The following is a 114,713-nucleotide window of genomic DNA, read 5'->3' as shown; positions in this document are numbered from 1 at the left end:
ATGGCGCGCGATTGTCTGCGTGAAAAAACGCCGTTCGGTGTGTGTCTGCTGAAAAGCGGCGCGGAAGTAGCACGCGAAGAAGAGCCTTCGGTGCCCGAAGCAATTGGCTGTCTCGCCGAAATCGAAGAGTGCGATGTCGAAGCCTTCGGCATGCTGCTGATTCGGGCACGTGGCACGCGGCGCTTTCGCCTACTGTCGCATCGCGTAGAGAGCAGCGGGCTGCTGGTCGGCATGGCGGAGCCACTCGGAGAAGACATCCCGCTCGAGGGCAATGAGCAACTGGCCAAATTCGGGGCGTGCGCAGAAGTGCTTGAGCGGATCATCGCAACGATCCGCGAACGCGACCCGGACAGCCTGCCGTTCGCGGAACCGTTCAGGCTGGAAGATCCGTCATGGGTGTCGAACCGGCTTGCGGAAGTGTTGCCGATCGCCCTTCGTGCAAGGCAAAAGTTGATGGAATTGCAGGACGCCGGCGCCCGAATCGACGTGGTCCATCACTATATGCAGCAGCATCAACTGCTTTGATTTGATGCGCTTTCGGCTCTTTCGGCTCACGGCTGGCTAGAGTAGCGAGCCCTGCAGACTATCCAGTAGTTTGCGCACCGGCGCGGGCACACCGAACGAATCGAGATCGCTTAACGCGACCCATGCGGTGTCCGCGTCGTTAAGCGCAGCCAATGCGCCCACACCGCGATCCAGTTCAGCGAGCCGCGGTTCGATATCCAGCTTGAAATGTGTGAAGACGTGCGTGAGCGGCGCGAGCGGTGAGACCGCTCCGTCGCCACCGAAGGCAAGTGCGCGCTCGGCGAGCGCGGCTTCGTCAGCAGCTTCGGGCAGGCTCCACAGACCACCCCAGATGCCCGAGGGCGGGCGCTTTTCCAGCATCACCGCGTTACCGTCGCGCAGCACCAGCATCCATGTTCGGCGAGTCGGCACAGCCTTCTTCGGCCGTGCTGTGGGCAGTTCGCGCTGACGTCCGCTCACATTGGCCACGCAGTCGGCGGCGAACGGGCAGCGCAGGCAATCCGGCTTGCCGCGCACGCACAACGTTGCGCCGAGGTCCATCAGACCTTGCGTGTATGCACTGACATCGTCGTCCGATGCGTTGGACGGCAGCAGCGATTCCGCCAGCGTCCACATTGCATTCTCGACCTTCTTTTCGCCCGGAAAACCTTCGACCCCGAACACGCGCGCCAGCACGCGCTTCACATTGCCGTCGAGAATCGTGGCACGCGCGCCAAACGCGAAAGAGGCGATCGCCGCTGCCGTCGAGCGGCCGATACCCGGCAATTCCGCGAGCGCGTCGGGCGACGAAGGAAACGCGCCGCCATGTTGCTCGACGACCACCTGCGCGCAGCGATGCAGATTGCGTGCGCGCGAGTAATAGCCGAGGCCGGCCCACAGCGCCATCACATCGTCTGCCGGTGCCGCGGCGAGCGAGGCAACATCCGGACAGCGAGCGAGAAACCTGGCGTAGTACGGAATCACCGTCGATACCTGCGTCTGCTGCAGCATGATTTCCGACAGCCAGATGCGATACGGATCGCGCGTGTTCTGCCATGGCAAGTCATGACGGCCATGCTGGCGCTGCCACGCAATCAGCCGCGCGGAAAAATCAGACATGACGGGGAAAACGGGCGCAGCGGACGGGGCGGACGGGCTTATACGAGAGGGCATCGAAAATTTAGCGCTGGCAGGTGGGACAGAAATACGTAGAACGCTGCCCCTGCACGATCTGTTTGATCGGCGTTCCACACACGCGGCATGGCAGCCCCGCGCGATCATAGACGAAATAGTCGAGCTGGAAGTAACCGCTTTCGCCATCGCTGCCGACGAAATCGCGCAGCGTGCTGCCACCCTTTTCGATCGCAGCGGCGAGCGTGACGCGCACCGCGTCGGCCAGCAGATCGTAGCGCACGAGCGAGACGCGGCCCGCCGCGGTGGTGGGCCGGATACCGGCGCGAAAGAGACTTTCGGACGCGTAGATATTACCCACGCCGACCACGATCTCCCCTGCCAGCAGCGCCTGCTTCACCGATACTTTGCGCCCGCGCGTGAGCCGGTGCATCAACGCGCCGGAGAACGCGGGAGAAAACGGCTCGACACCGAGGCCCGCCAGCAGCGGATGCCCGAGCACATCGCCGGCTTCGCGCGGGTGCCACAGCACCGCGCCGAAGCGCCGCGGGTCGCGATAGCGCAAAATGAATTCGTCGAAAATCCAGTCGATGTGATCGTGTTTCGCCGCAGCGGGCGGACGCGGCACATGGCGCAGCACACGCAGCGTACCGGTCATGCCCAGATGCACAATGAACCAGCCGGCGTCGATCTCGAACAGCAGATACTTGCCCCGCCGTTCGACCTTGCGCACCACGCTGCCACGCAAGGTTTTCGCAAGGTCCGCCGGAATCGGCCAACGCAGCGTGGGCGTACGTACATCGACGCGTTCAACCTTGCGCCCGGACACATACGGTTCGATTCCCCTTCGGGTAACCTCAACTTCTGGCAACTCTGGCATGTCTAACTGGTCTGCAACTTGCGTGAGTGGTTGTGCGCTTATTGTAGCGAGCGCGTTACAATCGTCCGAAACATTGAACGGATTTCCATGAACTTGTCCTTCGTGAAGCTGTTTTCGAAGCGCCCGGCTAGCGCATCCCGCGTGCCGCACGCCGTGTCCGCTCGCCGCATGCTCGGTGCCGCCGCGCTCGCCGTCTGGGCGCTGGCTGCCGTGCCCGCGCACGCGCAGGACCCGTCGCCAGACTCGGATGACACGTCCGTCACTCTGCCGGACCCGCTCGGCCCGGCAACGGCAGAAGACCAGAAGTCTCTGCCGGGCGTGCCGCTGTCCAGTCAGATCGTATTCCAGGTGCTCGCCGCTGAAGTCGCATTGCAACGCGACCAGCCGGCGCCCGCCTACCAGACCTATCTCGCGCTCGCGCGCGACACGCATGATCCGCGCATGGCGCAACGCGCCACGGAAATCGCACTGGCTGCGCAAAGCCCGTCAGACGCGTTGGCCGCGGCGCAATTGTGGCAGCAGTATGCGCCGGATTCGGAGCGGGCCGCGCAACTCGACGCGTCGCTGCTCGTGCTGTCCGGCAAGCCTGATGACGCCGCACCGATCCTCGCCCGTGAACTCGCGAGAGTCCCGGCCGACAATCGCGGCAGCGCGATTCTGGCGCTGCAGCTGCTGCTCTCGCGCGGTCCGAACCGGATCGGCGGCTTGCATGTGCTGCAGGATCTGCTGAAGAACGACCTGAACCGGCCCGAGGCGCAGCTGGCCATCGCGCGCCAGCAACTCGTTTCGGACGACGCACCGGGCGCGCGCAAGTCGCTCGAACAGGCGCTCACGCTCAAGCCGGACTATTTGCCGGCCGCGCTAATGCTGTCGCAGATGGGCCCGGAGGAGCGCAAGGAAGGCATCGCGTCGCTCGAGAAATACGTGCAGCAGAATCCGAAATCGCATGACGCGCGTCTTGCGCTCGCGCAGATGTATCTCGCAAGCGACCGTCTGGACGACGCGCAGAAGCAGTTCGAGATCATGCACAAGAACAACGCGACTGACCTCACGCCGCTGATGGCGCTCGCGCTGATCAAGATCCAGCAGAAGAATTTCACTGACGCGCAGACCTATCTGACCCAGTACGCACAGCAAGCTGAAAAAACGCCGGGCGCCGATCCGGGCCAGGCGTATATCTATCTTGCGCAACTGTCGCTCGAACAGAAGAACGAAGCGGCGGCGAGCGACTGGCTGAACAAGGTTTCACCAGCGAGCCAGCAATTCGTGCCGGCGCAGATCACGCGGGCGCAATTGCTCGCCAAGCAGGGCAAGACAGAAGACGCGCGCAAGCTGCTGGCCAACCTGCAGGCACCCGATCCGCGCGACCAGGCGCTGATCGCGCGCACCGACGCGGCTATTCTGTTCGACGCGAAGCGCTATCCGGAAGCGGAAACACGCCTGCAGCAAGCCACCGCGAATTTCCCGGACGATCCCGATCTGACCTACGACTACGCCATGGCCGCCGAAAAAACCGGCCATTACGACGTCATGGAAGCGCAATTGCGCAAGCTGATCCAGACGCAGCCGGACAATCCGCAGGCTTATAACGCGCTCGGCTATTCGCTGGCCGATCGCAATCAGCGCCTCTCCGAAGCAGACAAACTGGTCGAAAAGGCCTCGGCGCTGGCGCCAAACGACGCGTTCATCATGGATAGCGTGGGCTGGGTCAAGTACCGGATGGGCGATACGTCTGATGCCATCAAGCTGCTGCGCAAAGCGTACGACCTCCAGCCGAACGCCGAAATCGGCGCGCATCTCGGGGAAGTGCTGTGGAAAACCGGTGCGCAGGATCAGGCTCGTGCCGCTTTCCGCGACGCGCGCAAGCTCGAACCGGACAACGACACTCTGGTCAAAACGCTGCAACGTCTTCAGGTGAACGATCTTTGATGCGTCTTTCCCGCTTGATCTCCTATCCCCGAGCGCCGCGTGGCGCGGCGCTCGGATTCGTAGCGGCAGCGGTTGTCGCGTTGGCTGGTTGTGCATCGATTAAGCCACAAGGGCCGTCAACGTCGAATGCGGCGACGTCCGTCACTGCTCAGACCTCGCGTGCTTATCAAGGCCGTTTCGCGATCCAGTACAACGACCAGAACGGCCAGCAGCGCAATGCCTATGGCAATTTCACCTGGCAGGAAACGGGTGACACGGTCACCCTGCAATTGCGCAATCCGCTTGGGCAGACGCTCGCTATCGTGACTTCGTCGCCGGCTTCAGCCACGCTCGAACTGCCGAATCGCCAGCCGCTCACCGCCGACAACGTCTCCACGCTGATGCAGAACGCGCTCGGCTTTGCGTTGCCGGTCGAAGGCTTGCGTTATTGGCTGCAACCGTCGCCAGCGCCGACTTCGCGCGCGAAAACCGAGAAGGATCCGGAGCAGCCTTCGCGTCTGAAGCAGATCACGCAGGACGGCTGGACGATCGACTACCTGGCGTATGCCGACGCGCCGGCCACCGGTGTGAAGCGCGTGAATCTGAGCCGCTCGGAACCGCCGCTCGACATCAAGCTCGTGCTGGATCAGTAGTTCAGTAGCCACGCCTGTCCGAGCAACCTTTGCCGCTTCTTCGGCGCCGCTATGGCGCATGTAGCCCTGACTCATGATTGAAACGACCGATTCGCTGCGCGATTGCCTCGCGCCAGCGAAACTGAACCTCTTCCTGCACATCACCGGCCGCCGGCCGGACGGTTATCACACGCTGCAAACCGTCTTCCAGTTGCTCGACTGGGGCGACATCCTGCACTTCAAGCTGCGTGACGACGGCCTCATCACGCGCAGCACCGAAATCGCCGACGTGCCGCCGGAACACGATCTCACCGTGCGCGCAGCAACGCTCCTGAAAGCGCATACCGGCTCGCCAGCGGGTGTCGATATCGAAATCGACAAGCGCCTGCCGATGGGTGCGGGCCTGGGCGGCGGCAGCTCTGATGCGGCCACCACACTGCTCGCGCTGAACCGTCTCTGGAAGCTCGATTTGCCACGACTGGAGCTGCAGGCGCTGGCCTTGAAACTCGGCGCGGATGTGCCATTTTTTGTTTTTGGGAAAAATGCGTTCGCACAGGGTGTCGGAGAGGCTTTAGACGTTGTACAATTGCCGCCGCGCCATTTCCTGGTGGTGACACCGAGGGTTCACGTTCCGACTGCAGCGATTTTCTCCGAAAAAGCGTTGACAAGAGATTCGAAACCCCTCATAATTACGGACTTTCCTGCAGAACTTAGCTGCAACACTGACTGGCCAGAAAGTTTCGGCCGCAATGACATGCAGCAAGTTGTCGTGGGAAAATACGCGGAAGTAGCGCAAGTGCTGCGATGGTTTGAAGACATCGCACCAGCGCGGATGTCTGGATCAGGTGCAAGTGTATTTGCAGCGTTCCGTAGCAAAGCTGAAGCAGAAGCGGCGCAAGCCAAACTGCCCGGCGAATGGAACAGCGCAGTAACTGCAAGTCTCGATCAGCATCCACTCTTTACTTTCGCGTCATAAGTTTTGCATCGTCGAACGTTCCCTCGTTCGGTGAAGCTCAAAGTTAGTGTAGGGGAGTCGCCAAGTTGGTTAAGGCACCGGATTTTGATTCCGGCATTCGAAGGTTCGACTCCTTCCTCCCCTGCCAAAAATTCTCGCATTTCCCTCGCCCCCAGCCTGAAGTAGGTGCACGATGAGCAGCCATGACGGCCTGATGGTTTTTACTGGCAACGCAAATCCCGCGCTTGCACAGGAAGTCGTCAAAATCCTCGGTATTCCCCTCGGCAAAGCAATGGTTAGCCGTTTCTCGGACGGTGAAATCCAGGTCGAGATTCAGGAAAACGTGCGTGGCAAGGATGTCTTCGTCCTGCAATCCACGTGCGCGCCGGCGAACGACAATCTGATGGAACTGATGATCATGGTCGATGCGCTCAAGCGCGCATCCGCAGGCCGGATCACCGCAGCCATCCCCTACTTCGGTTATGCCCGTCAAGATCGACGCCCGCGTTCAGCGCGCGTCGCCATCTCGGCGAAGATCGTGGCGAATATGCTGGAAATCGCCGGCGTCGAGCGGATCATTACGATGGATCTGCACGCCGATCAGATTCAAGGCTTCTTCGACATCCCGGTCGACAATATCTACGCTACGCCCGTACTGCTCGGCGATCTGCGCAAGCAGAACTACGAGAACCTGCTGGTCGTTTCGCCGGACGTCGGCGGCGTGGTGCGTGCCCGTGCATTGGCCAAGCAACTGAATTGCGATCTCGCGATCATCGACAAACGCCGCCCGAAAGCGAACGTTGCCGAAGTGATGAACATCATCGGTGAAGTCGAAGGCCGCACCTGCGTGATCATGGACGACATGGTCGACACCGCGGGCACGCTCTGCAAGGCAGCTCAGGTTTTGAAGGAACGCGGTGCGAAGCAGGTGTTCGCTTACGCCACCCACCCGGTTCTCTCGGGCGGTGCAGGCGAGCGTATCGCAGCTTCGGCACTCGACGAACTCGTTGTTACCGATACGATCCCGCTCGGCGAAGAAGCCCGCTCGTGCGCCAAGATCCGTTCGCTGACCAGCGCCGGCCTGCTTGCCGAAACGTTCTCGCGGATTCGCCGCGGCGATTCGGTGATGTCGCTGTTCGCTGAAAGTTAAGTATTTGCGAAGGCGCAGCGCGCATAGCAGTACCGCGCGCTGCACTTTTGCACAATTGGCATGAACGAACGAAGGTTCGTGCCATCGCTCTGGGGCCTCAGCCGTAATGGCTTGGAGGCCCCGTTTTTACTGCCTGGTCGCGGGCAGTGCATTGGAGATTCAACATGAAAGTAGTCGCTTTCGAGCGTTCCTTGCAAGGTACGGGTGCGAGCCGCCGCCTGCGTATCTCGGGTAAGACCCCGGGCATCGTATATGGCGCTGGTGCTGAAACGCAATTGGTCGAACTGGACCACAACGCACTCTGGCACGCGCTGAAGAAAGAAGTTTTCCATTCGTCGATCCTCGAACTGGAAGTGGCAGGCAAGTCGCAACAGGTTCTGCTGCGCGACGTGCAATACCACCCGTTCCGTCAGCTCGTGCTGCACGTGGACTTCCAACGCGTCGACGCGAAGAAGAAGCTGCACACCAAGGTGCCGCTGCACTTCATGAACCAGGAAACCAACCCGGCAGTGAAGCTGTCGAGCGCGGTGATCTCGCACGTCCTCAACGAAATCGAAATCGAGTGCCTGCCGTCGGCACTGCCGGAATTCCTCGAAGTTGACCTGGCGACGATCGAAGCTGGTCACTCGCTGCACGCCAAGGACATCGTCCTGCCGGCAGGCGTTGCACTGGTTGCTCACGTTGAAGCAGAAAACCCGGTCGTCGCAGCTGCAACGATCCCGGCTGGCGCAATCGCTGAAGGCGACGCCGCTGCTGCTGAAGGCGAAGGCGAAAAGCCGGCTGCCTAAGTGCCTTCCTGGCGCTGAGCAAGCAATCCTCTCGATCCGTTTCAATGAAACGGTCGATGTGACCCGCCGAGGTTCTCCCCGGCGGGTTTTTTTTCGGTTTTTTTCGGCTCGGCCGCGTTCGGCGCCGAGGCCAGACGGACCTATGCAATCATGATCAAGCTGATCGTCGGGCTCGGCAATCCGGGCGCTGAATACACCGCGACGCGCCACAATGCCGGCTTCTGGCTGGTCGATCAACTGGCGCGCGAAGCAGGCACGACACTGCGCGACGAGCGGCGCTTTCACGGTTTCTACGCGAAGGCCCGGCTTCACGGCGAAGAAGTGCATCTGCTGCAACCGCAGACTTATATGAACCGCTCGGGACAGTCGGTTGTTGCACTAGCGCAGTTCTTCAAGATTCTTCCGGACGAAATTCTGGTCGCGCATGACGAGCTCGACATGCCGCCGGGCAGCGTCAAGCTGAAGCTGGGTGGCGGCAGCGGCGGCCATAACGGGCTGAAGGACATCACTGCGCATCTGTCATCGCAACAATATTGGCGGCTGCGGATTGGCATCGGCCATCCGCGCGACCTGATTCCCGAAAGCGCGCGCGCCGGCGCCAAGCCGGACGTCGCGAATTACGTGCTGAAACCGCCGCGGCGGGAAGAGCAGGACGTGATCGATGCATCGATCGAACGTGCGTTGGCCGTGATGCCGCAGATCATCAAAGGCGAGCTCGAGCGGGCGATGATGCAACTGCATCGCAATCCCTGAACGGGTCGCCCTGCCCGCATCCGCTTCGCCCGTTTCGTCATCGATAGGAGAAATCGCTTGAGCCGCTACTGGAGTGACATCGTTCACCGTCTGACGCCGTATGTGCCGGGCGAGCAGCCCGTGATTGCGCATCCGGTGAAGCTGAACACCAACGAAAATCCCTATCCGCCATCGCCGCGCGTGCGTGAGGCGATCCAGCAGGAACTGGGTGACGCGGGCGAGTCGCTGCGAAGCTATCCCGACCCGACAGCGCGCAAGTTACGCGAAACGGTCGCCGCATACCATGGCATTCGCCCGGAACAGGTATTTGCAGGCAACGGCTCGGACGAGGTGCTCGCGCTCACGTTTCAGGCCTTGCTGAAGCACGACAAACCGTTGCTGTTTCCGGATATCACATACAGCTTCTACCCGACCTACGCGCGGCTCTTTGAAGTCGACTATCGGACCATCGCGCTCGACGACAGCTTCGCCATCCATGTCGACGACTATACGGCGCCTAACGGCGGCGTCCTGTTCCCGAACCCGAACGCGCCGACCGGACGACCGCTGCCGCTCGCCGATATCGAGCGTCTGGTGGCGAAAAATACCGAATCGGTCGTGGTGATCGACGAGGCCTATGTTGATTTCGGTGCTGAATCGGCCGTCACGCTGATCGACCGCTACCCCAACCTGCTGGTGATCCACACGGTATCGAAGTCGCGTTCGCTGGCCGGCATGCGCGTCGGCTTCGCGTTCGGCAATCCGGAACTGATCGACGCCCTGAACCGCGTGAAGGATAGCTTCAACTCGTATCCGCTCGACCGCCTGGCGCAAGTCGCGGCCATCGCTGCATACGAAGACGATGCATGGTTTCGCGACACCTGCACCAAAGTAATTGCAAGCCGTGAGCGGCTGGCAGCCGGTTTGACGGCACTGGGCTTCGAGGTAGTGCCGTCGGCAGCGAATCTGCTGTTCGCTCGTCACGAAGGCTACGACGCAGCGACACTCGTGGCACGGCTAAGGGAAAAGGAGATTTTCGTGCGCCACTTCAAGGCGGCGCGAATCGACCAGCATCTGCGTATTTCGATCGGCACCGACGCCGAATGCGACATTCTGCTGGATGCGCTGCGCGACATTTTCAGCGCCTACGTCGGGTAACGATGGGATAGCGGGTGTGCGGAACGAGCTCGCGCGCGACAGACACACACACCGTTGCCGCAAAAGAAAACGGCGAGGCAGACGCCTCGCCGTTCTCCAGCATTCATCATTCAACGCTCACGCGCCCTTCGCAGCCTGCAGCGCGTGGTACTTCGCCATCAGACCTTCAGCAGTCTCCAGATGCTCGGGGTCGCGCGGAATGCACTCGACCGGGCACACCTGAATACACTGGGGTTCGTCGAAATGGCCGACACACTCGGTGCATTTCTTCGGGTCGATCACGTAGATTTCCGGGCCCATCGAAATCGCGTCGTTCGGGCACTCGGGCTCGCACACGTCGCAATTGATGCACTCGTCGGTAATCATCAAGGCCATACTTCTCTCACTTCGCGCCGGCCGAAGCCAGCTTTGATCCGTCAATCCCACAGTTTACGCCGGTTACGGCTGTCCCGCCGAGACACCGTCATTCGGATCCAGCGCGGCAACCTTCTCCTTCAGCCATTTTTCGACCGACGGGAACACGAACTTGCTGACGTCGCCGCCCAGTTGCGCGATTTCACGCACGATGGTGCCGGAGATGAACTGGTACTGATCGGACGGCGTCATGAACATGGTTTCGACGTCCGGCAGCAGATAGCGGTTCATGCCGGCCATCTGGAACTCATATTCGAAGTCCGAGACGGCACGCAGGCCACGCACGATCACCCGGGCGTTATTGCTGCGGACAAAGTCCTTCAATAGCCCTTTGAAGCTCATCACCTGAACGTTCGGGTAATGCCCCAACACTTCATGAGCGATGTCGAGACGCTCTTTCAGCGTGAAGAACGGCTTCTTGTTGCGGCTGTCGGCAACGCCCACCACCAGCGTGTCGAATATGCTCGACGCGCGCCGAACGAGGTCTTCGTGACCGCGCGTCAGCGGGTCAAACGTGCCCGGGTACACGGCGACTACCATGAGACTTCTCCTCTCTTCAGACAAATGGGCACGTCAAAGCGTCCGCGTGACGCATTTGGCACCGACCGCACGCGTGACGGTAACCGTCCGCGGCTTGTTTTGGAACGCGCATTATTCCTTATTTTCGCGCTGCAGCAAATGAAAGTGGACAGCGCCGGCTTTGCCTTGCCGCACGATTTCCCAACCGGCGAGCGTCTCATTCCCATCCAGCTCGAGCGCGTCGCCTGCCTCCACGTACAGAAAACCATCCGGGCTTAACAGCGGCACGGCCAGAGCGAGCGCCTTGTCGAGCAGATCGCCGTCGAACGGCGGATCGAGAAAAACCACATCGAACGATCCGGGGGCGAGGCTCGCCGCGAGGCGCAAGCCGTCGGCTTCCGCGATTTCGATCGTACGCGCCGCGAGGCGCTCCTGGTTCGCGCGCAGCTGGCCGGCGGCCCGCGCATTACGCTCGACCATCAACACCCGCGCCGCGCCGCGCGAGGCAGCTTCAAAGCCGAGCGCGCCGCTGCCGGCGAACAGATCGAGGCAGCGCTGGCCATCCAGCCGTTGGCCGAGCCAGTTGAACAGCGTTTCGCGCACGCGGTCGGGCGTGGGGCGCAGGCCGTCGAGGTCGAGCACGGGCAGCGGTGTGCGCTTCCAGTCGCCGCCGATGATACGGATGGCGTGCGGCTTGCCGCCTTTGGACGAAGCGCCATGGGCGCGTGAAGGAGCAGAACGGGGCATGCAGTTTCGATTACGTTATAAGGACGCCCGCGACGCCGATGCGCGCGGACTGGAGCGCCAACGTTACCACAGGGGCGCCTGGCGTCCAGCCTGGCCGTTCGGCCAATACGACGGGCGGCGGCGCGCCTGATAAAATGTGCGGCTTCCAGCGCCTTGCATCCCGCATCGCAACGCTGCCTGCCGCTCCCACGGGCCCGTCCCGGCTGCGCGCATCGGCGCGCGCTCTCACCACGCCAGATCATGTTCAGCTTTTTCAAACGATTCAAGGGTTCGAAAGAGTCCGATAACGCGCCAGAAGAATCGCAAACAGCGCCGGAAGCCCTGGCGCCCGAACCCGCCGTAAGGGCGCCGCAAGCGCCTGTGGAGCCGCAAGCGCCTGTGGCGCCGTCGGCGCCGGTTCGCGTCGATGCGCAGCCGGCTGCCGCGGCATCCGCCAATGAGCCCGAAGCCGAAGCACCTGCGCTCGAAACCGTCGAAATCGTCCCGCCGCCCATGCAGGACGCGAGCGCGAAGCGCTCGTGGCTCACGCGTCTGAAGACCGGCCTGTCGAAAACAAGTTCGAGCCTGACCGGTATTTTCGTCGGCACGAAGATCGACGAGGATCTGTACGAAGAGCTCGAAACCGCGCTGCTGATGTCGGATGCGGGCGTCGAAGCCACAGAATTTCTACTCGAATCGTTGCGCGAAAAAGTGCGCGCCGAACGCCTCTCCGATCCTCAGCAGGTGAAAACAGCGCTGCGCACGCTGCTGATCGACCTGCTCAAGCCGCTGGAAAAATCGCTGATGCTCGGCCGCGCGCAACCGCTGGTCATGATGATCGCGGGCGTCAACGGTGCGGGCAAGACCACCAGCATCGGCAAGCTCGCCAAGCATCTGCAAAGCTTCGAGCAGTCGGTGCTGCTGGCTGCCGGCGACACCTTCCGCGCCGCCGCGCGCGAGCAGCTCGCGATCTGGGGCCAGCGCAACAACGTGACAGTGGTGTCGCAGGAAAGCGGCGACCCGGCGGCCGTGATTTTCGACGCGGTTGGCGCTGCGCGAGCACGCAAGATCGACGTCATGATGGCGGACACGGCCGGCCGTCTGCCGACCCAGCTGCATCTGATGGAAGAACTGCGCAAGGTGAAGCGCGTGATCGGCAAGGCGCAAGATGGCGCGCCGCATGAAGTGCTGCTGGTGATCGACGCAAACACCGGCCAGAACGCCCTCGCGCAAGTGAAAGCCTTCGACGACGCGCTCGGCCTCACCGGCCTGATCGTCACCAAACTCGACGGCACGGCGAAGGGCGGCATTCTTGCGGCGATTGCGCGTCAGCGTCCAATTCCGGTGTACTTCATCGGCGTCGGCGAAAAGGTGGAGGACTTGCAGCCGTTCAGCGCGGAAGAGTTTTCGGACGCATTGCTGGGCGGTTGAACACAGCAACGTTCGTCGCAGAACAAGCAAAAAGGGCGCTCTTCCGAGCGCCCTTTTTTCATTCAACCCACCGCATCATTCCGCGTCGGGCTGAACACCAGGCGCTGCACGAGCGAACGCGTCGATCTGCATCGCGTGTTCGTAGATGCGCTGAATCGTCGGAAACTTCGCCGTATCCACCTTGAAGCGCTGAGCGTTGAACACCTGGGGAATCAGACAGGCGTCAGCCAGTGTCGGCGTGTCGCCGAAACACAGCTTGCCGGTGCGCGAATCGCCCGCCAGATGGGCATCGAGCGTCGCAAAACCCGCCTCGACCCAATGCTTGTACCACGCGTCTTTCGCGTCGTCGTCGACACATAGCGTGTGCTTCAGGTATTTCAGCACGCGCAGATTGTTCAGGGGATGGATCTCGCACGCCACCTGCAGCGCCACCGAGCGCACATAGGCGCGCTCGGCCGGCGTGCCAGGCAAGAGCGGCGGTTCGGGATGCGTCTCCTCCAGATACTCGATGATCGCGAGCGACTGCGGCATCACTTCGTTGCCGTCGACGAACGTGGGCACGATGCCGTCCGCATTCACCTTGCGATACTCGGGCTTCAGCTGTTCGCCGCCGTCGCGCACGAGGTGCACCGGCACATAGTCGTACGGCAGGCCCTTCAGGTTCAGCGCGATGCGCACGCGATAGGAGGCCGAACTCCGGAAATAGCTGTAGAGCTTCATGTTATTTGTCTCCTCCCACCGCGCTTCAGACGACGCGTACGCTGAGCTCGCCGAGCCCGTCTACACCGCCCTTCATGAGGTCGCCCTGCACCACGGCGCCGACGCCCTCCGGCGTGCCGGTGAAAATCAGGTCGCCCGGTTGAAGTTCGAACAGCGTCGACAGATAGGCGATCGTCTCGGCCACCGACCAGATCAGTTGCGACACGTCCGAATTCTGTTTTTCCTCGCCGTTCACCGATAACCAGATCGCGCCCTTGGCGACATGGCCGACTGTCGTGACCGGATGGACCGGACCGAGCGGCGCCGAGTGATCGAAGCCCTTCGCGGTGTCCCAGGGACGGCCCAGCTTCTTCGCTTCGGCCTGCAGGTCGCGGCGCGTCATGTCGAGACCGAGCGCGTAACCGTACACATGGTCGAGCGCGCTTTCGGCCGGAATGTTCTTGCCGCCTTTGCCGATCGCCGCCACCAGTTCCATCTCGAAGTGGACGTTCTTTGATTGTGAGGGATAGGGGAATTCGCCGGTCGCGCCCGGCGCGACATACAGCACGGCATCGGCCGGCTTGGCAAAGAAGAACGGCGGTTCGCGGTCAGGATCGTGCCCCATCTCGCGCGCGTGCGCCTCGTAGTTGCGGCCCACACAGTAGATGCGACGCACCGCGAACTGCTCGCTGGACCCCACGACCGGCACCGCAACGACCGGTGCGGGTGCAAATACGTAACTCATCCCGTTCTCCGTTTCTGGATTGTGCCGCGTCCGCGCGGCGATAAAACATCGAGTGTAACGCGCGGCAAAGCGCCGCGCAGCGGATCGGCACCGGCACGCGCAGACTGGCGGCCCTCGCCGCATCGTCTGTGGGATCGCCGGTCCGCCGGACCGCCTCGCCGCTATAGATGCGATACTCACACTGGATAGCGTCCTTTGAATTCCCTGGCCGACCGCCCCACGGCGGCAAGCCCTCGTCCTACAGCGCCCGATGACCGACTCCGCCGACACCGCCAATCTTTTCCCCTGCGCCCGCTATATCAAGGAAATCGGCCGCGGCCCGAACGGCGCCCGCGCGCTAACTGCTGAAGATACGCGCACGCTTTATACCGCGATGCTCGATGGCCGCGTGGCCGATCTCGAACTCGGCGCCGTGCTGCTCGCATATCGCGTGAAAGGTGAAACCGCCGACGAACTCGCCGCCATGCTGGCCGGCGCGCAGGCGTCGTTCGAACCGCTTCATCTGCCGCACGCGGCGTTCCGCCCCGTGTCGATACCCACCTACAACGGCGCGCGCAAACAGCCCAACCTGGTGCCACTGCTCGCGCTGCTTCTGGCACGCGAAGGTGTGCCGGTGCTAGTGCATGGCGTCACGGAAGATCCTGGCCGCGTGACGAGCGCTGAAATCTTCACTCACCTGCAGATCCCGCACGCGCGATCGCACGCCGACATCGAGGACGGTCTCGCCGAGCGCCGTCTCGCATTCGCACCGATCGAGGTACTCGCGCCGAAGCTCGCGCACCTTCTCTCGCTGCGGCGGCGGATGGGCGTGCGCAATTCAACGCACACGCTCGTAAAAATTCTGCAACCGTTCGCGCCCGCCGGGCTGCGGCTCGTGAACTACACGCATCCGCCGTATCGCGACAGTCTCACGCAGCTGTTCAACACGCACCCGGCCGCCGCGGAGGGCGGCGCCCTGCTCGCGCGCGGCACCGAAGGTGAAGCGGTGGCCGACACACGACGCCAGGTGCAAGTGGATTGGTTGCACAACGGTATCTGCGAAACGCGCGTACCGCACGAGCGCTCGTCGCCCGACGCGCCTGAAGTCGAGTTGCCCGAAGCTCGCGACGCCGCGACCACAGCCGCGTGGATTGCCGCCGTGATGCGCGGCGAAGCACCTGTCCCGAGCGCGATCGAACGGCAAGTTGAGCTGATCGTCGATGTCGCGAAAATACCCGCGTGACGTACGCGGCGTGAATGCAACGCAGCGCTTGCGGCATTGCATTCACGCGCCAGGATGACGGCCGCGGGTTGACACGCCGCTGCGAGCCGTCATACATTAGACGACCCATGCGTTCCCTTCCGAACACCCTCCGAATTACCTCCGGCCGCCTAGCGCGGCCCCTATCGCTACGTCTAGCGTAAGTCAGACGTAGCGCCGCGCGTTGGCAGCCTGAATCAAGCAGATTAGTTGCCCAAAGCGCGGTCCTCAAAGCAGTTCCGCTGTTCCCTGCAATTACTGTCTCACCCCCGACCGTAGTTCTTCACAACCTGTAGTCGTTTGCGTTCGTCCGTTTACCCTTCGGACGAAGCGCGAGGGTCAATTTCATGTTGCGCAATCCCGCTGAAAAATACAGTCCCTTTCCCGCCGTGCGCCTCACCGGGCGCAAATGGCCGAGCCGTACGATCAACCACGCACCGATCTGGATGAGCACCGATCTGCGCGACGGCAATCAGGCGCTCATCGAGCCGATGAATGCCGCACAGAAGCTCGAATTCTTCGAGATGCTGGTGGCGATCGGCTTCAAGGAAATCGAAGTCGGTTTCCCGTCTGCCTCGCAAACCGACTTCGATTTCGTGCGCAAGCTGATCGAAGAAAAGCGCATTCCCGACGACGTGACGATCGAAGTGTTCGTGCCCGCGCGCGCCGAACTGATTGCGCGCACGTTCGAATCGCTGGACGGTGTGCCGCGCGCCATCGTGCACCTGTACAACGCGATCTGCCCGTCGTTTCGCAAGATCGTCTTCAATCAGTCGAAGGAGCAGATCAAAGCATTGGCGGTTGAAGGCACGCGCCTCATCAAGGAACATGCACAGGCGCGGCCCGACACGCATTGGACATTTCAGTATTCGCCCGAAACCTTCAACACGACCGAACTCCCCTACGCGCGCGAAGTATGCGACGCAGTCGCGCAGACGTGGCGTCCCACGCGCGATCACAAGATGATAGTCAACCTGCCCGCGAGCGTCGAGGCCGCGACACCGAACGTGTTCGCCGACCAGATCGAATGGATGGACCGCAATCTCAGCTATCGCGACAGCATCGTGCTGTCGGTGCATCCGCATAACGATCGCGGCACCGCGGTGGCCGCTACGGAACTGGCGCTGCTGGCTGGCGCGGATCGCGTCGAAGGGTGTCTGTTCGGCAACGGCGAGCGCACCGGCAACATGGACCTCGTTACGCTCGCGATGAACCTTCATGCGCAGGGCGTCGACCCAGGCCTCGATTTTTCAGACATTGATGCGGTGCGGCGCGTAGTCGAACGCTGCAATCAGATTCCGGTGCATCCGCGGCATCCGTATGCGGGTGCTGCCGCAAAACGGTCAGTGTGGAGCGATGAGGATCTGCAGCGCGTAGCTGCCTAAGTGACTTGAGACGGGGCGAAGCCGCCTTCCCCGTTTGGGCCGCATTAGCGGCGGCGGCGTAACTGCATCAAAACCCGCCTGGCCGACCCATCAGGCGGCCAATTCAGCATGAGCGGTGCAACAACCAGCCTGCTCATGCCGTTCGAGCGCTCACGAGGCGCTCACCAACTGCGACTGGCGAAACGGAGTGAGCTCAAAAGGCTCACTCGATCGCGCAACGCGTCGCCTGCCAGGCAATCAAACGCCATTGCCCATCTTCCTGTGTATGAATCGCCGTGTACGCAATCGGAAACAGCAGCGCGCCGTTGTTCGCTTCCATTTCGATCAGCGCGCGCCCGGTGACGACGCATGTCTCGCGCCCCACGGGCAGCACGTCTTGCGACTGCACCTCGATCTGCCGGTAGCGGCGACGCCCGGCGGTAATGCCGTCGATGAACTGTCGCTTCGTTTCGCGCTTGCCGTTCGTATGGACATAGCTCACGTTGTCCGCGAGCAGCGCATCGAGCGACTGCCCGTCGCCGTCGACCATCGCACGGAAGCGCTCTCGCTCGAGCCCGCGAATCGCTTCGATTATCTTTGCCGCCATTGCTCAGCCCCTTGCACCGATGAGCCGAACGTGGCCACGGTCGTCAGAAGTTATATTGCAAATATAGCTGGTGGAAATTTATACCAGGATTCGGCTCTTTGATACCGCCATTGGAAATATGCTGGAAGCGGTAGCCCGCCTCGTACTGCTGGTGACTGCCGAATTGCAGACCGACACCCGCCATGGGGGCGAACTGGAACGCAGTCGCTAGCGTGAGGTCAGTAGAGATTCTCGGGCTCGACAGAAGGCGGATGCCGGCGCCCGCTTCGATGTAAGGGCGAATCGCCCCTGCTCCGTCGATGAAGCGAATGATCGGCGTCACACCGATCTCGCCGATGTTTTCGTGCACATTCCCTTCGTCGGTATGCCACCAGGCAACGTGCGCTTCGCCGATCAGCGAAAAGTGCCAATCGCCGATCTGCCACCACGTCAGATTCGGATCCCAGACCAGGCCGAGATCGAGTTTTTTAATGTGGTGATCTCCAAGGCCGCCGGCGATCTGCACGCCGAACTGGTCGGCCGCCGCCAATCCGGAGCAGCCAAGCAGCAAAGCTGCCGAAACACCTTTTAGAGCCAGACCACGCCAAACGTTTTTTTTGTTGTTCATCGAACACCCGACCTAGTCGAACGTTGATTACCTTCGAATTGTTCCACCTATTCTAAAGACAATCCTGATTTCGTGGATTGTCTGAAGAATGTTGAATTTCCGCAATTAGTCACTTCAGTTTTAGAAAAAATCGGTCACTTATAAGATCGAAAGGAATATGTTAGGTAAATTTGACGACGCACGCGGGATAGACAACCCAGGCGCCCCATGGCTATCAAAACCTAAATTTCAATAGGAATTTGCGGAACTTGGATGCCCCTACGGCCTCTAAGTATTAGCACTCGGCAATTCAGAGTGCTAACATCCAACGCTGGAGTCGTTTTAACTGAACACGCTTTTGTCTGATTCCAAAGGAGTTTCCTACGTGAGCCATGCAATGACCCTTCCGAGTACTTTGAGCCCGTCGTCGGCTAAGGCCGCTTCGGCAGGTGCGCTGGCGCTCTCGCATTCCTCGCTGCTGCCCGGTCAACTGGGCAATATCGACGCCTACATCCAGGCCGTAAATCGGATTCCGATGCTGACGCCGGCGGAAGAACGCCAGTTCGCCACCGAATTTCGCGAGCAGGACAACCTTGGGTCTGCACGCCGTCTCGTCCTGTCGCACCTGCGGCTGGTCGTATCGATCGCGCGCAATTACCTGGGTTATGGACTGCCGCACGCCGACCTGATCCAGGAAGGCAATATCGGCCTGATGAAGGCCGTGAAGCGCTTTGACCCCGAGCAGAACGTGCGCCTCGTGTCGTACGCCATGCACTGGATCAAGGCTGAAATCCACGAATACATTCTGCGTAACTGGCGGATGGTGAAGGTCGCCACCACCAAAGCGCAGCGCAAGCTGTTCTTCAACCTGCGCAGCCACAAGCAGGGCCTGGGCGCATTCACGCCGGACGAGATCGAAGGTCTCGCCAAAGAGCTGAACGTGAAGCGTGAAGAAGTGGCTGAGATGGAAACGCGCTTGTCCGGCGGTGATATCGCGCTGGAAGGCCAGGTCGAAGACGGCGAAGAGTCGTACGCGCCGATCGCCTACCTCGCCGACTCGCATAGCGAGCCGACTGCCGTGCTGGCTTCGCGTCAGCGCGACAAGCTGCAAAGCGACGGTATCGCGAGCGCGCTTGACGCGCTGGACGCCCGCAGCCGCCGCATCATCGAGGCACGCTGGCTGAAGGTGGAAGACGACGGTTCGGGTGGCTCGACGCTGCACGAACTGGCCGACGAATTCGGCGTGTCGGCCGAACGTATTCGCCAGATCGAGGCGAGCGCAATGAAGAAAATGCGCGGCGCGTTGTCTGAATATGCGTAACACTTAAAGCTTGAGTCGTGCCGGCCCGTCTGGCGCTCACACTGTTTAGCTGCAAAGCCCTGCCCCTCGCAAGAAGGCAGGGCTTTTTTGTACCCGCTCACCGATGCCCGCGCTCAATCGCAAACGCGCTCGCACTCGCTTACTCAAGAACATGCCCGCCGAACACGTGTTTCTTGACGTATCACAACCCTCATAGCAATACTGTCCACACGGGGCGGCGTTCGCGACCCAATGCCGCAGTGCCGAACTTACGCGCGCAAGGTTCTAGCTCCTAGAATCGGGATGCACTCGCCAGACCGCTCAGGCTGCCTGGTTCCAGCCGGACTCACCGGTGTGAAGTTGCCTTCTACCGATCATGACCATAGCCCTGAATCGCAATAGCAACCCTCGCTCGAGCCTGCGCAAACGGCTCGCCGCCTGGGCGCGCGGTCCGACGCTGGCGTGGGATATCGCCATCGTCCTCACCATCAAATTCGTACTGCTGATGGCGCTCAAGTACGCATTCTTCAATCATCCGCAGGCGGAGCATATGTCGCTGCCGCCTGAACAAGTCGCGCAGGCGCTGCTGTCCGTGCCTGCCTCGCATCCATCCCAAGGTGGTCAACATGCCCGTTAGCGAAGTCGTAGAACTGTCGCGCCTCCAGTTCGCCATCACGGCGCTTTATCACTTTCTGTTCGTGCCGCTCACGCTCGGTCTGTCCTGGTTGCTGGTCATCATGGAGTCCGTCTATGTGATGACCGGCAAGCAGATCTACAAGGACATGACCCAGTTCTGGGGCAAGCTGTTCGGCATCAACTTTGCGATGGGCGTCACCACCGGTCTTACGCTGGAATTCCAGTTCGGCACCAACTGGTCGTACTACTCGCACTATGTCGGCGACATTTTCGGCGTGCCGCTGGCCGTTGAAGGCCTGATGGCGTTCTTCCTCGAGTCGACCTTCGTCGGTTTGTTCTTCTTCGGATGGAAGCGACTCTCGAGAGTGCAGCACGTGAGCGTCACGTTCCTCGTCGCGTTAGGCTCGAATCTGTCGGCGCTGTGGATTCTGGTGGCCAACGGCTGGATGAACAATCCGGTCGGCGCCACTTTCAACTACCAGACCATGCGAATGGAACTCGATAGCATCTTCTCGGTGCTGTTCAATCCGGTCGCGCAGGTGAAGTTCGTGCACACGGTATCGGCCGGTTACGTGACCGCTTCGATGTTCGTGCTCGGTGTGTCGTCGTGGTATCTGCTGAAGCGCCGCGACACCGAGTTCGCCTTGCGCTCGTTCGCTATTGCTGCAGGTTTCGGTCTGGCCTCGACACTGTGCGTGATCGTGCTCGGCGACGAATCCGGCTACCGCACCGGTGAAGTTCAGCAGGTCAAGCTGGCCGCCATCGAATCTGAATGGGAAACGGCACCCGCACCCGCGCCCTTCACGATCATCGGCATTCCGAACCAGAAGGAAGAACGCACCGACTATGCGATCCGCATTCCTTATGCGCTCGGCCTCATTGCCACGCGCTCGATCGACGAACCGGTGGTCGGCCTGAAGGAACTGATGGCGCAGAACGAAGTACGCATCAAGAACGGCATGCTCGCCTATGCCGCGCTGCAACGGCTTAAACAGGGCGACGCCACAGACGAAGTCAAAGCCGCCTTCGATGCGCACAAGGAGGACCTCGGCTACGGCCTGATGCTCAAGCAGTTCACCCCGAACGTCACCGACGCCACGCCGGATCAGATCGTGCAGGCCGCCAAGAAGACGATTCCGCCGGTGGCGCCCGTGTTCTTCTCGTTCCGCCTGATGGTCGGCCTCGGCATTCTGTTCCTTGCGACCTTCGTACTGGCGTTCTGGTTCTGCGCGCAGCGCTCCCTGCTGCTGGAGAAACGCCGCTGGTTCCTGCGCTGGGCTGTATGGGCGATTCCGTTACCGTGGCTCGCGGCTGAATTCGGCTGGATCGTTGCTGAAGTGGGCCGCCAACCGTGGACCATTGCCGGCATTCTGCCGACCGCATTGTCCGCCTCGAGCCTGACACCGGGCGACCTGTACCTGAGCATTGCCGGCTTCGTCGTGTTCTACACGGTGCTGTTCATCATCGAAATCATGCTGATGTTCAAGTACGCGCGACTCGGGCCTTCGTCACTGCACACGGGGCGCTATCACCATGAACAACAACAGCCGCTGAATCAGTCGCTGCCGACCAACACGGCCGCATGATTCGCCGCCACTCTGTTCCAAGGGAAAGATCATCATGGATTACGCAACCCTCAAACTGATCTGGTGGGTGTTGATCGGCGTGCTGCTGATCGGCTTCGCGCTCACCGACGGCTTCGATATGGGCGCGGCGATTCTGTTGCCGTTTATCGCGAAGACCGACGCCGAGCGACGCATTGTCGTCAACACGGTCGGCGCGACGTGGGAAGGCAATCAGGTGTGGCTCATCACCGCGGGCGGCGCGATGTTTGCCGCATGGCCGCTGGTGTACGCCGCATCGTTCTCCGGTTTCTACTTCGCGATGCTGCTGGTGCTGTTCTCGCTGTTTTTCCGGCCGGTCGGCTTCGACTACCGCAGCAAGCGCGAAGACCCGCGCTGGCGCAGCGCATGGGATTGGGCGTTGTTTGTCGGCGGCTTCGTCCCGGCGCTGGTGTTCGGCGTGGCGTTCGGCAACCTGCTGCAAGGCGTGCCGTTCTCGTTCGACACAGATCTGCGCGTCACGTATCACGGCAGTTTCTTCGCCCTGCTCAACCCGTTCGCCGTATTGTGCGGACTCGTCAGCGTGTCGATGCTGGCCGCGCACGGCGCAGCCTTCGTGAAGATGAAAGCAGACGACGTCGTCGCCGAGCGTGCATCGCTCGCGCTGCGTATCGCTTCGCTCGCCGCCGTGGTGCTGTTCCTGCTTGCCGGCGCATTGATTGCCACGATGATCGGCGGCTATCAGATCGTCGACGCCGCGCCGCTCGATACCGTCGCCAACCCGCTGCTGAAGAACGTGATCGGCGCACCCGGCCTGTGGCTCACCAACTACGCAAACTATCCGTGGATGGTGATCGCGCCGGTGGTGGGCCTCGTCGGTGGCGTGCTTGCCTTGCTGCTGGCGCGCTCGCGTTTTGAAAAGAGCGCGTTCCTGGCGACCTCGCTGATGATCATCGGCGTGATCCTGACGGCGGGTTTCTCGATGTTCCCGTTCATCATGCCCTCCTCGCTCGACGGCCGCAGCAGCCTGACCGTATGGGATTCGACTTCGAGCCGCATGACGCTGCAGATCATGCTGATCGCCGTGATCATTTTCCTGCCGATCGTCCTGATCTACACAAGCTGGGTGTATCGCGTGATGCGAGGCAAGGTGACCGCTGCAGCACTCGAAGAAAATCACCATTCGATGTATTGATCAGGAATACGGATAACAGGAGTTTGTGATGTGGTATTTCAGTTGGCTTCTCGGCATTGGCGTGGCGCTGGCATTCGGCATTATCAACGTGATGTGGCTGGAAACACGTCGGCCTTTGGAAGCGGGTAAGCAGAAAGCACGTTGATGGATCCGTTGCCGGTCGCGCGCCGTTAGCGCTCAAGCCGGTAAACGCAAAAGCGGCACCTTGAATCAAGGTGCCGCTTTTTTTATTGCTGCATCATCCGAAGATAAGCGCAGTAGTGGAGCAGCGCAAGCCGCTCCTCAACGTTGCATTACGCCGGTTGCGGCGCCGTACCGGCACCTGTATCCGGCGACAAACGCGTCGCCAGTTGCGCGGCATAGCGCTGAGCTGCGTCGCCAACGACGATATGGAACGTGTCGGCCGAAACCCACGCCGTATCGAGCGTTGCAAGACGTTGACGATCAACCGCCGACGGATCGCGAACGACGATCCGCAGACGCGTTGCCGCCACTGCGTCCAGCGACACGACGTTGCCCGCGCCGCCGAACACAGCGAGCCAACGCAGCGGGTCCGGGTCGAGCGGACCGCCCTGAGCACCGCTTGCAGCCGCCACAGGAGCCGCAGCGACAGCCGGCGCAGCAGCAGCCACCGGCTTCACCGCATCGCCACCGCCTTGCGCGATCACCGTGCGAATCTCATCAGCGATGATGTCCGCTTCCGGTCCAATGATCACCTGCACATTGGTCGAACCGCGTTTGAGCACGCCGCGCGCACCAATCGTCTTCAATTCGCTTTCCGAGACCTTGTTGGCATCGACCACCGACAGACGCAGACGCGTCGTGCAGGCATCCACCACCGACAGGTTCGACGCACCGCCCAGCGCAGCGATATAACGCTGTGCGCGCGGCACGGCGGCACCCGCCACCGGCGACACAAAACCACCGGCCGCAAACGACTCGATCTGCTCTTCTTCGGCAGCAGGTTCACGACCCGGCGTTGCCATGTTGAACTTGCGGATGAAGAAGCGGAACAAACCGTAGTACACGACCATGTACACGAGGCCAATCGGAATCGCCCACCAGCCCTTGGTCGACAGGCCGTAGTTCAGCACGTAGTCGATAAAACCCGCCGAGAAGGTGAAGCCGAGATGAATCCCGAGCGCCGAGCAGATCGCCAGCGACAAACCCGTCAGCACCGCGTGGATCGCATACAGCACCGGCGCGAGGAACATGAAGCTGAATTCGATCGGCTCGGTCACACCCGTCAGGAACGAGGTGAGCGCCATCGACGCCAGGAGGCCGAACACCATCGCGCGGCGCTCTTTCGGTGCCTCGTGATACATCGCGAGACACGCGGCCGGCAGGCCGAACATCATGACCGGGAAGAAGCCCGTCATGAACGTGCCCGCAGTCGGGTCGTCCGCGAAGAAGCGATGCAGGTCGCCCGTCACCGGTGCGCCGCCCGGCGGCGTGAAGGTGCCGAACACGAACCACGTCAGCGAATTGAGGATGTGATGCAGACCCGTGACGAGCAGCAAACGGTTCAGCACACCGAACACAAATGCGCCAAGCGCACCCGCGGTGGTCAGCCAATGACCGGCCGTATCGATAACGCCTTGCACCGGCTGCCATACGTAGCCGAACACAATGCCTATCACCAGACAGACCACGCCGGTGACAATCGGCACGAAGCGTTTCCCTCCGAAGAATGCGAGGTAGTCTGGCAGCTTGATGTCTTTGTACTTGTTGTACAGCAAGCCCGCGACGATACCCGCCACGATCCCGGACAACACGCCCATGTTGAGCTTGTCGTTGATGTCCTTCATCACCGCGATTTCGACCAGATAACCGATCGCACCCGCGAGACCCGCCACGCCGTTATTGTCTTTCGCGAAGCCGACCGCCACGCCGATTGCGAACAGCAACGGCAGGTTGTCGAAGATCGCGCCGCCGGCGTCGGCGATCATCTTGATGTTGAACACATCGGGTTGGCCCAATCGCAGCAGCAGGCCGGCAACCGGCAGCACTGCTATCGGCAGCATCAGCGCGCGTCCCAGGCGCTGAATCTTCAGAAACGGATTCCCATCCATTGACACCTCCAATCCTTGTCTCGTTGTCGACAGTCGTCGTTGAGTTCTAGCTTTACAGGGTTACTGAGCGAAGCTGGTTGCGGACTGTGTGGGGTTCAGTCCAAAGGCCAGGTTTCGCGGCTTACTGCTCTTACCGCCTGCGCCGATTCGAGCGCCAGGACATCCTGGGCGCGTTGACGGCACAGCTGATAATCGAGGTTGCGCACACGCGCCTTGATGCCCGGCACCGACACCGGATCCACCGAAAGCTCGGTCACGCCGAGGCCGACGAGCAGCGGCATGGCCAGCGGATCGCCCGCCAGTGCGCCGCATACGCCGACCCATTTGCCATGCTTGTTCGCGCCCTGCACGGTCGCTGCGATCAGGCGCAGCACCGCCGGATGCAAGCCGTCGGCTTGCGCCGCGAGATCGGCCTGGCAACGGTCCATGGCGAGCGTGTATTGCGTCAGATCGTTAGTACCGATCGACAGGAAATCCGCGTGTTGCGACAGTTGATCGGCGAGCAGCGCGGCCGACGGCACTTCGATCATCACGCCGACTTCGATCGGTTCGGTACGGCCCGATTCACGAGCGAATTCGTCGATGCGTTTGCGGATGCGGATCAATTCGCCGACATCCGTCACCATTGGCAGCAGGATGCGTACGGCGCCGAGCGGTTGCACCGCAAGCAGGCCGCGCAACTGATCGTCGAGCAGATCCGGGCGCACCTGTGCGAGGCGGATGCCGCGCAGGCCGAGCGCCGGATTCGGTTCGGGCGGCAGCGTCAGGTAGTCGACCTCCTTGTCCGCGCCCACATCCAGCGTGCGAATGATCGCGGTGCGGCCGCTCAACGCTTCGACGATGGCCTGATAGCTCTGGCGATGTTCGTCGATGGTCGGCGCCGAGGCGCGGTGAATGAACAGCAGTTCAGTGCGCAGCAGGCCGACAGAATCGGCGCCGTTGTCGACGGCAGTTTTCGCATCGTCGAGCGTGGCGATGTTCGCGGCGACTTCGATCGCGCGGCCATCGGAAGTCACCGCGGCCTGTTGCGACGTGCGGCGATTCGCTTCGCGCACGCCTGCAAGGCGGCTGCGCTCAAGACGCGCACGTTCGACGTCGAGGTCGGTCGGCGCGAATTCGAGGCGGCCGGTAGTGGCGTTCACCACCACTTGCGTACCTTCAGGAATCGCGTGCAATGCATCGCCGACTGCCACCAGCGCCGGAATGCCGGCCTGACGCGCAAGAATCGCCGCATGCGAAGTGGCGCCGCCACGCGACATCACCAGCGCGGTGACACGCGTGCGATCCAGCGACGACAGATCCGACGGCGTGAACTCTTCAGCTGCCAGCACAGCCTCTTCCGGCAGCGTGCGTGCCGCCGCATTCGTATAACCGAGCGCGCGCAATACGCGCTTTTCGATGTCGCGCAGATCTGCCGCACGCTCCGCGAGCAAGGCGTCTTCGATATTCGTCAGGATGGCGATCTGTGCGCGGATCGCTTCGCGCCACGCAAAGCCCGCGCTCTTGCCGAGGCTGATCAGATCGCGCGCGGCGTCGACCAGCGTCGGATCTTCGAGCAATACGCGGTGCACCGCGAAAATGCCTGCCTCACCCACCGCACCGCGTTGCGACGCATCGCGCACGGTGGTGCCGAGATCGGCGTCGACGGTGGCAATTGCTTTGTCGAGCAAACGGCTTTCAGCCGCCGACGTGCCGTTCGCCTTTTCCGGCGGATCGATATCCGCATCGTCCCAACGCACCAGCTTGCCGACCGCGACGCCCGGCGACGCGCACACACCCGCGAGCGTATTCGGCGCAAGCGTTTCGCCGGCGGCGCGCGCGACCGTTTGCGGCGCAGGAGAACTTTGTCGCGCCGGCTTCTCTTCGACTTCGCCGTGCGCTTCACGCGTCAATTCGTGGGCAATCGCTTCGATCGCGGCTTTGGCTTGCGGACCGACGCCGAGCAACTCCACAGTCGCACCTTCGCCGGCACCGAGACCGAGCAAACCGACCACGCTCTCGATCGCCGCCTTACGCCCTTCGTAACGCACTTCGACACGCGCATCGAAACCACGCGCCGCTTCGCGAGCGCGCGCTGCCGGCCGTGCATGCAGACCGCCAGCGTGGATCAGCGTAACTTGCTGACGCGCTTCTTCGGTCACGTTGGTCGCGCTCGCCTGGCGCGATGCGTCCGCCGCTTCGCCGCTGCGAGCGCGCAGCACCAGCAACGGCGTTTCGCCAGCCTTCAGCATGCCGTCCTGCGCACGCTCGACAATCTCGAACGCATCCGAATTGGCAATCGCAATCACCGAGACAAGACTCGGCGCATTCAGCGCGACCTGGTCCTGATCGAATTCGATCAGGACGTCGCCGGTGCGCACATGGGCGCCTTGCGCGACCATCGGCGCAAAACCCTTGCCGTTCAGCTCGACCGTATCGATGCCAATGTGCAACAGAATCTCCACGCCCTCAGCCGTCGCGAGCGTGACCGCGTGGCCGGTGCGCGCGAGGTGGGTAATGGTGCCGTCGCACGGCGCGACGAGTCGCCCCTCGAGCGGATCGATGCCGATGCCGTCGCCGAACATGCCGCCCGAAAACACAGGGTCGGGCACGTTCGCCAGCGGCACGACCGGACCGGTCATCGGCGCGAGCAAAACAATATGGCCTTCAGAATGGCTCATCAAGCGGGACTCCTCGACACGTCGCATCTGATTTCTCGTCAGTGAGTTTCGGTGACTTTGTTGAGATGGCGTGGCGCGTCAGGATTGCGCCCGCGGGCGGCGGCAAGGCCGGCAGCCATCACGTAAAAGGACAAGATTGCGGCGATCGGATCGAGCGCCGCATGAGCGGTGGTGGCGAGCGGCAGCGTCGCTTCCGGCACGTCGGCCGGTGCGGCGAGCAGCACGCGGGCGCCGCGCGCCTGCATGTCGCGCGCGAGTTGCAGCAAGCCGGCTTGTTCAGGACCACGCGGTGCGAATACCAGCAGCGGGTAGTCGCGATCAATCAGTTCCATCGGACCATGCCGCACTTCCGCGCTCGAAAACGCTTCGGCCTGAATGCCGGAGGTTTCCTTCAATTTGAGGGCGGCTTCCTGCGCGATCGCGAGGCCGAGACCGCGGCCGATCACGATCATGCGCTCGACGCCACGCAGTTCGTCCACTGCCTTCGACCAGTCGAGCTTGCCGGCGGCTTGCAACGCGTCGGGCAGCGTATTCAACGCGCCGAGCAATGCTTCGTCTTTCTGCCAGTGAGCGACCAGTTGCGCGGAGATCGACAGCATGGCGATGTAGCTCTTGGTCGCCGCGACGCTCAATTCCGGACCGGCCACCAGCGGCAGCTGAAATTCGCAAGCGTCCGCCAGCGGCGAGTTCGGCGCATTCACTGCGGCCACCGTCAACGCGCCGGCCTTGCGCAACGCTTCCATCGTGCCGACCAGGTCCGGGCTCTTGCCCGATTGCGAGAACGCCAGCGCGAGCTGATCGCGCACCTGCAGTGGCGCTTGCTGGAGCGTCGCGACCGACATCGGCAGCGAGGCGACCGGCACACCGAGGCGACTCATCGTCAGGCTTGCGAAGTAACTCGCTGCGTGGTCCGAGCTGCCGCGCGCGACCGTCAGCGCAACATGGCGCGGTTGCTGGGCGAGCTTCGCTGCCAATGCTTCCACGCGCGAGGAATCCCTGAGCTGCGCGGCGACCGTTTCAGCGGACGCCAGCGCCTCTTTAAGCATATTCGACAATTGATTCTCCTTCGACGTATGTCGCGGTCAACGCCAGTTCACGATCGAACACGACCACATCGGCCCATGCACCGCGCGCGATGCGGCCGCGGTCTTCGATGCCGAGGTAGTCGGCGGCGTAGCGCGACAAACGGTTTGAAACATCGGCGATCGGCAAACCGATCGATACGAGATTGCGCAGCGCCTGATCCATCGTCAGCGTGCTGCCGGCGAGCGTGCCGTCGGCGAGACGCACGCCGCCGAGGCACTTCGTCACATGCTGGCTGCCGAGGCGGTATTCGCCGTCGGGCATGCCGGTGGCCGAGGTGCTATCCGTCACGACGTAGAGACGCGGAATCGCGCGCAACGCGGCGCGGATCGCGCCCGGATGGACGTGCAGCAAGTCGGGAATGATTTCGGCGAACTCGGCATGCGCGAGCGCGGCGCCGACAAGGCCGGGGTTGCGGTGATGCAGCGGCGACATCGCGTTGAACAGATGCGTGAAGCCGCAGGCGCCGTGCTTGAGTGCGGCGACGGCGTCGTCGTAGGTGCCGAGCGAATGACCGAGCTGCACGCGTACGCCGCGCGCCGCCATCTCGGAGATGATCTCCATATGGCCGGCGATTTCCGGCGCCAGCGTGACCACGCGAATCGGCGCGATCGACAGATACTTCAGCACTTCGTCCATCACCGCCGACACGGCCGCGTCTGGTTGCGCGCCGAGCTTACCGGGGTTGATGTACGGACCTTCCAGATGCACGCCGAGCACACGCGCCCCGCCTGGCGTGCGAATGCGCGCGTTGTTGCCCAGACCGGCGACGACATTCATCAGCTCGTCGCGCGGCGCGGTCATCGTGGTGGCGAGCAGGCTGGTCGTACCGTGGCGCGCATGGGTGCGGCTGATCGTTTCGATCGCGTCGCCGCCTTCCATCACGTCGGAGCCGCCGCCGCCATGCACGTGCAGATCGATGAAGCCGGGCAGGATGTACGGCGCGTCATTCTTCGCCGGATCGACGCGTTCGCCGGTCAGCGCCGTGATGCGGCCGTTTTCGTATTCGAGCGTGCCGTGAATCCACCCATCGGTGGTGAGTATGTTTCCGGTCAGCATGAGTCTCTCTGGTGAGGCGTAATGCGGGGTGTGACTGAATTGCGTTCGGCTATGCCGCACGTGACGGCCGCCCGCTCAGGCGCGCCATTCAGGTGCGCAATTCAGCGACAAAGTCGTAGTAATCGTCGCGGCAATAGGTGTCGGTCAGTTCGATCGCACGCTGGTCCGCGCTATACCCGATACGGGTAATGACCAGCAGCGCCGAGCGCGGTTCGATATCCATCAACGAGGCAATTTCGCTCGAAGCATTGACCGCGCGAAAGTGCTGCAGGGCGCGCACGACGGCAGCGCCACGTTGTTCGAGATAGCTGTAAAGCGAAACGCCGATGGCCAGCGGGTCGGGCACGATCGCCGCAGGCAGCGCCGAATGCTCGACCGCCATCACGATGCCGTCCGCGCGCCGCAGGCGCCGCAGGCTCGTCACGGCCGCGCCGGGCGACAGGCCGAGGTGCACCAGCTCATCACGGTTGGCGGCGCGGATATCGCGCTCGAGCCACACCGAATCCGGCCGGAAACCACGTTGCTGCATCTTCTTGGTGAAGCCAGTGAGCCGTGACAGCGGGTCTTCAACGCGCGGCGTAATGAAGCTGCCTGCGCCCCGCGCCCGCCGGATCAAACCTTGTTCGACCAGCAGCTCGATTGCCTTGCGCGCGGTGATGCGCGACACGCCGATCGCGTCCGAAAGCGTGCGCTCCGAAGGCAGCGCCTCACCCGCCGACCACACGCCGCAGTGGATCGCCGTCGCCAGATTGCGCGCGAGCTGCAGATAGAGCGGCGTGACGTTGCGAGCGTCAGGCATCAGTGCGGACCAGCGAGTTTCCATGGGGCTCCGGCGGTCGTCCAGAAGAATGCGGCCTACGAAAATGAGAGCCCATTATATAACCAACATAATACCAGTCAATCAACTGGTCTCATGCCGGTATGGATCGGCGAAAAGCCTTACTGGATAAGCATGAGAGGGGTATTTGAGGGCTTCGGAGAGCGGTTTACAGGGATCGGGATTTACCCGTATTCGGGATGCAGGAGGGCATCCAGGTGGTCCACATTGGTTCTCTTCCTGGCCGGAGAAACGCCCTAAAATCCATACCTTTCTGATACCAGTTAGCGACACTCCTTGGCTGCGCGGCTTTTTTAATAGGTTCGGTTCCAATATAGTGATGTGTAGCAAGCCAAAAAAATTCCCCCGGGGAGCAGCATTTGACAGATTCCGAGGCGCTGCGGCGCGCTCAGGCCGTCCGCCATTTCAACCGCTTCTATACCCAGCTCATCGGCGCTCTGCACGAGCATCTGGCAAAGAGTGCCTTCTCGCTGACGGAAGTGCGCGTTCTGCACGAACTGTCCCGCGGTCGCGCGCAGACAGCCTCGGTGCTCGGGCGCAACCTCGGCCTCGACAGCGGCTACCTCAGCCGCCTTCTGACCAGTTTCGAACGACGCAACCTGATTACGCGGCGCCCCTCCGACACGGACGCGCGTCAGTCGCTAATCGCCCTCACTGACAACGGCCACGCGGCCTACGCGCCGCTCGATACGGCGGCGATCGACGAAGTTTCCGCGCTGCTGAACGGCCTCACCGCGCTTTCCCAAGAACACCTGATCGCCGCGATGAAGGTGATCGAGCGCCTGCTCGCCAACAAACCGCAACACGAACTCGTGACCCTTCGGCAGCCACGCCCCGGCGAGTGCGGCTGGCTCGTGCATCGGCAGGCACAGTGGTTCGCCTCGCAATACGGCTGGGATCAATCGTTCGAAGGCTTGCTCGCGCGCATCGTCGCCGATTACTCGCAGCGCAACGATCCCGTGCGCGAGATGTGCTGGGTTGCCGATCAGGACGGCATGGTGGTCGGCTCGGTGTGCATCGTCGGGATCTCGACGACTGTGGCGGGTGTGCGGCTCCTATGGGTCGAACCAGACGTGCAGCGCCTTGGTATCGGCAGCCAGTTGATGAACGAAAGTGTGCGCTTCGCGCGGCGCGCGGGGTACACCAAGCTCACGCTGACCACGGCCAGCACGCTCAAAGAACCACGACGGCTATGCGAGCGCGCCGGCTTCCAGCTCGTCTGCACGACGGCGGAACGGCGCTTCGGCAAGGATCTGGTGATCGAGCGATGGGAGTTGGAGTTGTAGTCCCGCCAGCGAATGCGCGACGTACAGACAAAAAAACGCCACGGTTTGTCACCGTGGCGTTTTCGTTTTGCGAAGCAGGTTAAAGGGTGAGGGTGTCGCTTAGAACGACGGCACCACCGAGCCCTTGAACTGCGTCTTGATGAACTGACGCACGTCTTCCGACTGGTAAGCCGCGACCAGCTTCTTGACCCACGGCTTGTCCTTGTCCTGCGTGCGCACGGCGATCAGGTTCGCGTACGGGCTGTGAATATCTTCGAGCGCGATCGCGTCTTTTGTCGGCTGCAGACCGGCGGCCAGCGCGAAGTTCGTGTTGATCGCGGCAGCGTCGACATCCGACAGCGAGCGCGGCAGTTGTGCTGCGTCGAGTTCGAGCAGCTTGATCTTCTTCGGATTCTCGGCGACGTCGAGCGCCGTTGCGTTATTGCCGTTCGTGCCCGCGCCGGCCTTCAGCTTGATCACGCCTTGTGCCTGCAACAGCAGCAACGCGCGGTTCTCGTTCGACGGGTCGTTCGGCACCGCGATCTTCGCGCCTGGCGCCAGATCCTTCAGCGACTTCAGCTTCTTCGAATAGATGCCGAGCGGCGAGATGTACGTCAGGCCCGCATTGACGATCTTGTAGCCACGTTGCTTGACCTGGCTGTCGAGGTACGGCTGATGCTGGAAGCTGTTGGCATCCAGATCGCCGGCGTCGAGCGCGGCGTTCGGCTGCACGTAGTCGTTGAATTCGACGACCTTTACATTCAGGCCTTCGCGCTTCGCGACTTTCGTGACGACTTCCCAGATTTGCGCATCCGGGCCGCCGATGGTGCCGACCTTGATGACCTTGTCGTCAGCGTGTGCGCCGAAGCTGGTGACGATCGCCGCGCTGGCGACTACTGCCGAGAGGGCTTTAAGGATGTTTCTGCGCTGCATGTGATTCTCTCTTTTTCTGATCGATGTCAGATTCGGGTGGAAGCCGGCGGCGGGCATCTTGTGGACGCGCCGCCAACTGGACCGCAAATGGTCTCATACGCCCGTCGAGATGGGAAATATCACGATCGCATATGGTTATGCACCTTGAGCGGCGCAGTTCATGCGAAACACACTCACCGTCGTTGGAGCGAGGTACTAAGCTCCGTAGCTCGCGCGCAGCGAATCAGCTGCTGACAGATAATCGAAGGTCATTGCCCGCAAACCCGTGCGGCCCATTTGTTCGCTTACGAGAACGCTCATGTACGTCATCAATCTCATCTACACCGCACCACTCGACCGCGTCGACGACGCGCTCGAAGCGCATCGCGCGTTTCTGACACAACAGTTCGAAGCAGGCGTGTTTGTAGCCGCCGGACCGAAGGTGCCGCGCGACGGCGGCATCATTCTGGCGGTGCGTATCGAGCGCGATAAGCTGGACGAGATTCTCGCCAGCGACCCGTTCGCCGAGCAGAAGCTCGCGCGTTACGAAGTGACAGAGTTCAAAGCGACGCGCCTCGCGCCGGGAATGAATTTGCCGATACCGGCTTAAGGATAACTGCGAAGGAAATTGAATACGGGCGCGCGGCAAATGCACGCGCCCGTCTGCATCAGTGCATTAGTCGAGCAGCAGCTTGATATCGTGCACCCACGGCGTGGCGCCTTGGCCGTCGCGCGCGAATAGACGCAGTTTGCCGTCCGGATCGAACACATAGCTCGCTGCCGTGTGGTCCATTGTGTAGCTATCGGCTGTCTTGCCCGGCACTTTCGCGTAGTACACACGGAAGTCTTTCGTGATCTTGGTGAGCTGCGCCTGGTCCGCCGGACGCAAGCCGACGAACGTCGGATTGAACGCCGGCACGTATTGCGCAAGCAAAGCCGGCGTGTCGCGGTCGGGATCGACGGTGACGAACAGCACCTGCACGCGCTTCGCGTCGTCCGGGCCGAGTTGCTGCAACGCTTGCGAAAGCTCAGCCATCGTGGTCGGACAGACGTCCGGGCAGTGCGTGTAGCCGAAGAACAGCACCACCACCTTGCCCTTGTAATCCGCCATTGTGCGGACCTTGCCGGACGTGTCGGGCAGCGAGAAGTCGCTCCCGAATTGCGTGTTGCCGGTGATGTCGAGGTTCTGGAACGCCGGCGGCTGCTTGCCGCAACCGGCCACCAGCAACGCGCCGCCGAGTGCGCAAGCGATCACGGTGACACGCGCGGCGGCACGCGCCGTGCGCACAAAGCGTTGTGTAAGCATGGGTGTTACGCGCCGATCACGACGCGCGCATAGTGGTCGATCAACAGCGCGGCGAAGAGCAGCGACAGATAAACGATCGAGTAACGGAAGGTCTTGCGCGCCAGATCGTCGGAATAATCCCGATAGATCTTCCACGCATACGCGAGGAACACGGCGCCGAGCAACACGGCCGCTGCGAGGTACACCACGCCGCTCATGCCGGAGATGAACGGCATCATCGTGACCGCGAACAGGATCACCGTGTACAGCAGAATATGCAGGCGCGTGTACTTTTCGCCGTGCGTGTTCGGCAGCATCGGCAGACCGGCGTTTTCGTAGTCTTTGCGGCGATACAGAGCGAGCGCCCAGAAATGCGGCGGCGTCCACACGAAAATGATCAGCACGAGAATCCATGCGTCGCCGGGCACGTGACCGGTGACGGCGGCCCAACCGAGCGCCGGCGGCATCGCGCCGGACGCACCGCCGATCACGATGTTCTGCGGCGTAGCCGGTTTGAGCAGCAGCGTATAGATAACCGCATAGCCGACGAAGGTGGCAAGCGTGAGCCACATGGTCAGCGGATTGGCGAACGTGTAAAGCGTCCACATGCCGAGTCCGCCGAGCACGGCCGAAAACAGCAGGATCTGCGGGGTTGTGATTTCGCCGCGCGCGGACGGCCGCCACGACGTGCGACGCATCTTCGCGTCGATCTTCTGTTCCATCAGGCAATTGATGGCGAACGCCGCACCGGCCAGCAGCCAGATGCCGACCGTGCCGCCGATCAGGACGGTCCACGGCACCATGCCGGGCGTCGACAGAAACATGCCGATGACTGCGCAGAACACAGCGAGCTGCGTGACGCGCGGCTTCGTCAGGGCGATGTACTGGGAGACCCGGCTACCGGGCGTTTGGGAGAGTGTTGTGCTGTCCATGTGGGGTCACGCTGGCGCGGCATCGCGCGCGGGCAACACGGCGCGGCCGGGACGGCTATAAGCGATCCGAAAGTTTAACATAACGAGCAAAAGCAGCAGGATCGCGGCGCCCCCGTTATGCGCGACCGCAATGGGCAACGGCCATTGCAGAACGATGTTCGACAAACCGGTGATGAACTGGATCAGCACCACCAGCAACACGCCGTTTGCCGGCCGCCGCAGCGACTCGAAACGACGAAGTTTCAGCGCGAACCACACCAGATAGGCGACCACGACAATCGCGAACGTACGGTGGGTCCAGTGAATCGCGACCAGCGCATCTTGCGTGATCATGTCGCCGTCGCCAGTCATACCGAGCGCGCGCCACAGGTGAAAGCCATGCGCGAAATCCATCGGCGGGACCCATTGCCCGTTGCAGGTCGGAAAGTCCGTGCAGGCGAGCATCGCGTAGTTGGTGCTGACCCAGCCGCCCAACGCAATCTGCACCACCAGCAGCACGAGACCGGCGATCGCCGCCGCACGCCAGCGCGCGGCTTCAGGCTCATAAGCCGGCAGTGGCGTTTGGCGCGCGGCCAGCCAGCCGAGCGTGCCGAGCAACGCGAGGCCGAGCAGCAAATGGGTCGTCACGATGATCGGCTGCAACTTCATGGTCACGGTCCACGCGCCGAATGCACCCTGCACGAGGATCAGCAGCAGCAGCGAAGTCGGCCACCACGGCGACACATGCAGCGGACGGCGCTTGATGCGAGCCGTCCACGCAATCACCGTCTGCGCGATGATCAGCACGCCGATCGCCATCGCGAAGTAACGGTGAATCATCTCGATCCAGGCCTTCGTCATGCTGACCGGTCCGGTCGGCATCAATTGATGCGCGGCGGTAATCGCGGCGTGCGCGATGAACGGCGACGACGTGCCATAGCAACCAGGCCAGTCCGGGCAGCCGAGACCGGAATCGGTGAGACGCGTAAAGCCGCCGAACATCACCAGGTCCAGCGTCAGAAAAGTGGTGAGCCACACCAGCTTGCGGAATTTGTTGTCGTCGGCCTTGACCCATACATAGGACAGCGGCAACAACGCAATACACAAGCCGATCAAGGCCAGTTGCAATACGAACATCTTTCTTACCCTAGTTGCGGCATCAGCCGATGCTCGACCATTTGAGCAGCTTGGTCACGTCGCCCTTGATCTTGCTCGGGTTCGGATCTTTCGGGAAACGCATCATCAGATTGCCGTTCGGATCGACCATATAGATGTGGTCGGTGAGTTGTGTGCCGGTGTCGGTCGGCAGCCATGCGGACACCTGCGCCGGATTGGCGATCAGCATGTTGGTGTCGGGGTAGGCCTTTTGTATCACGTCGGACACGTTTCCTGCATCGGTACGCAGCCACACTTCAACGACACGCTCGCGTTCCGGGCCCTGAGCTGCGCGGATTTGTCGCATGAAGTAGAGCTTGGTGACACAGGCTTTGTCGCACGCGCTGTTGTCGACGGAGATCATCAGCCAGCGGCCACGCAGCGTCGCGAGCTTGATCGGCTTGCCGTCTTCACCCGTGACGACGAGCGAATCGGGAATCGGCCGCTGCGGTTCGACCAGCGTGCCGTAGCTCGTGCTGCCGCCGGCTGGCTTGACCACGTAGTAAACGAAATACGATACGACGATCGGTGCGGCACAGATGACTGCCAGCAGCAGCAGCATCCAGCGGCCACGTTTCCACGAACCCTCGCCATTGGGTTGACCTGGCATCACTTTCGGAGCTGCGGGTTTGCCGGCTTGCGGCGAACGGGGAGATTGCGTCGACACTACAGGACCTCTTTCAATGATTGCGCGGCTTCGAACCCCTTCTCTCAGGGCACGAAACCGCAGGCGATGCGTTACACGCTCGGGGCGTGCTCTTTCTTCGCGGCACGGCGCGCGGCGTACAGGCCGAAGACGAGAGCCGCGGCCGCCATGCCCCACCACTGGAACATGTAGCCGTAATTGGTTTCGACGCCGGTTGTCGGCGCCGGCCAGTCGCGCACCAGTTTGTCGCCGTCGTCGCTCAGTTGCTGGATCACGAACGATTGCAACGGCAGCCCGATTTCCGCAGCGTAAGCCGCCGTATCCAGATTCTGGCGGATCTTCTGATGCGCGGCCGATCCGCCCTGCCCCAACTCGAATGCTCGCGAGGCATCGGCGCGCGCAATGCCTTCGATTTCGATCTCACCTTGTGGCGTGGCGTACGGTGCGATGGTCTCGCGATTGTTCATGTTGCGCGGCAGCCAGCCGCGATTGACCAGCACGTAACCGCCGTCGGCCAGTTTAAAAGGCATCACGACGTAAAAGCCCGGCTGATCGTTATACGGGCGATTATCCAGATAGACGACTTTGTCAGCGACGAAACTGCCGCGCGCCTTCACGCGATGGAATTCGATGTCCTTGAGTGCCACCGGCGTAGCGCTCACAGGCCGTGCGGGCGCGTCTTCGAACTGCGTGATGTGGGCTTCGAGCGCTTCCTTCTGATGCGCGCGGTCGCGCTGCCAGAAGCCGAGCCGCACCGTCACCACGATCACCAGCAGAATCAGCAGCGCGGGAATGAGGCGGAACTTCATCGAACACACTCCGGTACGGCCGCCGGCGACGGCGTCTGGAACGTACGACAGACGCTGGCGCGCGGTGCGATAATAAACATCTTGCCTCTGCGCTTCCCGGTTTCAGTTGGTTCCATGCACATTCTCGTTCCCATCGCCTTCGTCCTGATCATTGCCAGCATGGTGTCCGCGCTTTACTTCATGATGCATGACAAGGGCAAAACCAAGCGGATGGTCTGGTCGCTCGCCACGCGGGTGGGTCTATCGATCTCGCTGTTCCTGTTCATCCTGTTCGCTCACTGGATGGGCTGGATTCAGTCGACCGGTATTCCTTACGGGCGTTGAGCTCGGCACAAAAAGCTTTACGTCCCCAACCCACCAAACAAAACGCCGCCCTGACAGGGTCGAGGGCGGCGCTCCATGACTTGCGTACTGCTCGTGCGCGTCGCCCTTGATGGGCGATGCGCGAACAGCCTGCACACGTTGCGGAAACCGCTCGGTTTTCAGTACGTATGCAGACCAGACTGCGTTACAGCCAGTACACGACGATGTACAGCCCAAGCCACACGACGTCCACAAAGTGCCAGTACCAGGCGGCGCCTTCGAATGCGAAGTGATGCTCCGCTGTGAAGTGGCCGCGGATCATCCGCACCAGCACCACGGCCAGCATCGTACCGCCAAGGAACACGTGGAAGCCGTGGAAGCCCGTCAGCAGGAAGAACGTCGAACCATACACACCCGAAGCCAGCGTCAGGTTCAGTTCGTTATACGCGTGGAAATACTCGAAGCCCTGCAGGAACAGGAAGCAGACGCCGAGCACCAGCGTAGCCGCCAGCCAGATGATCGCCTTCTTGCGGTGATCTTCGCGCAGCGCGTGGTGCGAAACCGTCAACGTAGCGCCCGACGAAAGCAGCAGCGCCGTGTTGATGGTCGGCACTGGCCACGGCTGCATCGACTTGAAGGTCGAGACCAGCGCTGCCGGACCGTTGTTCGGCCACACCGCCGAGAAATCCGGCCAGATCAGCTTGTAGTCGAGGCTGCCGAGCTGATGCAGCGCGATTTCACGCGCATAGAACAGCGCGCCGAAGAAAGCACCGAAGAACATCACTTCGGAGAAGATGAACCAGCTCATGCTCCAGCGGTACGACTTGTCGACGTTCTTGCCGTACATGCCGCCTTCCGACTCGGCAATCGCGTCGCCGAACCAGTGCCACAAGGTATAGAGCAGCCACAGCAAGCCGACGACGACACCGATCGGCGCCAGTTCATGTTCGTTGATCCATGCAGCAAGCGATCCGAGCATAACCAGCAACCCAACAGCGGCGCTGATCGGATGCCGCGACGGATGCGGTACGAAATAGTACGGGCTCTCGTTTTGACCGCTCATTCTTGATTCTCCACTTCAGTCCAGTTGTTCCGGAATCTCCGGCTGTATCTTCGGCGGCGCGTCGATACCGCACCGCTTCTCTCTAATTCGTGGGCTCTGCTTCGCCCGGTACGACTTGTGTGCCTGCCGGCTCAACCCACCACGGCGTGCACGATCAGGATCAGCACCCCGATCAGAATCGCTACGCTGATCAACGCTGCTGCAAGCACATGCAGCGGGTTCAACTGCGTTGCGTCCGCTTCCAGATCACGACGCTTGCGCACCCCGAAAAACGACCAGAACACGGCTTTCATCGACTGGCCGAAACTGCTCTTGCGTGGGCTGCCGCGGTTATCGCTCATTAACGTCTTCTTCCTTCGCCTGCGGCCAATGCCGTCAGGCGGGGTTGGCGGTGGTTGCCGCCGTGTTGGCCGTGGGCGCCGCGCTCCCGGCCGTCGCCGCTGCCGGCGTATTCAACTCAAAGAATGTGTACGACAACGTGATCGTTTTCACATCCTTCGGCAACTTCGGGTCGACGACGAACACCACCGGCAACCGCTTCGTCTGGTTCGCAGTCAACGTCTGCTGCGTAAAGCAAAAACACTCGATCTTCTTGAAGTACTCGGTTGCCTGCTTCGGCGCGTAGCTCGGAATGGCTTGCGCCTGAATCGTGCGCGCCTGTTCGTTGCTGACCTCGTACATCACTGTTGTCACTTCGCCTGGATGCACGTCGAGACTGCGTTGCTCCGGCTTGAAACCCAGCGGGCCGCGCGCGTTCGCATCGAATTCGATCGAAATCGTGCGGCTCATGTCGACCTGCGTATTCTTCGCCTCTCGCACCGTGGCATCACGCTGCACGAGGTTGTTGATGCCGGTGATCTGGCAGATCGCCCGGTACATCGGCACCAGCGCAAAACCAAAACCGAACATCATCAACGCGACGACGAACAGCTTGATCAACATCGAACGGTTAAAAGAGCGATCGGCCTGAGCCGGCGGTTGCGTCGACATCTCAATCCTCAACAATCCTGCACACAGACTCGAACTACCGCGTACCGCGTCAGGTGAACCACTTCTGATGAATGATGACGCTCGCAAAAAAAGCCGCGGCGATGACAAACATCACGATACCGATCCGCCGGTTGCCCGCGCGAACCTGCTCGGGTGTACGTCTTTCTTGAGGATTGCGCGTCATGCTCGACTTTCTGAATACATTCGTCACTACAGGGTGCGACCACTGCTCGCATGGCTGCCCGATTCAGGCGGCGACGACACCACGCCGCCAGAACCGGCAACCTCGCTGAACGCCAATTACTCGACGGTCGGCGGGTTTTCGAACGTGTGGAACGGAGCCGGGCTCGGCACGGTCCATTCGAGGCCCGTTGCGCCGTCCCACGGCTTGTCGCCCGCTTTCTCGTGCTCGCCACCGCCACGGTAAGCCGGCAGTGCGACTGCGAACAGGAAGTACACCTGCGCCAGACCGAAGCCAAACGCGCCGATCGAGATGACCTGGTTCCAGTCGGTGAACTGTGCCGGGTAGTCAGCGTAGCGACGCGGCATACCTGCGAGACCGACAAAGTGCATCGGCAGGAACGCGAGGTTGAAGAAGAACATCGACGCCCAGAAGTGGATCTTGCCGCGCGTTTCGTTGTACATCCAGCCAGTCCACTTCGGCGACCAGTAGTACCACCCGGAGAACAGCGCGAAGAGAGAACCCGCCACTAGAACGTAGTGGAAGTGGGCCACCACGAAATAAGTACCGTGATACTGGATGTCGAGCGGCGCCATAGCGAGCATCAGGCCCGACAGACCGCCGAACGTGAACACCAGCAGGAAGCCGACCGCGAACAGCATAGGCGTTTCGAAGGACAGCGAACCGCGCCACATCGTTGCGACCCAGTTGAACACCTTCACACCCGTCGGCACGGCGATCAGCATCGTCGCGTACATGAAGAACAGCTGGCCCGTGACCGGCATGCCGGTGGCGAACATGTGGTGCGCCCAGACCATGAACGACAGAATCGCGATCGACGAGGTTGCGTACACCATCGAGCTATAGCCGAACAGCGGCTTGCGCGAGAACGCCGGGATCACCTGCGACACGATCCCGAACGCCGGCAAGATCATGATGTACACCTCGGGGTGCCCGAAGAACCAGAAGATGTGCTGGTACATGACCGGGTCACCGCCGCCTGCCGCATTGAAGAACGACGTGCCGAAGTGGCGATCGAACAGCACCATGGTGATCGCGCCTGCCAGAACCGGCATCACGGCGATCAGCAGGTACGCGGTGATCAGCCACGTCCAGACGAACATCGGCATCTTCATCAGCGTGAGGCCGGGTGCGCGCATGTTCAGGATCGTCACAACGATGTTGATCCCGCCCATGATCGACGAAGCACCCATCAAGTGAACCGCGAAAATCGCGAAGTCCATGCCCGGGCCCATTTGCGTCGACAAAGGCGCGTACAGCGTCCAGCCCGCGGCGGTCGCGCCGCCCGGTGCGAAGAACGAACCGACCAGCAACACTGCAGCCACCGGCAGCAGCCAGAAGCTGAAGTTGTTCATCCGTGCGAAAGCCATGTCAGATGCGCCGATCTGCAGCGGCACCATCCAGTTCGCGAAGCCGACGAAGGCCGGCATGATCGCGCCGAACACCATGATCAGGCCGTGCATGGTGGTCAACTGGTTGAAGAACTCGGGGCGCATGATCTGCAGACCCGGCTCGAACAGTTCGGCACGGATCATCAGCGCCATCACGCCCCCGGAGAGGAACATGGTGAACGAGAAGATCAGGTACAGCGTACCGATGTCCTTGTGATTGGTTGCGAACAGCCAACGACGCCAGCCATGCGGCGTTTCGTGGGCATGGTCGCCGTGCACGTGCTCGTGGCCCGCGGTTACATCGTGTCCGATGCTAGACATGACAATCTCCTAATGCGAATACTGCGGTGCTGACCATGAACACGTCAGGCAGCCGGGCTGATCTGGACACGCCGGGCTTCTTTCGCGTCGCCGCCGCCCGTGATCGTTTCCGGCTTCTTCAAAATAATGTGGTCTTCGGCAATGCCAGCTGCTTTCAGCGCGTCGCGCACGGCTTCGGCACGGGTCTTCGCGAGCTTCGCGTTGACTTCGGCAGAGCCGGTGGCGTCGGTGAAGCCCGACAGCGTGAACTTGGCGTCCGGGTGTGCTTTCGCGTAGGCCGCGGCCGCGTCGACCGCCGCTTTCGCGTCGGCCGGCAGCGTGCTCTTGCCGGTGTCGAAGTAGACGTTTGCCGGCAGAGCTGCCGAGGTGTCCGAGGCAGCCGGAGCGGCTTCTGCACCAGAGGCTGACGCTGCGCCCGAAGCTGCAGCATCTGCGCCGCTTGCTGCTGCGCCTGCGCTGGCCAGATGGTCGCCACCTTCCGGCAGCTTGCCGTTACGAGCGTCCAGGATTTGCTTCGGCTGGAGAATGTCGCCGGTGTGGTTGCCCCACGAGTTACGTTCGTACGTGATCACCGAAGCGATTTCGACGTCGTTCAGCGTCGGCGCCCACGAAGGCATCGCGTTCTTGCCCTTCAGCACCAGGCTGACGTGCTCAGCGATCGGGCCGTTGGCGATCTTGCTGCCGTCCAGTGCCGGGAATGCGCCTGCGCCCTTGCCGGTCGGCTGGTGGCAGACTGCACAGTTCGATGCGTACACCTTGCCGCCGCGTTCCATCAGCTCAGCCATGGTGTAGGTCTTGTTGGGATCGTCCTGGCCGGCGGCCATTTTCTTCTTCTGCGTATCGACCCACTTCGCGTAGTCGTCTGCCGACAGCACTTCGACCACCACCGGCATGAAAGCGTGCTCCTTGCCGCACAGTTCCGTACAGAAGCCGCGGAAGGTGCCGGTCTTGTCAGCCTTGAACCACGTGTCGCGCACAAAGCCCGGAATCGCATCCTGCTTCACGCCGAAAGCCGGCACGTACCAGGAGTGGACCACGTCGTTCGCGGTGGTGATGATGCGGATTTTCTTGTCGACCGGGACGACGAGCGGATTGTCGACTTCCTGCAGGTACGTGGTGGAAATCGGCTCGCGGCCATCGGTTTGCGCACGCGGCGTAGCCAGCGTGGACAGGAAGCTGATGCCCTCACCCGGACCCTTCACGTAGTCGTAGCCCCACTTCCACTGGTAGCCCGTGACCTTGATGGTGACGTCGGCGTTCGTGGTGTCCTTCATCGCGACGACGGTCTTGGTGGCGGGGAGCGCCATCAGCACGACGATGACGAACGGCACGATCGTCCAGATGATTTCGACGGTAGTGCTTTCGTGGAAATGGGAAGCTTTATGGCCTTTCGATTTGCGGTGCGCAAACATCGAATAGAACATCACTGCGAACACGCCGACGAAGATCACCGTGCACAGGATCAGCATGAACGTGTGGAGGCTGTAGAGCTCCTCAGCGATTTTCGTCGCCGGCGGCTGGAGATTGATCTCGTTGACGGCAGGGCCGCCCGGAACATCGCCCACTGCCAGGGCCGCACCGGCGAAAAGCAGTCCGCTCATCGCCAGCACGCCCATGAGGGCTCGCTTGATTGTTTTCATAGCTTCCTTACCCAAAATTTCCATTCAAACCCTCGACCCCGCTGGCAGGCTGTCTCGCGCTCCCCGTGAACGCCGCGCGTCTCAACACGTCTAACAACGTGTGAGCCACATACGCAATTCGCCTGCGAACTGCGCGCGCCGATACTGCGCGAGATGTTGCCCGATCATGATCGTCTGTCCGCGCGAGACCAGTTTGATCTGGTCACGCGGCGTTGCGCCCGGTTCGATCCGCACCCAGCGCGGATTGAATTCGAACTGCGTGAGCCGCTCGGCGCTGACCTGCTCGATCACGAGCCGGTTCTGAAACAGCCGGACGCGCTCGTAATCGACAGCATGACGCGCATATATGGCAAACGCGATGCCCACCGCCAGCAATTCAATACCGGTGAACGGCAACACCAGCCAGGCGCCGACCAGAACCAGCATGAAAGCAATTGCCAACGAGAACAACGCAAGCGACACGTAGAAACATACGAACTGCCGCGGTGATATCGAACAGTTGCGCTTCATCGTCCAGTCTTTGAGAACTGGTTCTGAATCCGCCAGCAGATCTGATGCTTCCATCGCTGCCTCCCGCCGACCGTCACCGATCACCGCCTGCGGCCTTTGCCTGCGACCGCAGAATCCAGCCACCTGATTACTGCCGCGTCACTTCATGTTGCAGCCCTGTGCCTCGGGCCTGCCGCCCCAAATGTGGGAACTCCGGGCGACAAACTGACGCATTATAGGCGCGATCCATGGCATCCACAAGCAAGCCTCAATCGGCTCACAACCCCGGTGCGACAAGCCTCCGCGCCGTTTTGACGCAGCTTTCGCGCGTCTTTTGAAGCGGTAATTTCAGACATAACAGATGCCCTCTTACCGTCTCCTCGATTCCTCACCGATTCCTCGACGAACCTCGTCCGATGTCCTCGATCCGCACGATCCCATGCCCTTCGGCCGTGGTGCGCGGCACGGCTTTCCAGGCGTGGCCGTAGATCACTTCGAAGGTCAGCGCGATCGTGCCGTCGGCGCGCCGGCGGGCTTCGAGCGCCGCCAGCAAAGCCTTGTGCAGCCTACGCGCGACGGCATTCGAGGTGGCCTCGCGCTCGAACGGATAGGCGCCCCAGCGGCGTACATCCGCAAGCAGCGACTCAGGCGACTTATATGTAATGGTGAGAGTTTCCTGGTCCATTACCGGAATCTCGAAGCCGCTCTCGACCAGCATGTCTCCGAGATCATGCATGTCGACAAAGTCGATCACATGCTTGCGCGAGGCGATGCCATGCGTGGCCTCGACCTCGGCGTAGGCGCCGCGCAACTCCTTCAGCGAATCGGGACCGAGCGTGCTGAACATCAGCAGGCCGTTCACCTTCAGCACGCGTTGCCACTCGGGAAACACGAGGTCGGGCCGCGAGTGCCAGTGCAGAGCGAGATTGGACCAGATGAATTCGAAGGCGCCGGCTGCGAACGGCAGCGCCGAGAAGTCGGCCTGCGCGAAACGCGGGCCACGGGCGCCGAGCGCTTTGCCGAGCGTAGCCGGGAGAAAACGCCGCCAGCTTGTGTCGCCGGAATCGTGACGCAGCGCGCGACTGAGCATTCCGTGTGACATGTCGGTGCCGAACACCGGCGCCTCGGGGAAGCGTTCACGCAATGCGGGGATGTCTTCGCCCGCACCGCAACCGGCGTCGAGCACGCTCGACGGCGTAACCTTGATGTAGTCGAGGCGTTCGCGCATGCGCTGCGCGATTTCGCGCGGCAGGAACGCGACCTGGTCGAAGGTCGCCGCACGGCGGTCGAAAATCTGCCGGAGGCGCCGGGAATCATAGGCCGGACGGCCAGATTGAGACGTAGTTGGGGGCATGGGTGTCGTACTGGCGTAGAGCACGAAGTATACTCGCTCGCTTCCGTCCATTCAGCGTGAAAGGCCTTCGCGGGCGGTCCAATCATGTCATTCCGAAAAAATTCCTCGTCTCCCGGCGGCTCGAAAGCACTTTTTGCACGCTTCACGCGCGGCTTGTATTCAGCATGGCCGCATGTGATGCACGCCGCGTTGCCGAACCTGTGCGCACTGTGCGGCAATTTGTCGCATAAAACGCTGTGTGCCGGTTGTGACGAGGCGTATTGGAACGAAGCCGGGTTGCGCTGCACGGTATGCGCGGTCCCTTTGTCCGGAACGCGCTGGGCGGGTCACGCGCAATATCGCTGTGCGGATTGCATCGGCGAGCCGCCGCCGTTCGATGCGACCTTTGCCCTCGCCGATTACCGCCAGCCGCTCGACGCCCTGGCGCTCGGGCTGAAATTCCGCGCCAGGCTGATGCTGGCGCGCGAGTTTGCGCAGCGTCTTGCACGTCTCGCGGGCGACTCCTGGGTGGACGCGACTGAAAAACCCGATGTGCTCTCACCCGTGCCACTGGCCAACAAACGTCTTACTGAGCGCGGCTACAACCAGGCCTGGCAGATTGCGAGGCCTCTCGCCCGCGCGCTGAACGTGCGCGGCGACGCCACCTTGCTGCGCCGTGTGATCCATACCGCGCCGCAATCGCGGCTCGACCTGGACGCGCGCCGCTTGAACGTGGGCCGCGCATTCAAGGTCGCCAAACCGGTGCAAGGTCTGCATGTCGGTATCGTCGACGACGTCATGACGACCGGCGCGACACTCGAAGCGCTGGCGCGTACGCTCAAAGCTGCCGGTGCGCGGCGCGTCACCAACTTCGTCGCGCTGCGTACGCCGAAAAACTAGTCTCTATCAGAAGCCATCATGTTCAATGTCGTTCTCGTCGAACCCGAAATTCCGCCGAACACCGGCAACGTCATCCGCCTGTGCGCCAACACCGGCGCGCGGCTGCATCTGATCGAGCCGCTCGGCTTTCCACTCGACGACGCCAAGTTGCGCCGCGCCGGTCTCGACTATCACGAGTATGCGCAGATGAACGTGCATGCCGATTGGGCAGCGTTCGTCGCCAGGGAAACACCCGATCCGGCGCGGATGTTCGCCTTCACCACCCGCGGCTCTGGCCGGTTCCACGAGCATGAGTTTCAATCCGGCGACTGGTTCGTGTTCGGCGCCGAAACGCGCGGCCTGCCTGACACTGTGCTCGATCAATTCGCCAATGAACAACGCGTGCGTCTGCCGATGCGGCCGGGCAACCGCAGCCTGAATCTGTCGAATACGGTCGCAATCGTGGTGTTCGAAGCGTGGCGTCAGACCGGCTTCGACGGCGGCGCCTGACGGCGCCTCAATTCGGCTTCGTAGCGCGCGAGCATGGCTTCGTCGAAACAGGCGAACACCACGTGCTCGATTTTCGGGGTGCGTGGCAAAGTTTCAAGCACGGTGCCCACGGCGATTTGCACGGCTTCGTCGGCAGGGAAATGGTAGACGCCGCAACTAATTGCGGGGAATGCAATGCTCGTGCAATGCGCCTGATGCGCTACTTCGAGCGAGCGTTGATAGCAGGATGCAAGCAGATCCGCCTCGCCTCGCACACCACCCTGCCAGACCGGGCCGACCGCATGGATCACGTGTTTGGCCGGTAACTGGTAGCCACGGGTGATTTTCGCATCACCGGTGGCGCAGCCACCGAGTGTTTCGCACTCGCGCAGCAATTCCTTGCCGGCCGCGCGGTGAATCGCGCCATCCACGCCGCCCCCGCCTAGCAACGAAGTATTCGCGGCATTGACGATCGCATCCACGGCAAGTGTCGTGATGTCGACCACGCGCGCTTCTAGCGTGCAATTGTTAAAACTGGGCATGAGAACCTCGCTAGTCCGAAGCGTCGATAAAACGTGGACAGCGATGGTAGGCAGCCGTTCAGCGCTTTTCGCGCTAAACGGCTGAAAGACAAGACTTATTCTGCTTTCGAATCGCGCCGCAAGAGGGCGCTCACGGCGTCGCGGGGCGCTACGCCGTCGAACAGCACGGCACAGACCGCCTGCGTGATCGGCATTTCGATCGCGTGAGCGCGAGCGATCGCCAGCACAGCTTGTGCACAACGCACGCCTTCGGCCACGTGACCGAGGCCGCCGAGGATATCGTCGAGCGTACGGCCCGCGGCGAGTTGCACGCCGACCGTGCGATTGCGCGAGAGATCGCCTGTGGCGGTCAGGATCAGATCGCCCAGCCCGGTCAAACCGGTGAACGTCTCCGCCCGCCCGCCGAGCGTCACGCCTAGGCGTGACATTTCAGCGAGGCCACGCGTAATCAGCGCCGCACGTGCATTAAGACCGAGGCCGAGGCCATCGGCAATACCCGTGGCAATCGCTAACACGTTCTTCACCGCGCCGCCTACTTCCACGCCGACGATGTCATCGCCGGTATAGATGCGCATAGCGCCATGATGGAATGCAGCAACCGTGCGCTCCCGGCATGTTGCCGACGTACTCGCGATCGTCAACGCGACCGGCAAGCCCTGCCCGACTTCACGAGCGAAACTGGGACCCGACAGCACGCCGTTACTGCCATGCCCCGGCAATTCAGCCGCGACCACCTGATGCGGCAACAACTGCGAGTCGGCTTCGAAACCTTTGCACAACCACACCACATGCGCCGGCACTTTGCCCGCGTCGTGCATCGCCCGGAACAGACCCCGCAGACCGGCAACCGGCGTCGCCACGACGCATAACGCGTCGTCGGCGAGCGCATGGTCGAGCGCTGCGTTCAGATCGGCTTCATAGCGAAGGGACGGCGGCAAAGCAACGCCCGCCAGATAGCGGGCGTTTTCGTGCGAAGCGGAGAGATCGGCGATGAGCGCGGGTTCACGCGCCCACAGCACCGTGTCGTGCCGTGCGGCCAGATGGCCGGCGAGGGCTGTGCCCCATGCACCGGCGCCGAGGACAGCAACCTTCATAGCCGGCACCGAACGGACGCGTTTAATGCGTGACGCCGTTTTGCGCCGCGCCTTCCTGGCCGCCCATTTGCGCGAGACGTTGCTCGTACAGCGCCTGGAAGTTGATCTCGGCGAGGTGGATCGGCGGGAAGCCTGCGCGGGTAATCGCGTCGGCGATGTTCGAGCGCAGGTACGGGAACAGGATCGTCGGGCAGGCAATGCCGACCAGCGGGTCGATCTGTTCAGCCGGAATGTTGCGGATGTCGAAAATGCCGGCTTGCTTGGCTTCGATCAGGAACGCAACCTTGTCCGACACCTTGGCCGTGACCGTGCCCGTCACGAGGATTTCGAACACGGTGTCGGCGAGGCGCTCGGCCTTCACGTCGACTTCGACTTCGACCGACGGCATTTCCTGCTCGAGGAAGATGCCCGGCGAATTCGGCTGCTCGAGCGACATGTCCTTCAGGTAGATGCGCTGGATGTTGAAGAACGGCTGGTTATTCTCGTCGGACATGATTGAGTGATTCCCTGATAGGTATGCATGGCGGCGGCCCATGACTCACGGGCCGCCAGATCGTTGCGGCGCATCGCCGGCCCTCGAGGTTCTTCTTGAAGGGCCAGCACGCGCCGACTTGTATTTCACCTGCCCCACTCACGCGCCGGCCGGCGCATGAGTCAGGCAGCTTCGTTCAGGCAGGTTCGAGCAGAGGCATCAAACCGCCCGCGCGATCGAGCGCGGACAGATCATCGTACCCGCCGACATGCGTCTCGCCGATGAACACCTGCGGCACCGTACGGCGACCGGTCCGGGTCATCATTTCTTCACGACGGGCCGGGTCTTTGTCGATCAGTACCTTTTCAACGTGCTCGACGCCGCGCGACTTTAAAAGACGTTCGGCCATCTGGCAATACGGGCACACCTGGGTGCTGTACATGATGACTTTGTTCACTTGGCTGCTCCTTGTTTCACAACCGGCATACCGGCTTTCTGCCAGGCGTCGACACCGCCTTCGAGAACATGGACTTCGGCGTATCCCGCATCCTGCACGATACGCGCTGCCTTGTTCGACTGCTGGCCGGTCTGGCATACCAGCAGCACCGGGTTGCTCTTGTTCTTCACGAGTTGCGCGACTTTCGCCTGCAGCTCTGCAAATTCAAGGTGCCGTGCCGCGGGCAGATGGCCCTTGGCAAAGTCGGCGGACGGACGCAGATCGATGACCGCCGCATTGCGCCGGTTGATCAGTTGAGTGGCTTCAGCGGCCGACAGGCCACCGCGGCCACGCCGGCTGATCGTCGGCCACAGCAGCAACCCACCGGAGATGAGGACGATTGCGATCAGTACAAGGTTTGTGTAATCAGTGAAAAACTTCACGGAAAATCCGCCGAAAAAGAGAGAAATCGAAAAGGGCAATCCAGCCATTATAAAATAACCGTCTGACGCGATGGCGGCGCTCCTCCAGAGGATCTTCGCAACGCTTTACCGCTTCCTTACTACCGACCGGCAATCTCATGTACAAACTCGTTCTCATCCGCCACGGCGAATCGACGTGGAACAAGGAAAACCGCTTCACAGGCTGGGTCGACGTCGACCTGACCGAACAGGGCAATCGTGAAGCGCAGCAAGCGGGCGTGCTGCTGAAGGAATCGGGCTACACGTTCGATATCGCCTACACGTCGGTGCTCAAGCGCGCGGTCCGCACCTTGTGGCACGTGCAGGACCAGATGGACCTGATGTATCTGCCGGTGGTGCATTCCTGGCGCCTGAACGAACGCCACTACGGCGCGCTGTCGGGTCTGAACAAGGCGGAAACCGCCGCCAAATTCGGCGACGAACAGGTGCTGGTCTGGCGCCGCAGCTACGACACGCCGCCGCCGGCGCTCGATCCGTCGGACGAACGCGCGCCTTACGACGATCCGCGCTACGCCAAGGTGCCGCGCGAGCAATTGCCGCTCACCGAGTGCCTGAAGGACACCGTCGCACGCGTTCTGCCGTTGTGGAACGAGTCGATTGCGCCGGCCATCAAGTCGGGCCGCAAGGTCGTGATCGCCGCGCACGGCAACTCGATCCGCGCCATGGTGAAGTACCTGGACAACATTTCGGACGACGACATCGTCGGCCTGAATATCCCGAACGGCGTGCCGCTCGTCTATGAACTCGACGAAAACCTGAAGCCGGTCAAGCACTACTACCTGGGCGACCAGGACGCGATTGCGAAGGCGCAGGCCGCTGTCGCCAAGCAGGGCAAGGCAGGCTAAACCGGGACCACCGGCCGCCGCGACCCCCGTCTGTAGCAGAAATTTGCAGCGGGGGCCCGGCAAACGGGCCGTCCCATCGGCAAGACCTACCGGCGTACGCGTCCCGCCGGCTGTCAATTGCGCCATCTCACTGCCATCTTGCGGTTACTGCACATTACTTCTGCGTCGCGAGCGCCGAGTCACGAACCAGGACCCGCCGGCGCTGTCGAATCACGATTGCCTGCGCTGCGCCCTGACTGGGCAGGTGTGCAGTTATACTTGTCCGTCCCCATCTCTATCGACGCTGCCACGCGCTCCCGACCGCAACAGACTCTATGCGAAAGAACCTGAAAAATATCGGCCTGATTGCCGCGGGCCTTGCTACCGGCGCATTTGCCACCCTGCAACTCTCCGCCTCGGCCCAGCAACCCGCCAGCGCCGCCTCGAGCGCCGTCGCACCGTTGCCGCTGGACCAACTCCGGCTCTTTGCCGAAGTCTTCGGGCAAATCAAGCATGAGTACGTCGAGCCGGTAGACGATAAAAAGCTCCTCACCGCCGCGATCAAGGGCATGGTGTCGAGCCTCGACCCGCACTCGTCGTATCTCGACAAGACCGATTACGAAGAACTGCAGGAGCAGACCAAGGGTCGCTTCGCGGGTCTCGGCATCGAAATTTCGTCGGAAGACGGCTTGATCAAGGTGATCTCGCCGATTGAAGACACGCCCGCGTTCCGCGCCGGCATCCGTCCGGGCGACCTGATCACCCGTATCAATGACAAGCCGGTGCGCGGCATGACGCTCGACCAGGCCGTCAAGCAGATGCGCGGCGATCCGGGCACCAAGGTCACCCTGACCATCTTCCGCAAGACCGACGACCGCACGTTCCCGCTCACGGTGACGCGCGCGATCATCAAGGTCCAGTCGGTCAAGATGAAGATCCTGGCGCCGGGCTACGCCTATGTCCGCATCACCAGCTTCCAGGAACGCACCACGCCTGATCTGGCCGCCAAGCTGCAAGACATCGCCCGTCAACAGCCGAACCTGAAGGGTCTCGTGCTCGACCTGCGCAATAACGGCGGTGGTCTGCTGCAAAGCGCGGTCGGCGTCGCCGGCGCGTTCCTGCCGTCGAATTCGGTTGTGGTGTCGACCAACGGTCAGATCCCGGATTCGAAGCAGGTCTATCGCGACACGTACGATAACTACCGCCTGCAATCCTTCGACAGCGATCCGCTGAAGGACGAAGCGCCGATCTTCAAGACTGTGCCGATGATCGTGCTGACCAACGCCTACTCGGCGTCGGCTTCGGAAATCGTCGCGGGCGCACTGCAGGATCAACATCGTGCGCTGATCGTCGGCAAGACCACGTTCGGCAAAGGCTCGGTGCAGACCGTCCGCCCGATGACGGCGGACACCGCCTTGCGTCTGACCACGGCGTACTACTACACGCCGAGCGGCCGTTCGATCCAGAACAAAGGCATCCGTCCTGACATCGCGGTCGACCAATACGCAGAAGGCGATCCGGACGACGCACTGGTTACGCGCGAAGTCGACTACTCGAACCACCTTGCGAACACGCAGGATCCGAACGAGAAGAAGGAAGCGGACCAGCGCGAACAGGAGCGCATGGACCAACTGCGCCAGCTTGAAGAGCAAAACGACAAGAAGACGCCGGAACAGCGTCAGAAGGATCGTGAGCGCAAGCCGGTCGAGTTCGGTTCGACCGACGACTTCATGCTGACGCAGGCGCTGAACAAGCTGGAAGGCAAGCCGGTGCAGGAATCGAAGTCGCTGACCGAGCGGCGTCTGGCGCAAAACAAGCCGGCAGCATCGGCCTCCGCGCCGGTCGCGGTGAAGCCGACGCAACCGGTACCGGGCGCATCGGCACCGGCCTCGGCACCTGCTACGCAAAGCAACTAAGCAGCAAACCCAACGTGTCTTCGCAGCGGAACGTGCTGCGAAGACACGTAGCAGTACAGCCGTAATACCCGGCACCAGCAAGAACACCCGCTCCCCGGCGCGATTAAAATAACGAAACCGCGCATGGCAGGCCATCGGTCCTGCATCTCATTGCGCGACACTCCACGCGCCCCGCCATGAACGACGATCAACTCCTCCGCTATTCCCGCCACATCCTCGTCGACGAAATCGGCATCGAGGCGCAGCAGCGCTTTATCGACGCGCACGCGATCATTGTCGGCGCGGGCGGCCTGGGTTCGCCGGCAGCGATGTATCTGGCAGCAGCAGGTGTCGGCCGTCTCACGCTGGTCGATGCGGATACGGTCGACCTGACCAATCTGCAGCGGCAGATTTTGCATGTGACAGCGTCGGTCGGGCGCAAGAAGGTGGAGTCCGGGCGCGACGCGATCGCCCAGATCAATCCTGAGGTGGTAGTGAACGCGGTGGCCGAACGCGTCGACGATGCATGGCTCGATCACGAGGTGCCGCACGCCACGGTTGTGCTCGATTGCACGGATAACTTCGCCACGCGCCACGCGATCAACCGCGCCTGCGTGAAGCATGGCGTGCCTTTGGTCTCAGGCGCGGCCTTGCGTTTCGACGGCCAGATCAGCACCTTCGATTTCCGCGACGCGGCGTCGCCCTGCTATGCGTGCGTGTTCCCGGAAGATCAACCGTTCGAGGAAGTCGCGTGTTCGACGATGGGCGTGTTCGCGCCCACAGTCGGCATCATCGGTTCGATGCAGGCGGCCGAAGCGCTGAAAGTGATCGGCGAAATCGGCACGCCGCTGATGGGCCGTCTCACGATGCTCGATTCGCTGCGGATGGAATGGAACACGATGCGCATTGCGCGTCAGCCGGATTGCCCGGTATGCGGGCAGCGGCATCAGGCGTGAGCCCACGCGAGCAAGCAAGACGCCAAAAGGAAAACGCCGCACATATGTGCGGCGTTTTTCATTTGAACCCACCAATCCGGATTTTCAGTTTCAAGCCAGCACCACGCGCTTCAACGCCGCCTGCACCTCTTCCGGTTCGAACGAAGCCAGCACGTCGGCCACCGGCTTTTCGAGCGTCTTCAGATGCGAGCGCAGGACTTCCTGCTTGACCACCAGCAACTGGCTCGGGTGCATCGAGAACTCGGTAAGGCCCATGCCAAGCAACAGACGCGTCAACGCCGGGTCGCCCGCCATCTCGCCGCACACCGACACCGGCACCCCCGCCCGCTTCGCCTCGCGCAGCGTGAAGGCGATCAGATGCAGCACCGCCGGATGCAGCGGGTCGTACAGATGCGCGACCGAGTTGTCCGCGCGATCGATCGCCAGCGTGTACTGGATCAGATCGTTGGTGCCGATCGACAGAAAATCCAGCCGCTTGAGAAACAGCGGCAACGCAATCGCTGCAGCCGGAATCTCGATCATCGCGCCGACCTGCACGTTCGGATCGTAGGCGATTCCGGCATCGTCCAGTTGACGCTTGGCCTCGCGAATCAGATCGAGCGTCTGATCGATCTCCTGCGCGTGCGCAAGCATCGGAATCAGAATCTTCACCTTGCCGAACGCCGACGCACGGAGAATCGCGCGCAGTTGCGTCAGGAACATCTGCGGTTCCGAGAGGCTCCAGCGAATCGCTCTGAGCCCCAAGGCGGGGTTCGGTGCGGTTTCGTAACCGTCGCCACCACTCATCGAATCGAGCGGCTTGTCGGCGCCGACGTCGATCGTACGGATCGTTACCGGCAAACCGTTCATCAACTCGACCGCGCGGCGATAGGCCGCGAACTGCTCCTCCTCTTCCGGCAACTGGTGCTTGTGATTCATGAACAGGAACTCGGTGCGGAACAGGCCCACCCCGGTTGCGCCTGAATCCACGGCCGCGCGCGCGTCCTCCGGCAACTCGATATTTGCGCACAGTTCGATGCGCGTGCCGCAAAGTGTTTGCGTGGGCGAAAACTTCAGCCGTTGCAGCTTGCGCTGCTCCAGCGCTTTTTCGCTCTGACGGTACGAGTATTCTTCCAGCACGATCGGTGCGGGATCGACGATCACGATGCCGTGATCACCGTCGACAATGATCAGGTCGTCTTGCCGGATCAGCTGGCTCGCATGCTGCACGCCAACCGCTGCCGGAATGCCGAGGCTGCGCGCGACAATCGCCGTATGCGAAGTCCGTCCGCCGAGATCGGTGACGAAGCCCTGAAACGTTTGCGTTTTGAACTGCATCATGTCGGCCGGCGCGATGTCGTGCGCGACCACGATCATTTCGTCGCAGGTACCGTGCACGCCGTCCACCAGCGCCACCGAAGCGCCGGCAAGCGCCTTCAGCACGCGTTCCACCACCTGTTCGATGTCGGCTTTCCGCTCGCGCAGGTATTCGTCTTCGATATCGTCGAAATGGCGCGACAGGCGTTCGAGCTGTTCGGTCAGCGCCCACTCCACGTTGTAACGGCGCGTACGGATCAGGTCGATGGTTTCCTGCACGAGCATTGCATCGTTCAGGATCATTGAATGAACGTTGATGAACGCGCCCATTTCGCTCGGCGCGTCTGCCGCGAGATCGGCACGCAACGTGTCGAGCTCGTAGTGCACATGTTGCTGGGCCGTGCGAAAGCGCTCGATCTCGCCCTCGATCTGGGCGGGTTCGATCAAATAGTGGTCTACGTCAAGTGCAGCCGGGGCGATCAGATAGGCCCGCCCGATGGCGATACCGCGTGACACGGGAATTCCATGCAGCGTGAAGGACACGCGCACCTCCTCTAGTTGTGTGATGCCGCGGCAAACCGCTGCAATGCTCTCAGACTCTGCTGGTCATTATAAATTCCGCGCCCGTTGTAGATACGTTAGGGCTGTGTGCAGCGCAGCACGAAATACCGTAACCATCCGCAACAATGCGCCTCCGGCGAGCTTGCGCTCCGGCAACGCGAACCCCCGCGCGCCACAAGCAGAAGCTTCTCAAGCTGCGATTGTCTCGCGCTAAAAAAAATGCCGCGGACAGCCGCGGCATTTTGCTTCAGGCAACGGTAACGCGTGAATTCACTGACCTTCGCCGAATTTATCAGCAATCAGTTTCAACAATGCGTCCATGGCTTCTTTTTCGTCGGTGCCTTCTGTTTCGATCAGCACCGTGCTGCCTATACCCGCGGCCAGCATCATCACACCCATGATGCTCTTGGCATTGATACGGCGGCCATTGCGGCTCATCCAGATTTCCGCCTGGTAGTTGCCCGCGAGTTGCGTCAACTTGGCCGACGCGCGCGCGTGCAGCCCCAGCTTGTTCACAATAGTCGTTTCCTGTTGCAGCATGTGATGGTCCGAAGCGCGGGTAAGTGTTGTAGTGAAAGGTGAAACTGCAAACCAGCTGCGATTGGGCGCGACCCAATCGCGATCCTTTAAAACCGTGAGATCCGCTTACAACCCGGTCGAGCCGGCTTTCTGCGTCAGGTCGGCCTCAGCCGGCAACGCTTGCAAACAGTCGGCGGCGGCGGCCTCCGGCGGCAAAGCGGGCAAACAGTCACTGGACCCCGCGGGCGGCGCAACCGGCGCCGGCGTGGCGGGCCCGATTGCGTGCACGCCCTTGGTGGCTCCGGCGAGCGCTTTGTCGACCAGCGTGTCGAGCGGCGTCGCGCGATAACAGACCGCGCGCACCAGCATCGGCAGATTGACGCCGCACAGCACACGGACGTTCGGCACCGAAGCGAGCCGCCCGGCGATATTCGCCGGCGTGGCGCCAAACATGTCGGTGAGCACGAGTGCGCCGTTTTCTTCCTTGAGCCGCTCGATTTCCGAATGCGCGAACGCGACCTGCTGTGCGGGATCGCAATCCGGCGATACATCGATCACGCCGATGCGAGCCGGCAAGCCACCGTAGATGTGCGAAATACAATCGCGCAACGCGGTGGCGAACGGAGCGTGCGCAATGATCAGAATGCCTGCCATGTCAGCCTTACTGCAAAAGAACGGCCCCGAACCGTGGACCGGGACGAAGCCCGGTTCGTAAGCGCCCTCGACTGGCCGTGGGTCGTGAGGGCCGGAACGCATCACCCGACGAGCAGCCCGCGGTGCCTGATATCGCTACGGCACAGGCGGGAAGCAGCTCGTTCACAGTCCGCAATCCATGCCAGTGGCGTCTGACAGACACCTTCCACTCGGCTTGGCGCGGGAGAGCGGGCATTGTATCAGGCTCATTTTCTCGCCAAAGCCGGTGTTTCGGTTGATGCGGATTTACTACACAGTTTGGGGGCCCTGGCGGCCATTCAAGGGCTGCGCCTCAAGCGGCCGCGCGCTCCAATGCGTCGATGAACATTGCGGCGACGTCGAAGCCGGTCTGATCCATGATTTCGCGGAAACACGTCGGGCTCGTCACGTTCACCTCGGTGAGCCAGTCGCCGATCGCATCCAGCCCGACCAGCAGCAGACCGCGCGCGGCGAGCACCGGCGCGAGCGTGTCGGCGATCTTGCGGTCGTGATCGGTGAGCGGGCGCGCCACGCCCAGCCCACCCGCCGCGAGGTTGCCGCGCACTTCATTGCCCTGAGGAATCCGCGCGAGCGAAAACGGCACCGCTTCGCCGCCAATCAGCAGGATGCGTTTGTCGCCTTCCTTGATCTCCGGGATGAACTTCTGCGCCATCACCGAGCGCGCGCCGTCGTGGCTCAGCATCTCGATGATCGAGCCGAGATTCATGCCGTCGGCCTTCACGCGGAACACGCCCATGCCGCCCATGCCGTCGAGCGGCTTGAGGATCACGTCGCCGTGTTCTTCATGGAAGGCGCGCAAACGGGCGGCGTCGCGCGTCACCAGAGTCGGCGCGACGAACTCCGCGAACTCGCCGATCGCCAGTTTTTCCGAATGATCGCGAATTGCCTGCGGCTTGTTGAAAATGCGCGCGCCGCCGCGTTCGGCGATTTCCAGCAACCATGTCGACGTCACGTATTCCATATCGAACGGCGGGTCTTTGCGCATCACGACCGCGCTGAAGCTCTTCAGCGATTTCGGCGTGGCCGCTTCAGCGGCGTACCACGTGTCGCGATGCAGGTCGGTCACGTCGCCGGTAATCGCAAAGCGCTGCACATTCGCCTCGACGTCGCCGCCGGTCCACGCCAGATGCTTCGGCTCGCACGTGTAGAGCGTGTGACCGCGGCGTGCGGCTTCGGCCATCATCGCGTAGGTGGAATCTTTGTAGATCTTGAACTGCGTGAGCGGATCGGCAATGAAAAGAATGTCCATGAGGATTCCGGTGCGCCCTTAGGGCTTGGCATTGATCGTCAAATATAGTCGCTGAAAATGACGATGGCGGCACGCATGCCGCCATCGACCATCTCGCGAGGCTTAAACCTGAATGGCTTCCGGATCGGTCTTTTCCAGTTCGACCGATGCGGCCAGCAACCCGAGCCGCGCCACCACGCCGTACATATAGAAGCGGTTCGGCACTGCCGCGCCGGGCTTGGCGTGCGCATCCGGCAGGGCCGTATGCTCGAAGCCGAGCGGCACGAAGTGCATGCCGGGCGCGTTCAGGTTCTGATCGCGCTCGCGGCTGCCGTGCACGCGGTAGAAGCCGCCCACCACGTAACGGTCGATCATGTACACGACCGGCTCGGCGACTTCTTCGCCAATCCGCTCGAAGGTGTACACGCCTTCCTGCACGATCACGTCATGCACTTCGAGGCCGTCTTTGGTGGCGGCCATCTTGGCGCGTTCGCGCTTGGTGAGCGCGGCCACTTCCGACGCGTCGTGCACGGTCATCACGCCCATGCCATACGTGCCCGCATCCGACTTGATGACAACATACGGTTTCTCGGAAATACCGTACTCGCGATACTTCCTCGCAATCTTCTTCAGGACACCGTCGATCGCGTCCGCCAGCGCTTCCTCACCGGTGCGCTCCTGGAAATCGACGCCTTCGACGTGTGCGAAGTACGGATTGATCATCCACGGATCGATCTCGACCATCTTCGCGAACTTCTTCGCAACGTCGTCATAACAGGAGAAGTGCGTCGATTTGCGGCGAACGGCCCAGCCGGCATGCAGCGGCGGCAGAAGATATTGCTCGTGCAGATTTTCCAGGATGGGTGGAATGCCGCCCGACAGGTCATTGTTCAGCAGAATCGAGCACGGGTCGAAATTCTTCAGGCCGAGACGCCGCTGCGAACGCTCGAGCGGTTCGAGCACGAGCTTCTGGCCGTCGGACAAGGCAATCGTGACCGGCCCGACGATGCTTTCGTCGAGTGTGCCGAAACGCACGTTCAACCCGGCCTGGCGCATGATCGCAGCCAGACGGGCGACATTCTCCAGATAAAACGCATTGCGCGTATGGCGCTCGGGGATCACCAGCAAATTCTTTGCGTCCGGGCAGATCTTTTCGATCGACGCCATCGCGGCCTGCACGGCGAGCGGCAGCACTTCCTGCGGCAGATTGTTGAATGCGCCGGGAAACAGATTGGTGTCGACCGGCGCGAGCTTGAAGCCCGCGTTACGCAGGTCGACTGAACAGTAGAACGGCGGCGTGTGTTCCTGCCATTCGAGCCGGAACCAGCGTTCGATGGCGGGCGTAGCGTCGAGGATCTTCCGCTCGAGGTCGAGCAGCGGGCCGTTTAACGCCGTAACTAGGTGCGGAACCATTGATCACTCGCAGACTGGAGAAAAAAGATTGTAGAGCAAATGCTTTGTCCATTTGGGGACGCTTTCTCCATTCGCAAGCGGATGCGAATGCATTCTCGCTATCGCCATGATAGGCAGGGAAAACTGCTGTTCACAAGAGACGCCGCAAGAAAAAAGCCCGCCATGAAGGCGGGCCAAAGTCGCTGCGCTTGATTCTGATCCGCAAGTCCTGAAACTTGCGGGGGAATCTTTATTCGACGTGTTCGCCGTGCAGGCTCACGTCCAGACCTTCGCGTTCTTCTTCTTCCGTCACGCGCAGGCCCATCACCATATCGATCACCTTCAGCAGGATGTAGCTCACCACGCCGCTGTAGACCAGCGTCGTCAGCACGCCCTTGGCTTGCAGAATCACGCTGCCGTCCGCGCCGCCGATGTCCTTGACCGCAAACACGCCGGTCAGGATGGCGCCCACGATACCGCCGATGCAGTGCACGCCGAACGCGTCGAGCGAGTCGTCGTAACCGAGCTTGTGCTTGAGCCACGTTGCCGACCAGAAGCAGATCACGCCTGCCGCGATACCGATCACCAGCGAACCCGCCATACCGACGAAGCCCGAAGCCGGCGTAATCGCCACCAGACCTGCCACGGCGCCCGACACGATACCGAGTACCGACGGCTTACCCTTGGTTGCCCATTCGGCGAACATCCATGCGAGTGCTGCTGCTGCGGTTGCCACTTGCGTTGCGAACATCGCGAAACCGGCACGGCCGTCTGCTGCCACTGCCGAACCCGCGTTGAAGCCGAACCAGCCCACCCACAGCATGGCGCCACCGATCAGCGTGAGCGTCAGGTTGTGCGGCGCCATCGCTTCCTTGCCGTAGCCAACACGCTTGCCGAGCACCAGAGCACAGACCAGCGCCGCGATACCGGCGTTGATGTGCACCACCGTGCCGCCCGCGAAGTCGAGGATGCCCGCGCTAGCCAGCCAGCCGGTCGGTTCCCAGACCATGTGCGCGATCGGCGAGTAGACGATGATCGACCACAGCGTCATGAACACGAGCATCGCCGAGAACTTCATACGGTCGGCAAACGCGCCCGTGATCAGTGCCGGGGTAATGATCGCGAACGTCATCTGATAGACGACGTAGACCGTTTCCGGGATCGTCGGTGCGAGGTGGCTGACGGTCAGCGTCGTGGCCTTGTCGCCCTTGATGTAGTTCATGCCCGCCATGAAGAAGCGCGAGAAGCCGCCAATGAACGAGTTGCCCGGCGTGAAGGCGAGGCTGTACCCCACCACCACCCAGATGATCGACACGAGGCAGGTGATCGCGAAGCTTTGCATCAGGATCGCGAGCACGCTCTTCTTTCTGACCATGCCGCCGTAGAACAGCGCCAGACCCGGGATCGTCATGAACAGCACGAGCGCGGTGGAGGTCAGCATCCAGGCGGTGTCGCCCGAATTGATCTTCGACGAATCGACCGAGAACGGCGCGGTCGGGGCGGCAGGTGCGGCGTCCGATGCTGCCGGCGCGGCTGCTGCGGCGCTGGCAGCCGGTGCGGCGGACGCATCAGCGGCCGGTGCCGAAGCCGCGGCGGCAGCAGGCGCTGCCGAGGCGTCAGGCGCCGGCGCGCTCGCCGTCGTATCGGAAGCAGGCGCCGAGGCGGCTGCAGGGGCGGAAGCGTCGTCCGCGAGGGCGGCGCCGATACCGCCCGCGAGCAGCGAACCGGCCATCAGCATGGACATCAATAATTTGCGCATCTTCGTTTCCTCTTGTCGCTATCTGTGTCGCTATCTTTTGGTATTACAGAGCGTCCGCGCCGGTCTCCCCGGTGCGAATCCGAATCACTTGCTCAATCGGCGTGACAAAAATCTTGCCGTCGCCGATCTTGCCGGTGCGTGCCGCGCGTTCGAGCGCCTCGATCGCCTGGTCGACGATGTCGTCCGAGACAGCCGCCTCGATCTTCACCTTCGGCAGGAAATCGACGACGTATTCAGCGCCCCGATACAGTTCCGTGTGGCCCTTCTGACGACCGAAGCCTTTGACTTCCGTCACCGTGATGCCTGAGACGCCGATGGCCGACAAGGCTTCGCGCGCCTCATCGAGCTTGAACGGCTTGATGATTGCGGTAATGAGTTTCATGAAATCCCTCGCTAAGTTGCGTAACCCGTTGCGTAACCCTGTTTGCGTACCCTGTAACCCGTTCGCGTGGTCTCGTTCCGCTGCCGGTAAAAAGCACCCGGCAGTGCGCGCGGGGCAGTAACAGCAACTCGCATGCCATGTTGTGTCAGACTTCGTCCGGGGCATGCTGCAGAAGGGGCGCAAGCGGCCCTGGCCGGATGGCCAACGTTGGCGGGGACCGGTGGCGCGGCGTATGGATCGTTGCTAGAGTGTTCGAAGGCTTTTAACGTTTGAGCGCGCACCAAACGGGCTCATACGGCAGCGGCAGGCAACAGGCCATGCACCAAGACGGCCCATTCAACGTGACAAAGCACAGGCGCAATGAAACATGCACATTTTTTGTGCATTAAGGGGAACACCATGAAACAACCGAACGATGTCTTTAACGATTTTCAGGCCCGCATGAGCGAGCTGTTCAAGAACTCGCCGGCCAAAGATGTCGAACGCAACGTGAAAGCCATGCTGTCGCAAGGTTTTTCCAAGCTCGACCTGGTCACGCGTGAGGAATTCGATACGCAGACCCAGGTGCTGGTGCGCACCCGCGCGCGCCTCGAGGAACTGGAACGCCGTGTCGCCGAGCTTGAACAGAAACTGCCGGTCACAACGCCGACACCCTGAAGCCTCGCCCGCAGCGTTTTAGCTGCGTAGTGCTGCACATCACTGGCAAGCGAGCCGTGACGTCATCAGCGTTTTAGGGGACTCGCGCGCGCTCAGGGCGCGCCGTCCGACGGGAGAAAACATGTCGCTTGCCGTGGTGCGCAGTCGCGCGCCGGCCTCTGGCCGCGCGCCCGAAGTAACCGTCGAGGTTCACCTCGCGAACGGATTACCCTCTTTTTCGATCGTCGGCCTTCCGGATCTGGAAGTGCGTGAAAGCCGCGAGCGCGTGCGCGCGGCGCTGCAAAACTGCAGCTTCGATTTCCCCGTCCGGCGCATCACTGTCAATCTCGCGCCTGCCGATTTGCCGAAGGAATCCGGCCGCTTCGATCTGCCGATTGCGTTAGGCATTCTGGCGGCGAGCGGCCAGATTCCGGCCGAGTCGCTCCTGCATCGCGAATTCGCCGGCGAACTGTCACTGACCGGCGCGCTGCGACCAATGCGCGGAGCTTTCGCGATGGCCTGCGGAACGGCTCGCAGCGCGGCGTCTCACGGCGGCTTGGCGGGCGTGTCCGTGTCTGCTTCTGCGTTCACTCGTATTACTTCAGCCGAACCGGTGACGCCCGGGACATCCTCTCAATCCACCCCGCAGCTTTATCTGCCCGCGGCAAGCGCGGCCGAGGCAGCGCTCGTGCCGGGTGTCGATGTCTATGGCGCCACCGACCTGCCGTCGCTGTGCGCGCATCTGGCCGACGCGCCGGACGGCCGGCTTTACCCGGTCGCTGCGCCCGACCTCAGTGAGACCGCACTCGCCGCCGTTCCTGACATGACCGACGTGATCGGCCAGCGCGGCGCGCGCCGCGCGCTTGAAGTCGCCGCGGCAGGTGGACATCACGTCCTGCTAGTCGGCCCGCCTGGCGCGGGCAAGTCGATGCTCGCCGCCCGCCTGCCAGGCCTGCTCCCACCCATGACCGACGACGAGGCGCTCAGCTCGGCGGCGTTGCTGTCCGCCAGCCGGGCCGGCTTTACGCCCTCGCAATGGCGGCAACGGCCGTTTCGCGCGCCGCATCATTCGTCGAGCGGGCCAGCGCTGGTCGGCGGACGCAACCCACCGCAACCCGGTGAAATCACCCTGGCGCATCTGGGCGTGCTGTTTCTCGATGAATTCAAACTTAGGTGTGGTGCAGCTCGTCTGTCTTTGAAATATTTCTCTTCGATCGGAGGGGGTGCGGGGGAGGACGCCTACCAAACCTGTGGATAACTGCCTCGGCAGCGGGTCAGTAACAATCCTCATTTAGCAAACTAAAAACAACTGTTTGCTTGTCAAGCGGAAGGATTTCGTCCACCGGCCAAGGCTCAAGCGCGTTCCATCGCCTATCCACGCGCATGTACCGGTGCTGAGCCGGTAACCAACGAGGTGTTACCCGACGAAGTTCAACCAACGGTTCCAGACGCGGAGGTCCGCCATGACCCAACAGGGAGAGGTGGCTAACGGATTCCACGCGGCTGCCCGGCGCGGCGGCAAGTTCCAAGAACTTCTCTACTCCGGCCACAAAAACAAATCGAAATTCCTCAGAGAAGTTCGACGACAACGCTATCAGAAATATCGGCTCAGCACTTGTCGCGGTCGTGCAGCTCCAGGGATGGAAAGGTCGTGCCAGTCGATCGGCACAGGCGTCTTGTATCCGCCAATCATCATGCGTAAGAAACATATCGTTCAACCAAGTCGTCGTAACACTGAAAAGGTTGACGATTGTGACTTAAAAGCTACTGACGGAAAAGCACCCAAAACCCAGTATTGCGCGGATGTCGGTTTCCGCGCCCAGTTCACCATCGATCTCCGCCAGACAGCAACTCGCGTCCAGCTTGCGCCGCCTTCGCGCTGAGCGGGGTTGGTCACAAGAAGAGCTTGCGGCTCGCAGCGCCTTAGATAGATCCTTCCTCGCCCACGTCGAGCGTGGCGCCCGAAACATCTCAATCGACAATATTGAAAAGCTGGCGCACGCGCTCGGTGTGAGGATAGCGGATCTTTTCTGATCGGTTTGGGTCGGGGGCGCAAAGTCGTCCTCGGGCTGCTCGTGGATGGAGGTCAGCCCCGCCCATCTCGTGAGTTGAGGGCTTCGCTCCAGCAGCATCTTTATTACTTAACCCTGGACTGCTGGGGGCCAGTCAAGCACGCAAAAGGACGAGAGTTTGAGACGATTAAGTGGCCGATCTGAAATTCTCGCTCCACCCTTACGCCAAGAAGGCATACGTACGTCGACCGCGGCGTGGCCCCACATCTCGTTCACCGTCGGCGAGAAGCAGTAATAGCATTCGAACATCGAACGTCAGCTAAGCGTCGCGTGCCGCCGATCGCGACCGGCTGGCATTCAGGCGGCTCATACTGTTTGCATTGGGCAGGACCGGCTATGAGAAGTCGTTCGTTCGCACCGTCGCTCCCACATTCAGGCGTCCGTTTCACTCAGGAACTGGCCGTTCAATTCGCAATCTTGCAGTGTTCCTTGTCGGCCGTTACTGACATTCGCGCAGAGACCCGAAGGTCTCTGCGTGCACCTTTACGCTATCTCTTTCTACACCGTCATGGCGTAGCGGTACCATAGGGGGCAGCGCACGTGCGTGCGGCGTGCTGGTCCAACACAAATTTTCCGAATTCACTTGCCTTGTATCGGCCCTTGTCCACTGCCTTCAGAAACGCGTCGTGGATCGCCACGCGTTCTGGATCGCGGACCAACAGGCCTCCAAACGTCCTTTCCTCATCGGGCATCGCCTTGAGACACTTTAAAAACTCAAGACGTAGACCAATTTTTGGTTCGGGTTTCGCCATCATGACAATCGACGACAACATGCCATCGGCACCCGCCGTGGGTTCGGACTCCTTGACCGTCGTCTTCTCTGGGTTACGCCGCAGAGCATTGCGCCGGTTTCCACGATCTATTTCGCTTAGTGGTTGGGCGTTATTGAAATAGATGTTTTCCAGAGCGTTCAGCCATTGAAGATCATTCAGCTGCTGAACGTCAGTCACGCTGGTAACGTCTACCGAGGTCGCTTTCCGGCCTCCCATCTTGTAGATCTTTTCGTCGTACAGAACCACCATGTGCTGGGGAGACACGGGGTAGAAGATTTGTAAGCCCTTGCTCGCGAGGCCGGTGTTACTTCGAATTACGCGTTCCTCGCCGTATTGATTGTAAAACACGACGGGGTGGTCGCTAGTGACAAATCGGATGGGGGTTCGATTGATCGCAATCTTGATCTGCAAATCATGGGCTATAGGCAAGCTATGGCTGACCGCCCTCAAAGTCAGCGCGAAAGGATTCTTGAGGCCAATCTTTACCATTTCCAGATGCTCGGGCTCAATACGCGCGTCTTTTGCTAGCGCCGTTTTGGCAAGCTTGTCCACCTGCTCATCAGCTGCTTCGCCAGCATGCTTTGTTCGCCCGTACTGGAACAGCACGAATGTCAACAACGCGTCGTGGTCCACGCTGTAGCGAACAGGAGGCCCTCCGCCCGCCACGATTTGATCGACTATGGGGGAGACTCGACCTTCGATTGTCCCGAACATATTCTCGATCACCAAGTCTTTGCCGTAGAAATAGTCCTCGTAACACTGCCCCCTAAGATTACCAGCGGTAAAGTGATCTCCTCGTTGAATATTGAACAACTTGATGGGGAGTCTGTCTTTTCCCCATGAAAAGTTCCGCAGATAGAATTGCGGAACGTAGTGTTGCTTCTTCTTCTCAGCCACTTTCATTCCCCGATGATCCGATTCAACGCGACCCGCAATCATCCTCCGCGGGCCGTGCGAGCGACAATTCTCCTGTGAATTGGCTCAGCAGATCAAGACGAATCACTGGCCGACAACGTGCCGACGGAGACGCAGGGTTGAATGACCGTTCTAGTCTGTAACTTGCGATAGCCCTCGCATTACATCGAAAGGCTGTTGTGGGTCAACTCACCCCTGCTAGATGAGAGCCGCGTTGGAGAGGGTCACAGTGCTCGACGGTAGGGCGTTGGTCGGCCAAAAGCAGCCGCTGACGAGATCACCCTTTACCCTTGGCGTCCTCGCGGATACCCTGCGTCAATTGCTCAACCAGAGTTAGTGCTTCAGCCACAGCCTCGCGCTTGATCACCAATCTCTGTCCAGATTTATACCGCGTGTCGCCGGTTTTCCTGATGTAATCATCATCGACGACACCCTGTGTGTGGGCGAGCAGGTGACGCTGCTGGAAGGCCGTCGTCAGCTGTCCCATCTCGACGGCCGTGAGGTGCTTGTCGTAACCGTGCCCTATGGCAGCAACCCAAAGAGCTGAACCCTCCGCGAGGTTCTGAAATGCGTTGCGCCGAATCTTGGTTGTCGGCGCAACACGCGCATGAAGCGCCTCTGCATTCCGCTGAAACGCCGTCACCGCGTTTTGTAAAGCGCTCTCGACGATCAGACGGCAAGTGTTCTCCGCAGTGTCCGCATCTGGAATGGCGGCTCTGATAGCGTCAACGGCTTCGAGCGACTGCCGGATGCCCTGGGCCGTGAGATCGAAGACAAGCTCCGCTGCGTTTGCTCCACAAGACGGACAGAAATACGCCGCACCGACAACGGCATATCCACACCCGCATTCACCACAAGTGATTTTCAGACGCATGGGCGCTGCCGCGGCGTAGGGAATCGGTACATGCTGAGGTCGGCTGTCCACCTTCATGCTCATCGAGATGAACCCGCCCTTGGGCTGTCTCTGGTTGAATTTTTGCGCGTCACGGCGAAGCGCACCACCGATTGCCCCCTGAATATTCGCCAGCGCAACGTCCCGAACGTGATTAAGCTGTTCCTGCGTCCACCACTTCTGGGCATCGGCGGTGTGGCCGCAGAATGGACAAAAGACCTCCTCGTCCCTGACCTTGTCCTTCCAGTCAGCCATCAGCACCTTGAACTGAGCCAAGCATTCTGGCGCGGGACACTCACGGTCAAAGTAGTTGTCATCGTCTGCTGAGATCGAAACGGTAGATTTATCGTCGCCAAGCTTTTTCAGTGCGCGGATTGTTTCTTCAAACATCGCCAGCCTCGTCCAAAAGATATATTCCCGTCCGAGGCGCTGCGGGAACGCACCTCGCTCCAACTAAGCTACCACTGTCGCATCCTCCGAGCTATTTTCCTAGCCGCCTCTATATGCTTTGGCTGCGTTGCTGCGGCGCTAGGATTCGCGGAGAGCTACCTCGTTTCTGCGGGCATATCCACAGATATCCGGCACTAAAGCAAAATCGCGTCGAACGACCGCCTAGGGTCGACCCGAGCCCGTCGTCGGACAGCGTCCGGCCAGGAAGCGACTGTCACCGAAAGCTTCGCTGCTGGCATTCGAACGTCGTCACCGCATCCGACAGCGGACATCGAATCGCGGTAGGGCTAAACGACCGAGCGGCGGGCGCGGCTGAAGAAACAGCGTTTGGTCTGACATAATCGAAGCGAGCCATTTTCTTGCGCATTAGCCCCGGAGTGTTGCGACTATGTTGATTTTTGTGGATGAATCGGGGACGTTTACTTTCGCGGAGAAGGAAGATTCTTGGTGTGCGATTGCCGCCTATGTGATCCCAGAGTCCAAAAGAAAACAGCTTGACGATCTCATGCGCACGTTTCGCTTTAAATATGGAAACGGTCGGGAAGTCAAGCTCGGAAAGGCGGGCGAAGCTGCATATATCGAGTTGCTGACGAAGCTGCGGAGCATCGGCGGGATGGCAGTTGTGATTGCTGTTGATCTCAGCCTCCATCGTCGTGACGCAATTGAACGTCATAGACAGGGGCAGGTGGAGAAAATCAGGAAAAACGTTCCGCACATGATCTACGAAGAAGGACGACAAGCCGTCGGACAAGTTGCGGACGAATTGAGCGCCTTGCCGTTGCAACTGTACACTCAACTGGTCTTGCAAGTCGAGCTGATCTACACCGTCCTGACCTCGGCTACGCTCTACTTTGTTCAGCGAGAACCTGTCAGTTTGGGAAGCTTCCGTTGGCGCGTGGACCAGAAAGATAAGATGCCTACGGTCTACGAGAGCGTTTTCAAAAAGCTACTTCCAGGATTTTTGCAAACCAAGTCATTGCGCGAGCCGATGATCTTCATTTCCGAGGGCGACTACAGATCATTCCGCCGCTTCGAATATCAGCCTGGAGAAGCTCCGGACTACTTGTCTAAAGTCTATGGGCTCGACATTGATACTACTGGGGACGGAAACATCAACATTGGCAAGATCATCAACGACGATTTCAAGTACGTCGATTCGGAGAAGTTTGCGGGCGTTCAGGTAGCGGACCTCCTCGCGTCTGGCGTTCGTCGAGTCCTTCGCGGCAACTTCGACAATGTTGAAAATGTCGCGTTGGCGCTTGGCTCGAATATGCTTAAAGCAGTAAAAGACAGAACCACGATCCGTTTGTTGTCTCTTGACCAGGTTAGTGACGTAAGCGAAAGGGCCGCCGAGCTAATAAAACTCATGAACCGATATGCAAGGCCGATGATCGCATAGAAGAGTCGTATCACTCTTCTGACGCATGTATGCACCGCCCACGCCGTCGGCCGTCACCGCTGCCAAATGTTGTGGGCTTTCCCGTATGCGGTACGATGGCTGACATCATACTGAGAGGCGACAACAATGACGATTGCCGGCTACGACAAGGCTCGTTTGCGTGAAAAACTGAAGGTCGCGCTGTCAGCCGCGCAGCCCGTACGCACGCCCGAGATGCTTAAGGGCCGTGAGCGCGAGTTGGAGGCGATTGACCGTGCACTGTGCGCACCCGGGCGCAATGTTTTTATCCATGGCGACCGGGGCGTGGGCAAGAGTTCGCTCGGGGCGACAGCCGCCTACCAGTATCAGAGCGCCGATAACGGCCCGATCATCGTTGGCGGTACCCCGGACGAGACCTTCGATTCGCTTATCGCCAGCATCGCCAACAAGGCAATGGGTTATTCACGCACGACGAGCGTCAAGCATCAATTGAGCTTGTCGCTTGAATGGCGCGGACTGAAATGGCAGCAGGGACGGGAGGTCAGCGCAAAGGACGTCAAGGAGCAGTTGAAGACGATCGGTGACGCCGTTGATCTACTCGGGGAGATTGCAGACATTCACTCGAAGCAGCCGGTAGTCGTGATCGATGAGTTCGATGCGATTGCTGATCCGCAAGAGCGTAACCGGTTTGCTGCGTTGCTCAAGGCGCTCGGCGATCGTGAGGTGAATCTAAAATTTATCTTTACCGGTGTGGGCCGCTCGCTCGAAGAGTTGCTCGGCGCGCACCAATCCGCATACCGACAACTGGCCACGTTCGAGGTGCATCGCCTGGGCTGGGAAGCGCGTCGGGAGATAGTCACGCAGGCCGCGCAAGAATTCGGGCTTGATGTCGATAATGACGTCAACTGGCGCATCGCGATTGTCAGCGATGGCTTTCCGCACTACGTACATCTCATCACCGAACACATGATCTGGCAGGCCTTTGACGACGAGACCGAGTGCGAGATGCTGGGGGCACACCACTACCAGTTGGGCCTGCGCGAAGCGATCGAGCAAATCAATGTAGAGCTCAAACGCCCTTACGAGAAAGCGGTGTTGCACCGCTCAGCCGAGTGGGAAGACCTCGTCTGGGCCACAGCCGACGGCGAAGACTTGTTCCGGCAAAGCAATGCGATCCAGCAGTCGTACCGCATGATCACCGAGAGGCGCGGAAGCCCGCTCGCGATCGAAAATGGACGGTTCGCCGAATCGCTGCGCAAACTGAGAACCGAGCCGTTTGGTGCAGTGCTTGAATCGGTCGCGCAGCGACCCGGCTGGTACACCTATCGCGAAAAGATGCTGCGCGGTTTTGTGCGTATGCAGGCGGAGGCCTCAGGTATCGAACTCAATGGCGAGGTGCCATTGCAGCCCCAGCGCATGCACGTGCCGGCGAATCTGCGCAGCGGCTATCACGGATCACACGTGCCGGCATCTGTCAGGCTGCGCGAAGACCGCAAGAAGAAGTGACTCGGGGGCCAGTTAGGCATCTAGCGTACGGCCAACCGATTGAGGGGACGGCGAGCGCTCCGCCACAACGCTGACAGCCACGACGTCGAAGAACGATAAGACGCTAAAAACCATGAACGCCGAAATCATCTTCACCGAAGACTACAGCTACAGCGTAACGGCAATTCACGCCACACTTGGGCAATTAGGAGATGGCAGGCTTACTTTCGGACCGGGCAAAGGCACAACCCTGCAATTCAGACTGAGCACCCTCAAGCTCGCCGAACGCCAAACACTTGAGGAGGTCCATGCAGTCACCGAGGATGGTCGGCATTTCACCCTCTTTGACTGCCAGTTTGAAGAGCTATTTTTGTCGTGCCAATACATCGTTAGCACGGAAACAACCGATCCTTTCGTTCTGGCAGAAGTCGAGGTACTTGACATATCCCCTTGGTTTTTTGAATATCAGCGCATGCAGGGCAAGCCAGGAGCAAAGATCGAATGGGTTAATACACCTCACGAGATAAGTGCGAGTCTGACGCTTGATGACAAGAACCTCACCGTCAAAGCTTATCCGCATACCAGCATCGACCGGACAGACGACGGTCATCTAATCAAGGATTCGGTCCTCTTCAGCATTGAAAGCACCACCGCCTTGAGCATAAGTGAGGTGCGACGATACACGACCGACTTGCTGGCTTTGCTAAGCATCCTTCTGGGCACACCCGCATCAATTTCGAGCGTTGGCGTAAAGTCTGAAAACGGCAGGTCGGGCGGCGCCTTCTTTCCGTTTTATGAGCCTGAAGCGGACACTGGCACACGCAAGAAGGAGAGCCATGACTATTTCCTCAAAAAGCCCATCTTTGAAGCCAACTGGCAGACGATAGCCCAGAACTTCTTCACCTCAGATTTGCGCGATCCGCTTTGGTTACGACTATCAGGGATGAAGCGGTACAACGACTTCTGGGAATACAAGGTCCTAGGCTATGTCACCCTCTGGGAAGCTTACGTCTCATCTCAAACACAAAGCCTTGGCAAGAAAGCCATCGCGATGCCCACGAAGGCAGTCAAGCGCTTTCACGAAAAGCTGGACAAGAATAAACTTACCCTGACCAACGAACAGATTCAGAGGGTGAAAGATTTAGCCGACTCAGTGTTCCAAACTCGTGATTACACGCTCCAGGAGAAAACTGAGATTGTCATCTCCCAGACCGACCCCGACATAATCAGAATCATCAATCTGTCTTCGGATGCATTTGTTAGACTCAGGAAAATCCGCGATGAGATAGCGCACGGCGACATCATCACCATACCTCCTGATGAACACCCCCTTCTATCCACCCGCATTGAGAAGCTGACCCTGCTGCTCACCTACTTCGCGTTTATCGAGTTTGGCCTAAAAAAGGACGACTTTCTTGCATGTCTGCGTTCGACATGGAGCAGAATGGTCAGAGGCGCCAACCTCAACGAAGCGCACCTAGATAAGGTAATGGCGACTGCGGAGTTCATCACTCTGACAAGCGGAAACCTTCTTGCATTAAAACCACTGGCGACCGGTCAAGCGTTTCGCTGTTTCCACAGGAACGACCAAGGGGAGGTCGCCTATTCCCAAGAGGATACGAAGACTTACTTCGCCAAGCTTCAGTCCAATACATTGGGCAACAACCCGGACTACAACGAGGTATTCAACAACCACGAGAAGAAGATTCGGTACGTTCCCAACCTCTACTTTGAGGATGGTCAGCACAACCTTCATTTCACCGCCGTTATTCTTTTTGAGTAATGCGATGACCGTGAGGATGTCGGCTTCAGAAAAAACAACCGCCCGTGTGGATCGAGTTCTGCTGGATGCTGTCGGTATGACGACAGCATCCAGAATCGGGTCACTCTCGACGACTTTTCGGATGATCCGACGTTCGGCGTCAATTGGTCTGCGGCTGATGTGCCGCCAAGCGGGCAGCGATCTCAGGTGCGTTGATCAGTTGCTCATAATGGAAGGCCATGGACGTCGTTTCACCGCGAACTTGGTTTGTACCACTCATGTCGAAAAGTCTGTGGCCCGATCGCCCGTATTGCATCTGGTGATCAATACCAGCCCAAGTATTCGGCCAAAGGCTGTTCTTGAATGTGCCCCGCTTCGAGAAGCCTGCGGTCTTCAATGTACATTGGCAAAGCGATCTGGAAGACGTGGTTACTCAATTGCAAGACGAATTGCATGTAGGAGCAGTCATCGGCTCGCTCAGGCCTACGACGCAGCAGCCAGTAACTCACCCGGTCATTGGGTAGCGGGCCACGCACGAACTGATAGATGATATTGAGCGGCTTATATGGATAGGCACCACGCGCTTGCTTCGGCAAGCATGACTATCCTATGCGCCCACCTTAGTATATAAAACTGCGACGAAGCTACGATTCGGGACAAGATTAAGGACCAAGGTATGGCATCGAGGAGCGGATCAGCCGGGGGTAGAGCAGAGGCGGCAGGCGGAGGCTATGAAACCCTAGTTGCCGCCTGGTATTGCGTTCGCATTCTGCTCGGCCGTCTCGCACACCCACTATTTGACCTACCTCCGAACACCCGTCTGCTCGTCTTGCGCTCCCAGAGCGGAGAAGACGTCGACGACATAAACTGCCGGACGAGCGACGATGGCGTCGTCTTGATACAGGTGAAGCGTACCGTCGGACTGACCACTGGCGAAACATCGCCACTCGCGAAGGCCTTGGATCAGTTTGTCCGCCAGCAGAAGGCGGCAGCCGAACACCTGTCCGACGCGGTTCTTGGACGCCCCCTTGATCCTGCGCGCGACCGGCTTGTCCTCACGACTAGGGGCACCGCGGCGGCCAAGATCAGAGGCGCGCTGACTAGGCTTCTTCGAGGACTTCGGGATCAACCGGACAAGACCTTGCTTTCGGAGATTGCTGTCAACGAGGAGGAGCGCGAAGTAGCCAGTGTTGTGGAGACCCACATTCGGCGTGCATGGCTCGTGGCCTATGGATCTGCGCCAACATCGCCCGCGATCAGCACGCTACTTCGCCTGATTCACCTTCAATTTGTCGACGTAGAACCGGGCGAACGCGACCGGATCTCGGCGATGGACGACCTGCGTTCCCAACTGCTCACGGACCCAGATCAAGCCGAGGCGGCCTTCTCGCATCTGGTCACTCACTGTGCGCGCCTGCGTTCCGATCAATCGGGCGCGGACACCTCGACACTACTCAGTACACTAGCTCAAGCCGGAATCAGTCTTCAGGCGGCACCCGACTACCGCGCCGACATCGCGGCCCTCCGCGCATGGACGGGCCGCCGCCTGACGACAGCTGCCCGTTTCACCCGCCTCATCGAAGGCGACCCCGCGTCGGTCATCGAACGAGCAATCTGGCCGAGCACAGTCGAGGCTGCACGACAAAACTCCGTGCTGCTCGTCGGCGAGCCGGGCGCTGGCAAAACTGGTATCGCCTATCGTCTCGCCGAGACCGAGATGGCCACGGGTCGTGACGTCATTTTTATCCCAGTGGACATATTGACAGTCGACGGCCTTGCGGCGCTACGCGCGGAGTTGGGCATATCACATGAATTGGGAGAAGTCCTCGCGAACTGGCCCGGCGCACAGCACGGCCTTCTGATCATCGACGCTCTGGATGCGGCCAGGAAATCCGAAACCCAAACCGTGCTGCGCGTGACGATTGAGGAAGTTCTAAGACAAGCCGGCGGCAGGTGGAATGTCGTTGCTTCGGTCCGAAGCTATGACCTGCGCCAAGGCGCCGAGTGGGCTCGCCTTTTTAGAGGCCGTCCACCAACTGCCGATCACGCAGACCCTGGATTTCCAAACGTACGGCACATTCTGGTGGTGCGTCTGACCGAGCAAGAGCTTGCCCAGATCGCTGCGTTTTCACCAGAACTAAAGAGTCTTTACGACGGCGCCTCGGCGCCATTACGCGACTTGCTGTGCAACATTTTCAACCTTAGGCTTCTCGCAGAACTGGTCGAAGATGGCATCGTGACAAGCGACCTTGCAGATATCACGACCCAGTCTGAACTGCTTGACACCTACTGGAACCGCCGCATCCGCCGTTCCGACGGAAATCACGATCGTCGCGAACTCGCCCTTCGCGCAGTCGTTGAACGGATGCTGGCGTCCAAATCCCTCCAGGCATCTCGCGTTGACGTGCTAGCGCAAGCCGATCCAGTGGCGATCGTCGAGCTTGAACAGTTCGACATACTGCGCGCTGAGGACGAGCACGGCCAAAACGAGGACACGCTCCTTTTCTCGCACCATGTCCTGTTTGACTACGCCGTGGCGCGCCTCGTCTTTCGCCGCGGACGGGATGCAGCGGACCTAGTCGGCAGGTTGATCAGAGAACCCGCGCTCGCCTTGATGCTCAGACCCAGCCTGTCTCTAACGTTCAGTGAGGTGTGGAGCGAAAGGCAATCCGGCCGACCCCGCTTCTGGAATCTCGCCTTCGCAGTCGCGCGGGAGCCCCGGGTGTCGCCCGTTGGTCAGCTCGTCGGCCCTATCGTGATCGCAGAGCAGGTGGAAACTTTAGCGGATTTGCAGCCGCTTCTTGATGCCCTGACGCCAGGCTCCAGCCTGCAAGGTGCCGCCGAGCTGATCCTTCAGCACTTGACCGGCGCACTGCTTGCTCGCGTCAAGGCAGGCGCTCCGTTGATCGGGCCTGACGCCGGCCCCTGGATGGCGCTTGCTGAGACGCTATCGCAGGTCGGAACCGACGCTGCCATGAATACGGTTCGAATTCTCGTTCAGGCAGGCACCGAAAAGCCAAGTGATCTGACCGCCCAACAGTTGATCCATGCCGGCGCAGCCGCGCGTCGCTTGCTCGACTTTGCGTGGAATCACGATCCGCGTATCGAGCAGTTCGTCATCACCGCGATCAACGGCGTCGCCAACACCGTGGCGTCCGACCCGCAGGCTACGATCAGGCTTCTGAGGCGTGCGCTGGAACCTGAACACCTTCGCCAATTCGGCTATGAGGAACTGGACTGGATCACCCGCCACATCCGATCGTACGCGGCTCACGATCTTGACTTTGTAATCGACCTGTACGCTTCGATATTTGAATACGAAGAACCGTCAGGCGATGCGAAAACCAGCATTTCAAGCAGCGCCATCATGGGCATGTCATCCACGCGACGCCAGGACTATGAAATGGCATGGTGGATGCTTGCAGAAGCTGCCCCGCGGTTGCTCGACGAGCATCCCGCTGAAGGAACGAAGGCCGTCGCGCGCGGCCTCGACGGTTACATTCGTCGCCATGAGACCGACCCCGAGAGTCCGAACGAAGTAGAGGAGTTCTACATCGGCGAACGACCAGCACGCTATGTCCATGATCGAAGCTATGGGTGGAACGGGCGAGGTGTCCAGCATTATCGAGACGCTCCCGCCCTCCTCAACAAATTCAATGAGTTCCTGGAGCGCCTGTTGGCCCGCGGTGACTCGCAAGAATTGTTCGCACTGGTTGTCGAAACGGTAGCCGACGAAGTGGGGAATGCTGTCCTTTGGTCCACCCTGCTGGCAGCGGCGGCGAAACACCCTGCTATGTTTGGCGCAGCCGTTCTACCCCTGGCGAGCACCCAACCGGTCTTAGGGTCGCTCGAAACACGGTTTCAAGTTGGCAACTACCTCACAGCCGTCTTTTCGACGCTGACCACCGAACAAAAGGCTCCCATCGAACGGGCTATCCTCCACCTGTCTGGACCAGGAAGCATTCGTAGTCAGCAAATCCTAGCCGGATGTCTCTCCGCCGCCGACTGCGTGACGCCAGAGATGCAGTCCTTTCAGGACCAGCTCGCCGCAAACACCGAGGTACCCGTGAATCGTCCGGCCATGCAGCTTGAATTCAGCAGCAGGCCGTACGACACGGATGCCTACCTGAAGGAAATGGGCGTCAATGTTACGGACGAACACAGCATCGCCATCCGGGAACTCATGCGCCCCGTCGAAGCTCTGCCGAACACGTGGGACACCAGCCTGAGCCTTGATGAAGTCCGTCGACGGTTAGATCTCATTGATCCGCTGGTGGATCGTCTCGTAGCGCTTTCCCAGGGACAGATAGACCCAAAGCTCTACGAACATGCCACGGGCACGGCAGCAGAGGCCGCGCATCGGGTGGCAATCACGCATTATGAAGTCATCGAACAGGCTGACGTTCGGGACCGCCTGAAGCGAGTGTTATTGTTCGCGAAGGGATCGACGTCCCCATCGTTCTCCCAAGAGCACGAAGACCGCTTCCACGACCACGCGAGCTGGGGTGGCCCATCGGCGCGCAACGGGGCAGCAGGGGGACTCATGGCGCTCGCCCGGCCTCAGAATCCGGTCGATCCTGACGTCCAGGCTGCCATTCTTGAACTCGCGCGTGATCCAGTCTGCGACGTTCGCCTCCAGATCGTGCAGAACCTCCACGTGCTTCGAGACAGCGATCCGGCGTGGGTATGGGCCGAGATCGAGCACGTGCTGGAGCACGAGTACACGCGTCAGGTGATCGATTCCGCCATTCAATCCCTGGCACAGGTCGCGTATCTCGACGTTCCGCGTGCCATTCGCATCGCAAAGCGCGTCCTCGACCGATACAAGGGGCAGCAGGGTCCGGGAATCGGGCAAGTCTGCCAATCCGCGGCTTCGCACGTCATGGATATCCACTTCGTATTCTCAAATGCCGAAGCCGACGAATTTTACGCACAGCAACTTGCTGACCCGCCACTGCACGCCGAAAACTTGCATGCTTGGGTTGCTCGGTACTCCGACAAACTGACCATCGGCGACGACACCGACTCGGATCAAGATCGCCAGCGGGCCAAGACGATCGCGTTCTACCGGGACACTGCCGATGCCGTCTCTGATGCCATCGAAAAAATCTACGCCGAGCATGAAGCGGCCAAATCGCGTGAATGGCCATCGGAGGTCGTATCGCGGGCGCAGGCATTAAGCGGCGTCCTTGACGACATGGCACTCAGAATTTACTTCGCGAGCGGAGGCGACAATAACGCGGATCACACTCAAGAGGAATTGGCGCATCGCTGGCGCCTCTACCGTGAACTTATGCCAGTGCTTGACCGACTGGCCGAATGCGGTGTCGTGCACACGGCTTATTATCTGATACAGGCTCTGGAACACTTCATCCAGGCCGACCCGGCTGGCGTATTTCGATTGATCGTCAAGTCGGTCATGACGTCCTCCAGATTCGGCTATGCGTTTGAGTCGATGGGTGCCGACGCGATTGTTCGCGTCGTCGAGAAATATCTCGCCGACTATCGGGAGGTGTTCAGCGATGATGCGCGGCTGAACGAACTCATGGCATGCCTCAACCTATTCGTCAGTGCCGGCTGGCCGGCGGCCCAATCCCTGACTTTCCGGCTCGCCGAAATCTGGCGCTAAGTTGCAAGAGGACATGAGCCACCAGCCTAACTCGCGCCGCCACGGTCTGTAGACTTTCTGCGCAAGACCGGCCAATGCGGCCCTAGTGATTCATGCGCCACTTCGGGTCACTATCAGCCGCAGACGTCGCAGGTCTGCAGACGGTTGACGTAGGGTCGGTTCCCTTGATGAGGATCGATGATCCGCTCGGGATGGTAATGACCGCGGACGCATTCAGGAGGGATGTCTTGGCGCACGACATAGCAGGGGGGCTCGTTCCCAAACGGCAAGGGGCGCCGAGCGGCGAGTTGTCCCCACTCAGATAAGATCATCTTCGCTACTTCAACGTGCTGCTCGGCAGGCACTAGCCCGATCGGCAAATCGATTTCCAGGACCGTCGGGACGCCTTGGCCACGAAGTCGGAAGCGATAGTCCTCCCCGCTCGGGGAAGAGCCTAGGTGTGCCGCGAGTGCCATCAGATACTCACTACCTTGGATGAGGTAATGCCCGCATTCGTAAACTAGATATTGATCGCATCCTACGAGCCACATTGCACCACGCTCCCGGTTGCCGCGGTCGCCGAACTGTTGGATGATCTTTTCCACGTGCTCCTTCGGCACGTCAGAAAAAAGCTCGCGGAATACGTTGCACAGTAGATCGCTGTTCTGACCAAGCAAACCGCGCTCATAGTAGCTTGACAGTGTTAGCGGACGGCAGCCATGAAAGCCCTTGAAGTGCGTGTAGTAGCGGGTCAGGCTACTTACAAACTCGGGCAGAATGTACCCTGAATCAGGAAGCCACGAAAAGTCGTCTGACCAGCATTTCGGCCGTTCTTGCGAGAGATGCTGCCGTAGTTCGGTGGTGAGCACGTGGCCTGCATAGTGGCGAACGCTGGCCAGCCAATTCCGACGTTTCCTCCAGTCCAACACCTTGATATTCATCGCGAGCGGTTGCGAGCTAATACGGTAGGGTGGAATGTAGCTGATTTTCTGCGTTGCGCGCTAGCAAGACTGGTCGTTTCGCGATCGGCCGAGGATGCTTGATGCGCGAACCAGCACGGCCACCCGAACGCCACAAGATGATTCGGGAACTTACTGGCAGGGGATGGCCGAGCTTTCCCTCAAACTGCACGAACTGGAATAGACGAACATGCGAGTGACAAAGATCGATGCCGCCCGAAGGCAACTCATTACTGCCATTCGACTTTTCTTCGACGGAGGCGATCGCGTCTCCGTCTACTCGCTGGCATCGAATGCATGGGAGGTTGTCGACGTGCTCTGCACGAGCGCGGGCGTGGAAAGCTTCTCCAAGCAGGCGCGCGAAAATCTACCAGCCGGACACACGCTTAAGTACTACATCAATGAGCCGTATCGGAACTTCTTCAAGCATGCTGAACAAGACCCGAACCCTGATAGTTCGGTCGAACTGCGTGAGGCCAATGTTGCCGCCATCCTTTTTCTGGCAGTGGAGGATTACATACGACTTCGGCAGGGTGGTCCTATAGAGGCACAGGTCTTTCAAGCGTGGTTTATTGCCGTCTTCCCCGAGAAGATTACAGACGAGCCAGTCGCACAATCACAACTCGAAAGCGCCAAACTCGCATTTCCCGACATCGCTACACTTGCCGCGTCCGACCGCATCGAAATGGGTCGACGGGTACTGGAAGCGGCGCGCAGAGATTCGGCACTTGCGGCTGACCCGAAAACCGAGCCAAGTCTCTGACTCTCGTCTGTGTGTAGGCCGCACGCTGGAATCGGGGGTGGCGCATGGCGCGACCAAAGTCTCTGGCTCCATCTAGATTACCGAGCTAGGGTGCCAACCAAATTCTTTCTCGATGAAGCGCCGATATTCAGTGTCAATCTGCAAAGGCGCTAGTCGAACATACTTCTCCGCCTTTTCTAGGCCTACCTCATCAAGTTCGCGCAGATGCGATATGACGTCTGTGCCTGATGGCATCACATTGCGATTGCGCCTGAACCCGCACGGCAGGTTGGTCCATACAACTCCATCAAGCGAATGTTGATTGGCCCAAGAGGCAATTGCTTCCCCCTCAGCGCCATACTTCTCGCCAGTGTGTTGATCGATGAAGCCGATGTTATCGCTGATCCACTTCTCCTTCGCTTGGGAATATTCCCGGATTCCGAGCCGATCCCTCGCGGATTGCATATCTGCAACGTCAAGCATGCACCAGTATGTTTGAACCCGTTTCACATTCGGGCAAATCACGAGAGTGAGATGACCGGCCTCAGACTCCCTCGCGAATTCGACCGGAAGCATCGGTCCATCACTATGCCACTTCCCTGTAACAGGAAGTCCCTGCTGATCCCAAATCAGAGACCCCCAACCAATACAGGCAATCGCCATCTTCTCGCGATCCTTCATAACCACCTCAACTCAAATTATGCTTAACGCATAGGTCCAGTCAGATTCTCAGCGTTCCTGTCGCAAGGGCGTCGTTGAATCGCATTGCCCTCTGATCGCATTGATAATACGCTCTACCGCACTGACCGATTGACGCGCTGTCATGACCGAAGGGGACCGTTATGTTGCTGCTACAGGAACTGCTGACTTGGGCTAAAGGCTTGCCTGCATGGCAAAGCGACGCCGTTGCACGACTGCTTGCGAAGCAGACACTCACGTCAGAGGATCTTAACGATCTTTATGCTTTGCTCAAGATAGAACATGGCATTCCTGACCCCCAAGGCCGAACCCCGAACAAGCTTAGCGCCGACCAACTTCCCGCGCCCATAAAGACGTCCGTGCACGTCGAACTCCGAGCGATTCAGAACATGCAGCGGGTGAATGCGATCGCTGAGAACCATCGACTCTCATTCGGAGCCACCGGGCTGACAGTGATCTATGGCGATAATGGATCGGGAAAGTCCGGGTACTCTCGCGTCCTCAAGCGTGCTTGCCGAGCTAGGGATCAGGCGGAGCCTATTCTTCCGAACGCCAATCTCGCAACCGGGGCAACTGGCAACGCTGAAGCGGATTTCGAAATTGCGATCGACGGAAAATTGGAGAGTTTTCATTGGATTAATGGCACGACAGCGCCGGCGGAGCTTTCTTCACTCTCGATTTTCGATTCACGATGCGCGCGCGCCTACCTTGATAGTGAAGACGATTTTTCGTACGTCCCCTATGGGCTTGATGTCTTCGAGAGCCTTGCGAAGGTGTGCAAGCAACTAAAGGCCATGATCGAATCTGAGCACGCGCAATCGTCTGTCGATCTTACGGCGTTTGCGCATCTCCGAGGGGAGACGCCTGTCGGTAAGTTGATTGCGGGATTGTCCGCAAAGACGACGATTGCGCAGATTGACGCGCTCGGCATCTTGACGCCTAGTGAACTGGCCGAACATGGCGCACTAGACAAAGGTCTAAAAGAGAACAATCCGAAGGAAAAAGCAAATCAGCTGCGCTTGCGGGCGCGCCGCGTCGCCACGATCGCGGATAACGCGGCCACGAAAGGAGCGTCAGTGGACGAGGCCGTTGTTACCTCGCTGCGCAAGCTTGCGGATGACTACCGCACGGCTCAGGCTGCTGCCGCGCTGGCCGCAAAGCAATTCAATGAACAAGAAAAGCTTCTGCCTGGCACTGGAGGCGAAGGGTGGCGTGAGTTGTTTGAGGCCGCCAGAAAATTTGCGTTCGAATCTCACCCTGACAAAACCTTTCCAGAGCTAGGTTCCGACTCGCCGTGCCCCTTGTGCCAGCAACCGCTATCTGATGGGGCTACGCGCCTTGTCCGTTTCGAGGCATTCATTAACCAAGAGGCTGAAAAAAATGCTCAAACGCGGCGCGCGTCGTTGTGGGCAGTATATAAGCCCTTCGCAGCACAAAATGTGAACCTGAGTCTGGACGACGTGACCTATGGCGAGATCGAATCCATCGATAAACAGCTCGCCACCGATACCCGAGTGTTCGAGAAGCTGTTGGCTACACGGCATGAATCGATTAAAGCGGCCGTGGTGTCCCACGATTGGACCGGCACGGATGCTGAATTGGACAACCCAGCATCGCGTCTCAAAGCGCTGGCTGATAAGTTGAACGCCGAAGCTGAGACACTCGAAAAAGTTTCCGATGAAAAAGCGCGCGCCTTGTTGCAAACGAAGTTCGACGAACTGGACGTGCGGATCAAGTTAAGCCAAGTAAAGGGGGCTGTTGTGACGGCGCTCGAACGCCTTATTCACCAAGCCAAGCTTACCCGATGCCTTTCCTCCGTCAAGACAAACGCCATTTCATTGAAAGCTTCTGAACTGGCCGAGAGGGTCGTTTCGAAAGAGTTGGCCGACGCGTTGAATCAGGAATTCAAACAACTTGGCGTTGGGACGTTGCGCGTGTCATTGCAGAGCCGTTCCGATAGGGGAAAGGCGCTACACAAGTTGAAGCTTGAATTGCCACAGAGTAGAAGCCCGGGAGATATTCTGAGTGAAGGTGAACAGCGCGCCGTAGCAATCGGTTCGTTCCTCGCTGAGGTTGGGCTCAGTGGCAACAAGAGCGGTATCGTTTTCGACGATCCTGTTTCGTCTCTCGATCATCGACGGCGCGAGCTAGTTGCGAGGCGACTTGCCGCCGAATCAGGAAAACGACAGGTCATCGTTTTCACGCACGACATTTACTTTCTCGGCGTGCTCGCCGACGAAGCAGACAGCGCCAGCGTGCCGATAATGACGCAATGCCTGATTCGCCGGTCTGAGGGATTTGGTATCGCCGATCCTGAATTGCCGTTCGAAGGCAAGAATGCTTCGGCGCGTATCGGCGCTTTGCGCAATCAGCATCAAGCCATCGCGAAGCTTTTTAAGATCGGTGATGAGCAGGAGTATCGACGACTGACCGTGGACGCTTACTTTCGGCTCCGGATGGCATGGGAGCGGGCAGTCGAAGAAGTTTTGCTTCGCAAAGTCATCATGCGATTCCGAAAGGGTGTCGAGACACAAAGGCTCGTGGAGGTATCCGTCGAAGATAGCGACTATGCGCAGGTCGATGCAGGTATGACTAAGTGTTCGAACTATGCTCACGACAAAGCCATGATCGCCGGTGTGGCTGTCCCTGAGCCCGACGAACTCCTCGCGGACATCGAAGCACTGGAAACTTGGCGAACAACGATCGAGCTGCGAAGTAAAGATACGGCCAAGAAGCGAAAAACGGGCATCTCATCACCTGCCACAATCCTCGCTGCCAAAGCTCAATGAAGGGGTAAGAGCGAATCGCACTCCAGCTTTTTTGTGACTTACCACCGAAGCTCATATCAGTCTGACGTCCGAACGACATCCGATGGTCTCCGTCATGGGCGACCATATTTAGCCACGAGATCAGTTGTATATCGCTCACCATGACGAATCACAATCGGGTGAAAATTCTCGCACGGCCACGTTGAGTACCCGGTGCGGGTCGCTTACAAAGACCTCGGCCGGTGGCAGTCCGTCTAACAGCGCGTGCGGCGAATACAACCAAAATGCTCGACGCCATCCCCCACGATCATCGTCACCGGGCAGCACCATAAGCAATTTAGAGACCTCAGGACGAAGCTTTCCGAACCGGTCAAATTGGAAATCCGGATAGACGAACCCGCGCTGAGCCTCAGACCAAACCCCCAAGAGCAAGCGTGCGGCGCGGGCATGCGCCAAATGTGCCCCAGCATCCGCTGAAGGTGAAACTTCGACAGATCCGGCGACACGGCAGTCGTCCGGCCAGCGATTTCTCAATAGTTCGTCGCGAAAGTTAATTGCCTCTCGGTGCGCCGCTGCGAAAGTGGCCATTGATTCCCTCCCGGTTGCTCGCCGCCCAACTCGGTTCACATATCAGCCGAACAGTGCGCCTCCGAATCAACATCCTTAAGGGCTAGAAGAAGACTAATCCACCTGTTGAACCATATTCTAGGACTTGCGGCAACCGGGTGCGCTTATCCCTGTCACAGGCGCGCGTAATACCAGCGGTTATATGGCGAGTTTGCCACGGTACGGATCGGCGTCGGTCGGCTGGCAGCACGAGCGGCTGAGTGTCGAATGACACCGAAGGTGAAAACTGTGTCAGGTAAGTGAAAAACTGCTGACATAGATAATGAAAAAATCCCGCAGCTAGTGAAGGTCAAGACGCCCGGGAGTTCCGGGCATTGTCATTGACGGTTAGTCTGAGCCTTTGATAGCTCACCGGCCAAAGTCGACCGAGGCTGTGTGAAAACGCATGCTGAATGCTGCGCTCCCAAAAATCGACCCGTCAGATCGCGCCGTATTGGCTTGGCAGCAACTCGGGAAGGGTGAAGCGACACCCGAAAACCGAGTACTTTTGCGTTTTCACACTGCCTCGACCCTCAAGCGACATTCGGTTTTCCGGGAAGCCGCCATTCGAGCTATACGACACCGCGTCCCATCAACTCAAAGCAAGTCGATGCAGACAACCTTATGCCTGTATGCTTTTCCAAGCCGCGGCCAATTCACGAGCAAAGTCACTATAAGACCGGGGCGGATGACCGAGTAGGCCTGTTAGTTTTTCGATCTCAGCCGTGCTCGCGATAGCACCGTCTATCTGATAGCGGCGCATCATGATTGCGATATCGTAGGCGCGCGAATTCGGGATGACCGCCCGGAGACTCTGCTCGAATGCGGCGAGATCGTCGCCGCCATAGGTGATCGGATAGCCAAGTTGCCTGGACCACAATGCGGCGAGATCCGGACCCGTCAGCACGTCAGGCCCGACGAGCGCGTACCTTTCTCGCGGTAGCGGCGTTGCGGATTGCTCGCGACGTAGAAGCTCCTTCGCCGCCGCCTCGCCAATGTCGCGTGTATCAACCAGCGATAGGCCCGTGCGGCCAATCGGCATCCCGTACACCGAGTGAGTCAGCAACGCGTCCTTCTGTTGTGCATCGTTCTGGAAGAAATAGCACGGCCGAAGAATAGTGGCTGGCAGGTCGTAGACCTCGATCATGCGTTCGATTACGACTTTACTCGCGAAATGCGGCACGTCGGCGTAATCCTCGCCCTTAAATACTGACAAGTAGACGATCCCCTTGACCTTGGCGTCACGGGCAACGTTCAAGGTCAGCATCGCCTTGCTCAATTCATCCGTCGTGTTACCGACAACCAGGAAAAGCGTGCTCACGCCGTTCATTGCAGCACGGATACTGTCCACATCGCCGAGATCGCCCTGGACAGCAGTTACGCCGGCCGGAAGCTTCGCCTTATCCGGGGAGCGAGTCAGAGCACGAACGTCTGCGCCGCCTCCATTCAGAAAATGAAGCACCTTGCTTCCAACTGTGCCCGTGGCTCCGGTGACCAGGATGGTCATGATTATCTCCTTGCTGTTAAGGGGGTGTTGATGGCTACCGTGGCCGTAGGGCCTCGATACGGGCTTCTCCTGCCTTCAGTGCAACGGCCGAGGTGTGGACGGAGTAAAGGCCAAGGACGAGATCGTGGGGGTGTGGAACGGCCGATCCGAGCACGAAGACCACGCCAGACGGGCCGGCCCGGATCTTGATCGGTGCTTCGCCCGGCTCGAACACCGCGAGTTCGCCGGCAGCAATGTTTCCGACTGCCGTGAGGCCGCCTTGAGCAACACTCACAAACGCGATGGATTGCCCTGGTGCGGGTTGGAAGCTCCAAGTCTCGCCAGGGGCAAGCGTTACGAGCAAACAAGTGATGCCTTGCGGAGCCTGCGCTGGACTCGTTGCCCCGCCATATTCCCCGACCAGGACGCGTGCAGGCCCCACTGTGGGCGTGAACGAGGCTTCGATGAACTGCGATAAAGAAGGTCCGTTTTCGAGTTCAGGCGGAAGCGCAATCCAGAGCTGAAAGGCTTGAACCGACGGCGAATCGCCTGCGCTTGCCTCATCGCCGTGCCAGATACCGCCACCTGCCCGCATCCATTCAAGGCCGCCGTAGGCGATCACGCCCTCGCCCGAGTTCGGGTCACGAAAGCGCATGTTGCCCTTCGTCACGATCGAGACGGTAGCGATCCCGGAGTGGGGATGCCTGGGGAATTTGGGAAGGTTCCTGGTATCCGTTTCGACCAGATCGAGAAAGACGAACGGCTTGAGTACCTGACCGAGATCGGCAGGACTCATCAGCCGAATGACTGGTCCGTGCGATTGGCCGCGGGTCTTTCCGAGAATGGCGCGAGGAAGCGGTGAACGTCGCGAACCCTCCGTCTGCGTGACTTGTGACATGGCATCTCTCCTCGAATGCCTGCATTCTGAACCGAGGATCTCCATCAAAGAAGCCACTTATAATTGATCCGAACCATCACTATAATTAATGGATGATTGAAAGCGTCTCGATCGACCAATTGCGGATGTTTGTCGCCGCCGCCGACACCGGCAGCTTCTCGGCTGCCGCCCGGCGGCTCAATCGCGCACAATCCGCGATCAGCCAGGCGATCGCCGCCCTGGAAACATCGTTGGGGATTTCACTGTTCGACCGATCCGAGCGCTTCCCCAAGCTCACGCCCCAGGGCTCCAAACTTCTGGCGACGGCACGCGGTATCGTGCGGGATACCGATGGCCTCAAGGCGCATGCCCGAAACCTCGCTGGTGGACTGGAGCCTGAACTTGCGATCGTCCTCGACACGATGTTCCCCCAGTCTCTTCTGACCACGATTGCGCAGGGATGGGCCGCTGAATTCCCGGAAACGCCGTTGCGCGTTCATTTCGAGGCACTGGGCGCCGTCGCGCAGGCGGTGCTCGATCGCCGAAGCAGTATCGGTGTAATCGGAACCCTCCAGACGGTTCCGCCAGACCTCTCCAGGGAGTGGGTATTCGATCTGCCGCTGGTCACTGTCGTCGCACCTTCACACCCCTTGGCGGACGCGAAAGGCCGGATCAAGCCCGAGCTTGCGGAGCGGCATGTCCAGATCGTGCTGACGGACCGATCCGCACTCAGCGCCGGCCAGGAATTCGGCGTGTTCGGCCGGCAGGCCTGGCGCGTCACCGAGCTTTCGACAAAGCATGCCTTCCTGTGCGCGGGACTCGGCTGGGGAAACATGCCATATCCGTCCGTCGCCGACGATATCGCTGCGGGACGGCTCGTGACGATCGAACTCGAAGGCATCCCCTCAGGCTATGGACTGCCCATGTCGGTGGTCTACCGATCGGACAGTCCACCGGGATTGGCCGGCCGCTGGATGATCGACCAGATGCGGTCGATCGTGCTCAAACACCGCGGTCGTAGTTCATCCAGGAAACATTGAATCCCCGCCGCGAAACGCGGCGGGGATTGCGCAGTGCAGATACCGGGCTGTGCCGGGGGCCGTGCTGCGATCAGTCTAGCTGGCGCTATCGGGGGTGAACGCCGCGACGATGCGGGAACCATCAAAATACTCGCGGTAAAGAGTGATCTTTCCGTTCTCGGCGCGCACATACAGGATGTACTCCTGGTTATAGGTCTTGCCGGTCGAAATCACGGTGGCCTTTGCGGTGAATTCCGCGATGGCGGCGTCTTCGCCCTCGATGCGATGGATCTTTTTCACCTCGATATTGAAGTCGCTGAACTGCGAGAAAAAGCCGCCGACGCTCTGAGCAATGGCGTCGATGCCTTTCAGGACGCTCGGGACGTGCGAGGGTGCGTAGGGCATTTCCAGCACTGCGTCGAAGGCGAACAGCTTGCGCCAAGCCTGCGGGTCGACCTTAATGGTTCGGAAATGCTCGTTGAGGAGTTCGGGGGCATTCATGGTTTTTTCTTTCTCCAATTAAACTGAAGTGGACGTTGAGTGGGTCGAGCTCAGTAAGCTGGCGAGTTGGTCGCGCCGCAGCCAGACAATGGCGGCGCTCAGCACGAGCAAGACGAAGGCAGGAGCCGGATTTCCGCCGATCCGAAGGAGATGGACGCAAATTGCGCATGCCATCGTGGTCGCCAGCAGCACGCCGCCAAACGGAGCGGATCGAGGTATCAGGACCATGATTCCGCCAACCACCTCGACGATGCCGGTCACGTAGCGAAACCATTGGCCGACGCCGATGTGGTCAAAAATCTGGACCATCATCGGCGCGCTGGCGAGCTTTGCGCTGCCAGCCCCGATGAAAGCGGCCGCGACTAAAATCTGCAGCGTCCAGAGGGTGATTGTTTTTCCGCGTGAGCGGGTTTGCGAGGTGGTCTTCATAAGAAACTCCGTAGGTTCACGGAGCATTCTCTAACCACAGGGAGTATCGAAGAAGCCTTTATTATTTGATGCTATCCATCACATTTCATGATGGGCGTGGTTCCGTGGATGAAAGGGATTCAATCAAATATCGGCCTAGGCCACCCTTCGCGCATCACGAAGCCATAGCGGGTATTTTCTGATTGGTTTACGTGAGTTTGAATCGCCGCCAGTGCTTCAAGTGAAAGCGAGTGGGCCTGATGTTCTACCGGCGATTGTCGCCGAACTAGACGGCTGAGTCGAACGTCTCTTCTTGGCCGACTCTTGTCTCACGCGGTCGGCAGTAGCCGACCCAGAGCGGTCCACCAAACCGGTGGTTCGGAAGACCGCTCAGTGCCTGATAACAGACATCCAGCACAAACTAGACTTGCCCTTGCCGAGCGATCCAACGCCGATACTTCCGGGTGCGACAAGCTGCAGCCGCTTGTTGGAGCAGCAGCGCGCGCAGTGGAGAGACCGTCGGGTCTGTCCTTCTTCCCTTGCTCAATTTTCGCAACTGGAATTTCACCGTCGCCATGTTAGCCAGCGATGCAAGAGACTTGTTCTTCCACCTGATGGGGCGAAGCTCGGGTGCAGCCTCTTTTCCGAGGCGCCAGTCGTTCGGCAATGATGGATCGATGGCCAGTGCGGTTCCAATGCCAACCATATCCACACCGCTGCGGATCACCTGCTCCGCTACGACCTTGCGACGAATTCCACCCGTGACCATCACAGGCATCTTCGCAACCTTCCGGATGTCGCGGGCGAACTCGACGAAATAGGCCTCTCGGGCAAGCGTGCGGCCGTCGCGGGCTTCGCCCTGCATGGCAGGGGCCTCATAGCTGCCGCCAGAGATTTCGACGAGATCTACGTCGAGTTCATTTAGCAGCATCACGACGCGCCGGGCATCGTCCGCGCTGAATCCGCCTCGCTGAAAGTCCGCTGAGTTGAGCTTGACCGCTACCGCGAAGGTGGCGGAGACAACACGTCGAACGGTCTTGACGATATCGACCAGCAAGCGAGCTCGGTTTTCCAGCGGACCGCCCCAACGATCGGTGCGGCGATTCGTGAGCGGAGATAGAAACTGGCTGAGCAGATAGCCATGAGCCGCGTGGATTTCGACTCCCGTGAAACCCGCGCGCTCGGCAAGCTCAGCGGTCCGCGCAAAACGACAGATGACATCCGCGATTACCTCAGGAGTCATTTCATGTGGGGTGTCGAAGTGTTTCGACATCTTCCCCAGGTCTAACGGAACGGCTGAAGGAGCCCACGTTCGTTGGCCAAGATTTGCCATCATCTGCCGGCCCGGGTGATTGATCTGCAGCCAGAACTGCGCTCCTTTACGACGCCCTGTCTGGGCCCAATGCGCGAATTTGGCAAGTTGCCGGTCGTCCTCCAGAACGACACCTCCAGGCCCGGTCATCGCACGGCCATCGACCATGACATTGCCCGAGATAAGCAGGCCCGCCCCTCCGTTGGCCCAGGCTTCGTACAGACGGATCAGGTCACTGGACGGCCCCTGATTGTTGTCTGCCATGTTCTCCTCCATCGCGGCTTTTGCGATGCGATTCGGCACGATCGAGCCGTTGGGAAGATCAAGCTTGTCGAATACGTTCATGTAGCACCTCGCTATCTACGGTGCTGTCACTTTAAGCTTGAAGTCAACTTTAAGGTCAAGCGCTTTGTAGTGAACGCGATACCGGACGATCATGCACACCATTCCATCTCACCCGTGGAAACACAACGGGCCGCCCGTAGGCAGCCCGCAGGGGACGGCGTGACACAAGTCATCGCGCAAGTTGCCTAGCCCTTGATGAACGCCAGAAGGTCTGCGTTGATCGTGGCCGCCTCGGTCGTTGGCATACCGTGCGGAAAGCCTTTATACGTTTTCAGTGTGCCATTTTTGGCGAGCTTTGCCGATAGCGGACCGGAGTCCGCGTACGGGACGACCTGATCATCGTCGCCGTGCATGACCAGCACGGGGATCGAGGCGCCTTTGAGGTCTTCGGTGAAATCGGTCTGCGAGAAGGCCACGATACCGTCGTAATGAGCCTTGGCGCTGCCCATCATGCCCTGTCGCCACCAGTTCCAGATGACTGCCTGTGAAGGCTTCGCCCCCTCACGGTTATAACCATAAAACGGACCGGCCGGAACATCGTAGTAGAACTGCGAGCGGTTAGCGGCAAGCGCAGCCTGAAAATCATCGAAGACCTGCTTGGGCGTGCCGCCCGGATTCGCCTCGGTCTTGACCATGAGAGGGGGAACTGCACTGATCAGCACCGCTTTCGAGACGCGATCTTCGCCGTGGCGGGCGACATAGTGGATCACTTCACCGCCGCCCGTCGAGTGACCGACGTGAACCGCTTTTTCGACGCCCAGTTTCTTCACCACTGCCGCCACATCGTCGGCGTAGTGATCCATGTCGTGTCCATCCCAAACCTGCGACGATCGCCCATGCCCCCGACGGTCGTGCGCGACTACCCGGAAACCGTGAGCAACAAAGAACAACATCTGCGCGTCCCAGTCATCGGCACTGAGCGGCCAGCCATGATGGAAGAAAATGACTGGCGCGTCTTTGGGACCCCAGTCCTTGTAAAAAATTTCTACGTCGTCTTTGGTTGTGACATAACCCATGATCGCATCTCCAGAGTGATGTGTTTACTATCAATCGGTGTTGTGCCTGCTGGTCACCTCGAATCCTCGTAGCGCTCAAGCCAGCAGTCTAGGTATAGGTAAGTGACGACTTGACGACAGGGTTGAACATGCGACTGTCAGGCCGCATTTTCGAACTGGCCGCTGAAATCAAGGTTCGTCAGTTTCTGCTGTCGAGGGTCAATCCGTCGCCTATTCCCGTTCCCCCCGCCGGCCCCTGCGAAGCCGGCCAACCATGCTCAAACGCAGTTGCGGAAGCCGCACCATCAGCGAACGTCGTTTAAATTGACCGCGTTATCACTGTAGGATTAAAGTCCACTTTAAGGTCAACATTTTTTTGAAAGTGCCATATGAGGATCGGTGAACTTGCGGAGCGCTCGGGTCTGACCGCATCGCGCATCCGTTTTTACGAGGCAAGTGGCTTGATCAGTGCCGTGCAGCGGACCGCGAATGGCTACCGCGACTATCCGCCAGAAGTGGCATCGATATTGGCGATTATCGACAGTGCGCAGCGCGCAGGTTTTTCTCTCGATCAGATTCGCCATCTCCTACCAGTGAACAAGGGAACATGGAATCACGGTGAACTGGTAGATACGCTCAGACGAAAGGTCGCTGACATCGAAGCGATGCAGAAGCGGCTGAGGCAGAACAGGGCGAGTCTCCTCATTGCGATCGATAGCATCGAGAAGCGCCCAATGGATCTGAGTTGCACCGAACGAGCAAAGTGGGTTATGGGCAAGCTTGCGGAGAACGGCGTGGTGCCCAAACCCAAAGCAAAGAGGAGCACACTCAAGGGTAATGGCCGCGCCTGAACGGGGTGGAATTGCACAGCATTTGCGGAAACGCTTGACCTTAAAGTTGGGTTGAATCTTAGAGTGGTTCTGGTGGGAACACTCGCGCGCGTCGCGTGCCTCTCACTGGTCAACAGCTCGAAGGGTCAATTCAATGGATAGGCGTCTTACGCAGGTCGAATTCGGAGCACAACAGGTCGAAATCATCGAGGGCGGGTACTATGACCGATTCCGGATGAACCCGAACCTCGATGAAGTGGCACGCGACCCGGCAGCGGGAAACATCGATTTTTTTCGCAGAGTTCCGAAGCAACTGGTCGACTCTCGCGTCGGGCCAACATGGGCACCTAACTTCTACTATCGTACGAGCAGCGTCCAGTTGCTGCTACTTGCACCGCTGGAGCGGCTTCGCGCCACACTTCCAGTACCTCTTGAGCCGTTGGGCGCACTCCCGGGACGCGGACTCGTCGCGCTCACCTTTTTCTCGTACTCTGTCTGCGATAACGATCCCTACGATGAAGTGTCTGTGGCGGTGGTGATCCGGCGGCCAGGTGCGCGCGGATCACATACACTTGAGCTACTTGACTCGATTCGCCGACGCAATTTCTGCGCGCATGTCCTCGCGCTTCCTGTGACGACAGAGATCGCAAGGGTGCGCGGTGTATATGGCTATCAGCTACCGAAGTGGCTCGCGGACATTAACGTGAACATCGGTGCCGATGTCGCAGCCAGCATCTCTGCATTGGGGGGCCAACCGGATCTGTCCGTCCATGCTCCCCTTCCCGCCCTGCGGACAGTTGCGCCGCAATCGCACATGGGTACCACGATGATGATTCATCGCGTCGACGGCGCCTGGCATCAGACGCTGGTGCAAACCAACACGCTGACGTTTGCTCAACGCCTCCTTCCGCGCGACGTAACACTGACACGTCATGGCGGCCCGCTGAGCCAGCTGCTCGACGGTCTGGGTGCCTCGACCATTCTGCGTATGGACGTAGTCAAGGACGCGCAGATTGTCCTGAATCTTCCAACACGATCCGGAGCGCTGCTGTAATGAAAATTGGTGAGCTTTCCGAGCGAACCGGGATCGCCAGTTCCCGGATACGCTTTTATGAGCGTTTGGGTCTGCTGAAGGCTGTCCAGCGAAAGCCCAATGGCTACCGGACCTATCCGCCAGAGGCTGTGTTCGAACTCGAACTGGTTACGGCAGCGCAGGACGCAGGCTTTTCCCTCGACGAAATCGCCACGATGTTTCCATCCGATATGGCGAACTGGCAGCACGGCCCGGCGCTCGACACATTGCGCCAGAAGGTTCTGGACATCGAAGCGATGGAGGCGAGAATGGCGCGGACCAAAGCGCATCTCGTATCGCTGGTCGCGGAGATCGAGAACAAGCCCGATGAGATGGACTGCAACGCAAATGCGAGAAGGGTGCTCACGCAGATACGCGAGCGAACGATCGCAAGCCACGCCCCCGGTGCGATTGCCTTGCATCGACCTGGCAAGAGCCGAGGGCCTCGCTAGACCTCGTTTCCCTCAGTCGCCAAGCAACGCCGCGACCTGCGTTGCAGTCGCCTTGGCAGACTGCGGATTCTGGCCGGTCACGAGGCGTCCATCGGTCACGACTTTAGAAACGAACGGGATGAGCGCCTTCTCGTAGAGTGCGCCGCGGCGGACCATTTCTTCCTCGGCGTTATACGGTACCTTTTTGGCGACGCCAGCCAGCACTTCCTCAACCCATGAGTAGCCCGTCAGACGCCGTCCCGCGACCAGCAGGTTGCCGTTTGATAGCCTTGTGTTAAGCAATCCGCAGTAGCCGTGACAGACCGACGAGACGATCCCGTCACGCTCGTAGATCTCTCGCGTAATCCGCTGCAAGGCTGCATCGTCGGGAAAGTCCCACATCACTGCGTGGCCGCCAGTGTAGTAGATGGCGTCGAAATCGGCCGGATTGATCTCGTCGGGCGCGGCAGTGCTTGCGAGTAACTGCTGGCGGCCGCTATCCCCGAGCCATTCCTTGACGGATGCATCGGCAAGCGGCCATTTGAGTGAGCGCGGTTCAAGGGGCGACAAGCCGCCTTTCGGACTCACCATCTGCTGCGTATACCCCTTCTGCGCAAAGATATGCCACGCATGAGTCAGCTCCGACAGCCACAGCCCCGTCGGCTCCGACTGATCGGCGTAATTCGCGACATTGCTGACGACAAGGAGTATCCGTCTGGTCATGATGAGTCATCTCTCTATGATTTCCCGCGTCGAAAATCGCGGTGCAGACTGCACGATAACTTTTAAGTGAACTTGAAGGTCAAGGTTTTTCTGACGAGGGATGAATGACTTCCGTCCCGCCCACCACGAGTCCATCCATGAGTGTTGTCAACGCATCCCCAATCGCGTTGTCGCCTACCTTTTCCGGCACCAGACGGCCGTCAATCGATAGCATCGTCAGTCCGTGCAGATGCGCCCAGCATGCTGTCGCTTGCCCAAGGGCGGGTCGCGAACGAATGGTGCCATCGCGCTGGCCCCACTCAAGGACGGAAACGACGAGCAGAAACGGAGCCTGCGTGCGCGGATCAGTATGAATGTCGGATGGTTCACCGGCATCCGTATTGAACATCAGCCTGTAGAGACTTGGATTTCGCTCTCCGAATCCGAGATATGCATACGCCAGCGAGCGCAGCTGCGCAGGAACACCGGCGTCTGTGTCAATTTCGGCATCCAACGCCTCGCGCAATCGGTCGAAGCCTACCAGCGCAAGCTCGTGAAGCAGCGACGCCTTGTCAGGGAAATGACGGTATGGCGCGGAATGGCTGACGTTCGCGCGCCGGGCGATCTCGCGCAAAGTAAATTGCCAGCCGTGCTGTTGCTCCAGCATCAGCAGCGCGGTGTCCATGATCGCGCGCCGCAGATCTCCATGATGGTATTGCTTCGGTTGATCGTCGTTCGTTGGCATCTGAAACCAAATCGATGTTGACAGGGAACACATTATCAATCTATCCTCAGCCGCAATCAAGTTGACAGTGGCTACATTGACTCGTCTGGAGGATTTCGATGAATGCAATCGCAGAACCGACCGTTGCCCGCAGTCTGGTGTCGCTGCTCGATCTTCAGCGAACAGCTTTCCTCAGCCAGCCCGTGCCGGATATCGGGAGACGTAGGAGGCAACTGGCAAGGCTGCGCGGCGCGGTACTTGCGTATCGCCACGAGATAGAGACTGCAATCAGCGCCGATTTCGGGAACCGTTCACGACACGAAACCGGCATCATGGAGCTGGCAGGGATCATTCAGGCGATCGACTATCTGTCGCGCAAGCTGCCGCGTTTCATGAAGCGCGAGCGCCGGCACGTAGGCTTTGTCTATCGATCCGGCCAGGCTTACGTGGAGTATCAGCCGAAGGGCATCATTGGTGTCATGGCGCCATGGAACTATCCAGTCTCGTTGAACATGATTCCGCTCGCGACGGCTCTCGCGGCTGGGAATCGCGTGATGCTGAAGCCGTCGGAACTGACGCCGCGAACAAGCGACGTGATCAGCCGCATGCTGACCGAAATCTTTGCACCCGAAGAGGTCGCAGTCGTGCTCGGAGGCCCGGAGGTCGGCGCCGAATTCAGTCGCCTTCCGTTCGACCATCTGCTCTTCACAGGCAGCACACAGGTCGGCAAGAAGGTCATGAAAGCGGCAAGTGATCATCTCGTACCCTTGACGCTGGAGCTTGGCGGAAAGAGCCCAGTGATCGTCTCTCGAGGTCACGCCAATGAGCAGACCATGAACAGCATCGTGTTCGGGAAGCTGTCCAATGGCGGCCAAACCTGCGTAGCACCTGACTACGCGCTGGTTCACGAAGACGACCGTGACAGATTCGTTCAGGCGTACATGGAAACAGTCGCCCGGTTTTATCCGGATGGACCGACGAGCGACGACTACACGTCTATCGTGAGCGACGGACACCATGCCCGGCTTCTGGATCTCGTCGAAGATGCCCGACAGAAGGGAGCAACTGTGATCAAAGCGGGTTTGCATCCCGAACGGGCGACCACACGGGTCCGGACGATGCCGCCGACGCTTGTCATAGGCGTGAGCGACGGGATGAAGATCATGCAGGAGGAAATCTTCGGACCGATCCTCCCGGTGCGCACGTATCGCGCGATCGGGCAGGTCATCGACTATGTGAATTCCCGGGATCGTCCTCTCGCACTGTATTACTTTGGGTCAGACATCAGCGAGCGTGACCTGGTGTTGCAACGGACCACGTCGGGCAACGTCGGGGTGAACAACACGATCATGCACGTCGCTCAGGACGATCTTCCGTTCGGTGGTATTGGCCCGAGTGGAATGGGTGCCTATCATGGAATCGAGGGATTCCGGGCGATGAGCCACGCCAAAGGCGTGTTCATCCAGGGGCGCTGGAGCCTGGGAAGGTTACTCCACGCGCCATTCGGAAAGCTGGCCGCCTTCGCGCTCACGATGACACTGGGAAGGCCGCGCAACCACCCTAAAGACAGCCAGATCAAGCTGGGATTTTAGGCGCCGTGAGAATTTCGAGCATGCCGGGGTCTTGGTCTGTCCGCTGTGGTAAGGCACACTGAGCGACCGATGTTGCGAGTGCAGCGGACGGACGCCAAAAGTAGTTCGATGACCGTTCCTGGCCGGGTCCCGCCTCACGTGAGCAAGCGCACCCGACCCAATACCGCAAGTCCCCCCCCCCACCCGCCAGCGTAGGCCTTTGGGAACTGCAGCGGCCATTTGGACGAGGGCATCAGTTGCCGAGACGAATCCAGTACGTCGCCACTTGCGCATTTCTGAACAGTGAATCGCCCGCTTGCAGATTGTCGGGTTTGTGGCGCCGGCTGAATGTTAGCGCTCGGTGTTTCAACACAATTAAGTCCGGAAAACTGGCAATAAAATTGGGATAAATATCGCATTAACCGATGCAAAATTGTGTAGAAACCGCGGTAGCGTCCCACCGATTTCGGCAATCGTCGCTGGAATCGGCGGGGCACCGTTTAGCTTTCCTATTTCAGATTCTTTAGCTTCTGCGAGTAAGAGGACAAAATCGCAGACACGGACAGATTGTGAAGATCGATCAATTTCTGCGTATGCTCGTCGGAAAGATCTTTGAAATTCAGTCCCTCAAAGGACTTGAAGAAAGCGCGGCACGATTTCATGAGCTTTTTGAGATCGTTCTCACGCATGCCCTCGACCTCATGGGTGAACGCCGCAGCACTCTGGATCTTGCCCGACGGATGAATGATGATCCGCTTGGCGCCGAACCCAGGATAATGCTTGTCGAACCAGGCGCAGGATCGGTTCATCTGCTCAGCTTCGCGCTTGTTGATCTCGGCACGGGTGACATCGACTTCGCTTTTGCATTCGATGAGGAGGTAATGGTCGTCATCAAGCGCCCAGAGGTTGTCGGGACCCTCTTTCCATTCCGCATCGGGACGCTCGCCGGCAAATCCGAGTGCAAAGGCCAGTTCGTTGAGCGCATGCTCGAACTTGTCGGCCTTCACGCCGAACACGAGCCGCCCCAAAATATCCGAGACAGCGACATCGAGATTGCCATAGTTGTCGAAGCTACGGATCCATTTCTGGACCCTCTCAACCCGCCCTTGGCTGCGGACCGTCAGCTTGGTAACCTTCACGCCGGTTGCCGGCTTAAGGAGCAGCATGTTGCTCTTGTGCGCGGCTTTCTGCTGATCTTGGGAGTCAAGCCGCGCCGAGCTGTGGAAGTAGCGGGCTCGCTCCTGCAGATACCAGCCCTTGTCATCGGCATCCACGCTGCCACTGTCGAGCAGGCTCTGCAGGATTGCAGCCGCCGCGCCGTAGTCGCCCGCCATATAGGCCTTCTCGGCCTTGAGTTCGGCCGCGTAGATGTTGAGGATGGCATTGTTGGCACCAGCCGGTGCGACATCCGCCATCTGTTCGCCATAATAAGTCTTCCAGTCATCGTCGCGGGTCAGGCACTGCCTGATTAGTCCGTTGAACGCGTCGAGCGGGGCCTCGCCATCGGAAATTTCCTGCTTCGCCATTTTCCCAAGCTCAATCCCAATCTCGACCTGCTTAGCGAACTGGGGCGAGAGATATTGGCGGGAGGTCGCATCGCGAAGGGTGCGCACAAGCTCCGATCCTACGACGATGATGACGGAGTAGTCCTTCTCACCGCGGACGCTGCGTCCCATGCCCTGTTCAATCGTGCGCATGGCCTTAGTGAGCGTCGCCTTGGAGTTGGGCCGTACTCGCTCAGCATAAAGATCGATCAGGCTTTCTGAGAAAGGCTTGGAATCGAACATAAGGATGCGGCAGGTCGAGTCGGGCAGGTCAATGCCGTCATAACGGTTCACGAGCACGACGGTCTTCTCGTAATCTCCCTTGCGGAGGCCGTCGATAATCTCGCCGACATTGGTCTTGTCGGTGATGATCGCGCCATAAGATTCCCAGTCTTTTGAGCGCGCCGCGCTAGGTGTCAGCCCGACCCGCCCAAATTTCCGCTTGTCCCCGGGCGTCGCCAGCCACTTAACTAGGCGGTCGCGATCGAGATCTTCATGGATAACTGAGGGGAGAAGAATCATCTTCTCGCCGGACCATGTTTCCTTGGCATACGTCAGCGGGTTCGAAATCGTCTCGGGCGATAGCTGAAGACCCTTCACCAGAAAAGCATCGTCGGTCACCGTCGCGGACATGAAGATGCGGTGCGCCGCCTTGGCGTAGGAGCCAAAGGCGTCGAGCGGCGCGACATAGGGCTCTATTTCGATCGCCGCGCCGGAGACGATGCACTGGCAATGCTTGAGCATGTCCTTCAGCAGCGGCCACGAGAATTTGATCGACTGGCGATCAGAATTCTGTGCCAGGATGGAAGCGATCTCGCTCTCGTGCGCGAGCCAGCTCCAATAGGGCACCGGAAGAAAGGCGTCCCTTTTTTCATTCTCGATCTCGGCAAAGGTACCGGTCCCTTGCTGCTCGAGTTCGGTACCGAACAGCGCCAGAAGCCCCGCATAGGCGGGCTCGTCCCTCGGGATACGAATGCGACACTGTTCGCGGATTCGGTCGGCACAGGCATGTGCGTCGTCCATGAGGACGGTGTCAAGCTGGATGGACTGACGATGCAAACCGAATTTCGTCATGCCATTGAAAAGTTTGCTCGCAGACGTGACTAGGATGCGATCGCCATTGAGGAATTCTTCGGGCAGATCGCCGTCGCTGGTGCAGGTCCGGATGCCAAACTGTTTGGCCTGTTCACAGGTTTGGTTGATCAGAAAATGATCTGGGCAGAGATAAACGACCGGGGATTTCTCGGCGTTCAGACGCGACTGCAGCATGAGCAGGCCGACCAGAGTCTTGCCCTGCCCGGTGTGGAGCTTGACAATGACGTCGCGCGTCTTGGCCTGAGTCTGATGCCAGGCCATGAGGATCGCTTCCTGGGCGGGCCGCAAAGGACCCTTATCATGCGCACGATCGAGCGTGCCATAAAGGGCCACAGGATCGACTGGCTTGGTCGCGACCTTGCCGGCGAGGTGTTTCTTGAAATTAACCATGTACCGTCACTTTAAAATGTCATGCGATGATTGTGTTTAGTTCTTTGTCTCTGGCGGTGCAATTCATCTTCGTCTGCATCTGTTTGAATGACGTTAGCTTTCCGCCCCCGCCCGCCCCGACGATTTGCACTTCGGACCAGTTCCCGTCTATCGATACCGTGACGCATGTTGCGGCGGTCGCACGACTGCCTTTCATCGCAGCCTGGAAGGTCTTGCACTACCCTCTCCGGTCACCCTCTACGACCACCGGCTAACGGCGCAGATTACACCCTCCGCGAAACGGTTCATGCTCCGGCTAGGTTGGCTTGATTGGGAGCAGAATACCGGTAGCCACTTGGACGTCCGCTTCTGGCCGACCAGAGTCCGACGATCGAGCGCGACGATCGCCTCGGCCTTGCGTTCGATACAAAAGGCATAACACGACCCTTCTCGGCCCTCCGAGCAACATGAATCTGACGACCCCGTCCAAGATTTAACGGTCGTTCGCGCTTCAATATAGGTCGGCGGGGGGGTAGACCATGAACGAGGTTGATCGTGAGCCGGTGGTACTGGTGTGATGATGCCTTTATCGATCATCTCGACGAATACCAGTTCGGGATCGGAAGGATTGCTCCTAATGGATGCAACGATCTTGTCTACTTCTGCCACATCGCCATCTGTCATCTGATTCCACGCGGCCATCGCACCCTACCCGCCAAGCCTTTTTGCAGCTAAGGCGGCTCTGCGAGACCCAGCAGCGGCGTTCATCACGGCATGCAACGTTGGAAGGGAGTTGTGGGCGTCACCAAGCGCCTTCCGCAGATTCATCCCCGGTAGCCGCTGAAGCCCATCCCTTCACCGCCGACAGCAGTGATTTGTGCCACCAAATAAACCGCGGCCTACAGTCAACGTCGGAATCAGGATCTTTTGAATATCCCCCTCAAACGCCGTTTAGCATCGCCAACCTTGTTCAGCAGGTTTTGTACTGCGGATATCATCAATACGCAGGTGACACTACCCGCCCAAAAGCAACTCACCCGTACAATCAGTTCGCCACGAAATGAAGCTGACGGCAACCAGCGCGCGCAGTAGGTCAGGATCAACGTCAAAGCGGTAGCAAAGACGCACCAATAGCCCATCCATACTCCCTTTTGCGTCATCGCGCGATCTCGCCATCGACCAAGCATCGACATATGCCCGTCCACTCGCTCAGGGAAGTAATGTTTTACACGCTCTGCCAACGACTCGATCGACGGACGCTCAGCGCCTTCACACTCAGTCTGCACTAAGTTAGCAACTTGTCTTGCAGCTTCAATCTCCCTTTCACGCCAGCGTCGCGGAACGAGCAATGGCCACTCTCCGCTAACCGTAAGCTCAATGATTGTGCCGTTATAGCTTGGGAAATAATGGAGACAGGCAAGATGCAATAGAGCTAGGTAGGGCGCCCCATGAGACCCTCTGTAGCCGATTGTCCGAGCTGCCACAGAATGGCAAAGCTCGTGCACGATGACAAAGTCGTTCGGCTCGTCGCTCGCCGGTAGCGTAAGTGTATGATGCCGTGCCACATACACACCGGCTAATCGGCGCGAAAACTGCTCTAACTCCGGAACGAGCTTTAGGGTTGGCCTACTGGCAATCCCCAAAGCGTCGCATATCTCAGCGTAGCGGGCCTCTACGGCTTCTTTTGTACTCATCGCCTATCTCACCGAAAAAACCAATCCCTATGGTTTACGGCAGGTCAAAATCCATTCTTGAGTCTTTATTGCGTTAGCCTGTTGGTGATTACAGCGATCCGTGCGGACAAGTCGCAATTTGACTGGGTGCATTTCCTGTATTAGCGATTCAGAATTTGCAGGCCGCAAGGTCCGCGTCCCAATCTCCATCCAAGACCGAGGGGGTAACTTGGAAGAACATCTTGAAAGCGCAGTACCGCAACCGATCCCAGCGGTTGACGCCGTCGAATCCAGACCATGCGAGTACAAGCAAGTATAGGGACGATGGGGCGCCAGTCATGGTTCGCTGCTACGACGGGCGGTTGAGCGCACGGAATCTCGCTGGCACCTATGGTTTAAGTGTCAAACGGCCGTTCTTTGTCTTGTTCGACCATCGCTTCCCAGCGCCAAGACGGTCTACGTGCTTCTGGAGGTCGCGTGCCCACGCAAAATCGGCTTCGCGCCCGAAATCACGCACAAGCCTGACAACCTTTACCCGTTTGCAGTGCCTCAAAAATTCGTCCAGCACGTCGGAGCGGAGGTTACGCAAACCGACTAAAAGGTTGCTCGCTTCCTCCATTGACTGCCCTTTCCCGACGTCGCTAGCCAGTTCAAGGATGGCACGCTCAGGCACTGAGACCAACACTTCCGGAGACCTTGCCGGCAGGGGTCTAAGTCCCGTATCGTAGGGTAGGTTGCCGTCGAATAGATCGGTGGTCTGGTACGAATAGCTCATCAAGTCATCTACCCAAGCAGGAATGCGATGCGATCTCCGCCCCCATAACACAACCTTTTCCCGGAATGCGATGTTGTGGCGGACACCCTGCCAGGAAAGAGCTGTCTTGCCGCCCACATGAAGGCCTGGTATGCACCGGGTCAGATAAGTGATCGCACCGTCCAGGGAGGGAGCGTCGCCGGTCAAAAGATAGACGCCCTGCGAAAGGCGCCGTAGCCAGCCGGCCCTGACCATATAGGCAGCAAGGGCGTTGCTTATCCCCATTTCTTTGAGCATGGCGGAGTTGATAGGGTGGCCGCGCTGGCATCCCCGGAGCAACTGCTGGACCGTCCTGTTACTCATCTACCTCTGCCCGTCACGTTATCTAGTAGCAGTATATGCGGATATCTTTTTAACAATTGCAATTTTTCAACGCGTGCCGCGATTCGCAGATCGGTCGAGCAATCGTCTGGAGGTAGTGCGGCCGTTCATCAGGTGGCTTCCCCGCTCTTCGCCTTGACGCGGGATAGCGCGCGGAGCCGCGACTCGGATTCCACGCAAGAGGGCGTTCGAGGAAGATCGATCTGTCGGCAAACGACAGCAACACGAATCCGGCAATACCGGATGACCCACACACTGGCGAACCACGTTAGCAACAGCGGCGCACAGATCTTGCGGCTGGGTCTATGCGTACATCGACAGTTGCAGTGTTCTCGCCCCCCAGGCGGCGTGCAAACCTGTACGTCGGCGCGCCCCGAAAACGAATTGATGTCCTCACAAGCATCTTTTACTTCCGCTTCATTGTCCGGGTTCGAGCGCCAGGCATTCGAGACGCAAGTTGACTCTCCAGTTCTTGTCGTAGTGCGACGAGTTCGGCCTGCTGCTCAAGACAGACGTATAGCACCGCCCGGTATCTTGCTTCCGACTCACGCAGGCGATGCTGAAGTTCGCTCACATGCTGATCTATGCCTTTAACACGCCGAGAGCCTCCAGTTTCCGATGCGCTTTCTGCCGGGGCAGTCCTCGCGGACTGCGAAATCTCGTCAACAATGTCGCGATGGTGTTGATATAAACTGGCCCGACTCACACCCGCAGCACGACAAACCGCTGATACCGTTACGGCTTTAAGCCCATTGTTCTCGCGCAGAAACAATATAGCTGCCTGCACTCGCTCACGTACGTTCAAGGTATCACTTGAGTTTTGAGAGCGCCGTTCATTCATGATCCAGTCTCGATGCACTTTCCGCCGGGGCAGGCCTCGTGCACTGCGAAATCTCGTCAACAATGTCGCGATGGCGTTGATATAAACTGGATCGACTCACGCCCGCAGCACGACAAACCGCTGATACCGTTATGGCTTTGAGCCCATTGTTCTCGCGCAGAAACAATATAGCTGCCTGCACTCGCTCACGTACGTCCAAGGTATCACTTGAGTTTTGAGAGCACTGTTCGTTCATAATATTCTCTAGATTTTCTCGGGACTGGTAGATGCAACGCCGGCGCTCGCCTTAACCAAACCAGCAAGCACTGAGCGAGATTTTTTTAGCTTCTCCTCGACAACTAAACGTGTCTGCACAGGAAGACGAGGGCGCTCCAAGAACAGTTCCTGATCACGAGCGCGTTCGTTCCACCAAGAAATATGTTTTTCGGTCACGGCCAAGTTGACGCATGTGGCACAGACATCTGGTGCCCGGTTTACTGGATTCGGGCCGGTGTCGCTTCCATCGCACGCGGAGTGACTACGTGAGTAAACGCAAAAACCCCAATGACAGGGGCCCAGTAAAACGCCTCTGTCAATCAGCTTTTCGATAAATGCACGGAGCGTCTTTTTACCTCGAAATTTCGCAGCTTGCTCTCGAACCGCGCTCAAAGCCGCAGCTCCTTTTCCCCCAACAGCCGTAGAAGTCAGTAATACTTCGAGTCCGCTAGCTAATTCTCTTCTATCCTCTTCTGCAAGAAGGGTCGCCAAGTCATGATCAATTCCGATGTATCGATTATCGGTAAACGATTGGTAGACGTGCCCCAACTGCGCAGCAACGGGTTCCAATCTACTTTTGTCTCGTAAAACAGCGAGCTGCGCAAACGTCTTTCGCAGCATATGTGGGTGCAAATGGCTAACCTTTGCGCCTCCCTTTCTCATACCACTACATGCGAATAATTTCACTCGATTGCTCAAGGTCACGGAACCCCACCGAGTCGGAGCTGATCCGATCCAGAACAGCGGTGAGCCTTTCGATCGACTCAGCAACAGCGCTTGACTTTTAATGCGTGGCGACCGGGTATGTCTCGTAAGGCGCAGAAGGAAATTAATTACTTCCTGAACCGGGGGCCCGGCTACCCAGCGCCTCGCACGCCCCTGCTTCTTGGCTGCGACCCCTTTGATATATCCAAGGCCTGATTTACCTTCCACCTCTTCAAATATCAAGCAATCCTTATTCAAGGATAGCAATTCACTCACTCGCAAACCGACCAGTACCAGCAATAAAAAAGCACAAGCACCCTCCATAACCGACAGTCCTACAGAGATTGTTTTATAAACAGGTCCAGAAAAATCGAGTGACTCTGCCAACTTTTGATACTCTGGCCTTTCGAATATTTGCTTATAGAATTTATCTGACACAACACTGCGCTTTTTTTTACTGAGGCCAATCGTGCGCCTGCTACGGAGCCATGACTCCTCCGCGACACTCTCAAAAAACGGCGCAAAGTCTTGAATCCACTGAAGTGCATCTCTGATAAGTGCAATCGTGATATTGGCGTCAAGAGATTTCCATGGCCGAGCGGGGCGCCCCCGAACCTTTTCGTATATTTGATCATCTATCGTCCGAATATCCACCGTGAGCGAAAAATCGTACTTCCCTGCCAAATCAAACATAAGCTGAAATTTCGATATCCAGCTTGCGACTGTGCGCTCTGACAATGCGTCCTTTCTTGGACGGCGGCTCGCAATAAACTTAACAATATCCTTCTGTGAGATATCGGAGAAGCGCCATATCGAGTTTCTCACCATCCATCTCGCCAGCACGCGCAGGTTACCGAACCCCTGAAGCTTCGTTGTTTCGCCGTAGTGCTTCCCTCTAATGTTTGACGCCCCGTACATTAGCTGGAATAGCTGCTTGGTCGATTTCATCAGGACATGTCGCTGATGTCGTGTGCCCTTTCCAGATGGGATCAAGGTATCCCATCGAATGGCAAGGTCCTTGTCTTCCAGTAACGGAACATGTTCGAGGTGCGTTACATTTCGTCCACTTGATCCCATATATCCCTCCAATCTATTCGAGAACAGGGATACTGCTGACATTCATAAGTTTCCTTGCCTTCTCCATGACCACAGGAGACACGGAAGGCAAGATAGTTGTATTGATAATTGAAAGCGTATCGCCATAGACGGCCTCAAATCGACTTGACCATCCATGTACAAGCGCATCTTGCTGTGCCGCTTCCAATGCTACCCTTGCAGCAAGGATTCTCGATATAACACGCGGATCATCAAGAGGAATTACGCTCCCAATACACGTGCTGCACCCAGTAAAATTAGTGCAACGCGTCCCTTTTGGCGTAATACCATCGGCTCCAGCAAAGGGATCACGACAACCGAAACCGAATACAGTTTCGGCAGGTTTTTTGGCAATCCCTTCATAACCACCATTCCGTTTGGACACACCTTCAACACTCCCCTGACTTATCAAAATCCCCTGAAACTCAGTAATTTTGTCATGCCACTGCAACGGAAACTCTTCAATTGACGTATACCTGGACGTCGTTTTCACATTTTTGTGATTCAAACGTTTTTTAGGGATCTCGATGTCATGAGAATCCTTATGAAGAACCCTGGCCACAGTAGTTCTCATGTCTTCAAAATCGAATTCCTGAATCTTATATCTATCAATGAAGGCCGCCAGATAATTATGAAATGATTGCACCGAGGGTACCTCCGGCTCATCCCGCCTTAAGCCCCGAGCCAAAAATACCTTGCTTCTCATGCTCGATCGCGCGTCCAGCCGAACGCTTTCATTTAACTTAAGCAGTCGGCGAACAATATTGGGGGCCGACCATTTCTTACCGACCGGATAGTCCTGACGTTGCTCAGATTTCGCTCGCTCTTTATCCCAGCATAAAAATTCGAGATCGCTTCTTAGCGGATGCGGCTTTATACAGTTCAACTCTAACAATCGAATTGCCATAGGATTGCCACCCGTTTGCGTAACGACTGCCATATAGAACGGAAAAGCATCTCCGGTCGTCAAATACACCAGAGACCGAGCATATTGCAATCCTCCGCACGCAGCCACTCTTCGGGAAAGAGAGAGTTTTGAGTTCACAATAATATGCTGATTCGGAATGCGCCCCTTCCCGATTCTGAGCAAATCGATCAATGTGCGAGACAGAAAATTGTTTTCCTCGCTCTCCGCATAACTCCCCTCAACCAAGCGCCTCCCAAACTCAAACCTCGCTTCTATTTTTTCAATTTCGTCATAGCAGTGAGCAAGTATAAGCTTGACCGAATCTTCATCAACACCTTTCCTTTTTTCAGGCTCATTCCTTGCAAATCCATGCCCTCCGATAAACGAATGATCCGAGATAACTTCAGGGGTATTGCGCCGGCACCAGCGTAGAATCGTGAAGACAGTATTCTGGTGACTCTGAGCGGTGCTACCGACTAAATGGGACGCTTCGAGCCAATCGTGAAACATATTGGCGATCGATGAAGGAAGAGGCAGCTGAAAAGCAATTTTTGATTGCTGCAAGCATAGAATAAGCTTTCGAATGCAGCGGAATACCTGCTTCTGAGTTTCGATTGCCGTGTGTCCGTATTCTGCGTCGTGGGCTCGCAACAACGCTGCGGCGATCACGGGCGAAACTTCGAGCGCAGATAAATCCAATGTTGCGACGAGATGACCACCTTCATCCACCAGTCGATGGACTAAAGCCGATCGTTCACGCGTCAGTTTCATGGGAAGTCCTGTAAAGGCTCTCTAATGCGGCCATTGCATCGCGCCCTGTGACTTCCGCCGCGCGTAGGTAGATCTCGGTCGTTTCGACGTGTGCGTGCCCGAGAAGGACCTGAAGTACCTTCAGTGAATTCTTTGCAACTCCGATTTCCCCTTTTCTTGCACTATCGAGGTACCTCAATACGTGCACCGCGAACGTATGACGCAGATGATGCAGTGTCGCAGCACTTCCTATCAAATCAGCGCAACGACGGAATTCATTCGTCAGTGCCTGGCGTGACACAGGAAATCGAGATCGATTTATAAAAACGTAATCGTCGAACTTTTCGAAAGGCGATATCCGATCAGTCATGATGTACCAATTGGTCTCTTCGACCAGGGATTTTGGCGGATAAATCGCGAGTTCCCTGCCGCCTTTTCGCCTAATTACGACCGACGCGAACTCACCGTCCAGCTGCTCCAATTGTTCTGGTGTGGGAAGCAGCGAGCGCGGCAGCATAGCTACCTCAAACCGGCGCATCCCCGTCGTCAGGCCCCACCGAAAGGCCAGCTTATAGGGCATCCGCGCGAACTGAAATAACCCCTTGATTTCATCCGTGTTGAGCAAACGCGGATGCCGGTGAAGGACGCCAGGCATAAGTGGTCTTCGACGCTCATCCTTCTCTCGCTCCAAAAGAAATGCACCCAACGGAGACGGGAAGCCGTGGCTTTGGCACCATAGGTGGAATATCGAGGCCACAGTAACGCGGAGGTTTGCGGTGGCCGACGACGTCTTATATCGGGGACCAGCACGCTCATGGCGAAGCTCTGCGCGGTATCGCTGGAGGAGTTCCTCATTGACGCGCTCCAGCGTACTGCCGGCGGTGGTGGTGAACCGAATCCAGTCGATCAGACATTCGGCATAGGTCCGGCAAGTGTCGCCGGTGACCCCGCGGCTTCGTGTCGCACTTCGGGCCAGAAACAAGGTTGGCGCCCACAGCGGTAAGCCATCGTCTGAGTTCACAATGAGGGCCACACTGGGTAACGTTTGATAACGAGGACTCATATCCGCAGCAGGAGTCAACCCAACGAACTGCGCAATGGAGTTCCATGTCCCGAGTGCCGATGGACTTATGTGGATCGCTCGCACATTGTTTGTATTCATTTAGATACCTTGTGTCGGTAACGAATAAAAGCAAACTTGCCAGAGCCTTCCACACATTAAAACATACAGACAGAAACGGGAACCTAATGCCGGAATTCGACCGCCATGTGCTGGAGACCCTGCGCGAACCTCTCGAAGCCGGGCGCATCACCATCTCGCGCGCTGCGTTGCAAGCGGATTTTCCAGCAGCCTGCCAGCTGATCGCCGCGATGAACCCCTGCCCCTGCGGATGGCGCGGCGACCCCAATGGTCGCTGCCGCTGCACGCCGGAGATCGCGGCGCGTTACCTGCGCAAGCTGTCCGGGCCGCTGCTCGACCGGATCGACATCCAGCTCGAAATCCCTGCGCTCACGCCAGCTGAGTTGTCGGCGCGTTCCAGCACCATCGGTGAATCCAGTGCGGCGATCGCCCTACGGGTGAATGCCGCCCGTGAACGGCAACTGACCCGGCAAGGCAAAACCAATCGTGAACTGGGCGGACGGGAAGTGGACGAGGTCTGCCGCCCCGACGCAGAAGGTGAAGCTTTGCTGCGCCAGGCCGGTGAGCGCTTCGGCTGGTCGGCGCGTGCTTACTACAGAGTTCTGAAGGTGGCGCGGACCATCGCCGACCTCGCCGGCACCGCCATGCCGAGCGCCGCGCAAGTCGGTGAAGCCGTCCAGTATCGCCGGGCTTTTGGGTCCGTATAAGGCGAAAAATCGGCTGTCAAGACTTGACTTATGCACACGTACGCGTTCCGGATAGATTTTGAAACATCTGAAAGGCACGCGGAAGCATGCATCCAAAAGGCATTGATTCGATTGGACTTTTTCCCATGACCGGAGTGAACTCAATCTGACAGGATGCCCACGGGATGGGCATCTACGGCAAAAACCGCGAAGTTCTCAACAGAGTTATCCACAGGACCTGTGAGTAACCGGAAAACTTCAACGTAAACCGGGAATTAGCGCGCGATGCTACGAAGGAACTTTCACTATCCTCTACAGACTTACCGCGCGCCGGGTCGACCAGAAAACATGCCGCTTTAAACGTTCAATAGAGCTGGAACGACGAAAAAAACTGGTCGACCTGCTCCTGCTGCACTGGCTTGGAGGCAATGATCGCGGCCTGATACACATGCCGGCCACGCGCGACCAGCCGCGCATAGACGGTGCGCGTCTCGTGTTGCGAACCAGCCTCGCCGCTCAGTTTCATTTCCAGCCCCAGCACCTTGCCGCCCGCAGCCAACGGGATTTGCACCGCGTGCGCGTCCGGCGCGGCGCCGACGTTACGGGCGAGGCCGGTGCGCAGGAATTCGAGGGCGGCACGCTGCGTCGCTTCGTCATCGCTCGGCAGCATCACCGTGCCGACCGCGAACACGGCGTCGCCGGCTTCGGCGGTTTGCATCGCCATCTGCATCGGCTTGCCGTCGATCTGAACCGCACGCTGATCGTTGTCCGGCTTGGCCGGCAAGTCGACCGTGTAGCCGTTGTCGTTATTCATGATGGTGCGCCAGTCGAAAGTCGGCGAACACGCTGCCAACGCGCCGCCCAACGCCAGCGTGCAGGCCACCGTGCCGAGAACTGCTCGCGCTCGCTGAAAGGGGGAAGCGGCGCCGGCCGGGCGGCCGTCTGCCCGGGGGGCGCGATGGGAAAGGCTAACGGGACGGCCAAACGGGATGATCGAGACTCGGGCGAGGAAGCGAAAAGCAGTTCGGAGCATGGGGACAGAAGATCGGACTGACAGGAACGTAAAGTCCTATTATCGCCTCCCGGGCCGCCCGCTGCCGCGTTGCCGGAATGGGGCTACAATAGCGACGCCAAGCAATACCGGATTTAACAGTCCGAATCCACGTACTGTTCCGCGCGTTCTGCGCGACTCTCGAGGTTCCGTTCATGAGCTCCACCCCGTCCACCGCCACACGGCGCGCGAATCCGCTTCGCACCATCATCATCGCCGTCGTGGCCATCGCGATTGCGACCGCCGGCTATTTCGCGTTCGCCGGCCAGCAGCGCGTGCCCGATGCAACCTTCACATTGCTGTCGGGCCAGAAAGTCTCGACTGCCGATCTGAAAGGCAAGGTCTACCTGGTCAACTTCTGGGCGACCAGCTGCGACACCTGCATGAAGGAAATGCCGCAGATGGTCCAGACCTATAACCGCTTCAAGGGCAAAGGGCTCGAATTCGTCGCCGTCGCAATGAACTACGACGCGCCGATGTACGTGGCCAACTACACGCAAACCCGCCAGTTGCCGTTCAAAGTTGCCATGGACGACGGCTCGGCCGCCAAGCAGTTCGGCAACGTGCAGCTCACGCCGACGACCTTCCTGGTCGACAAAGACGGCAAGATTCTGAAGCGCTATGTCGGCGAACCGCAATTCGCGGAACTTGACCAGTTGCTGGAAAAGGCGCTGAACGCGGCCTGATCGTTGCCTGATTGCTGCCTGATCACCCACGAAAAGCCTGAAGTAAAACACCCAGATTCAAACACGCCGGCGGGGAGGCTGCACCGCCTCGCCGGCGCGGCGCATCAAATCCTCACCGCTCCCCTTCCCCTTTGGCCGCAAGCCCATATCGCTTGATCTTCTCGTAGAGCGTCGCCTTTCCGAGCTGCAGCTTATCTGCCGCGACCGCCACTACGCCGCCGGCCTGCTCCAACGCCTCCGCGATCACCGCCCGTTCGAATTGCTCAACACGTTCCTTCAAGGGTTGCGTCGCGACACTGTCGTCGGCGAATGACATGACCGGATCGTCGGCGACGCCGAGCACGAAACGGTCGGCGGCATTGCGCAGTTCGCGCACATTGCCCGGCCAGTCCCGTTGCATCAGGCTGGCACGCTGCCGGTCGGTGAGAATCGGCGCAGGGCGCTGATACCGCACGGCCGCATCCAGCAGGAAGTGTTCGAAGAGCGGCACGATGTCCTCGCGACGCTCACCCAAAGGCGGCAGCGCAATCGTCACCACGTTCAGCCGGTACAGCAAATCGCGACGGAACGAGCCGTCCGAGACATGCTCCGCCATATCGCCCTTCGCCGCAGCCACCACGCGGCAATTCACGCGAATCGGCTGATTCGAGCCGAGCCGCTCCAGCACGCCGTCCTGCAACACGCGCAGGAGCTTGACCTGCAACGCGAGCGGCATGCTCTCGATTTCATCGAGAAACAGTGTGCCGCCCGAAGCATGTTCGAGCTTGCCGATCCGGCGTTTCGCCGCGCCGGTGAATGCGCCCGGTTCGTAGCCGAACATTTCCGACTCGAACATCGGCTCCGGCAATGCGCCGCAGTTCACCGCGATAAACGGTTTGTCGCGCCGCGGCGATAGTTCGTGCAGACTGCGCGCGATCAACTCCTTGCCTGCGCCGGTGTCGCCGTTGATCAGCACCGAGGCGTCGGTCGGCGCGATATTCGCGATCAGCCGCCGCACCTGCTCGATCGCCGGACTACGGCCGATGATGCGCGGCGCGACCGTGTTCTGCCCGGCCAGCTCACGGCGCAGCGCAAGGTTCTCGAGAACCAGCTTGCGACGCTCCAGCGCACGTCGCACGGTCTCAATCAGACGTTCGGATGCGAAGGGCTTTTCGATGAAGTCATACGCGCCGTCACGCATCGCCTGCACGGCCATCGAAATATCGCCATGGCCGGTCACCAGAATCACCGGCACGTCGGGCGCGCGCTCGTGGCACTGCGCAAGCAGTTCGAGTCCACTCGCGCCAGGCAAGCGAATATCGCTGACGATCACCCCGGAGAAATCCGCACTGATCATCTTCGCTGCGGATTCCGCCGACGCATGGCCGATCACCTCGAAGCCCGCCAGTTGCAAACTCTGGACGCTGGCGCGCCGCACCAGTTCGTCGTCTTCGACATACAGCACCCGCAGGCCGTCGTTCAGCATGTTGTTCTCGTCTGATTCAGGAACCCGTGGTGAGCGGGTCCGATGTGTGGCTCGTCTGCACGCGCGCGCGGCGCAGCGCCAATACGAATAATGCACCGCCGTCCGGCGCATTGCGCGCCACCAATGTGCCACCGCAATCGCGCGCAATCGATGACGAAATCGCGAGGCCGAGCCCCAGCCCCTGGCCCATTTCCTTCGTGGTGAAGAACGGCTCGAACAGACGCGGCAGCACGTCGTCGGGAATGCCTGGGCCGTTGTCATGCACAGCGAACGATACGCTCGACTCAGTGGTTTCGATCTCGATCGAAATGCGCGGCGGCGTCAACCCCGCCGTTGCGTCGAGCGCGTTGCCGAGCAGATTGATCAACACCTGTTCGAGCCGCAGATCGTCGCAATTGGCGACCAGATCGGCGGGATCGTCGGCGAGATTCAGCGGCGTGCGCACGCCGGTGCCGGCATCGAGCAAGGCGAACTCGATTTCGACGCCGTGCAGGCGCTTTTGCAGCAGCGCGATGACGTTGCGCAACGCCCGCATCACCGGCGCACGCGCACTACGAGGCCGCGCGCGACCGACAAACAACTTCAACTGATTGGTGATCTTGCCCATGCGCTCGGTGAGCGCTGCGATCGCTTCGAGATTTTCGAACGCCGAAGCCTGGTCGCCGCGTTCGAGCAGCACGCGTGTGTTGTCCGAGAAACCGCGCAGCGCCGCAAGCGGTTGATTCAACTCATGCGTGATGCCCGCCGCCATCTGACCCAGCGCGGCGAGCTTACTGGCCTGAATCAGTTCGTCGTGCGCCGCGCGCAGTTCCTGTTCGGCGCGCGTTCGCTCGGCGACTTCCTTCTGCAACTGCTCGTTCGCCTGCGAGAGATCCGCGGTGCGTTCCGCCACTCGCCGGTTCAGTTCAGCGTAGGCCTTTTGCAGCAGCGAACGGCTGCGCATCACTTCGCGCACCCGCGCGCGGCGCATTCTCCAGTAGAACGCGAGTAGCACCAGCGACACGTAGCCGAAACCCGTCACGATGGTCGCCTTGCGGGCGTCGGCGTCGACTGGACCGACGGGAGACATCGTGATCAGATGCCAGTCCGGCTCGCCCATGCCGCGCCGTGACGCGAGATAGCGCGGCGCATAGCGGCCACCGCCGATGCGCACAATCTGCGCATTGCCTTCGAGCGTGCGCTCGATCGTCACCGGCAGCGGCGCGATCGGCTGCTGCGCATACTGGCGCGCCTGGTAGATCGAATCGGCGACTTGCCCCGACAACGGCCGGATCGTGTGATATTTCCATGCCGGCATCGACGACAGAAAAATCACGCCGTGGTCGTCGGTGACAACCAGAGGTTCAGAGGCATCCGCGCCCTGAAACCATTCGAGATCGAGTTTGACGACGGCCACGCCGACGATCTTGCCGTCACGCCGCACAGGCTGCGAGATGTAGTAACCGGGCGCCTGGGAAATCGTGCCGATACCGAAGAAGCGGCCCACGCCGCCCTTCACCGCATCGAGGAAATACGGCCGGAATTGATAGCCCGCGCCGATGAAGCTGCCCGGCCCGTGCCAGTTGCTCGCGGCGACGCAATAGCCGTCGAGCGGAATGATGTAGGTGACCGTTGCCCGCGCGTGGCGGTTGAGGTCTTCGAGATAGAGATTGGCGCGTTCGACGTTGGCAGGGCTGGGATCGACCAGCACGTCTTGCACAATGGGATGTTCGGCCAGCAGATAAGGCAGCGATTCGTAGCGCTCGAGCGTGCTTTTCAGCGCGCTGGTCGTGCGATCGACCCGCACCGCGGCGTTGCGCCGCAAATTGTCGATCCCGCTCTGCCACGCGATGGTGTACGTCAGCCCGCACGCCACCACGAGCCCGGCGACGAGCGCGAAGAGGATCAGCAGGCGGCGCGTCACGTTGGCAATATCCGATCGGTAAGGATCAGATATTGTGGCATAAGGCGCCGCGCCGTCGGCGTAAGCTTCGTCGGCCGACGGCGCGGGGTCCCGGGTCGCGGTCGCCGTTTTCATAGGTGGGCGTCCGCGGCCAAAGTCGTGCTCGTGACGGTTGCCTGGCTTGCCTGGCTTACCTGGCTTAAGCCTCGGCCGGCTCTTTGACCGTCACGTCACCCCGCAACGCGGCGTTCAGCTTGTTGCGGTCCAGTTCCTTTTCCCATGCCGACACCACCACCGTCGCCACGCCGTTGCCGACGATGTTCGTCAGCGCGCGGCATTCGCTCATGAAGCGGTCGATACCGAGAATCAGCACCATGCCCGACAGCGGAATGGTCGGCACCACGGCGAGCGTGGCGGCCAGCGTGATGAACCCTGCGCCCGTCACACCGCTCGCGCCCTTCGACGTCAGCATTGTCACCGCCAGCAGCGTGAGCTGCTGCGTCCACGTGAGGTCCGTGTTGGTGGCCTGCGCGATGAACAGCACGGCCATCGTCATGTAGATGTTGGTGCCGTCGAGGTTGAACGAGTAACCGGTCGGCACCACGAGGCCCACCACCGAGCGCGAGCAGCCGAGCTTTTCGAGCTTCAGCATCAATTGCGGCAACGCGGCTTCCGACGAGCTCGTGCCGAGCACGATCAGCATCTCTTCCTTGATGTAGCCGACAAAGCGGAAGATGTTGAAGCCCACCGCACGCGCGATGATGCCGAGCACGACCACCACGAACACGATCGAAGTCAGATAGAACGTGCCGATCAGCTTGAGCATCGGCAGCAGCGAGCCGATGCCGTACTTGCCGATGGTGAACGCCATCGCACCGAACGCGCCGATCGGCGCCAGCTTCGTGATGATGCGCACGACGCCGAACAACACATGCGAGAGCCCGTCGATAAAATTGGTGACGACCTTGCCCTTCTCACCGGCCGTGGCCAGCACAGCACCGAACAACAGCGCGATCAGCAGGATCTGCAGGATTTCGCCCTGTGCGAACGCGGACACGAGCGTGTCCGGAATGATGTGCATCAGGAAGTCGACCGTAGTCTGGCCGTGCGCCTTCGCGGCATACGAAGCGACTGCCTTGCCGTCGAGCGTAGCCGGATCGATGTTGAAGCCGACGCCCGGCTTCAACACGTGCGTCGCGATCAGGCCGAGCACCAGCGCGAAGCTCGAGACGATTTCGAAGTACAGCAGCGCCTTGCCGCCGACGCGCCCTACCTTCTTCATGTCTTCCATACCGGCGATACCAGTCACCACCGTACAGAAGATGATCGGCCCGATCACCATCTTGATCAGCTTGATGAAGCCGTCGCCGAGCGGCTTCATGTCGACGGCGAAGTCCGGCGAGAAATGGCCGAGCGCGATGCCGATGATGATCGCCACGATCACCTGGACGTACAGCACTTTGTGGATAGGTTTCTTCACGATGTTTCCTGCGATATGGGTGAGCTCAAGGCCTGCCACGCTGCGCATCATGCGAACGAAAATTCGTCACGCCTGTGCACGGCATTAGGCCGCGACAAGACGACGAATTCAGAAATACCGGGAGGGGAAATCAGACATCGTTGTCTCCTTGCTTTAGTTGTCGGACCGTTGCGGCCGCGGTTTCTAAATTGCAAGGTCGATGCCAGCTTGACGCAAAGCGAATCGCTTTGATTTTTATAGGTTTTTTGGCGTGTTACGGCATCCGCCGTCCGGGATTCCGGAAATCCGGACGAGGGGCGTCGGGGAATCCGGAATCCGCACAGGCCACAATTCAGGGAAAACCCGGAGAACCTTTAGGGCTGCGGCTTTCGCCCGATTCAGCCGCAACCGCCTGGTCTCTCCGCGGGGTTTTCGCCCATGTCAGACACTGCTTGCTGTTCGGCTTCTATGCACCACCCTCTTCCAGCACCAGCAAGTTCTCGTGCGAGAAACCCAGCGATACCGGTTGACCCCGTTCGGGCAAACCGCGATTCGGGTCGTTGAACACATCGAGTGAAATCACCGCGTCTTTCACGCGCGTTCTGATGCGCACCACCGCGCCGAGGAAATTCACTTCTTCGACGGTCGCGTTCAGCGTGTTGCGGCCCGGCGCGGCCGGTTCCAGCACAATGGCTTCGGGGCGCAGCGCGAGCATGCGCTTCTTGCCTGCGTCGTCAGCCGGCAGTTCTTGCGTGGTGGTCAGCTCCT

At 59.7% G+C, this 114,713-nt stretch carries 104 protein-coding genes, 1 tRNA gene and 3 pseudogenes (2 of these 108 only partly in view); 42 read left to right on the top strand and 66 right to left on the bottom strand.

The genetic code is table 11. The features are described from left to right. A protein-coding gene (locus R8871_RS20000; protein ID WP_097391236.1) for an LON peptidase substrate-binding domain-containing protein crosses the window boundary here: on the top strand, positions 1 to 525 show its 3' portion. 108 nt of this gene lie to the left of the window's left edge; only the last 525 of its 633 coding nucleotides appear in the window; the start codon falls outside the window, past its left edge; its stop codon occupies positions 523 to 525. A 36-nt stretch (positions 526 to 561) separates the two neighbouring features. Here R8871_RS20000 and mutY read toward each other — a convergent pair whose 3' ends face one another. Next, positions 562 to 1,677, bottom strand: a complete 1,116-nt coding sequence (gene mutY, locus R8871_RS19995; RefSeq protein ID WP_175052024.1) for an A/G-specific adenine glycosylase — start codon at positions 1,675 to 1,677, stop codon at positions 562 to 564. A 7-nt stretch (positions 1,678 to 1,684) separates the two neighbouring features. Then, positions 1,685 to 2,515, bottom strand: a complete 831-nt coding sequence (mutM, locus tag R8871_RS19990; RefSeq protein WP_175052023.1) for a bifunctional DNA-formamidopyrimidine glycosylase/DNA-(apurinic or apyrimidinic site) lyase — start codon at positions 2,513 to 2,515, stop codon at positions 1,685 to 1,687. 87 nt (positions 2,516 to 2,602) lie between these two features. On the opposite strand from mutM, the gene R8871_RS19985 reads away from it, so the two are divergent. From R8871_RS19985 to hisC, 8 genes are all read left to right on the top strand, one after another. Then, positions 2,603 to 4,444, top strand: a complete 1,842-nt coding sequence (locus R8871_RS19985; RefSeq protein WP_175052022.1) for a tetratricopeptide repeat protein — start codon at positions 2,603 to 2,605, stop codon at positions 4,442 to 4,444. Beyond that, on the top strand, positions 4,444 to 5,076 hold the full coding sequence (lolB, locus tag R8871_RS19980; protein WP_175052021.1) for a lipoprotein insertase outer membrane protein LolB: 633 nt from the start codon (positions 4,444 to 4,446) through the stop codon (positions 5,074 to 5,076). Before R8871_RS19985 ends, lolB begins: the two co-directional genes overlap by 1 nt. A 73-nt stretch (positions 5,077 to 5,149) precedes the next feature. Beyond that, a complete protein-coding gene (gene ispE, locus R8871_RS19975) occupies positions 5,150 to 6,031 on the top strand; it encodes a 4-(cytidine 5'-diphospho)-2-C-methyl-D-erythritol kinase (RefSeq protein WP_175052020.1) in 882 nt (293 codons plus the stop codon). Between the two features lie 50 nt (positions 6,032 to 6,081). Further along, positions 6,082 to 6,158 (top strand) — tRNA-Gln (locus R8871_RS19970). A gap of 45 nt (positions 6,159 to 6,203) precedes the next feature. Continuing rightward, complete coding sequence (locus tag R8871_RS19965) at positions 6,204 to 7,160, top strand: ribose-phosphate pyrophosphokinase (protein WP_006048037.1); 957 nt, start codon at positions 6,204 to 6,206, stop codon at positions 7,158 to 7,160. A gap of 164 nt (positions 7,161 to 7,324) precedes the next feature. Further along, complete coding sequence (locus tag R8871_RS19960; RefSeq protein ID WP_175052019.1) at positions 7,325 to 7,948, top strand: 50S ribosomal protein L25/general stress protein Ctc; 624 nt, start codon at positions 7,325 to 7,327, stop codon at positions 7,946 to 7,948. Between the two features lie 150 nt (positions 7,949 to 8,098). Next, on the top strand, positions 8,099 to 8,701 hold the full coding sequence (pth, locus tag R8871_RS19955; protein WP_054035803.1) for an aminoacyl-tRNA hydrolase: 603 nt from the start codon (positions 8,099 to 8,101) through the stop codon (positions 8,699 to 8,701). A gap of 57 nt (positions 8,702 to 8,758) precedes the next feature. Then, complete coding sequence (gene hisC, locus R8871_RS19950; protein WP_175052018.1) at positions 8,759 to 9,838, top strand: histidinol-phosphate transaminase; 1,080 nt, start codon at positions 8,759 to 8,761, stop codon at positions 9,836 to 9,838. 117 nt (positions 9,839 to 9,955) lie between these two features. Here hisC and R8871_RS19945 read toward each other — a convergent pair whose 3' ends face one another. The 3 genes from R8871_RS19945 to rsmD form a co-directional block, all read right to left on the bottom strand. After that, positions 9,956 to 10,213, bottom strand: a complete 258-nt coding sequence (locus R8871_RS19945) for a YfhL family 4Fe-4S dicluster ferredoxin (protein WP_054035799.1) — start codon at positions 10,211 to 10,213, stop codon at positions 9,956 to 9,958. Positions 10,214 to 10,276: 63 nt separating this feature from the next. After that, a complete protein-coding gene (gene coaD / locus R8871_RS19940; protein ID WP_028199075.1) occupies positions 10,277 to 10,792 on the bottom strand; it encodes a pantetheine-phosphate adenylyltransferase in 516 nt (171 codons plus the stop codon). 111 nt (positions 10,793 to 10,903) lie between these two features. Continuing rightward, a complete protein-coding gene (gene rsmD / locus R8871_RS19935; RefSeq protein WP_175052017.1) occupies positions 10,904 to 11,518 on the bottom strand; it encodes a 16S rRNA (guanine(966)-N(2))-methyltransferase RsmD in 615 nt (204 codons plus the stop codon). Between the two features lie 240 nt (positions 11,519 to 11,758). Between rsmD and ftsY the strand changes: the two genes are divergently transcribed. Beyond that, positions 11,759 to 12,928, top strand: coding sequence for a signal recognition particle-docking protein FtsY (gene ftsY / locus R8871_RS19930; protein WP_175052016.1), 1,170 nt, complete (start codon positions 11,759 to 11,761; stop codon positions 12,926 to 12,928). A gap of 75 nt (positions 12,929 to 13,003) precedes the next feature. Here the strand turns inward: ftsY and maiA are convergent, their stop codons facing one another. Beyond that, complete coding sequence (maiA, locus tag R8871_RS19925) at positions 13,004 to 13,648, bottom strand: maleylacetoacetate isomerase (RefSeq protein ID WP_175052015.1); 645 nt, start codon at positions 13,646 to 13,648, stop codon at positions 13,004 to 13,006. Between the two features lie 25 nt (positions 13,649 to 13,673). Beyond that, a complete protein-coding gene (locus tag R8871_RS19920) occupies positions 13,674 to 14,372 on the bottom strand; it encodes a fumarylacetoacetate hydrolase family protein (RefSeq protein WP_175052014.1) in 699 nt (232 codons plus the stop codon). A 250-nt stretch (positions 14,373 to 14,622) separates the two neighbouring features. Between R8871_RS19920 and ybiB the strand changes: the two genes are divergently transcribed. Then, positions 14,623 to 15,594 carry a DNA-binding protein YbiB gene (gene ybiB, locus R8871_RS19915; RefSeq protein WP_175052013.1) on the top strand — a complete coding sequence of 324 codons (972 nt, stop codon included), beginning with the start codon at positions 14,623 to 14,625 and terminating at the stop codon, positions 15,592 to 15,594. Between the two features lie 365 nt (positions 15,595 to 15,959). Beyond that, positions 15,960 to 16,940: pseudogene (locus R8871_RS19910) on the top strand (2-isopropylmalate synthase); the annotation flags it as partial. Between the two features lie 259 nt (positions 16,941 to 17,199). On the opposite strand, the gene R8871_RS19905 reads toward R8871_RS19910, so the two are convergent. Both R8871_RS19905 and R8871_RS19900 read right to left on the bottom strand, forming a co-directional pair. After that, entirely contained in the window at positions 17,200 to 17,583 is a 384-nt protein-coding gene (locus R8871_RS19905) for a nuclear transport factor 2 family protein (protein WP_093643712.1), read from the bottom strand. 43 nt (positions 17,584 to 17,626) lie between these two features. After that, positions 17,627 to 18,190, bottom strand: coding sequence for an acyloxyacyl hydrolase (locus R8871_RS19900; RefSeq protein WP_175052011.1), 564 nt, complete (start codon positions 18,188 to 18,190; stop codon positions 17,627 to 17,629). A gap of 364 nt (positions 18,191 to 18,554) precedes the next feature. Between R8871_RS19900 and rpoH the strand changes: the two genes are divergently transcribed. From rpoH to cydX, 5 genes are all read left to right on the top strand, one after another. Continuing rightward, a complete protein-coding gene (gene rpoH, locus R8871_RS19895; RefSeq protein WP_115781763.1) occupies positions 18,555 to 19,490 on the top strand; it encodes an RNA polymerase sigma factor RpoH in 936 nt (311 codons plus the stop codon). A 355-nt stretch (positions 19,491 to 19,845) separates the two neighbouring features. Further along, positions 19,846 to 20,106: a cytochrome oxidase putative small subunit CydP gene (cydP, locus tag R8871_RS19890; protein ID WP_175052010.1), complete on the top strand. Its 261-nt coding sequence runs from the start codon at positions 19,846 to 19,848 to the stop codon at positions 20,104 to 20,106. Beyond that, a complete protein-coding gene (locus R8871_RS19885) occupies positions 20,096 to 21,691 on the top strand; it encodes a cytochrome ubiquinol oxidase subunit I (RefSeq protein ID WP_175052009.1) in 1,596 nt (531 codons plus the stop codon). Before cydP ends, R8871_RS19885 begins: the two co-directional genes overlap by 11 nt. Before the next feature lie 34 nt (positions 21,692 to 21,725). Beyond that, complete coding sequence (gene cydB, locus R8871_RS19880) at positions 21,726 to 22,862, top strand: cytochrome d ubiquinol oxidase subunit II (RefSeq protein ID WP_175052008.1); 1,137 nt, start codon at positions 21,726 to 21,728, stop codon at positions 22,860 to 22,862. Positions 22,863 to 22,890: 28 nt separating this feature from the next. Further along, positions 22,891 to 23,007, top strand: a complete 117-nt coding sequence (gene cydX / locus R8871_RS19875) for a cytochrome bd-I oxidase subunit CydX (protein WP_093643722.1) — start codon at positions 22,891 to 22,893, stop codon at positions 23,005 to 23,007. 148 nt (positions 23,008 to 23,155) lie between these two features. Here the strand turns inward: cydX and nagE are convergent, their stop codons facing one another. The 5 genes from nagE to R8871_RS19850 form a co-directional block, all read right to left on the bottom strand. Beyond that, on the bottom strand, positions 23,156 to 24,934 hold the full coding sequence (nagE, locus tag R8871_RS19870) for an N-acetylglucosamine-specific PTS transporter subunit IIBC (RefSeq protein ID WP_175052007.1): 1,779 nt from the start codon (positions 24,932 to 24,934) through the stop codon (positions 23,156 to 23,158). Between the two features lie 95 nt (positions 24,935 to 25,029). Next, entirely contained in the window at positions 25,030 to 27,594 is a 2,565-nt protein-coding gene (gene ptsP, locus R8871_RS19865) for a phosphoenolpyruvate--protein phosphotransferase (RefSeq protein WP_175052006.1), read from the bottom strand. A gap of 38 nt (positions 27,595 to 27,632) precedes the next feature. Beyond that, positions 27,633 to 28,640, bottom strand: coding sequence for an SIS domain-containing protein (locus R8871_RS19860; protein WP_175052184.1), 1,008 nt, complete (start codon positions 28,638 to 28,640; stop codon positions 27,633 to 27,635). After that, positions 28,633 to 29,736, bottom strand: a complete 1,104-nt coding sequence (nagA, locus tag R8871_RS19855) for an N-acetylglucosamine-6-phosphate deacetylase (protein WP_175052005.1) — start codon at positions 29,734 to 29,736, stop codon at positions 28,633 to 28,635. The genes R8871_RS19860 and nagA overlap by 8 nt, the downstream gene beginning before the upstream one ends. A gap of 88 nt (positions 29,737 to 29,824) precedes the next feature. Continuing rightward, a complete protein-coding gene (locus tag R8871_RS19850) occupies positions 29,825 to 30,559 on the bottom strand; it encodes a GntR family transcriptional regulator (protein ID WP_054035773.1) in 735 nt (244 codons plus the stop codon). Positions 30,560 to 30,933: 374 nt separating this feature from the next. Here R8871_RS19850 and R8871_RS19845 point away from each other — a divergent pair, with 374 nt between their 5' ends. Beyond that, a complete protein-coding gene (locus tag R8871_RS19845; protein WP_175052004.1) occupies positions 30,934 to 31,860 on the top strand; it encodes a bifunctional helix-turn-helix transcriptional regulator/GNAT family N-acetyltransferase in 927 nt (308 codons plus the stop codon). A 99-nt stretch (positions 31,861 to 31,959) separates the two neighbouring features. Here R8871_RS19845 and R8871_RS19840 read toward each other — a convergent pair whose 3' ends face one another. After that, a complete protein-coding gene (locus R8871_RS19840; protein ID WP_175052003.1) occupies positions 31,960 to 32,772 on the bottom strand; it encodes a MetQ/NlpA family ABC transporter substrate-binding protein in 813 nt (270 codons plus the stop codon). A 298-nt stretch (positions 32,773 to 33,070) separates the two neighbouring features. On the opposite strand from R8871_RS19840, the gene R8871_RS19835 reads away from it, so the two are divergent. Then, the gene (locus tag R8871_RS19835) at positions 33,071 to 33,361 is read left to right on the top strand and encodes a YciI family protein (protein ID WP_175052002.1); all 291 of its coding nucleotides are present in this window, start codon (positions 33,071 to 33,073) and stop codon (positions 33,359 to 33,361) included. Between the two features lie 66 nt (positions 33,362 to 33,427). Here the strand turns inward: R8871_RS19835 and R8871_RS19830 are convergent, their stop codons facing one another. The 5 genes from R8871_RS19830 to R8871_RS19810 form a co-directional block, all read right to left on the bottom strand. After that, positions 33,428 to 34,057 (bottom strand): SCO family protein, encoded by a 630-nt coding sequence (locus R8871_RS19830; protein WP_175052001.1) that lies wholly within the window; start codon positions 34,055 to 34,057, stop codon positions 33,428 to 33,430. A 5-nt stretch (positions 34,058 to 34,062) separates the two neighbouring features. Then, on the bottom strand, positions 34,063 to 34,968 hold the full coding sequence (cyoE, locus tag R8871_RS19825; protein WP_054035767.1) for a heme o synthase: 906 nt from the start codon (positions 34,966 to 34,968) through the stop codon (positions 34,063 to 34,065). Between the two features lie 6 nt (positions 34,969 to 34,974). Then, positions 34,975 to 36,084: a COX15/CtaA family protein gene (locus R8871_RS19820; RefSeq protein ID WP_175052000.1), complete on the bottom strand. Its 1,110-nt coding sequence runs from the start codon at positions 36,082 to 36,084 to the stop codon at positions 34,975 to 34,977. Between the two features lie 22 nt (positions 36,085 to 36,106). Then, positions 36,107 to 36,769, bottom strand: a complete 663-nt coding sequence (locus R8871_RS19815) for an SCO family protein (protein ID WP_175051999.1) — start codon at positions 36,767 to 36,769, stop codon at positions 36,107 to 36,109. 71 nt (positions 36,770 to 36,840) lie between these two features. Further along, complete coding sequence (locus R8871_RS19810) at positions 36,841 to 37,557, bottom strand: SURF1 family protein (protein WP_175051998.1); 717 nt, start codon at positions 37,555 to 37,557, stop codon at positions 36,841 to 36,843. Positions 37,558 to 37,671: 114 nt separating this feature from the next. Between R8871_RS19810 and R8871_RS19805 the strand changes: the two genes are divergently transcribed. Then, positions 37,672 to 37,881: a twin transmembrane helix small protein gene (locus R8871_RS19805; protein WP_007179452.1), complete on the top strand. Its 210-nt coding sequence runs from the start codon at positions 37,672 to 37,674 to the stop codon at positions 37,879 to 37,881. A 184-nt stretch (positions 37,882 to 38,065) separates the two neighbouring features. On the opposite strand, the gene R8871_RS19800 is transcribed toward R8871_RS19805, so the two are convergent. The 8 genes from R8871_RS19800 to R8871_RS19770 all read right to left on the bottom strand — a co-directional run bounded on the left by R8871_RS19800 (position 38,066) and on the right by R8871_RS19770 (position 45,310). Beyond that, positions 38,066 to 38,923 carry a cytochrome c oxidase subunit 3 gene (locus R8871_RS19800; protein ID WP_175051997.1) on the bottom strand — a complete coding sequence of 286 codons (858 nt, stop codon included), beginning with the start codon at positions 38,921 to 38,923 and terminating at the stop codon, positions 38,066 to 38,068. Between the two features lie 131 nt (positions 38,924 to 39,054). Then, a complete protein-coding gene (locus R8871_RS19795; protein ID WP_054035759.1) occupies positions 39,055 to 39,264 on the bottom strand; it encodes a DUF2970 domain-containing protein in 210 nt (69 codons plus the stop codon). A 34-nt stretch (positions 39,265 to 39,298) separates the two neighbouring features. After that, on the bottom strand, positions 39,299 to 39,913 hold the full coding sequence (locus R8871_RS19790; protein ID WP_175051996.1) for a cytochrome c oxidase assembly protein: 615 nt from the start codon (positions 39,911 to 39,913) through the stop codon (positions 39,299 to 39,301). Between the two features lie 49 nt (positions 39,914 to 39,962). Beyond that, positions 39,963 to 40,097 (bottom strand): cytochrome oxidase small assembly protein, encoded by a 135-nt coding sequence (locus R8871_RS38330; RefSeq protein ID WP_211607278.1) that lies wholly within the window; start codon positions 40,095 to 40,097, stop codon positions 39,963 to 39,965. A gap of 116 nt (positions 40,098 to 40,213) precedes the next feature. Continuing rightward, on the bottom strand, positions 40,214 to 41,827 hold the full coding sequence (gene ctaD, locus R8871_RS19785) for a cytochrome c oxidase subunit I (RefSeq protein ID WP_169485388.1): 1,614 nt from the start codon (positions 41,825 to 41,827) through the stop codon (positions 40,214 to 40,216). Positions 41,828 to 41,871: 44 nt separating this feature from the next. Further along, positions 41,872 to 43,491 carry a cytochrome c oxidase subunit II gene (gene coxB, locus R8871_RS19780; protein WP_175051995.1) on the bottom strand — a complete coding sequence of 540 codons (1,620 nt, stop codon included), beginning with the start codon at positions 43,489 to 43,491 and terminating at the stop codon, positions 41,872 to 41,874. 66 nt (positions 43,492 to 43,557) lie between these two features. Continuing rightward, positions 43,558 to 44,031: a DUF2244 domain-containing protein gene (locus R8871_RS19775; protein ID WP_063494650.1), complete on the bottom strand. Its 474-nt coding sequence runs from the start codon at positions 44,029 to 44,031 to the stop codon at positions 43,558 to 43,560. Positions 44,032 to 44,344: 313 nt separating this feature from the next. Next, entirely contained in the window at positions 44,345 to 45,310 is a 966-nt protein-coding gene (locus R8871_RS19770) for a methyltransferase domain-containing protein (protein ID WP_175051994.1), read from the bottom strand. Positions 45,311 to 45,394: 84 nt separating this feature from the next. On the opposite strand from R8871_RS19770, the gene R8871_RS19765 reads away from it, so the two are divergent. Next, the gene (locus R8871_RS19765; protein ID WP_175051993.1) at positions 45,395 to 46,189 is read left to right on the top strand and encodes a ComF family protein; all 795 of its coding nucleotides are present in this window, start codon (positions 45,395 to 45,397) and stop codon (positions 46,187 to 46,189) included. A gap of 18 nt (positions 46,190 to 46,207) precedes the next feature. Beyond that, complete coding sequence (gene trmL / locus R8871_RS19760) at positions 46,208 to 46,678, top strand: tRNA (uridine(34)/cytosine(34)/5-carboxymethylaminomethyluridine(34)-2'-O)-methyltransferase TrmL (protein WP_175051992.1); 471 nt, start codon at positions 46,208 to 46,210, stop codon at positions 46,676 to 46,678. On the opposite strand, the gene R8871_RS19755 is transcribed toward trmL, so the two are convergent. The 5 genes from R8871_RS19755 to R8871_RS19735 all read right to left on the bottom strand — a co-directional run bounded on the left by R8871_RS19755 (position 46,651) and on the right by R8871_RS19735 (position 49,644). Next, positions 46,651 to 47,199, bottom strand: a complete 549-nt coding sequence (locus tag R8871_RS19755; protein ID WP_175051991.1) for an O-acetyl-ADP-ribose deacetylase — start codon at positions 47,197 to 47,199, stop codon at positions 46,651 to 46,653. The two genes, trmL and R8871_RS19755, sit on opposite strands and share 28 nt — an antisense overlap. Before the next feature lie 95 nt (positions 47,200 to 47,294). Continuing rightward, positions 47,295 to 48,293 (bottom strand): NAD(P)H-dependent glycerol-3-phosphate dehydrogenase, encoded by a 999-nt coding sequence (locus tag R8871_RS19750; RefSeq protein ID WP_175051990.1) that lies wholly within the window; start codon positions 48,291 to 48,293, stop codon positions 47,295 to 47,297. Positions 48,294 to 48,315: 22 nt separating this feature from the next. Beyond that, positions 48,316 to 48,786: a protein-export chaperone SecB gene (gene secB, locus R8871_RS19745; RefSeq protein ID WP_054035743.1), complete on the bottom strand. Its 471-nt coding sequence runs from the start codon at positions 48,784 to 48,786 to the stop codon at positions 48,316 to 48,318. A 175-nt stretch (positions 48,787 to 48,961) separates the two neighbouring features. Next, complete coding sequence (grxC, locus tag R8871_RS19740; protein WP_054035740.1) at positions 48,962 to 49,222, bottom strand: glutaredoxin 3; 261 nt, start codon at positions 49,220 to 49,222, stop codon at positions 48,962 to 48,964. Next, positions 49,219 to 49,644 carry a rhodanese-like domain-containing protein gene (locus tag R8871_RS19735; protein ID WP_054035864.1) on the bottom strand — a complete coding sequence of 142 codons (426 nt, stop codon included), beginning with the start codon at positions 49,642 to 49,644 and terminating at the stop codon, positions 49,219 to 49,221. The genes grxC and R8871_RS19735 overlap by 4 nt, the downstream gene beginning before the upstream one ends. A gap of 137 nt (positions 49,645 to 49,781) precedes the next feature. Here R8871_RS19735 and gpmA point away from each other — a divergent pair, with 137 nt between their 5' ends. The 3 genes from gpmA to R8871_RS19720 all read left to right on the top strand — a co-directional run bounded on the left by gpmA (position 49,782) and on the right by R8871_RS19720 (position 53,358). Continuing rightward, entirely contained in the window at positions 49,782 to 50,528 is a 747-nt protein-coding gene (gene gpmA, locus R8871_RS19730) for a 2,3-diphosphoglycerate-dependent phosphoglycerate mutase (RefSeq protein ID WP_175051989.1), read from the top strand. Between the two features lie 314 nt (positions 50,529 to 50,842). Further along, positions 50,843 to 52,423: a S41 family peptidase gene (locus tag R8871_RS19725; protein ID WP_175051988.1), complete on the top strand. Its 1,581-nt coding sequence runs from the start codon at positions 50,843 to 50,845 to the stop codon at positions 52,421 to 52,423. Positions 52,424 to 52,599: 176 nt separating this feature from the next. Continuing rightward, entirely contained in the window at positions 52,600 to 53,358 is a 759-nt protein-coding gene (locus R8871_RS19720; RefSeq protein ID WP_175051987.1) for a HesA/MoeB/ThiF family protein, read from the top strand. 90 nt (positions 53,359 to 53,448) lie between these two features. On the opposite strand, the gene ptsP (R8871_RS19715) is transcribed toward R8871_RS19720, so the two are convergent. The 7 genes from ptsP (R8871_RS19715) to R8871_RS19685 form a co-directional block, all read right to left on the bottom strand. Then, a complete protein-coding gene (gene ptsP, locus R8871_RS19715) occupies positions 53,449 to 55,197 on the bottom strand; it encodes a phosphoenolpyruvate--protein phosphotransferase (RefSeq protein WP_175051986.1) in 1,749 nt (582 codons plus the stop codon). 288 nt (positions 55,198 to 55,485) lie between these two features. After that, positions 55,486 to 55,755: an HPr family phosphocarrier protein gene (locus R8871_RS19710; protein WP_054035732.1), complete on the bottom strand. Its 270-nt coding sequence runs from the start codon at positions 55,753 to 55,755 to the stop codon at positions 55,486 to 55,488. Positions 55,756 to 55,860: 105 nt separating this feature from the next. Further along, positions 55,861 to 56,388 carry a PTS sugar transporter subunit IIA gene (locus R8871_RS19705; protein ID WP_093643774.1) on the bottom strand — a complete coding sequence of 176 codons (528 nt, stop codon included), beginning with the start codon at positions 56,386 to 56,388 and terminating at the stop codon, positions 55,861 to 55,863. Positions 56,389 to 56,719: 331 nt separating this feature from the next. After that, on the bottom strand, positions 56,720 to 57,676 hold the full coding sequence (gene gshB, locus R8871_RS19700; RefSeq protein ID WP_175051985.1) for a glutathione synthase: 957 nt from the start codon (positions 57,674 to 57,676) through the stop codon (positions 56,720 to 56,722). Positions 57,677 to 57,778: 102 nt separating this feature from the next. Beyond that, a complete protein-coding gene (gene gshA / locus R8871_RS19695) occupies positions 57,779 to 59,068 on the bottom strand; it encodes a glutamate--cysteine ligase (RefSeq protein ID WP_175051984.1) in 1,290 nt (429 codons plus the stop codon). A gap of 229 nt (positions 59,069 to 59,297) precedes the next feature. After that, positions 59,298 to 60,806 carry an ammonium transporter gene (locus R8871_RS19690; RefSeq protein ID WP_175051983.1) on the bottom strand — a complete coding sequence of 503 codons (1,509 nt, stop codon included), beginning with the start codon at positions 60,804 to 60,806 and terminating at the stop codon, positions 59,298 to 59,300. Positions 60,807 to 60,849: 43 nt separating this feature from the next. Continuing rightward, a complete protein-coding gene (locus R8871_RS19685; protein WP_006048089.1) occupies positions 60,850 to 61,188 on the bottom strand; it encodes a P-II family nitrogen regulator in 339 nt (112 codons plus the stop codon). 399 nt (positions 61,189 to 61,587) lie between these two features. Here R8871_RS19685 and R8871_RS19680 point away from each other — a divergent pair, with 399 nt between their 5' ends. The 4 genes and pseudogenes from R8871_RS19680 (at position 61,588) to R8871_RS19665 (ending at position 63,858) form a co-directional block, all read left to right on the top strand. Further along, a complete protein-coding gene (locus tag R8871_RS19680) occupies positions 61,588 to 61,845 on the top strand; it encodes an accessory factor UbiK family protein (RefSeq protein WP_175051982.1) in 258 nt (85 codons plus the stop codon). Between the two features lie 121 nt (positions 61,846 to 61,966). Next, positions 61,967 to 62,986 (top strand): annotated as a pseudogene (locus R8871_RS19675) (YifB family Mg chelatase-like AAA ATPase); the annotation flags it as partial. A gap of 301 nt (positions 62,987 to 63,287) precedes the next feature. After that, positions 63,288 to 63,707, top strand: coding sequence for a hypothetical protein (locus R8871_RS19670; protein ID WP_175051818.1), 420 nt, complete (start codon positions 63,288 to 63,290; stop codon positions 63,705 to 63,707). After that, on the top strand, positions 63,628 to 63,858 hold the full coding sequence (locus R8871_RS19665; protein ID WP_175051981.1) for a helix-turn-helix domain-containing protein: 231 nt from the start codon (positions 63,628 to 63,630) through the stop codon (positions 63,856 to 63,858). The genes R8871_RS19670 and R8871_RS19665 overlap by 80 nt, the downstream gene beginning before the upstream one ends. A gap of 544 nt (positions 63,859 to 64,402) precedes the next feature. On the opposite strand, the gene R8871_RS19660 is transcribed toward R8871_RS19665, so the two are convergent. Then, positions 64,403 to 65,572, bottom strand: coding sequence for a DUF4238 domain-containing protein (locus R8871_RS19660; RefSeq protein ID WP_175051980.1), 1,170 nt, complete (start codon positions 65,570 to 65,572; stop codon positions 64,403 to 64,405). A 289-nt stretch (positions 65,573 to 65,861) separates the two neighbouring features. Further along, positions 65,862 to 66,866 carry a hypothetical protein gene (locus R8871_RS19655; RefSeq protein ID WP_175051979.1) on the bottom strand — a complete coding sequence of 335 codons (1,005 nt, stop codon included), beginning with the start codon at positions 66,864 to 66,866 and terminating at the stop codon, positions 65,862 to 65,864. Between the two features lie 448 nt (positions 66,867 to 67,314). On the opposite strand from R8871_RS19655, the gene R8871_RS19650 reads away from it, so the two are divergent. The 3 genes from R8871_RS19650 to R8871_RS19640 all read left to right on the top strand — a co-directional run bounded on the left by R8871_RS19650 (position 67,315) and on the right by R8871_RS19640 (position 71,572). Beyond that, positions 67,315 to 68,325 carry a DUF3800 domain-containing protein gene (locus R8871_RS19650; protein ID WP_175051978.1) on the top strand — a complete coding sequence of 337 codons (1,011 nt, stop codon included), beginning with the start codon at positions 67,315 to 67,317 and terminating at the stop codon, positions 68,323 to 68,325. A 126-nt stretch (positions 68,326 to 68,451) separates the two neighbouring features. Then, positions 68,452 to 69,810, top strand: coding sequence for an ATP-binding protein (locus tag R8871_RS19645; protein WP_175051977.1), 1,359 nt, complete (start codon positions 68,452 to 68,454; stop codon positions 69,808 to 69,810). A 112-nt stretch (positions 69,811 to 69,922) separates the two neighbouring features. Continuing rightward, complete coding sequence (locus R8871_RS19640; RefSeq protein ID WP_175051976.1) at positions 69,923 to 71,572, top strand: ApeA N-terminal domain 1-containing protein; 1,650 nt, start codon at positions 69,923 to 69,925, stop codon at positions 71,570 to 71,572. Positions 71,573 to 71,874: 302 nt separating this feature from the next. On the opposite strand, the gene R8871_RS19635 is transcribed toward R8871_RS19640, so the two are convergent. Then, positions 71,875 to 72,147 (bottom strand): hypothetical protein, encoded by a 273-nt coding sequence (locus R8871_RS19635; protein ID WP_175051975.1) that lies wholly within the window; start codon positions 72,145 to 72,147, stop codon positions 71,875 to 71,877. 362 nt (positions 72,148 to 72,509) lie between these two features. On the opposite strand from R8871_RS19635, the gene R8871_RS19630 reads away from it, so the two are divergent. Further along, positions 72,510 to 77,180 carry an ATP-binding protein gene (locus R8871_RS19630; RefSeq protein ID WP_175051974.1) on the top strand — a complete coding sequence of 1,557 codons (4,671 nt, stop codon included), beginning with the start codon at positions 72,510 to 72,512 and terminating at the stop codon, positions 77,178 to 77,180. Positions 77,181 to 77,293: 113 nt separating this feature from the next. Here R8871_RS19630 and R8871_RS19625 read toward each other — a convergent pair whose 3' ends face one another. Then, positions 77,294 to 78,100, bottom strand: coding sequence for a hypothetical protein (locus tag R8871_RS19625; RefSeq protein ID WP_175051973.1), 807 nt, complete (start codon positions 78,098 to 78,100; stop codon positions 77,294 to 77,296). 208 nt (positions 78,101 to 78,308) lie between these two features. Between R8871_RS19625 and R8871_RS19620 the strand changes: the two genes are divergently transcribed. Further along, a complete protein-coding gene (locus R8871_RS19620) occupies positions 78,309 to 78,881 on the top strand; it encodes a hypothetical protein (RefSeq protein WP_175051972.1) in 573 nt (190 codons plus the stop codon). Positions 78,882 to 78,953: 72 nt separating this feature from the next. On the opposite strand, the gene R8871_RS19615 is transcribed toward R8871_RS19620, so the two are convergent. Continuing rightward, positions 78,954 to 79,541 carry a hypothetical protein gene (locus R8871_RS19615; protein ID WP_175051971.1) on the bottom strand — a complete coding sequence of 196 codons (588 nt, stop codon included), beginning with the start codon at positions 79,539 to 79,541 and terminating at the stop codon, positions 78,954 to 78,956. 161 nt (positions 79,542 to 79,702) lie between these two features. Here R8871_RS19615 and R8871_RS19610 point away from each other — a divergent pair, with 161 nt between their 5' ends. Beyond that, on the top strand, positions 79,703 to 82,348 hold the full coding sequence (locus R8871_RS19610; protein ID WP_175051970.1) for an AAA family ATPase: 2,646 nt from the start codon (positions 79,703 to 79,705) through the stop codon (positions 82,346 to 82,348). A gap of 135 nt (positions 82,349 to 82,483) precedes the next feature. Here R8871_RS19610 and R8871_RS19605 read toward each other — a convergent pair whose 3' ends face one another. The 3 genes from R8871_RS19605 to R8871_RS19595 all read right to left on the bottom strand — a co-directional run bounded on the left by R8871_RS19605 (position 82,484) and on the right by R8871_RS19595 (position 85,317). Then, positions 82,484 to 82,915 carry a hypothetical protein gene (locus tag R8871_RS19605; protein ID WP_175051969.1) on the bottom strand — a complete coding sequence of 144 codons (432 nt, stop codon included), beginning with the start codon at positions 82,913 to 82,915 and terminating at the stop codon, positions 82,484 to 82,486. A 640-nt stretch (positions 82,916 to 83,555) separates the two neighbouring features. Beyond that, positions 83,556 to 84,440: an NmrA family NAD(P)-binding protein gene (locus R8871_RS19600; RefSeq protein WP_175051968.1), complete on the bottom strand. Its 885-nt coding sequence runs from the start codon at positions 84,438 to 84,440 to the stop codon at positions 83,556 to 83,558. Between the two features lie 34 nt (positions 84,441 to 84,474). Continuing rightward, positions 84,475 to 85,317 carry a pirin family protein gene (locus tag R8871_RS19595; protein ID WP_175051967.1) on the bottom strand — a complete coding sequence of 281 codons (843 nt, stop codon included), beginning with the start codon at positions 85,315 to 85,317 and terminating at the stop codon, positions 84,475 to 84,477. 92 nt (positions 85,318 to 85,409) lie between these two features. Here R8871_RS19595 and R8871_RS19590 point away from each other — a divergent pair, with 92 nt between their 5' ends. Then, positions 85,410 to 86,336, top strand: a complete 927-nt coding sequence (locus R8871_RS19590) for a LysR family transcriptional regulator (RefSeq protein WP_175051966.1) — start codon at positions 85,410 to 85,412, stop codon at positions 86,334 to 86,336. Positions 86,337 to 86,411: 75 nt separating this feature from the next. Here R8871_RS19590 and R8871_RS19585 read toward each other — a convergent pair whose 3' ends face one another. The 4 genes from R8871_RS19585 to R8871_RS19570 form a co-directional block, all read right to left on the bottom strand. After that, positions 86,412 to 86,816 (bottom strand): nuclear transport factor 2 family protein, encoded by a 405-nt coding sequence (locus R8871_RS19585; protein ID WP_175051965.1) that lies wholly within the window; start codon positions 86,814 to 86,816, stop codon positions 86,412 to 86,414. A gap of 18 nt (positions 86,817 to 86,834) precedes the next feature. Continuing rightward, positions 86,835 to 87,245 (bottom strand): DoxX family protein, encoded by a 411-nt coding sequence (locus R8871_RS19580; RefSeq protein WP_175051964.1) that lies wholly within the window; start codon positions 87,243 to 87,245, stop codon positions 86,835 to 86,837. Between the two features lie 400 nt (positions 87,246 to 87,645). Further along, the gene (locus tag R8871_RS19575) at positions 87,646 to 88,881 is read right to left on the bottom strand and encodes an NADH:flavin oxidoreductase/NADH oxidase family protein (RefSeq protein ID WP_175051963.1); all 1,236 of its coding nucleotides are present in this window, start codon (positions 88,879 to 88,881) and stop codon (positions 87,646 to 87,648) included. Between the two features lie 185 nt (positions 88,882 to 89,066). Further along, complete coding sequence (locus R8871_RS19570; protein ID WP_175051962.1) at positions 89,067 to 89,897, bottom strand: alpha/beta fold hydrolase; 831 nt, start codon at positions 89,895 to 89,897, stop codon at positions 89,067 to 89,069. Positions 89,898 to 90,265: 368 nt separating this feature from the next. Here R8871_RS19570 and R8871_RS19565 point away from each other — a divergent pair, with 368 nt between their 5' ends. The 3 genes from R8871_RS19565 (at position 90,266) to R8871_RS19555 (ending at position 92,230) form a co-directional block, all read left to right on the top strand. Then, positions 90,266 to 90,727 carry a MerR family transcriptional regulator gene (locus R8871_RS19565; protein WP_175051961.1) on the top strand — a complete coding sequence of 154 codons (462 nt, stop codon included), beginning with the start codon at positions 90,266 to 90,268 and terminating at the stop codon, positions 90,725 to 90,727. A 133-nt stretch (positions 90,728 to 90,860) separates the two neighbouring features. Beyond that, positions 90,861 to 91,760 carry an acetoacetate decarboxylase family protein gene (locus tag R8871_RS19560; RefSeq protein WP_175051960.1) on the top strand — a complete coding sequence of 300 codons (900 nt, stop codon included), beginning with the start codon at positions 90,861 to 90,863 and terminating at the stop codon, positions 91,758 to 91,760. Then, positions 91,760 to 92,230, top strand: coding sequence for a MerR family transcriptional regulator (locus R8871_RS19555; RefSeq protein WP_175051959.1), 471 nt, complete (start codon positions 91,760 to 91,762; stop codon positions 92,228 to 92,230). Before R8871_RS19560 ends, R8871_RS19555 begins: the two co-directional genes overlap by 1 nt. A gap of 12 nt (positions 92,231 to 92,242) precedes the next feature. Here R8871_RS19555 and R8871_RS19550 read toward each other — a convergent pair whose 3' ends face one another. Both R8871_RS19550 and R8871_RS19545 read right to left on the bottom strand, forming a co-directional pair. Beyond that, positions 92,243 to 92,932: a type 1 glutamine amidotransferase domain-containing protein gene (locus R8871_RS19550; protein ID WP_175051958.1), complete on the bottom strand. Its 690-nt coding sequence runs from the start codon at positions 92,930 to 92,932 to the stop codon at positions 92,243 to 92,245. A gap of 79 nt (positions 92,933 to 93,011) precedes the next feature. Then, positions 93,012 to 93,596, bottom strand: a complete 585-nt coding sequence (locus tag R8871_RS19545; protein ID WP_246287627.1) for a TetR/AcrR family transcriptional regulator — start codon at positions 93,594 to 93,596, stop codon at positions 93,012 to 93,014. 158 nt (positions 93,597 to 93,754) lie between these two features. Here R8871_RS19545 and R8871_RS19540 point away from each other — a divergent pair, with 158 nt between their 5' ends. Beyond that, on the top strand, positions 93,755 to 95,227 hold the full coding sequence (locus tag R8871_RS19540) for a coniferyl aldehyde dehydrogenase (RefSeq protein WP_175051956.1): 1,473 nt from the start codon (positions 93,755 to 93,757) through the stop codon (positions 95,225 to 95,227). 488 nt (positions 95,228 to 95,715) lie between these two features. On the opposite strand, the gene R8871_RS19535 is transcribed toward R8871_RS19540, so the two are convergent. From R8871_RS19535 to R8871_RS19505, 7 genes are all read right to left on the bottom strand, one after another. After that, positions 95,716 to 98,235 carry a DEAD/DEAH box helicase gene (locus tag R8871_RS19535; protein ID WP_175051955.1) on the bottom strand — a complete coding sequence of 840 codons (2,520 nt, stop codon included), beginning with the start codon at positions 98,233 to 98,235 and terminating at the stop codon, positions 95,716 to 95,718. Between the two features lie 896 nt (positions 98,236 to 99,131). Next, a complete protein-coding gene (locus R8871_RS19530; RefSeq protein ID WP_175051954.1) occupies positions 99,132 to 99,908 on the bottom strand; it encodes a hypothetical protein in 777 nt (258 codons plus the stop codon). 367 nt (positions 99,909 to 100,275) lie between these two features. Further along, entirely contained in the window at positions 100,276 to 101,004 is a 729-nt protein-coding gene (locus R8871_RS19525) for a type IV toxin-antitoxin system AbiEi family antitoxin domain-containing protein (protein WP_175051953.1), read from the bottom strand. A gap of 424 nt (positions 101,005 to 101,428) precedes the next feature. Further along, a complete protein-coding gene (locus tag R8871_RS38855) occupies positions 101,429 to 101,863 on the bottom strand; it encodes a TetR family transcriptional regulator (RefSeq protein WP_175051952.1) in 435 nt (144 codons plus the stop codon). A gap of 243 nt (positions 101,864 to 102,106) precedes the next feature. Continuing rightward, entirely contained in the window at positions 102,107 to 103,942 is a 1,836-nt protein-coding gene (locus R8871_RS19515) for a tyrosine-type recombinase/integrase (RefSeq protein ID WP_175051951.1), read from the bottom strand. Further along, on the bottom strand, positions 103,914 to 105,596 hold the full coding sequence (locus R8871_RS19510) for a hypothetical protein (protein ID WP_175051950.1): 1,683 nt from the start codon (positions 105,594 to 105,596) through the stop codon (positions 103,914 to 103,916). The genes R8871_RS19515 and R8871_RS19510 overlap by 29 nt, the downstream gene beginning before the upstream one ends. Beyond that, a complete protein-coding gene (locus R8871_RS19505; RefSeq protein WP_175051949.1) occupies positions 105,580 to 106,737 on the bottom strand; it encodes a tyrosine-type recombinase/integrase in 1,158 nt (385 codons plus the stop codon). The genes R8871_RS19510 and R8871_RS19505 overlap by 17 nt, the downstream gene beginning before the upstream one ends. 86 nt (positions 106,738 to 106,823) lie before the next feature. Between R8871_RS19505 and R8871_RS19500 the strand changes: the two are divergent. Beyond that, positions 106,824 to 107,423 (top strand): annotated as a pseudogene (locus R8871_RS19500) (ATP-binding protein); the annotation flags it as partial. Between the two features lie 343 nt (positions 107,424 to 107,766). On the opposite strand, the gene R8871_RS19495 reads toward R8871_RS19500, so the two are convergent. Then, positions 107,767 to 108,435: a hypothetical protein gene (locus R8871_RS19495; RefSeq protein WP_175051947.1), complete on the bottom strand. Its 669-nt coding sequence runs from the start codon at positions 108,433 to 108,435 to the stop codon at positions 107,767 to 107,769. Between the two features lie 173 nt (positions 108,436 to 108,608). Between R8871_RS19495 and R8871_RS19490 the strand changes: the two genes are divergently transcribed. Next, positions 108,609 to 109,139, top strand: a complete 531-nt coding sequence (locus tag R8871_RS19490; protein WP_175051946.1) for a TlpA disulfide reductase family protein — start codon at positions 108,609 to 108,611, stop codon at positions 109,137 to 109,139. Between the two features lie 112 nt (positions 109,140 to 109,251). On the opposite strand, the gene R8871_RS19485 is transcribed toward R8871_RS19490, so the two are convergent. From R8871_RS19485 to R8871_RS19470, 4 genes are all read right to left on the bottom strand, one after another. Beyond that, a complete protein-coding gene (locus R8871_RS19485) occupies positions 109,252 to 110,604 on the bottom strand; it encodes a sigma-54-dependent transcriptional regulator (RefSeq protein ID WP_175051945.1) in 1,353 nt (450 codons plus the stop codon). Positions 110,605 to 110,620: 16 nt separating this feature from the next. Continuing rightward, complete coding sequence (locus tag R8871_RS19480; protein WP_175051944.1) at positions 110,621 to 112,621, bottom strand: sensor histidine kinase; 2,001 nt, start codon at positions 112,619 to 112,621, stop codon at positions 110,621 to 110,623. A gap of 64 nt (positions 112,622 to 112,685) precedes the next feature. Then, positions 112,686 to 113,966, bottom strand: a complete 1,281-nt coding sequence (locus tag R8871_RS19475; protein WP_175051943.1) for a dicarboxylate/amino acid:cation symporter — start codon at positions 113,964 to 113,966, stop codon at positions 112,686 to 112,688. Positions 113,967 to 114,411: 445 nt separating this feature from the next. Next, a protein-coding gene (locus R8871_RS19470) for an ABC transporter ATP-binding protein (protein ID WP_175051942.1) crosses the window boundary here: on the bottom strand, positions 114,412 to 114,713 show its end. The gene runs 769 nt beyond the window's last position; the window shows 302 of its 1,071 coding nt (coding positions 770–1,071); its start codon lies off the right edge, out of view — the gene reads right to left on this strand; its stop codon occupies positions 114,412 to 114,414.

The organism is Paraburkholderia sediminicola, assembly GCF_902859805.1.
Classification (GTDB): domain Bacteria; phylum Pseudomonadota; class Gammaproteobacteria; order Burkholderiales; family Burkholderiaceae; genus Paraburkholderia; species Paraburkholderia sediminicola.
This window is presented reverse-complemented; position numbering and strand designations above follow the sequence as displayed.

Bases quoted from the DNA above. Each gene is read 5' to 3' on its own strand.
- mutY (WP_175052024.1), bottom strand. From the start codon at position 1,677: ATGCCCTCTCGTATAAGCCCGTCCGCCCCGTCCGCTGCGCCCGTTTTC.
- mutM (WP_175052023.1), bottom strand. From the start codon at position 2,515: ATGCCAGAGTTGCCAGAAGTTGAGGTTACCCGAAGGGGAATCGAACCG.
- R8871_RS19985 (WP_175052022.1), top strand. From the start codon at position 2,603: ATGAACTTGTCCTTCGTGAAGCTGTTTTCGAAGCGCCCGGCTAGCGCA.
- lolB (WP_175052021.1), top strand. From the start codon at position 4,444: ATGCGTCTTTCCCGCTTGATCTCCTATCCCCGAGCGCCGCGTGGCGCG.
- ispE (WP_175052020.1), top strand. From the start codon at position 5,150: ATGATTGAAACGACCGATTCGCTGCGCGATTGCCTCGCGCCAGCGAAA.
- R8871_RS19965 (WP_006048037.1), top strand. From the start codon at position 6,204: ATGAGCAGCCATGACGGCCTGATGGTTTTTACTGGCAACGCAAATCCC.
- R8871_RS19960 (WP_175052019.1), top strand. From the start codon at position 7,325: ATGAAAGTAGTCGCTTTCGAGCGTTCCTTGCAAGGTACGGGTGCGAGC.
- pth (WP_054035803.1), top strand. From the start codon at position 8,099: ATGATCAAGCTGATCGTCGGGCTCGGCAATCCGGGCGCTGAATACACC.
- R8871_RS19945 (WP_054035799.1), bottom strand. From the start codon at position 10,213: ATGGCCTTGATGATTACCGACGAGTGCATCAATTGCGACGTGTGCGAG.
- coaD (WP_028199075.1), bottom strand. From the start codon at position 10,792: ATGGTAGTCGCCGTGTACCCGGGCACGTTTGACCCGCTGACGCGCGGT.
- rsmD (WP_175052017.1), bottom strand. From the start codon at position 11,518: ATGCCCCGTTCTGCTCCTTCACGCGCCCATGGCGCTTCGTCCAAAGGC.
- ftsY (WP_175052016.1), top strand. From the start codon at position 11,759: ATGTTCAGCTTTTTCAAACGATTCAAGGGTTCGAAAGAGTCCGATAAC.
- maiA (WP_175052015.1), bottom strand. From the start codon at position 13,648: ATGAAGCTCTACAGCTATTTCCGGAGTTCGGCCTCCTATCGCGTGCGC.
- R8871_RS19920 (WP_175052014.1), bottom strand. From the start codon at position 14,372: ATGAGTTACGTATTTGCACCCGCACCGGTCGTTGCGGTGCCGGTCGTG.
- ybiB (WP_175052013.1), top strand. From the start codon at position 14,623: ATGACCGACTCCGCCGACACCGCCAATCTTTTCCCCTGCGCCCGCTAT.
- R8871_RS19905 (WP_093643712.1), bottom strand. From the start codon at position 17,583: ATGGCGGCAAAGATAATCGAAGCGATTCGCGGGCTCGAGCGAGAGCGC.
- R8871_RS19900 (WP_175052011.1), bottom strand. From the start codon at position 18,190: ATGAACAACAAAAAAAACGTTTGGCGTGGTCTGGCTCTAAAAGGTGTT.
- cydP (WP_175052010.1), top strand. From the start codon at position 19,846: ATGACCATAGCCCTGAATCGCAATAGCAACCCTCGCTCGAGCCTGCGC.
- R8871_RS19885 (WP_175052009.1), top strand. From the start codon at position 20,096: ATGCCCGTTAGCGAAGTCGTAGAACTGTCGCGCCTCCAGTTCGCCATC.
- cydB (WP_175052008.1), top strand. From the start codon at position 21,726: ATGGATTACGCAACCCTCAAACTGATCTGGTGGGTGTTGATCGGCGTG.
- cydX (WP_093643722.1), top strand. From the start codon at position 22,891: ATGTGGTATTTCAGTTGGCTTCTCGGCATTGGCGTGGCGCTGGCATTC.
- nagE (WP_175052007.1), bottom strand. From the start codon at position 24,934: ATGGATGGGAATCCGTTTCTGAAGATTCAGCGCCTGGGACGCGCGCTG.
- ptsP (WP_175052006.1), bottom strand. From the start codon at position 27,594: ATGAGCCATTCTGAAGGCCATATTGTTTTGCTCGCGCCGATGACCGGT.
- R8871_RS19860 (WP_175052184.1), bottom strand. From the start codon at position 28,640: ATGCTTAAAGAGGCGCTGGCGTCCGCTGAAACGGTCGCCGCGCAGCTC.
- nagA (WP_175052005.1), bottom strand. From the start codon at position 29,736: ATGCTGACCGGAAACATACTCACCACCGATGGGTGGATTCACGGCACG.
- R8871_RS19850 (WP_054035773.1), bottom strand. From the start codon at position 30,559: ATGGAAACTCGCTGGTCCGCACTGATGCCTGACGCTCGCAACGTCACG.
- R8871_RS19840 (WP_175052003.1), bottom strand. From the start codon at position 32,772: ATGCAGCGCAGAAACATCCTTAAAGCCCTCTCGGCAGTAGTCGCCAGC.
- R8871_RS19835 (WP_175052002.1), top strand. From the start codon at position 33,071: ATGTACGTCATCAATCTCATCTACACCGCACCACTCGACCGCGTCGAC.
- R8871_RS19830 (WP_175052001.1), bottom strand. From the start codon at position 34,057: ATGCTTACACAACGCTTTGTGCGCACGGCGCGTGCCGCCGCGCGTGTC.
- cyoE (WP_054035767.1), bottom strand. From the start codon at position 34,968: ATGGACAGCACAACACTCTCCCAAACGCCCGGTAGCCGGGTCTCCCAG.
- R8871_RS19820 (WP_175052000.1), bottom strand. From the start codon at position 36,084: ATGTTCGTATTGCAACTGGCCTTGATCGGCTTGTGTATTGCGTTGTTG.
- R8871_RS19810 (WP_175051998.1), bottom strand. From the start codon at position 37,557: ATGAAGTTCCGCCTCATTCCCGCGCTGCTGATTCTGCTGGTGATCGTG.
- R8871_RS19805 (WP_007179452.1), top strand. From the start codon at position 37,672: ATGCACATTCTCGTTCCCATCGCCTTCGTCCTGATCATTGCCAGCATG.
- R8871_RS19800 (WP_175051997.1), bottom strand. From the start codon at position 38,923: ATGAGCGGTCAAAACGAGAGCCCGTACTATTTCGTACCGCATCCGTCG.
- R8871_RS19795 (WP_054035759.1), bottom strand. From the start codon at position 39,264: ATGAGCGATAACCGCGGCAGCCCACGCAAGAGCAGTTTCGGCCAGTCG.
- R8871_RS19790 (WP_175051996.1), bottom strand. From the start codon at position 39,913: ATGTCGACGCAACCGCCGGCTCAGGCCGATCGCTCTTTTAACCGTTCG.
- R8871_RS38330 (WP_211607278.1), bottom strand. From the start codon at position 40,097: ATGACGCGCAATCCTCAAGAAAGACGTACACCCGAGCAGGTTCGCGCG.
- ctaD (WP_169485388.1), bottom strand. From the start codon at position 41,827: ATGTCTAGCATCGGACACGATGTAACCGCGGGCCACGAGCACGTGCAC.
- coxB (WP_175051995.1), bottom strand. From the start codon at position 43,491: ATGGAAATTTTGGGTAAGGAAGCTATGAAAACAATCAAGCGAGCCCTC.
- R8871_RS19775 (WP_063494650.1), bottom strand. From the start codon at position 44,031: ATGGAAGCATCAGATCTGCTGGCGGATTCAGAACCAGTTCTCAAAGAC.
- R8871_RS19770 (WP_175051994.1), bottom strand. From the start codon at position 45,310: ATGCCCCCAACTACGTCTCAATCTGGCCGTCCGGCCTATGATTCCCGG.
- R8871_RS19765 (WP_175051993.1), top strand. From the start codon at position 45,395: ATGTCATTCCGAAAAAATTCCTCGTCTCCCGGCGGCTCGAAAGCACTT.
- trmL (WP_175051992.1), top strand. From the start codon at position 46,208: ATGTTCAATGTCGTTCTCGTCGAACCCGAAATTCCGCCGAACACCGGC.
- R8871_RS19755 (WP_175051991.1), bottom strand. From the start codon at position 47,199: ATGCCCAGTTTTAACAATTGCACGCTAGAAGCGCGCGTGGTCGACATC.
- R8871_RS19750 (WP_175051990.1), bottom strand. From the start codon at position 48,293: ATGAAGGTTGCTGTCCTCGGCGCCGGTGCATGGGGCACAGCCCTCGCC.
- secB (WP_054035743.1), bottom strand. From the start codon at position 48,786: ATGTCCGACGAGAATAACCAGCCGTTCTTCAACATCCAGCGCATCTAC.
- gpmA (WP_175051989.1), top strand. From the start codon at position 49,782: ATGTACAAACTCGTTCTCATCCGCCACGGCGAATCGACGTGGAACAAG.
- R8871_RS19725 (WP_175051988.1), top strand. From the start codon at position 50,843: ATGCGAAAGAACCTGAAAAATATCGGCCTGATTGCCGCGGGCCTTGCT.
- R8871_RS19720 (WP_175051987.1), top strand. From the start codon at position 52,600: ATGAACGACGATCAACTCCTCCGCTATTCCCGCCACATCCTCGTCGAC.
- R8871_RS19710 (WP_054035732.1), bottom strand. From the start codon at position 55,755: ATGCTGCAACAGGAAACGACTATTGTGAACAAGCTGGGGCTGCACGCG.
- R8871_RS19705 (WP_093643774.1), bottom strand. From the start codon at position 56,388: ATGGCAGGCATTCTGATCATTGCGCACGCTCCGTTCGCCACCGCGTTG.
- gshB (WP_175051985.1), bottom strand. From the start codon at position 57,676: ATGGACATTCTTTTCATTGCCGATCCGCTCACGCAGTTCAAGATCTAC.
- gshA (WP_175051984.1), bottom strand. From the start codon at position 59,068: ATGGTTCCGCACCTAGTTACGGCGTTAAACGGCCCGCTGCTCGACCTC.
- R8871_RS19690 (WP_175051983.1), bottom strand. From the start codon at position 60,806: ATGCGCAAATTATTGATGTCCATGCTGATGGCCGGTTCGCTGCTCGCG.
- R8871_RS19685 (WP_006048089.1), bottom strand. From the start codon at position 61,188: ATGAAACTCATTACCGCAATCATCAAGCCGTTCAAGCTCGATGAGGCG.
- R8871_RS19680 (WP_175051982.1), top strand. From the start codon at position 61,588: ATGAAACAACCGAACGATGTCTTTAACGATTTTCAGGCCCGCATGAGC.
- R8871_RS19670 (WP_175051818.1), top strand. From the start codon at position 63,288: ATGACCCAACAGGGAGAGGTGGCTAACGGATTCCACGCGGCTGCCCGG.
- R8871_RS19665 (WP_175051981.1), top strand. From the start codon at position 63,628: ATGTCGGTTTCCGCGCCCAGTTCACCATCGATCTCCGCCAGACAGCAA.
- R8871_RS19660 (WP_175051980.1), bottom strand. From the start codon at position 65,572: ATGAAAGTGGCTGAGAAGAAGAAGCAACACTACGTTCCGCAATTCTAT.
- R8871_RS19655 (WP_175051979.1), bottom strand. From the start codon at position 66,866: ATGTTTGAAGAAACAATCCGCGCACTGAAAAAGCTTGGCGACGATAAA.
- R8871_RS19650 (WP_175051978.1), top strand. From the start codon at position 67,315: ATGTTGATTTTTGTGGATGAATCGGGGACGTTTACTTTCGCGGAGAAG.
- R8871_RS19645 (WP_175051977.1), top strand. From the start codon at position 68,452: ATGACGATTGCCGGCTACGACAAGGCTCGTTTGCGTGAAAAACTGAAG.
- R8871_RS19640 (WP_175051976.1), top strand. From the start codon at position 69,923: ATGAACGCCGAAATCATCTTCACCGAAGACTACAGCTACAGCGTAACG.
- R8871_RS19625 (WP_175051973.1), bottom strand. From the start codon at position 78,100: ATGAATATCAAGGTGTTGGACTGGAGGAAACGTCGGAATTGGCTGGCC.
- R8871_RS19620 (WP_175051972.1), top strand. From the start codon at position 78,309: ATGCGAGTGACAAAGATCGATGCCGCCCGAAGGCAACTCATTACTGCC.
- R8871_RS19615 (WP_175051971.1), bottom strand. From the start codon at position 79,541: ATGAAGGATCGCGAGAAGATGGCGATTGCCTGTATTGGTTGGGGGTCT.
- R8871_RS19610 (WP_175051970.1), top strand. From the start codon at position 79,703: ATGTTGCTGCTACAGGAACTGCTGACTTGGGCTAAAGGCTTGCCTGCA.
- R8871_RS19605 (WP_175051969.1), bottom strand. From the start codon at position 82,915: ATGGCCACTTTCGCAGCGGCGCACCGAGAGGCAATTAACTTTCGCGAC.
- R8871_RS19600 (WP_175051968.1), bottom strand. From the start codon at position 84,440: ATGACCATCCTGGTCACCGGAGCCACGGGCACAGTTGGAAGCAAGGTG.
- R8871_RS19595 (WP_175051967.1), bottom strand. From the start codon at position 85,317: ATGTCACAAGTCACGCAGACGGAGGGTTCGCGACGTTCACCGCTTCCT.
- R8871_RS19590 (WP_175051966.1), top strand. From the start codon at position 85,410: ATGATTGAAAGCGTCTCGATCGACCAATTGCGGATGTTTGTCGCCGCC.
- R8871_RS19585 (WP_175051965.1), bottom strand. From the start codon at position 86,816: ATGAATGCCCCCGAACTCCTCAACGAGCATTTCCGAACCATTAAGGTC.
- R8871_RS19580 (WP_175051964.1), bottom strand. From the start codon at position 87,245: ATGAAGACCACCTCGCAAACCCGCTCACGCGGAAAAACAATCACCCTC.
- R8871_RS19575 (WP_175051963.1), bottom strand. From the start codon at position 88,881: ATGAACGTATTCGACAAGCTTGATCTTCCCAACGGCTCGATCGTGCCG.
- R8871_RS19570 (WP_175051962.1), bottom strand. From the start codon at position 89,897: ATGGGTTATGTCACAACCAAAGACGACGTAGAAATTTTTTACAAGGAC.
- R8871_RS19565 (WP_175051961.1), top strand. From the start codon at position 90,266: ATGAGGATCGGTGAACTTGCGGAGCGCTCGGGTCTGACCGCATCGCGC.
- R8871_RS19560 (WP_175051960.1), top strand. From the start codon at position 90,861: ATGGATAGGCGTCTTACGCAGGTCGAATTCGGAGCACAACAGGTCGAA.
- R8871_RS19555 (WP_175051959.1), top strand. From the start codon at position 91,760: ATGAAAATTGGTGAGCTTTCCGAGCGAACCGGGATCGCCAGTTCCCGG.
- R8871_RS19550 (WP_175051958.1), bottom strand. From the start codon at position 92,932: ATGACCAGACGGATACTCCTTGTCGTCAGCAATGTCGCGAATTACGCC.
- R8871_RS19545 (WP_246287627.1), bottom strand. From the start codon at position 93,596: ATGGACACCGCGCTGCTGATGCTGGAGCAACAGCACGGCTGGCAATTT.
- R8871_RS19540 (WP_175051956.1), top strand. From the start codon at position 93,755: ATGAATGCAATCGCAGAACCGACCGTTGCCCGCAGTCTGGTGTCGCTG.
- R8871_RS19535 (WP_175051955.1), bottom strand. From the start codon at position 98,235: ATGGTTAATTTCAAGAAACACCTCGCCGGCAAGGTCGCGACCAAGCCA.
- R8871_RS19530 (WP_175051954.1), bottom strand. From the start codon at position 99,908: ATGAGTACAAAAGAAGCCGTAGAGGCCCGCTACGCTGAGATATGCGAC.
- R8871_RS19525 (WP_175051953.1), bottom strand. From the start codon at position 101,004: ATGAGTAACAGGACGGTCCAGCAGTTGCTCCGGGGATGCCAGCGCGGC.
- R8871_RS38855 (WP_175051952.1), bottom strand. From the start codon at position 101,863: ATGAATGAACGGCGCTCTCAAAACTCAAGTGATACCTTGAACGTACGT.
- R8871_RS19515 (WP_175051951.1), bottom strand. From the start codon at position 103,942: ATGTCAGCAGTATCCCTGTTCTCGAATAGATTGGAGGGATATATGGGA.
- R8871_RS19510 (WP_175051950.1), bottom strand. From the start codon at position 105,596: ATGAAACTGACGCGTGAACGATCGGCTTTAGTCCATCGACTGGTGGAT.
- R8871_RS19505 (WP_175051949.1), bottom strand. From the start codon at position 106,737: ATGAATACAAACAATGTGCGAGCGATCCACATAAGTCCATCGGCACTC.
- R8871_RS19495 (WP_175051947.1), bottom strand. From the start codon at position 108,435: ATGCTCCGAACTGCTTTTCGCTTCCTCGCCCGAGTCTCGATCATCCCG.
- R8871_RS19490 (WP_175051946.1), top strand. From the start codon at position 108,609: ATGAGCTCCACCCCGTCCACCGCCACACGGCGCGCGAATCCGCTTCGC.
- R8871_RS19485 (WP_175051945.1), bottom strand. From the start codon at position 110,604: ATGCTGAACGACGGCCTGCGGGTGCTGTATGTCGAAGACGACGAACTG.
- R8871_RS19480 (WP_175051944.1), bottom strand. From the start codon at position 112,621: ATGAAAACGGCGACCGCGACCCGGGACCCCGCGCCGTCGGCCGACGAA.